General features: G+C 38.1%; 91 protein-coding genes (2 of these 91 cut by a window edge). 66 read left to right on the forward strand and 25 right to left on the reverse strand.

The window, feature by feature from the left end:
- The 15 genes from LVD47_RS23990 to LVD47_RS03490 form a co-directional block, all read left to right on the forward strand.
- Nucleotides 1–153, forward strand: the 3' portion of a protein-coding gene (locus tag LVD47_RS23990) for a HEPN domain-containing protein (RefSeq protein ID WP_369427736.1). The gene continues 96 nt to the left of window position 1, outside the view; 153 of the gene's 249 nt are visible here — the last part of the coding sequence; the start codon falls outside the window, past its left edge; it ends in the stop codon at nucleotides 151–153.
- A gap of 63 nt (nucleotides 154–216) precedes the next feature.
- Nucleotides 217–1,302 (forward strand): 2Fe-2S iron-sulfur cluster-binding protein, encoded by a 1,086-nt coding sequence (locus LVD47_RS03425; RefSeq protein WP_236974140.1) that lies wholly within the window; start codon nucleotides 217–219, stop codon nucleotides 1,300–1,302.
- A 155-nt stretch (nucleotides 1,303–1,457) separates the two neighbouring features.
- Nucleotides 1,458–2,045 (forward strand): RNA polymerase sigma factor, encoded by a 588-nt coding sequence (locus LVD47_RS03430; protein ID WP_236974141.1) that lies wholly within the window; start codon nucleotides 1,458–1,460, stop codon nucleotides 2,043–2,045.
- Between the two features lie 151 nt (nucleotides 2,046–2,196).
- A complete protein-coding gene (locus LVD47_RS03435; protein ID WP_236974142.1) occupies nucleotides 2,197–3,192 on the forward strand; it encodes a FecR family protein in 996 nt (331 codons plus the stop codon).
- Between the two features lie 87 nt (nucleotides 3,193–3,279).
- Nucleotides 3,280–6,831, forward strand: coding sequence for a SusC/RagA family TonB-linked outer membrane protein (locus LVD47_RS03440; protein ID WP_236974143.1), 3,552 nt, complete (start codon nucleotides 3,280–3,282; stop codon nucleotides 6,829–6,831).
- A gap of 17 nt (nucleotides 6,832–6,848) precedes the next feature.
- On the forward strand, nucleotides 6,849–8,612 hold the full coding sequence (locus LVD47_RS03445; RefSeq protein ID WP_236974144.1) for a RagB/SusD family nutrient uptake outer membrane protein: 1,764 nt from the start codon (nucleotides 6,849–6,851) through the stop codon (nucleotides 8,610–8,612).
- Nucleotides 8,613–8,644: 32 nt separating this feature from the next.
- Nucleotides 8,645–9,781 carry a sialidase family protein gene (locus LVD47_RS03450; RefSeq protein WP_236974145.1) on the forward strand — a complete coding sequence of 379 codons (1,137 nt, stop codon included), beginning with the start codon at nucleotides 8,645–8,647 and terminating at the stop codon, nucleotides 9,779–9,781.
- Between the two features lie 9 nt (nucleotides 9,782–9,790).
- A complete protein-coding gene (locus LVD47_RS03455; protein WP_236974146.1) occupies nucleotides 9,791–9,937 on the forward strand; it encodes a hypothetical protein in 147 nt (48 codons plus the stop codon).
- Between the two features lie 90 nt (nucleotides 9,938–10,027).
- Nucleotides 10,028–11,686 carry a glycoside hydrolase family protein gene (locus tag LVD47_RS03460; RefSeq protein ID WP_236974147.1) on the forward strand — a complete coding sequence of 553 codons (1,659 nt, stop codon included), beginning with the start codon at nucleotides 10,028–10,030 and terminating at the stop codon, nucleotides 11,684–11,686.
- A 13-nt stretch (nucleotides 11,687–11,699) separates the two neighbouring features.
- The gene (locus tag LVD47_RS03465; RefSeq protein WP_236974148.1) at nucleotides 11,700–12,689 is read left to right on the forward strand and encodes a mannonate dehydratase; all 990 of its coding nucleotides are present in this window, start codon (nucleotides 11,700–11,702) and stop codon (nucleotides 12,687–12,689) included.
- A complete protein-coding gene (locus LVD47_RS03470; RefSeq protein ID WP_236974149.1) occupies nucleotides 12,673–13,437 on the forward strand; it encodes an SDR family NAD(P)-dependent oxidoreductase in 765 nt (254 codons plus the stop codon). Before LVD47_RS03465 ends, LVD47_RS03470 begins: the two co-directional genes overlap by 17 nt.
- Nucleotides 13,438–13,455: 18 nt before the next feature.
- Nucleotides 13,456–14,610, forward strand: a complete 1,155-nt coding sequence (locus tag LVD47_RS03475; RefSeq protein ID WP_236974254.1) for an SGNH/GDSL hydrolase family protein — start codon at nucleotides 13,456–13,458, stop codon at nucleotides 14,608–14,610.
- Nucleotides 14,611–14,654: 44 nt separating this feature from the next.
- On the forward strand, nucleotides 14,655–15,881 hold the full coding sequence (locus LVD47_RS03480) for a sialidase family protein (RefSeq protein WP_236974150.1): 1,227 nt from the start codon (nucleotides 14,655–14,657) through the stop codon (nucleotides 15,879–15,881).
- A 9-nt stretch (nucleotides 15,882–15,890) separates the two neighbouring features.
- Nucleotides 15,891–16,823 carry a dihydrodipicolinate synthase family protein gene (locus LVD47_RS03485; protein WP_236974151.1) on the forward strand — a complete coding sequence of 311 codons (933 nt, stop codon included), beginning with the start codon at nucleotides 15,891–15,893 and terminating at the stop codon, nucleotides 16,821–16,823.
- A 471-nt stretch (nucleotides 16,824–17,294) separates the two neighbouring features.
- Nucleotides 17,295–17,960: an RNA polymerase sigma factor gene (locus LVD47_RS03490; RefSeq protein ID WP_236974152.1), complete on the forward strand. Its 666-nt coding sequence runs from the start codon at nucleotides 17,295–17,297 to the stop codon at nucleotides 17,958–17,960.
- An 18-nt stretch (nucleotides 17,961–17,978) separates the two neighbouring features.
- On the opposite strand, the gene LVD47_RS03495 is transcribed toward LVD47_RS03490, so the two are convergent.
- The 3 genes from LVD47_RS03495 to LVD47_RS24000 all read right to left on the reverse strand — a co-directional run bounded on the left by LVD47_RS03495 (nucleotide 17,979) and on the right by LVD47_RS24000 (nucleotide 19,164).
- Nucleotides 17,979–18,407: a VOC family protein gene (locus LVD47_RS03495; RefSeq protein WP_236974153.1), complete on the reverse strand. Its 429-nt coding sequence runs from the start codon at nucleotides 18,405–18,407 to the stop codon at nucleotides 17,979–17,981.
- 464 nt (nucleotides 18,408–18,871) lie between these two features.
- Nucleotides 18,872–19,000 carry a GxxExxY protein gene (locus LVD47_RS23995; protein WP_369427737.1) on the reverse strand — a complete coding sequence of 43 codons (129 nt, stop codon included), beginning with the start codon at nucleotides 18,998–19,000 and terminating at the stop codon, nucleotides 18,872–18,874.
- A complete protein-coding gene (locus LVD47_RS24000; protein ID WP_369427738.1) occupies nucleotides 18,985–19,164 on the reverse strand; it encodes a GxxExxY protein in 180 nt (59 codons plus the stop codon). The genes LVD47_RS23995 and LVD47_RS24000 overlap by 16 nt, the downstream gene beginning before the upstream one ends.
- A gap of 373 nt (nucleotides 19,165–19,537) precedes the next feature.
- Between LVD47_RS24000 and LVD47_RS03500 the strand changes: the two genes are divergently transcribed.
- The 9 genes from LVD47_RS03500 (at nucleotide 19,538) to LVD47_RS03540 (ending at nucleotide 37,781) form a co-directional block, all read left to right on the forward strand.
- Nucleotides 19,538–20,728: a FecR family protein gene (locus LVD47_RS03500; RefSeq protein ID WP_236974154.1), complete on the forward strand. Its 1,191-nt coding sequence runs from the start codon at nucleotides 19,538–19,540 to the stop codon at nucleotides 20,726–20,728.
- Nucleotides 20,729–20,938: 210 nt separating this feature from the next.
- Entirely contained in the window at nucleotides 20,939–24,451 is a 3,513-nt protein-coding gene (locus LVD47_RS03505; protein WP_236974155.1) for a TonB-dependent receptor, read from the forward strand.
- Nucleotides 24,452–24,470: 19 nt separating this feature from the next.
- Nucleotides 24,471–26,201: a RagB/SusD family nutrient uptake outer membrane protein gene (locus LVD47_RS03510; RefSeq protein WP_236974156.1), complete on the forward strand. Its 1,731-nt coding sequence runs from the start codon at nucleotides 24,471–24,473 to the stop codon at nucleotides 26,199–26,201.
- Nucleotides 26,202–26,329: 128 nt separating this feature from the next.
- On the forward strand, nucleotides 26,330–28,048 hold the full coding sequence (locus LVD47_RS03515; RefSeq protein ID WP_236974157.1) for an FAD-dependent oxidoreductase: 1,719 nt from the start codon (nucleotides 26,330–26,332) through the stop codon (nucleotides 28,046–28,048).
- A 19-nt stretch (nucleotides 28,049–28,067) separates the two neighbouring features.
- Nucleotides 28,068–28,982, forward strand: a complete 915-nt coding sequence (locus LVD47_RS03520; protein ID WP_236974158.1) for an SGNH/GDSL hydrolase family protein — start codon at nucleotides 28,068–28,070, stop codon at nucleotides 28,980–28,982.
- Between the two features lie 576 nt (nucleotides 28,983–29,558).
- Complete coding sequence (locus LVD47_RS03525) at nucleotides 29,559–31,712, forward strand: hypothetical protein (protein ID WP_236974159.1); 2,154 nt, start codon at nucleotides 29,559–29,561, stop codon at nucleotides 31,710–31,712.
- Between the two features lie 434 nt (nucleotides 31,713–32,146).
- Nucleotides 32,147–33,328, forward strand: a complete 1,182-nt coding sequence (locus tag LVD47_RS03530; RefSeq protein ID WP_236974160.1) for a n-acyl-d-glucosamine 2-epimerase — start codon at nucleotides 32,147–32,149, stop codon at nucleotides 33,326–33,328.
- Between the two features lie 14 nt (nucleotides 33,329–33,342).
- Complete coding sequence (locus LVD47_RS03535; RefSeq protein WP_236974161.1) at nucleotides 33,343–34,731, forward strand: sugar porter family MFS transporter; 1,389 nt, start codon at nucleotides 33,343–33,345, stop codon at nucleotides 34,729–34,731.
- The gene (locus LVD47_RS03540; protein ID WP_236974162.1) at nucleotides 34,728–37,781 is read left to right on the forward strand and encodes a PQQ-dependent sugar dehydrogenase; all 3,054 of its coding nucleotides are present in this window, start codon (nucleotides 34,728–34,730) and stop codon (nucleotides 37,779–37,781) included. Before LVD47_RS03535 ends, LVD47_RS03540 begins: the two co-directional genes overlap by 4 nt.
- Before the next feature lie 40 nt (nucleotides 37,782–37,821).
- Here the strand turns inward: LVD47_RS03540 and LVD47_RS03545 are convergent, their stop codons facing one another.
- Genes LVD47_RS03545 through LVD47_RS03555 form a run of 3 tightly spaced genes read right to left on the reverse strand, consistent with a single transcriptional unit; the run spans nucleotide 37,822 to nucleotide 39,024 of the window.
- Nucleotides 37,822–38,451, reverse strand: coding sequence for a TetR/AcrR family transcriptional regulator (locus tag LVD47_RS03545; protein WP_236974163.1), 630 nt, complete (start codon nucleotides 38,449–38,451; stop codon nucleotides 37,822–37,824).
- Between the two features lie 43 nt (nucleotides 38,452–38,494).
- Nucleotides 38,495–38,722 carry a type II toxin-antitoxin system MqsA family antitoxin gene (locus tag LVD47_RS03550; protein WP_236974164.1) on the reverse strand — a complete coding sequence of 76 codons (228 nt, stop codon included), beginning with the start codon at nucleotides 38,720–38,722 and terminating at the stop codon, nucleotides 38,495–38,497.
- 2 nt (nucleotides 38,723–38,724) lie between these two features.
- Nucleotides 38,725–39,024, reverse strand: coding sequence for a DUF4258 domain-containing protein (locus LVD47_RS03555; RefSeq protein WP_236974165.1), 300 nt, complete (start codon nucleotides 39,022–39,024; stop codon nucleotides 38,725–38,727).
- Nucleotides 39,025–39,304: 280 nt separating this feature from the next.
- On the opposite strand from LVD47_RS03555, the gene LVD47_RS03560 reads away from it, so the two are divergent.
- Nucleotides 39,305–40,327 (forward strand): hypothetical protein, encoded by a 1,023-nt coding sequence (locus tag LVD47_RS03560; RefSeq protein WP_236974166.1) that lies wholly within the window; start codon nucleotides 39,305–39,307, stop codon nucleotides 40,325–40,327.
- A gap of 13 nt (nucleotides 40,328–40,340) precedes the next feature.
- Here LVD47_RS03560 and LVD47_RS03565 read toward each other — a convergent pair whose 3' ends face one another.
- The 3 genes from LVD47_RS03565 to LVD47_RS03575 are packed head-to-tail and all read right to left on the reverse strand — an operon-like array spanning nucleotide 40,341 to nucleotide 42,056.
- Entirely contained in the window at nucleotides 40,341–41,396 is a 1,056-nt protein-coding gene (locus LVD47_RS03565; protein WP_236974167.1) for an MBL fold metallo-hydrolase, read from the reverse strand.
- On the reverse strand, nucleotides 41,386–41,811 hold the full coding sequence (locus tag LVD47_RS03570; protein ID WP_236974168.1) for a type II toxin-antitoxin system VapC family toxin: 426 nt from the start codon (nucleotides 41,809–41,811) through the stop codon (nucleotides 41,386–41,388). Before LVD47_RS03570 ends, LVD47_RS03565 begins: the two co-directional genes overlap by 11 nt.
- Entirely contained in the window at nucleotides 41,808–42,056 is a 249-nt protein-coding gene (locus tag LVD47_RS03575; RefSeq protein ID WP_236974169.1) for a DUF6364 family protein, read from the reverse strand. Before LVD47_RS03575 ends, LVD47_RS03570 begins: the two co-directional genes overlap by 4 nt.
- 217 nt (nucleotides 42,057–42,273) lie before the next feature.
- Between LVD47_RS03575 and LVD47_RS03580 the strand changes: the two genes are divergently transcribed.
- The gene (locus tag LVD47_RS03580; protein ID WP_236974170.1) at nucleotides 42,274–43,350 is read left to right on the forward strand and encodes a Fic family protein; all 1,077 of its coding nucleotides are present in this window, start codon (nucleotides 42,274–42,276) and stop codon (nucleotides 43,348–43,350) included.
- Between the two features lie 485 nt (nucleotides 43,351–43,835).
- On the opposite strand, the gene LVD47_RS03585 is transcribed toward LVD47_RS03580, so the two are convergent.
- Both LVD47_RS03585 and LVD47_RS03590 read right to left on the reverse strand, forming a co-directional pair.
- On the reverse strand, nucleotides 43,836–45,314 hold the full coding sequence (locus LVD47_RS03585; RefSeq protein WP_236974171.1) for a PhoPQ-activated pathogenicity-related family protein: 1,479 nt from the start codon (nucleotides 45,312–45,314) through the stop codon (nucleotides 43,836–43,838).
- Between the two features lie 320 nt (nucleotides 45,315–45,634).
- Nucleotides 45,635–47,197: a hypothetical protein gene (locus tag LVD47_RS03590; protein ID WP_236974172.1), complete on the reverse strand. Its 1,563-nt coding sequence runs from the start codon at nucleotides 47,195–47,197 to the stop codon at nucleotides 45,635–45,637.
- Nucleotides 47,198–47,341: 144 nt separating this feature from the next.
- On the opposite strand from LVD47_RS03590, the gene LVD47_RS03595 reads away from it, so the two are divergent.
- The gene (locus LVD47_RS03595; RefSeq protein ID WP_236974173.1) at nucleotides 47,342–48,400 is read left to right on the forward strand and encodes a hypothetical protein; all 1,059 of its coding nucleotides are present in this window, start codon (nucleotides 47,342–47,344) and stop codon (nucleotides 48,398–48,400) included.
- A gap of 332 nt (nucleotides 48,401–48,732) precedes the next feature.
- Here LVD47_RS03595 and LVD47_RS03600 read toward each other — a convergent pair whose 3' ends face one another.
- Nucleotides 48,733–49,428: a FadR/GntR family transcriptional regulator gene (locus LVD47_RS03600; protein WP_236974174.1), complete on the reverse strand. Its 696-nt coding sequence runs from the start codon at nucleotides 49,426–49,428 to the stop codon at nucleotides 48,733–48,735.
- A gap of 416 nt (nucleotides 49,429–49,844) precedes the next feature.
- On the opposite strand from LVD47_RS03600, the gene LVD47_RS03605 reads away from it, so the two are divergent.
- From LVD47_RS03605 to LVD47_RS03705, 21 genes are all read left to right on the forward strand, one after another.
- Nucleotides 49,845–53,096 carry a SusC/RagA family TonB-linked outer membrane protein gene (locus tag LVD47_RS03605; RefSeq protein ID WP_236974175.1) on the forward strand — a complete coding sequence of 1,084 codons (3,252 nt, stop codon included), beginning with the start codon at nucleotides 49,845–49,847 and terminating at the stop codon, nucleotides 53,094–53,096.
- A 19-nt stretch (nucleotides 53,097–53,115) separates the two neighbouring features.
- On the forward strand, nucleotides 53,116–54,906 hold the full coding sequence (locus LVD47_RS03610) for a RagB/SusD family nutrient uptake outer membrane protein (RefSeq protein ID WP_236974176.1): 1,791 nt from the start codon (nucleotides 53,116–53,118) through the stop codon (nucleotides 54,904–54,906).
- Between the two features lie 84 nt (nucleotides 54,907–54,990).
- Nucleotides 54,991–56,580, forward strand: a complete 1,590-nt coding sequence (locus LVD47_RS03615) for a glycoside hydrolase family protein (protein WP_236974177.1) — start codon at nucleotides 54,991–54,993, stop codon at nucleotides 56,578–56,580.
- A gap of 29 nt (nucleotides 56,581–56,609) precedes the next feature.
- Nucleotides 56,610–58,208 (forward strand): glycoside hydrolase family protein, encoded by a 1,599-nt coding sequence (locus tag LVD47_RS03620; protein WP_236974178.1) that lies wholly within the window; start codon nucleotides 56,610–56,612, stop codon nucleotides 58,206–58,208.
- 32 nt (nucleotides 58,209–58,240) lie between these two features.
- Nucleotides 58,241–59,824, forward strand: a complete 1,584-nt coding sequence (locus LVD47_RS03625) for an arylsulfatase (RefSeq protein WP_236974179.1) — start codon at nucleotides 58,241–58,243, stop codon at nucleotides 59,822–59,824.
- 19 nt (nucleotides 59,825–59,843) lie between these two features.
- Nucleotides 59,844–60,920, forward strand: a complete 1,077-nt coding sequence (locus tag LVD47_RS03630) for a sialidase family protein (protein WP_236974180.1) — start codon at nucleotides 59,844–59,846, stop codon at nucleotides 60,918–60,920.
- Between the two features lie 45 nt (nucleotides 60,921–60,965).
- Nucleotides 60,966–63,065, forward strand: a complete 2,100-nt coding sequence (locus LVD47_RS03635; protein ID WP_236974181.1) for an exo-alpha-sialidase — start codon at nucleotides 60,966–60,968, stop codon at nucleotides 63,063–63,065.
- Between the two features lie 11 nt (nucleotides 63,066–63,076).
- Nucleotides 63,077–64,240 carry a sialidase family protein gene (locus LVD47_RS03640; protein ID WP_236974182.1) on the forward strand — a complete coding sequence of 388 codons (1,164 nt, stop codon included), beginning with the start codon at nucleotides 63,077–63,079 and terminating at the stop codon, nucleotides 64,238–64,240.
- A gap of 22 nt (nucleotides 64,241–64,262) precedes the next feature.
- Nucleotides 64,263–65,084 (forward strand): HpcH/HpaI aldolase family protein, encoded by an 822-nt coding sequence (locus LVD47_RS03645; RefSeq protein WP_236974183.1) that lies wholly within the window; start codon nucleotides 64,263–64,265, stop codon nucleotides 65,082–65,084.
- Nucleotides 65,085–65,109: 25 nt separating this feature from the next.
- Entirely contained in the window at nucleotides 65,110–65,925 is an 816-nt protein-coding gene (locus tag LVD47_RS03650; RefSeq protein ID WP_236974184.1) for an SGNH/GDSL hydrolase family protein, read from the forward strand.
- Nucleotides 65,925–66,869 carry a succinylglutamate desuccinylase/aspartoacylase family protein gene (locus tag LVD47_RS03655; RefSeq protein WP_236974185.1) on the forward strand — a complete coding sequence of 315 codons (945 nt, stop codon included), beginning with the start codon at nucleotides 65,925–65,927 and terminating at the stop codon, nucleotides 66,867–66,869. The genes LVD47_RS03650 and LVD47_RS03655 overlap by 1 nt, the downstream gene beginning before the upstream one ends.
- Entirely contained in the window at nucleotides 66,862–67,680 is an 819-nt protein-coding gene (locus LVD47_RS03660; protein ID WP_236974186.1) for an SDR family NAD(P)-dependent oxidoreductase, read from the forward strand. Before LVD47_RS03655 ends, LVD47_RS03660 begins: the two co-directional genes overlap by 8 nt.
- Nucleotides 67,677–68,780: a pyridoxal-phosphate dependent enzyme gene (locus LVD47_RS03665; protein WP_236974187.1), complete on the forward strand. Its 1,104-nt coding sequence runs from the start codon at nucleotides 67,677–67,679 to the stop codon at nucleotides 68,778–68,780. Before LVD47_RS03660 ends, LVD47_RS03665 begins: the two co-directional genes overlap by 4 nt.
- Before the next feature lie 10 nt (nucleotides 68,781–68,790).
- Nucleotides 68,791–69,702, forward strand: a complete 912-nt coding sequence (locus LVD47_RS03670) for a dihydrodipicolinate synthase family protein (RefSeq protein WP_236974188.1) — start codon at nucleotides 68,791–68,793, stop codon at nucleotides 69,700–69,702.
- A gap of 23 nt (nucleotides 69,703–69,725) precedes the next feature.
- Nucleotides 69,726–70,376, forward strand: coding sequence for an RraA family protein (locus LVD47_RS03675; RefSeq protein ID WP_236974189.1), 651 nt, complete (start codon nucleotides 69,726–69,728; stop codon nucleotides 70,374–70,376).
- A 189-nt stretch (nucleotides 70,377–70,565) separates the two neighbouring features.
- Entirely contained in the window at nucleotides 70,566–70,955 is a 390-nt protein-coding gene (locus tag LVD47_RS03680) for a RidA family protein (RefSeq protein ID WP_236974190.1), read from the forward strand.
- Between the two features lie 234 nt (nucleotides 70,956–71,189).
- On the forward strand, nucleotides 71,190–72,665 hold the full coding sequence (locus LVD47_RS03685; protein ID WP_236974191.1) for a M81 family metallopeptidase: 1,476 nt from the start codon (nucleotides 71,190–71,192) through the stop codon (nucleotides 72,663–72,665).
- Between the two features lie 267 nt (nucleotides 72,666–72,932).
- Complete coding sequence (locus LVD47_RS03690) at nucleotides 72,933–73,763, forward strand: SMP-30/gluconolactonase/LRE family protein (RefSeq protein WP_236974192.1); 831 nt, start codon at nucleotides 72,933–72,935, stop codon at nucleotides 73,761–73,763.
- A gap of 16 nt (nucleotides 73,764–73,779) precedes the next feature.
- Nucleotides 73,780–76,320 carry a sodium:solute symporter family protein gene (locus LVD47_RS03695; protein WP_236974193.1) on the forward strand — a complete coding sequence of 847 codons (2,541 nt, stop codon included), beginning with the start codon at nucleotides 73,780–73,782 and terminating at the stop codon, nucleotides 76,318–76,320.
- Between the two features lie 7 nt (nucleotides 76,321–76,327).
- On the forward strand, nucleotides 76,328–77,230 hold the full coding sequence (locus tag LVD47_RS03700; protein ID WP_236974194.1) for an aldo/keto reductase: 903 nt from the start codon (nucleotides 76,328–76,330) through the stop codon (nucleotides 77,228–77,230).
- A gap of 58 nt (nucleotides 77,231–77,288) precedes the next feature.
- Entirely contained in the window at nucleotides 77,289–78,086 is a 798-nt protein-coding gene (locus tag LVD47_RS03705) for an SDR family oxidoreductase (protein ID WP_236974195.1), read from the forward strand.
- 350 nt (nucleotides 78,087–78,436) lie between these two features.
- On the opposite strand, the gene LVD47_RS03710 is transcribed toward LVD47_RS03705, so the two are convergent.
- Nucleotides 78,437–79,105, reverse strand: coding sequence for an FAD-binding oxidoreductase (locus LVD47_RS03710; protein WP_236974196.1), 669 nt, complete (start codon nucleotides 79,103–79,105; stop codon nucleotides 78,437–78,439).
- A 148-nt stretch (nucleotides 79,106–79,253) separates the two neighbouring features.
- On the opposite strand from LVD47_RS03710, the gene LVD47_RS03715 reads away from it, so the two are divergent.
- Nucleotides 79,254–79,760, forward strand: a complete 507-nt coding sequence (locus tag LVD47_RS03715) for a cupin domain-containing protein (protein ID WP_236974197.1) — start codon at nucleotides 79,254–79,256, stop codon at nucleotides 79,758–79,760.
- Complete coding sequence (locus LVD47_RS03720) at nucleotides 79,757–80,605, forward strand: GNAT family N-acetyltransferase (RefSeq protein WP_236974198.1); 849 nt, start codon at nucleotides 79,757–79,759, stop codon at nucleotides 80,603–80,605. The genes LVD47_RS03715 and LVD47_RS03720 overlap by 4 nt, the downstream gene beginning before the upstream one ends.
- A 23-nt stretch (nucleotides 80,606–80,628) precedes the next feature.
- Here LVD47_RS03720 and LVD47_RS03725 read toward each other — a convergent pair whose 3' ends face one another.
- Nucleotides 80,629–81,171, reverse strand: coding sequence for an RNA polymerase sigma factor (locus LVD47_RS03725; RefSeq protein WP_236974199.1), 543 nt, complete (start codon nucleotides 81,169–81,171; stop codon nucleotides 80,629–80,631).
- 461 nt (nucleotides 81,172–81,632) lie between these two features.
- Here LVD47_RS03725 and LVD47_RS03730 point away from each other — a divergent pair, with 461 nt between their 5' ends.
- The 4 genes from LVD47_RS03730 to LVD47_RS03745 all read left to right on the forward strand — a co-directional run bounded on the left by LVD47_RS03730 (nucleotide 81,633) and on the right by LVD47_RS03745 (nucleotide 89,320).
- Nucleotides 81,633–82,610 carry a FecR family protein gene (locus tag LVD47_RS03730; RefSeq protein WP_236974200.1) on the forward strand — a complete coding sequence of 326 codons (978 nt, stop codon included), beginning with the start codon at nucleotides 81,633–81,635 and terminating at the stop codon, nucleotides 82,608–82,610.
- 113 nt (nucleotides 82,611–82,723) lie between these two features.
- Nucleotides 82,724–86,476 (forward strand): SusC/RagA family TonB-linked outer membrane protein, encoded by a 3,753-nt coding sequence (locus LVD47_RS03735; protein ID WP_236974201.1) that lies wholly within the window; start codon nucleotides 82,724–82,726, stop codon nucleotides 86,474–86,476.
- An 18-nt stretch (nucleotides 86,477–86,494) separates the two neighbouring features.
- The gene (locus LVD47_RS03740) at nucleotides 86,495–88,168 is read left to right on the forward strand and encodes a SusD/RagB family nutrient-binding outer membrane lipoprotein (RefSeq protein ID WP_236974202.1); all 1,674 of its coding nucleotides are present in this window, start codon (nucleotides 86,495–86,497) and stop codon (nucleotides 88,166–88,168) included.
- A 114-nt stretch (nucleotides 88,169–88,282) separates the two neighbouring features.
- The gene (locus tag LVD47_RS03745) at nucleotides 88,283–89,320 is read left to right on the forward strand and encodes a dihydrodipicolinate synthase family protein (protein ID WP_236974203.1); all 1,038 of its coding nucleotides are present in this window, start codon (nucleotides 88,283–88,285) and stop codon (nucleotides 89,318–89,320) included.
- A 148-nt stretch (nucleotides 89,321–89,468) separates the two neighbouring features.
- Here the strand turns inward: LVD47_RS03745 and LVD47_RS03750 are convergent, their stop codons facing one another.
- Nucleotides 89,469–89,624 carry a hypothetical protein gene (locus tag LVD47_RS03750; RefSeq protein ID WP_236974204.1) on the reverse strand — a complete coding sequence of 52 codons (156 nt, stop codon included), beginning with the start codon at nucleotides 89,622–89,624 and terminating at the stop codon, nucleotides 89,469–89,471.
- Between the two features lie 490 nt (nucleotides 89,625–90,114).
- Between LVD47_RS03750 and LVD47_RS03755 the strand changes: the two genes are divergently transcribed.
- From LVD47_RS03755 to LVD47_RS03790, 8 genes are all read left to right on the forward strand, one after another.
- Nucleotides 90,115–90,699: a helix-turn-helix domain-containing protein gene (locus LVD47_RS03755; protein ID WP_236974205.1), complete on the forward strand. Its 585-nt coding sequence runs from the start codon at nucleotides 90,115–90,117 to the stop codon at nucleotides 90,697–90,699.
- 833 nt (nucleotides 90,700–91,532) lie between these two features.
- On the forward strand, nucleotides 91,533–92,519 hold the full coding sequence (locus tag LVD47_RS03760) for a metallophosphoesterase family protein (RefSeq protein ID WP_236974206.1): 987 nt from the start codon (nucleotides 91,533–91,535) through the stop codon (nucleotides 92,517–92,519).
- A 108-nt stretch (nucleotides 92,520–92,627) separates the two neighbouring features.
- On the forward strand, nucleotides 92,628–93,839 hold the full coding sequence (gene phnA / locus LVD47_RS03765) for a phosphonoacetate hydrolase (protein ID WP_236974207.1): 1,212 nt from the start codon (nucleotides 92,628–92,630) through the stop codon (nucleotides 93,837–93,839).
- A gap of 11 nt (nucleotides 93,840–93,850) precedes the next feature.
- Nucleotides 93,851–95,278, forward strand: a complete 1,428-nt coding sequence (locus tag LVD47_RS03770) for an aldehyde dehydrogenase family protein (protein ID WP_236974208.1) — start codon at nucleotides 93,851–93,853, stop codon at nucleotides 95,276–95,278.
- A gap of 47 nt (nucleotides 95,279–95,325) precedes the next feature.
- Nucleotides 95,326–96,405, forward strand: coding sequence for a zinc-binding dehydrogenase (locus LVD47_RS03775; RefSeq protein WP_236974209.1), 1,080 nt, complete (start codon nucleotides 95,326–95,328; stop codon nucleotides 96,403–96,405).
- A 58-nt stretch (nucleotides 96,406–96,463) separates the two neighbouring features.
- On the forward strand, nucleotides 96,464–96,880 hold the full coding sequence (locus LVD47_RS03780) for an MFS transporter (protein WP_236974210.1): 417 nt from the start codon (nucleotides 96,464–96,466) through the stop codon (nucleotides 96,878–96,880).
- A gap of 1,313 nt (nucleotides 96,881–98,193) precedes the next feature.
- Nucleotides 98,194–99,489 (forward strand): DUF5690 family protein, encoded by a 1,296-nt coding sequence (locus LVD47_RS03785; RefSeq protein ID WP_236974211.1) that lies wholly within the window; start codon nucleotides 98,194–98,196, stop codon nucleotides 99,487–99,489.
- A gap of 12 nt (nucleotides 99,490–99,501) precedes the next feature.
- Nucleotides 99,502–100,392: an alkaline phosphatase family protein gene (locus LVD47_RS03790; RefSeq protein WP_236974212.1), complete on the forward strand. Its 891-nt coding sequence runs from the start codon at nucleotides 99,502–99,504 to the stop codon at nucleotides 100,390–100,392.
- Nucleotides 100,393–100,437: 45 nt separating this feature from the next.
- Here the strand turns inward: LVD47_RS03790 and LVD47_RS03795 are convergent, their stop codons facing one another.
- The 4 genes from LVD47_RS03795 to LVD47_RS03810 all read right to left on the reverse strand — a co-directional run bounded on the left by LVD47_RS03795 (nucleotide 100,438) and on the right by LVD47_RS03810 (nucleotide 103,703).
- Entirely contained in the window at nucleotides 100,438–101,160 is a 723-nt protein-coding gene (locus LVD47_RS03795) for a sugar-binding protein (RefSeq protein WP_236974213.1), read from the reverse strand.
- A gap of 206 nt (nucleotides 101,161–101,366) precedes the next feature.
- Entirely contained in the window at nucleotides 101,367–101,606 is a 240-nt protein-coding gene (locus tag LVD47_RS03800; protein ID WP_236974214.1) for a hypothetical protein, read from the reverse strand.
- A 145-nt stretch (nucleotides 101,607–101,751) separates the two neighbouring features.
- The gene (locus tag LVD47_RS03805; protein WP_236974215.1) at nucleotides 101,752–103,116 is read right to left on the reverse strand and encodes a purple acid phosphatase family protein; all 1,365 of its coding nucleotides are present in this window, start codon (nucleotides 103,114–103,116) and stop codon (nucleotides 101,752–101,754) included.
- Between the two features lie 128 nt (nucleotides 103,117–103,244).
- The gene (locus LVD47_RS03810) at nucleotides 103,245–103,703 is read right to left on the reverse strand and encodes an MgtC/SapB family protein (protein WP_236974216.1); all 459 of its coding nucleotides are present in this window, start codon (nucleotides 103,701–103,703) and stop codon (nucleotides 103,245–103,247) included.
- Nucleotides 103,704–103,909: 206 nt separating this feature from the next.
- On the opposite strand from LVD47_RS03810, the gene LVD47_RS03815 reads away from it, so the two are divergent.
- From LVD47_RS03815 to LVD47_RS03825, 3 genes are all read left to right on the forward strand, one after another.
- Nucleotides 103,910–105,061, forward strand: a complete 1,152-nt coding sequence (locus LVD47_RS03815) for a thioredoxin family protein (RefSeq protein ID WP_236974217.1) — start codon at nucleotides 103,910–103,912, stop codon at nucleotides 105,059–105,061.
- A gap of 309 nt (nucleotides 105,062–105,370) precedes the next feature.
- Nucleotides 105,371–105,622 (forward strand): GlsB/YeaQ/YmgE family stress response membrane protein, encoded by a 252-nt coding sequence (locus LVD47_RS03820; protein WP_236974218.1) that lies wholly within the window; start codon nucleotides 105,371–105,373, stop codon nucleotides 105,620–105,622.
- Nucleotides 105,623–105,634: 12 nt separating this feature from the next.
- Entirely contained in the window at nucleotides 105,635–106,723 is a 1,089-nt protein-coding gene (locus LVD47_RS03825; RefSeq protein WP_236974219.1) for a vWA domain-containing protein, read from the forward strand.
- On the opposite strand, the gene LVD47_RS03830 is transcribed toward LVD47_RS03825, so the two are convergent.
- The 4 genes from LVD47_RS03830 to LVD47_RS03845 all read right to left on the reverse strand — a co-directional run bounded on the left by LVD47_RS03830 (nucleotide 106,720) and on the right by LVD47_RS03845 (nucleotide 111,542).
- Nucleotides 106,720–107,082: a hypothetical protein gene (locus LVD47_RS03830; protein WP_236974220.1), complete on the reverse strand. Its 363-nt coding sequence runs from the start codon at nucleotides 107,080–107,082 to the stop codon at nucleotides 106,720–106,722. The genes LVD47_RS03825 and LVD47_RS03830 overlap by 4 nt on opposite strands.
- Before the next feature lie 108 nt (nucleotides 107,083–107,190).
- Nucleotides 107,191–108,606, reverse strand: a complete 1,416-nt coding sequence (gene rlmD / locus LVD47_RS03835; RefSeq protein ID WP_236974221.1) for a 23S rRNA (uracil(1939)-C(5))-methyltransferase RlmD — start codon at nucleotides 108,604–108,606, stop codon at nucleotides 107,191–107,193.
- A 2-nt stretch (nucleotides 108,607–108,608) separates the two neighbouring features.
- Complete coding sequence (locus tag LVD47_RS03840; RefSeq protein WP_236974222.1) at nucleotides 108,609–110,495, reverse strand: OmpA family protein; 1,887 nt, start codon at nucleotides 110,493–110,495, stop codon at nucleotides 108,609–108,611.
- Nucleotides 110,496–110,519: 24 nt separating this feature from the next.
- A complete protein-coding gene (locus LVD47_RS03845; RefSeq protein ID WP_236974223.1) occupies nucleotides 110,520–111,542 on the reverse strand; it encodes a tetratricopeptide repeat protein in 1,023 nt (340 codons plus the stop codon).
- 487 nt (nucleotides 111,543–112,029) lie between these two features.
- On the opposite strand from LVD47_RS03845, the gene pth reads away from it, so the two are divergent.
- The gene (gene pth, locus LVD47_RS03850; protein ID WP_236974224.1) at nucleotides 112,030–112,596 is read left to right on the forward strand and encodes an aminoacyl-tRNA hydrolase; all 567 of its coding nucleotides are present in this window, start codon (nucleotides 112,030–112,032) and stop codon (nucleotides 112,594–112,596) included.
- A 266-nt stretch (nucleotides 112,597–112,862) separates the two neighbouring features.
- Here the strand turns inward: pth and LVD47_RS03855 are convergent, their stop codons facing one another.
- A complete protein-coding gene (locus LVD47_RS03855) occupies nucleotides 112,863–113,819 on the reverse strand; it encodes a glycosyltransferase (RefSeq protein ID WP_236974225.1) in 957 nt (318 codons plus the stop codon).
- Between the two features lie 152 nt (nucleotides 113,820–113,971).
- Nucleotides 113,972–115,343, reverse strand: partial view of an Rne/Rng family ribonuclease gene (locus LVD47_RS03860; RefSeq protein WP_236974226.1) — the 3' portion only. Its footprint extends 191 nt past the window's final position; 1,372 of the gene's 1,563 nt are visible here — the last part of the coding sequence; its start codon lies beyond the right edge, outside the window; its stop codon occupies nucleotides 113,972–113,974.

The raw sequence follows: 115,343 nt of genomic DNA on the forward strand, positions 1-115,343 counted from the left end.
AAGACTGTTGTCTGCGCAAACCGTGTGTACTATGGGATGTTTTATGCATTGACTGCTTTGGCATTGAAACATCAATATGAAACTTCAAAGCATTCTCAATTCATAGGTTGGTTTAACAAGAAATTTGTCTATGCAATAGAAAACATGGATTGATCAAAACCTAAAAACTTTTTAAACAAAGATTTTTACTTACTTTGTCGGCATAAGAGATTATATATGAGTCATTCTTTTTTTTCCGTACCAATCATAGAGATTAAAACAGAAACAAGGGACTGTAGGGTTTTGAAATTTGATATACCTGAAGATCTAAAGAAACAACTTGGGTATCGCGCCGGCCAATATTTTACCTTGCGGGTGAATATCGGAGGAGGTTCCGTTCAAAGAGCTTATTCCCTGTGCAGTGCTCCTTATGAGAATAAATGGGAGGTAGCAGTAAAGAAAGTACCTGGTGGCGCATTTAGTGAATATGTTCACAATGAGCTGAGGTCCGGAGCTTCTATCGAAATTATGGGGCCTGATGGTAATTTCGTTTTAGAGGCGGATCCCGAAAGTAAAAGGCGTTATACTTTTTTTGCTGCCGGAAGTGGCATTACCCCGGTCATATCACTGATTAAAGATGTTTTATATAGGGAGTCCGCTAGTAATGTTACTTTATTTTATGCTAATAAGACAAAAGATGACATCATTTTCAAAGATGAATTGGCAGCACTGGAGAAAGAATATTCCAATAGATTAAAGGTATTTCATTTTTTGACCCGGGAAACTCATGAAAAAACACTCTTTTGCGGCCGGTTAAATGCCAAAAAGTGCAAAACATTGATTTTAAATGCAATACTAGATATTGATAATACTGACAAATTTATGCTTTGTGGACCCGAAGCAATGGTATTTAATATCAAAACATTCTTACAGGAACAGGGAGTGGTGGATAGTAAAATCAAGTTTGAGTTGTTCACAACCGATGCATCACAGAAAAACAAGGGGAAAAAAACCGGCACTTCCGGATCGACAGACAAGGGGAAGTATAGTAAAGTCAGAATCACATTGGACGGGTCTACAACCACCATTGAAGTGCCTTATGATGATATGAGTATACTGGAATGGGCTATGGAATACGGGTTACCCGTTCCGTATTCCTGCCAGAGCGGCACTTGTTCCACTTGTCGTGCCAGGCTTTTGGAAGGGAAAGTGGAGATGATGGTGAATTTTGTGTTGGACGAAGAGGAGGTAGCAGAGGGCTACCGTCTGACATGTCAATCTTTACCAAAATCTGAAAAGATTCATTTGGATTATGATCAGTAGGGTTTTCTATTTTAATATTTAATTTTGTTTTGTTATAGTTTCGATTTGAAACGAGTGGTGGCATTTTTCTTTTGGTTTTGATTAAATAATTGTTATTTTTACTGGGCTTGTAATCAGGCTTGATTCGCGAGTATGGGATTAAAATCATTGTACCAATGAAAAGGAAGGATCAATATCAGGAGTTATCTGATAAAGAGTTATGCGCTAATATGCAAAGCGGTGACCCTGTTTCTTTTTCTTGTATATATGAGCGATATTGGGATGCATTATACAGAAAAGCTTTTCAACGGTTGCAAGAAGAATCTTCCAGTAAGGATGTGGTCCAGAATGTTTTTATTGATTTATGGAAGCGTCGCAATAAGTTGAAAATTCAGAACCTCCGTTCATATTTGTATGGAGCTGTTCGTTTTCAGGTTTATAAACACATTGATAAATCGAAAAAGTGTGATTTCTTTTTTGAACCTTTTGACCAAATGATGGTATCTCCCATTCAGACTGACGGTGATATTATAAGAGATGATTTGGCTAAATTGTTGGCGTTATGGATTGAGGCCCTTCCTGAAAAAAGAAGAGAAATCTTTGTCTTACATTATCAGAAACAACTTTCGGTTTCAGAAATTGCTTCAGAATTAGATATTACGCAAAAGACGGTATATAACCAACTAAATAATAGTATAAAGGAATTGCAATGGAGGCTGGCCCGTTTCACTGCTATACTGGCTTTTCTTCATTTTGTTCTTTAATTCCCACATCCCATATAGATTGGAGATATACCATTTTTCAGGTCATGGAAATGAGAGATTTTCCTGGTTTATGTTTTTTTTTTTGAAAAAAATCATTTTTGTTTGGGAAAAAAGGTGTGGTTATCGTACACCTTAATAACAAACGGATATTATGACCAATATTTCCAACAGGGATGAGCTTCAAAAATTAATTGAAAAGTACGTCAAGGGAACAATTTCCGAGGCGGAAATAGCATTTCTGGAGAAATATTACGACCAGTTTGATGATCATAATGACGGATTGTCTCAATTAAATGATATTCAACGGAGAATGCTGAAGGGTGAAATGAAAGAGGCTATTCATCACAGCATTCAACTAAGTCCGTCCCGAACTAAACCATTTAATGTATTGCTCAAAATAGCCGCCTCAATTTTATTGATTATAGCAGCTGGATTCATTGGTTGGCAATTCCTCTCTAAGGATAACTTCGAAAGTATGGTAATGGAAAAAAATAACTTCCTTGTCTCGGATTCGGCGATGTTATCAGAGGAGCACATTTATTTGTCAGATGGAAGTTATGTGCTGTTGAGCCCGGGTAGTGTTTTGACATATAAGAAGGGTTTTGATGATAAGATTCGTGAAGTACAATTAAATGGGGAAGCTTTTTTTGATATATACAGAGATACCTTGCGCCCTTTTATTGTCCATAGTAATGGAGTGGAGACGAGGGTCCTGGGTACGGCATTTACGATTTCATCCTTTAATGATATTGATTCGGTTACCGTATCTGTTACCCGGGGGAAAGTGCAGGTATCCGGGAATTCCGGACCTGCCGAAATTTTGGAAAAAGATGATCAGGTAGTGGTTGATAAGAAAAGCATGGAAATCACTAAGCGGAAATTAAATATAGAGGAGTCCCAGGATATGGAACCTGAGGAATTTATTTTTGACAATATACAAATGAAGAATGCAGTGGATATAGTATCTAAAAGGTGGAATTGTAAGGTCATTCTTGAACACGAAGGGTTGGAGGGATGCAGGTTTACAAGTTCCTTTACCCGCGGTGACTCGCTGGAAGATATAGTGGCGGTAATATGTGCTGTAATTGGAGCGGAATATAAAATTGAAAATAATACAGTAAATGTAAGGGGCCCAGGATGTAATTAAAAATAAAAAGGCATCTCGGGTGGAGCCGAAATGCCTTAATTCATTTAAATAGTATAGGATTATTTAACCATTTAAACACTCAAAATTATGAAAAATTTATTTCCGCCAGGGAATAATGCAGAGAGTATTTGTATTTCTCTGTTAAAAGAAAAGAGCTTTTGGATGAAGGTGGGCATAACAATATTATTACTTTCTGTATTTGGCCTGCAATTCTTGATTGCTAATTCGGGATACAGTCAGAGCCTGAAAGACGAATATGTCAACCTTGAAGTGAAAGACATACCTCTCATTGAGGTTTTTCAACAAATAGAAAAGCAGACTGATTTCAGATTTGCTTACACTATATCTCAAGTGAAGGACTATCTTGTGACCTTGGATTCCGGAAAAAGAAATCTGGAGGAGGCTTTGGAATTGTTGTTGAAGGGGATTCCTTTGCGTTATGAAGTAGTAAGAGATAAATTTATCGTATTAAGTTCAGAGAAAAAAATCAAAAGGTTTCCGGTACTTGAAAGACTAAAACCTAAGACAAGTGCATCAATTATTTTAAAGAGGCTAGAGCTCAATGTTTCCGGTATTATAACCAATCAGGCAGGGGAGCCCTTGATCGGTGTAAATGTCCTTGTGAAGGGTACTGGAAAAGGAACAGCTACAGATTTCGAAGGAAAATTTGAATTAAAAGATGTGAATGAAAGTGCGGTATTGTCCATTTCTTATATTGGTTACCAGGCTCAGGAAATTCCCTTAAATGGTAGGAGCGAATTGGCGATTACATTACTGGAAGATTCACAGACTTTGGATGAAGTGGTTGTTGTGGGTTATGGCGCACAAAAGAAAGCCAATTTAACAGGAGCGGTAGGTGTAGCGGGTGCTGACCGATTGGAAAACAGGACCATTACTTCTATAGGCCAGGGATTGCAGGGAGTTGTCCCGGGTTTGAATATTACATACGGATCCGGAGATCCCAATGAAGGGGCTGATTTCAATATTAGGGGTTTTGAATCAATAAATGGAGGGTCCCCTTTAATTTTGGTGGATGGTGTACCGATGGATGCAGAAAAGATCAATCCTAACGATATAAAATCGGTATCTGTCCTTAAAGATGCTTCTTCAGCTGCTATTTATGGTGCTAGAGCTGCATTCGGGGTTATATTGGTCGAAACCAAGAAAGGAGAATCTGGTCAAACCGCTATAAATTTTTCTACTCAACAGACATTACAAAAAGCAATTTTTCCAGGTTATGAACCGGTTTCAGAGGGGGGTACAGCTCGACAAATTATCAATGATGCATACCAAAAAACATTAGGACGAGCACTCTTGCCAGAAGAGATCATTAATGCTTCTTTAGCGTATCAGGAGCTAGAAAATCCTACTCCAGAGGACGCCTGGATGTATTATGAAGGGTTTTTATACCCTATGGAGAATACATATATGCGTGATTTGGCAATGCGTGATTTTTCTCCTCAGCAGCAATACGATCTGAGCATAAGTGGAGCCGGAGATAAGGCTTCCTATTATGTTTCACTCGGTATGGTAGATAAAAAAGGTTTTTATAAGCACGGGAACGAAAAGTTTAATCGGTATAATGCTCTATCAAAAATCAACTTTAAGATTAATGACTGGTTGTCGCTGGAAGAGCGAATCTCTTTTAATTCGATAGGGAACAATGATCCCCATGAATACCATGCACAATGGTACTATCAATCCATCGCCAAGCATTTCTACTCACCCCATACTTTTCCGGATTTGGAGTATTATAAAGAGCCGGGTGATCGAGACCAATATAAGCACTTAATCGGGATGCATCTGGATAACAGAAATCCACTTCCGTATTTAAAATATGGGGGTAGAGATATTAGTACTGATAATGATATTTGGCTTACCCAGAGAGTTACTATAAGTCCTATTAAAGGATTAAAATTAAACGGAGATTTTTCATATAGGTATTTTTGGAAGGATTATGAACAAGTACAGTCCAAAGTAGACGTTTTAAGAGGATTTAGCGGTTTTGAATTAGTTGATAACATAATATACGAAGGTCAAAGTGCTAATGACTGGATTGAAAGCGGTTCGACAAAAAATACATATTATGTAATAAATACCTTTGCGGAGTATACATTGGAAAAATGGGATGACCATTTTATAAAGGTACTAGGTGGATTCAATCAGGAATATGGTAATTATAGGGGTATATCAACACGTTCGACGCAATTAATATCCCCTAATATCCCGTCATTATCAGCAACTACCGGAACAAGAACTAATTCGGATAGTAAAAATGAAGTAATGCTAAGAGGATTATTTTATAGGGTAAATTATTCCTTTGCAGACAAATATCTTTTTGAGGCCAATGGCAGGTATGATGGCACATCAAGATTTCCGGAAGGAAGCCGATTCGGATTTTTCCCGTCCTTTTCGGCCGCATGGAGGATTTCGGAAGAGCCATTTATGAATAGTGCTGTAAATTGGTTGGATAATTTGAAACTGCGGGCTTCCTACGGAGAGTTAGGGAATCAATCTGTAGGATCTTATTATCCGTATATCTCGACTATGTCGCCATCGACCTCCACCTTTCTGATGGACGGAAGCGGTGTATTGACCAATATGATAACTCCCGGTGGATTGGTAAGTAACAGTCTGACCTGGGAATCGGTTATCAGTAAAAATGTCGGATTGGACATTACCGTATTAAATCAGAAGTTGGATGTATCATTTGATTTTTTTGTCAGAGATACCAGGGATATGTTGATGAGAAGATCTTATCCCGGAACATTGGGTGCATCTTCTCCTAATGAAAATGCTGCCGATTTAAAAAACACAGGCTGGGAACTTTCAGTGAATTGGAATAGTGGTCGGGGCAAGGACTGGTTTTTTAGCGTAAATCTTGCTTTGTCAGATTATGTGACGGAAATAACCAAATATGATAATCCTACAGGTGCCATTTATGATTATTATATAGGAAAAGAAGTAGGAGAAATCTGGGGATATGAAACGGTTGGTTTATTCCAAAATGAAAGTGAATTGGACGGATCTGCAGATCAAAGCAGGTTGGGCTCGAATTGGCGATTAGGGGATGTTCATTATGCCGACCTCAACGGAGATGGAGTTATATCTTCTGGAGCTCAGACATTGGATGACACGGGTGATCTGGTCCGTATAGGAAATTCAACTCCCAGATATTCGTTTGGAATCAACCCAAGGATTAAATACAAGAATTTTTCTCTGGATGTTTTTGCTCAGGGTGTTTTGAAGAAGGATTGGTATCCGAGCAGGGGTAACTTTATTCGGTTTTTTCCATTTAAAACATTGTCTATGGAGCAATGGTGGATAGATGATTCCTGGACACCTGAAAACCCCAATGCTTACTTTCCAGGACGACAATTTGCGTATTCGGATAATAAAAACACCTATAATCAAACAAGGTATTTACAAAATGCGGCGTATATTCGACTAAAGAATATTACGCTTAGCTATGAACTTCCTTTCAAATTTATAAACCGCGCGGAAATTTATCTAAATGGAACCAACCTGTGGGAGCTCACGGGAATGTATAAGACCTTAGATCCAGAGTACACAACGGATTTGCAACCGGATTATATGTTTCATAGGTCCTATACAATGGGACTAAAGGTTTCTTTATAAATAAAATTAAAAAAACAATGAGAAATACGATATTATTTTTAATTGTAATATTCACTATAAGCTGCAAAGAAGAGGATTTAAACAGGTATCCTTTAACAAGTATCTCGAATGAAACTTTTTGGAATTCGGAAAGTGATCTTCGGGTTTACAACAATAACTTTTACAATTACGCAAAAACAAACGCAATGCGCCTTCTCAATGGGAATCATGAAGGGGCGAATCGTGACGGTCAATACTCTTTGGATGGAATGACTGACAATGATGTTCGGGCATTAGGTAATAATTCTGCCCATGTAAGAATCAGAGCCGGTCAAATAAATTCGGAAGAGAATCCGATATCATGGGCATGGAATAATACTTGTTTTGCATTTGTACGGTCAATCAATATTGGTTTGGAAAATTATGATAAAGCCGATATTGAACAAAGTGTAATTGATCAATATAAAGCAGAAGCCCGGTTGTTCAGAGCATGGGTAGTGGCAGACAAGGTATCGCTATATGGAGACTATCCATGGATAGAGAAGGAATTAAATATCGATTCAGAAGAATTATTTTCAAGTCGTACACCCCGGGAGGAAGTAATGGAAAAAGTGCTGGAAGACCTGAATTATGCTGCTATGAATCTTCCCAATGAATGGGATGGCACAGGTTCGCCTGGAAGGCTGAACAGATGGTGTGCTCTGTTAATAAAATCCCGCATTTGTTTATTTGAAGGAACATGGAGGAAGTACCATGGAGGCAACGAACCTGAGAAATGGCTTGAGTCCGCAGCAGCGGCTGCAAAGGAATTGATAGACAATGGCCCTTATAAATTGTACTCTACCGGAGACCCTACCCATGACTACAATGCAATTTTTCAAATGAATGATCTAACCGGAGTTGATGAGGTAATGTTTTGGCGCAGATATGCACAAGGGGTTATAGAAAATTCATGGCAGATATACTATTACATGTCTACTGCAACCAAGGATGCTGTAGAAGACTATTTATGTACGGATGGTTTACCGATCGGGATATCCCCCCTATATCAAGGTGATAGCCAGTTCGAAAATGTATTTGAAAACAGAGATCCGCGATTGCGTCAAACTGTTTTACACCCTGAAGATGTTACCTACTATAACTACGGGGGGCTTAACGAGATTGGTATAGATATTCCTCAGTTGGTGGGAATGACAGGATCATGGGTTTCCCTTACAGGCTACCACCAGGTGAAACACGTTAACCAGGAACAAAATGTTTATTTTCATAATGGTTACACACCTTGCGTTGTCTTAAGATTTGGTGAAGCCCTGTTGAATTATGCCGAAGCCAAAGCGGAATTGGGGACCCTAACTCAGGCGGATCTGGACCTTAGTATTAATGCCTTGAGGGACCGGGTAGGAATGCCTCATATAGATATAAATAATATTCCGGTTGATCCAAAATACACAAATGAGGGTGTTTCTCCACTATTAGTGGAAATTCGAAGAGAAAGACGAATTGAATTATTTGGTGAAGGGTTTCGATTTGATGATATAAGAAGATGGAAGCAGGGAGAAAAAATGAGGGATAAAGACTATGGTATAAGATGGGAAGAGGCTAATCGAAATCGGATTGATCCAAATAGTAACAATCAGGTTGGGTATGAAGAATTTGGTAGTTCCGGAAAGATCTATTTATGTCCGAACAAGGGAAGTGATTTTGAATATCCGGTATTCGAAGAGAAACATTATTTATGGCCCATACCAGTAAGTGCTAGGTCCCAGAATCCGAACTTGGGCCAGAATCCAGGATGGGAGTAGTAAATAATTATACTGGCGCATGAATAAAAATTATGAATATCACTAAGGTTTTGACTGGAATATTATTTGCAGTGACATGTGCTATGCAACCTGGATTAACCCAACCATTGGATCAAATTAAACCAAGAAATTCTGAATTTGAAAAATTAGGTTTACCAAGAAGGTTAATTGCTATAGATAATGTTTGTGCCTGGCCCAATTTGACTATGTTAAAAGACAGTACAATTATTGCAACTATATATAATCAACCCAACCATGGATATTTTGAAGGTGATGCAGAATGCTGGAGTAGTCAAGATAAGGGACTTACATGGGAATATTCGGGAACACCAACTAATCATGCACCATTTACAAATCGAATGAATGTTGCCGCGGGTATTAATCAAATGGGGGAATTAGTGGTTTTATGTAGTGGATGGGATAAGATTAATCCTCGAAGAAATTCAGAAAGCAAACCATTGACTTCGACAATTTCCATTTCTAAAGATGGTGGCAGAACATGGGAGGTAGGAGGTTTAATGCCTCCTCCTGTTGTTGGGTTAAGTGAACATGTACCTTTTAGTGATATTATTGTGGCAGAGAATGGAGATTTAGTCGTAGGTACATATGCATTTGAAATGAGAGATAAAATGACCCCCGCTAATCAAAGAAAAGGTCATATATATTTGTTGCGTAGTGAAGATAATGGAAAATCCTGGAATAAAGTTATACCGATTATTAAAGGAACACATGTAGAAGCGGCCATACTCCACATAGGGAAAGGTAAATGGTTGTCTGTTTCCAGGCGATTTGGTCATTTGGATCTTGATATTCACAAGTCGGATGATGATGGCTTCACTTGGGAACATGTAAGCGTACTTGGTATTCCCAAAGTATCGTCAGCACATTTATTGCAGTTAAGTGATGGAAGAATTATGTTGTCATATGGTAATAGAAGTTTAGGTAATAAGGGGATTGACGTTCGCATAAGTAATGACCAAGGTATTACCTGGAGTTCCCCTCAAAGGATATTGGATCTTAAAGAAAGTAGAGATCTTGGTTATCCCGCAGCTCTTGAATTTGATAATGGACAGATAGTTATCGCATATTATTCGAGTGGTATTCAGCAACACGATAGATATCATATGGGTGTGGTAAATTTGCATATCAGTGAGTTGATTGAATACTAAGTTTGTATAATGAAGGATGTTATAATTCTGCTGAAGACCATGCTCTACGAAGCCAGTACCATTTATCAAATATATGATTTGACTGGTTCTTGTAAAGGAGATGATATTGAATTTCCAATTTTTGAAGAAAGACATTATTTCTGGCAAAACAGGTAAATACATGGACCAGTATCCAAATTTGGGACAGAATTCCGGTTTGGAATAATGTTTTAATGTAAAAAAGTATCAATAAAAAAATATGAACTAATGGTTAGAATAAAATGTAACTGGTTTGCCATTTTTCTTTTCACTTGCTTGGTGGGGGAAGTATCCGTCCATGGTCAACAAACTATGGACACCGAACTCTCCAATGAAGAATATAGAGAATTGAGAAAAGAAGTATTAAATCAAGACCGTCCGATCATTCATAATAATGACGGTTGTGATGCGGTATATTTCCCTATCAACGAATCGTATTCGCTCAGTAATTTTCTGGACAAGCGTTCTTCCGGTCTGATTGGGACGGATGTAAAGACCCTTTCATATTGTACTATTGCATCGGGTTTTGGAAATTTTACCCATCGGACAAAGGTAGGTGAGGAATTAACAGATCACGGATTTAATTACGGTCTCCGTGATGATGCAAGAAACATAACTGCCGAAATGTTTGCCCATGGAACTGATCCTTTAAAGGCTACTGTTGAGTTCGCACATGAGCACGGATTTGAGGTTTTTTGGTCCAATCGTATGAACGATACACATGATGCGGCCCATAAGAGAGATCAAAAGTTTTATTTATGGACTGAATTCAAAGAAAAGCATCCGGAATATTTATTTGGTGAGATAGGAGAACATCTTCCGAATGGAAGGTGGAGTTCGTTGGATTTTAGTAATAAAGAGGTTCGGGATTTGTGTGTGGAATTTTATCGAGAAGTCTGTGAAAATTATGATGTTGATGGAGTGGAGTTGGATTTTTTTAGGCACCTTGAATTATTCGGGAATGTTGGCAAGGGTGGAGTTGCAACTAAGGAACAAGTGCATCTTATAACGGAAATGGTCAAAAGAATCAGGATGGTTACTGAAGAAATCGGGAAAAAACGAGGAAAACCTATTTTGGTATTAACGAGGATTCCGACGAATCCAGAATACGCTTTGAAAGTTGGAATTGATATAAAGAGTTGGATCAGCGAAGAATTGGTTGATATAGTTGTAGGGTCGGGATATTTCAGATTGGATTTCTGGGAAAATTTTGCAAAGTTGGGGTTGTCAAACAGCGTGAAAATTTATGCAGGGTTTAGTGAATCTCGAGTGAAAGATGAGCACCCCTTCTTGATTCGACAACAAAATGCTGTTTTCAGAGCTCGAGCAGCAGCAGCCTGGTCAGCAGGAATAGATGGGATATATGTTTTCAACCAATATAATACAAGAGTCAAATTTTTATCGGAAATTGGTGATCCTGAAAAACTAAAGACTACCAATAATTTATATTTTGTAACATATAGGGATTACACTGCAGATAGATACCTGAAAGGGGGGAATGATTATTTTAGCACTTCAAGAATATCTCCTACAAGTGGGAATCATCGTAAGTTAGGTTCAGGTCCAATTGATTTTAGAATTGAGATAGGCGATGAATCCCAATCCGCTGAGGTATTTTTACCGGTCTGGACGAAAAATATAAATCCAAATGATTTGCATGTACAAATTAATGGTAAGCGCACTTCATTGGTCACGTCAGAGGAAAATGGACTTGTAATATTTGAGTTAAATCAGAATCATTTAAAAAGTGGAATTAATGAGATGACTATGGATTATGTGGGGGCTAAAAAGGACGATATTTGGATTAAAGATGCTGCTGTGTTTTTCTGTCGTGATAAGTCCGATTTGGAGTTGAGGGATCTCATTAATGTATGTATTTCAGATTAAACGTTTATCTCAAGTGAAAATAGCAGAAGTATTACCAATAAGGCATGGTGAAATATGGACTCTTGCAGGACAGGCAGGAGTAAGTTATTCGGTTTCCAGGTTGCCAATGGATGATGATGGAAACCCTTCCGTAGAGTATCTGGATTTATTGCAGCTGAGGAATAAACACCGGGACTATGGGTATTCACTGGAAGTTATTGAACCGGATTTAAATTGGCAGTTGAATAAGTTTAAGTTGAATCTCGAAGGAGGGGATGAAGAAATAGAGGCGTGCAAGAAATTAATTAGAAACATGGGGGCCCTCGGAATTCCGGTGTTGTGTTATAATTTTATGGCTCATTTCAATTGGGTAAGGACTTCTTTCTCTGTCGAGGGAAGAGGTGGGGCATTGGTGTCGGAATATGATCATTCTCAGGTAGAGAATAGTCCAACGACAAGATACGGTATTATCGGAAAAGATTTTTTGTGGGAAAGGCTTGAATTGTTTTTAAAGGAGGTAATTCCTGTTGCAGAACAATCAAAGGTAAGGTTGGCTATCCATCCCGATGATCCTCCTGTGGACTCCATTCAGGGAATATCAAGAATTATTACAAGTTTTGAAGACCTGAAAAAGGTGATTACCCTGGTGCCAAGTGCTTTTAATGGGATAACCCTATGTCAGGGTACGATCTCGGCTATGGGGGAAAATGTAACCGAAGTAATCCGGGAATTAGGAAGTGAAAAAAAGGTGTTTTATGTACATTTCAGGGATGTTTCAGGTAGTGCCCAGAAATTTGTTGAAACTTTCCATGACGAAGGGCAAACGGATATGTATGAAACTGTAAAGAATTACATTAAAATAGGTTTTGACGGGCCTGTCAGAATTGACCATGTTCCCACAATGGAAGGGGAAAATAATACAAACCCCGGATATGAAACAAAAGGCCGTTTATTTGCCCTGGGATACTTAAAAGGATTATTTGAAGCAGCTTTGAAAGAAGTAGTATATGAAACTGAGGGATAAAGTAGCTATAATTACCGGAGCCTCGCGTTCAATCGGACGAGCGATTGCAATTGAATTTGCCCGACAAGGTGCCAAAGTCGTAGTTAATTATTATAAGAATAAAGATCTTGCGGTAAAAGTCGTAAAGGAAATACAGAACCTAAATGGTAGTGCCATTGCCATACAGGGTGATGTGTCAAAAGAGGCCGAAGTCAATGCCATGATTGAATCGACATTAAACCATTTTAAGAGAATTGATATATTGGTAAATAATGCGGCTATAGATCCTAGAAAAGAGTGGAATGAAATATCGGGTGAAGAGTGGGACCGGGTAATGGAAGTTAATGTTAAGTCACAATTTTTATGTTCGAAAGCGGTCTATCCTTCTATGTTACAACAAAGTTGGGGTAAAATTATTAATATTTCATCTGTGACCTTTTTTACCGGGCAAAGGAACTATGTCCATTATGTTGCTTCTAAGGGAGCGGTTATTGGTTTTACGCGGGCTTTATCTAGGGAATTAGGAGGTGAAGGTGTAACCGTTAACTGCGTATCATTAGGAGCCATACTTACAGAAACGGAAAGAGAAAAAGTAGGGACTGAAGAAAGGTACGCTGAAGTGTCGAAGAAACTTATTGAATTCCAAGCCATACCAAAGAGGCTAACCGTAGAAGACGTGCTGGGAACCTTTGTTTTCCTGGCTTCTTCGGGGAGCGATTCCATCACCGGACAGACTTTTAATGTAGATGGTGGCTGGATAATGCATTAAAAAAAAACAGGATATGTGATGAATTGTATGATTAATTATGGGATTATATGGGGAAGTATATTAAGTAGTGTTTTCTTTTTCGGAGGAGTAGAGAGCAATAATAGCCCTCTAATACCAGAGGGTATGCAAACAGGTGTCCAAAGTGATCCTGAGATACGATATTTTGATGAAGAAAATTTTACTGTTTATGGAAAATACCATGAAGAGGACAGCTACGGACGACTTCCCTCAAAGTGTAAAGATATAGTGCGTCCTGTTGTTTGGAAATTAAGTAAAAATTCGGCGGGTATAAATATCCGGTTTCAAACAAGCTCACCTGAAGTATGGGTGAAGTGGGAATTGCATAGTTTCGCTTCAAAATCCAACATGTCGGATATCGGGGCTTTGGGAATAGACTTGTATTGTAATGTGAAAGGAGCCTGGCAATATGTCAATTCGGGAGTGCCGAAATCCAAAATGAATGAAGTTATGCTCATATCGGATATGGATCAAATTAGCAAAAAGATGCTCGTTAACCTTCCCCTTTATGGTGGTGTCTCTAAAATAGAGATCGGAGTCCCGGTAGGATATACGGTTGAAAAATATGAGGAAACTCCGGAATTAGAGAATCCAATTGTATTTTATGGTACAAGTATAACCCAGGGTGCCAGTGCTTCTAGACCGGGAATGGCGTATCCCTCTATTATTTCCAGAAATTTGAATATGGAAACCGTTAATCTGGGCTTTAGCGGGAATGGTAAATTTGAGGCCTCTGTCTGTGAGAGTCTTTGTGATATGGAACCTTCTTTATTGGTACTTGATTGTACACCAAATTCATCACCGGAAATCATTGCTGAAAATGCACTCAACTTTATTTTGAATTTTAGAAAATGTCATTCGAATGTTCCGGTTATTTTGATGGAAAGTATAATCAGGGAGTATTCGTATTTTAGAAAAGCGGATGCTTCGGTTTTTGGGAGTAGTGCATATATCCAAAGGCAAAACAGCGCCTTGAAAAAAGTATATACGGAGGCTATGAAAATGGGTGTACCGGATCTCCATTATATGGACGGACAAAATTTGATTGGCCAGGATCATGAAGCGACAGTGGATGGGACCCATTTGTCGGACTTAGGTATGATGAGAATAGCAGAAAGGGTTCAAAATATGATACGACAGGTATTGAATCTTTAGATTGAAATCAATAAATTAATAAAATCCTTGTAAAGGCATCTTTAATGAAAAAAATAATTTTTTTATCTTATGTTTTCTTGATTTTCGCTTGTAGCGGACAGCATAATTCTAAAGGAAAGTCAGACAATCAATCATTGTCTTACCAGATTGTTTTAGATACCCTAATGCAGGGGTATTCGGATACGACATCCTGGTTTTATCCCAGTGTGGGAGTTGTAATAAATGATGACGGCAAGGAAGATTTACTGGTAATGACCGTACAGAAATGGCTAAGAGGTCGAAGTGATGTTTTTACACCGGTAGTCTCAAGTTACAGTAACAACGGCGGACAATCATGGTCCAGATTGGAAGACAAAAATAATGCTTTGGAATTTAGAGAAGGGGAGGATGGAATAACAACGGGTATGTGCAATTTTACACCGAAATGGCATGCAAAGTCTAAAACCCTGTTGGGGACATGCCATTCTGTACCTTATAAAGACAAGAGATTGATGAGTGGACGGAGGTCTCCCATTTGGTCAACCTATAATTTAGATAATCGCTATTGGAATAACTGGCAAGCACTTGAGTTGCCCGAGGAACCAATATACTATGAAACAAATGCGTGCGCAGACCAGAGAGTGGACATGCCAAATGGAGATATCCTTTTTCCAATATATTATCGGGCTGAAGGAGTAGAACCTTTTACCACCAGTGTGATAAGGTGTTCGTTTGATGGTGAATCTCTTACGTATTTGGAGCGGGGGTCTCAATTAAGTATAGATATTGAAAGGGGGTTATTCGAACCTTCGTTAACAAAGTATGGCGATCAATATTATCTGACCATGCGAAATGATAAAAAGGGCTATTGGGCAGAGAGTTCTGACGGTCTTACTTTTTCAGAACCAGAGGTTTGGCATTTCGATACCGGAGAAGAACTAGGTACATATAACACCATGCAACACTGGGTTACACATTCGGAGGGATTGTATCTTGTATATACAAGAAGGGGTGCCAACAATGACCATATAATCAGGCATAGGGCGCCATTATTTATTTCCGAAGTGGATACTGCAACTATGTCACTAATAAAGAGTTCGGAAAAAGTAATTGTGCCAAATCGGGGAGCCCGTCTTGGAAATTTCAGCGTTTCAAATATTAATGAGAACGAAACCTGGATTACCGTAGCGGAGTTGATGGTTGGAGAAGGAGAGGAAGAGTATGGCGCAAACGGGAATGTTTTTGCTGCAAAAATATTATGGAGTAAACCCAATAATAATTCAATTGAATAATATTAAAGTATGGAACATTTGACTTCAGGAACCCTCAATGGAATTTGGTGTTCTATTCAAATTCCCTTTAATCAAAATGACACTATAGATTTTGCAAGTTTGCAAACAGAGATAAATATCCTGACGAATTCATCTTTATCCGGTCTATATTCCAATGGGACAGCCGGAGAATTTTTCAACCAGACTGAATTAGAATTTGATCAAATCAGTGAAATGTTTGCCTCAAGTTGTCATCAAGCAAATATTCCCTTTCAAATAGGAGCTAGCCACATGAGTCCCGTTATTTCCCTGGAAAGAATAAAACGGACGAAAGCTTTGCAACCCTCCGCGTTTCAAATAATTTATCCCGACTGGCTGACACTTAATTACGATGAACAATTGTCATTTTTGGACGGGATTATCGAAGCAGCGGATCCGATTCCTGTTGTTCTATACAATGCGGGCCATTCAAAAACAGTATTGAATCCCTGTGGGTTTAAGAAACTGTCTGAAGAATTCCCACAACTTATTGGAATTAAAGTGGTAGATGGTGGTCCTGAATGGTATAAAGAAATGCGGGAAATGGATCTTGAAGTTGCAGTATTTACTCCTGGACATCGATTGGCGACAGGGATAAAGGAAGGTGTGTCAACAGGATCTTATTCCAATATTGCCTGCCTGGATCCGGAAGCAGCCCAAATATGGTATGATATTATCCTCAGCGATATAGATGAGGGTTTGAGAATTGAAACGAAAGTTTTGGAGTTTCTTAATAAGTGTATTTTGCCCTTTTCGAAAAAAGGCTATTCGGATGCGGCACTTGATAAATTTTTGTGGTCTCTGAGCGGGAGAGATACCACTGACACTAAATTGCGGTGGCCCTATAAGGGTATTGACAGGGAATATCTAGGAGAGATTAGGAAGTATGGAAGAAAAATTCTTCCTCAGTTTTTTAATATCTGAATTAAAATAAAGGCTATAGGTTGCTGGTGTGTTTGAATGTTCAGATGAAGTATTCTATATGGATGCAGTTCTGGTAATTATTTAGAAAGAAATATAAGTGCGGGAGGAAAGAAAGTTAGTTTACATGATTTGGCAAGTATGTTTTATTAAAAATTAAATCAACACCGAGTCCCATTGGTCTTTAATGGGAGACCGGATAAATCCAACGTCCTTTCTGTCAATGGGCAGAAAGCGTTGGCCCCGGTCTTAATACAAGCGAAAATGATTTCTTTAATTGATATTAAGTAAATATATGGTAATTTTAGATCATGTTTCATAGAGATCTACTCTGCATTGTGAAGCAGAATATTCTTTTATTACCTCCAGTTAGAATCCAATATTAATTTTCCGTTACGTTTTTTCTAATTTTTATTTTAAATTGAGCGCGATTGCTGGTTCTGATTAATTATTATATAGTAATAGGCGCTTGTTTTGTCTTCCGAATTAACATACGAATATGCATTACACAGTTCCTTTTCGGCAAAAGAACGAAAAGAAAACGAAGATAGCTCGGCATGGTCAGAGGATAAACTCTGGATAAAATTCCTGGCAGGGCATGAAGATGCATTTGCTAGAATTTACAGTGATTACGCCGATCATCTATATAGTTATGGAATGAAGTTGGTGAATAACCGGGAACGAGTGATGGATGCTATACAGGATTTGTTTACAGGAATGTGGGAATCCCGTGAGCGATTGGGTGAGGTCAAGTCTATCAAAGCATACCTATTTATTTCATTGAGAAGAAAAGTTTTTTCCAATTCAAAGAAGGAAAGAAAAGTGGAACTTATTGGTGATAATAATGCCCTATTTCTAAGGGTTCATACACCTTCTTCCGAACAAAATCTTATTGAAAGGGAGCAGTTGGATAAAGAATATAATGAATTAAGCAATGCCATGGCCAGTTTAAACGCTAGGCAAAAAGAGATTGTTTACCTCAAATTCTACGCCAGGTTGAGTTATGATGATATTGCCGGTATTATGGAAATTGATAAAAAGGCTAGTTACAATTTAATGGCCCGAACACTTGAGCGGTTGAAACAAGTGATGGGTGGGATGTTGGCGATATTGTTTTTATTGAGTGTATTGAAAACATAGATTTTCTAATTATGTCTTTTATTTAGCAAATAATTGATCCATATTTTTAAAGGCTTTAAACTCCAGGGCGTTTCCCGAGGGATCTTTAAAAAAAAGAGTCGCTTGCTCTCCAATTTCTCCCTTAAATCGAATATATGGGTCAATAATAAATTCAATATTTAAGTTAGTTAATCGTTTTGCGAGGTCCTTCCAATCCTTCATAGTCAATACGACCCCGAAGTGAGGTACCGGTACATTATGCCCATCAACAGGATTATTTTTTTTTATTGTGGTGTCATCATTTTGGTCTACAATATGCAGAACCAATTGATGGCCATACAGATCTAGATCTACCCATTTATCGGTAGACCTTCCTTCTCTACAATTCAGAGTTTGGGTATAAAATGTTCTCGTTTCAGTAAGTTCTTTTACCGGAATGGCAAGATGGAATGGTTGTAACTTGTCCATATTTTAATAGTTTTAAAAAATCTAGATGAATATAATCCTTATTTGTTTATTTATGGGAACAGAGTAATTGATTCTTGTCAGTCTTGCGGCTCTTTTTGTGGTTTTTCCAAATAGGCATCAATTTTTTATCATGAATAACTTTGGAGTCTCTTTTCATGAAGTCTGTCAAGTCGTTAAGTCTGGGATTCAACAACTTGATAAACAAAGAGTTTCGCGTCTTAGTGGCGGAAAAGTATCTGCCACGAAAATACCAAAGCACTAAAGTTGACCAAAAGGATTTTGTGCGGTTTTGTGGAATAGAACTTTGGTGGCAAAAAGATAGCTGCCACGGAAGCAGGAAAACAGGAAATCCCACGAAAATAAAATTCGATCAAACTCGTGTAATAGTATGTTGGTGGTAAAACTGTGCCGATTTTCAATTAACAAAGCGTTTAATTCCCTTCCCGGTATTTACTACATTGAAATTAATTAAATATCATAGTCGATTGTCGGTGAGTTTGAGCTGGCTTACTAATTTGGGCACTCCAAACGGGATTTAGTGTATCGACTGCTTTTAATTCACAAATGACTTCATTTTCTACCAGGACATCCAACCAGAGGCCTTATTGAATATTATATCATCATAAACTATAGGGATATCAATTTGACGGAGGGCTTGTAATCCCATTCTTGACAATTCATGGTAAAAGCAGGTTTCGTATACCCTTTCCTGTAATCTCGGACCAAGTGTGCTATGAACCAGGAATGCGGCATGCACTATTTTTTTCCAATTGCTTCTAAATGATCGGGAATAGGTTCGTAAGTCCTTTTGTTCATTGGTAAGAGTATTTGTAATAAAAGTTTTCCTCTTTAATGTACGTTAAAAGTGGGATGATATAAAATCTTTCGTGCTATTTAGCGCGTTTGTGCATTAGTGGCGAAAGAAGTATCTGCCACGAAAGCAGAAAAGCCTGCCGAACTCTGGTGGGCACCAGATTCCTCCAAAAGCATTTCGTGCATTTCACTGTATTAGTGCCTACCAAAGGTAGGTAAACCTTGGTGGCAGAAAAAAATAAAAAAAATTCATTTTTTACCGAGTAAAAATGGAAATAGCCTCTCTATTACTATATACAACCTGGTAGACCATATAAATGACAAACTATAACGACTATAAGAAAGATGATTTTGTCCTCGATGAATATTTTCAGCAATGGGTATTGGAATCGGATTCTGAAACTCAGAAATTCTGGACTAACTGGCTGAAGTTGCATCCTGAAAAGGGAGAGGTTATAGATGAGGCCCGAAGAACAGTTATTCTACTTTCTGAAGAGATGAAGGTAGAAAAATTGTCAGAGGGTGACTATAATGCTATGTGGCAAAACATTTCGGAAAGGAAGAAGGGAAAAAGTAAGCACATTTTTAGCCAGAATATTTTAATCAGGGCTGCGGCTGTATTTATTGGGGTGTGTGTGTTGGCTTATGGTATTTTGAAGACGGATATTTTCAAAATGGAATCAGTTGTACCAATGGAAATTACATCCGGAATTACTTTAGAGCTTCAGGATGGTTCGATAGTCCCGCTTGATGAGAGTGTTTCCAGGGTGATCTCGACAGATGGAGGTAAAAAAGTTGTTACCCAGGACTATCACAAACTGGTATATGAGTCTAGTGAAAAGGAAACTGGACATGAATTGGTATATAATATATTGGCGGTACCGTATGGGAAAAAATTTGAATTGGTTTTGTCGGATGGGAGCCACATATATTTGAATTCAGGTTCCCGTCTTCGTTATCCTGTTCAGTTCCTGAAAAATACGCCAAGGGATGTCTACCTGGATGGTGAAGCATACTTTACGGTATCCCGGGATAAGTCCCGTCCTTTTACGGTTCGAACGGGAGAAATGGACACCCGGGTTTTCGGAACCAAATTCAATGTGTCCAGCTATGAAAATGATCAAAATACATATACTGTACTTGTAGAGGGTAGTGTGGGGGTATACAATTCAGGGAACGACGACAATGGGGAGTCAATGAAATTAATACCCGGGCAACGAGCAATTTTTGAAAAGGGTAGTATTGGTATAGAGGAAGCAGACATAGCAAAGTATACAGCCTGGGTTGAAGGTAAACTGCTTTTTACGGATGATCGCTTTGACCTTATCCTCAAAAAGCTGGAGCGGCATTTTGATGTGGAAATTGATAATCAATTTGGGGAAATCAACGGACGCAGATTTACCGGAACTTTCAGGAATGAAACACTGGATCAAATTCTCAAAGTATTTAGAGCTCATACGTCATTTAAATATGAAAAAAATGGAGATAAAATCACAATTAAAAAGTAAGAAATGAAAGCAACAGGAAAATTAGGAACTACCTAGTCACCTGGTGCACTAAGGTATACCTAGAAAAATAATAGAATATAAAAGGGGTAAAGTCTTTCCTATAAATATATGGGGTAGGAAGGAAAGTAAAAACCGGAATCCCGTGTGGAGCAGGATCCCGGTTGAAATTCGATTTATGTCATAGTTATTAACAAAAATCTATTCAAAGTTATGAAAAAATTCAGGGAATGGCTTGATTTCAAGCCTGGTCCGGTTCAAAAACTCGGTCTAAAAATGAAACTCTCACTGATCCTTATCATTGGAGTCATATTTCAACTACACGCGGAAACAAGTTTTAGCCAGGAGAGTGCAATCTCACTAAACTTAAAATCTGCTACTGTGCTTGAGGTAATTGAAACCATAGAATCCAATTCGGAATACCGGTTCTTTTATAGTCGGGAAGATATTGATTTAGAAAAGAAAGTCAGTGTCTATGCGAAGGAAGAAAAGATTGAGGTGATTTTACATGAACTTTTTAGTCAATTAGCGATAAAATTCACAATAATTGACCGTCAAATTATCCTTGTTCGCAAACCATTAGAAAAGTTGACACCAATAGGCTTATTAAATCAACCAAAATCGCAATTACTAACCAAAAAATATAAGCATATAAGAGTGCTGCCTATTTTAGATTTATCTGGAATAGTAAGAGATATAAATGGAGAGCCATTGATAGGAGTTAATGTCCTTGTTGAAGGTACAAACCAAGGAACTTCTACTGATTTTGAAGGAAGATTTCAATTAGAAGATATTTCTGAAAATGCAATGTTGACCGTTTCTTATATTGGATATAAGACGCAAAAGATCAAATTGAATGGGGAAACGAGTATTGAAATTACGTTACTTGAGGATTCACAAACACTTGATGAGGTAGTGGTTGTAGGGTATGGTTCTCAGAAGAAAGTAAATTTGACAGGATCAGTAGACCAAATAAGTGGAAAAGTATTAGTAGATCGGCCTGTGACAAACATAGGGCAGGCTTTACAAGGTACAATAGGGAATCTTAATATTAGTGTGACAGGTGATCCAGGCGGACCTGGGACGCCAGCAACATATAATGTAAGGGGGTTTACCAGTATTAATGGTGGTGAGCCATTATACATAGTGGATGGTGTACCCATGGACAATCTACAAAATATAAATCCGAACGATGTGGAATCTATTTCTGTTCTCAAAGATGCTGCGTCATCTGCTATTTATGGGGCTCGTGCTGCTTATGGAGTGATAATGGTTACGACAAAGAGAGGAGAGAAGAATGAAAAAATTCAATTAAATTTTTCTTCTAATGTTGCTGCCAATACCTATACAACAATACCTCAAATGGCTAATTCTATGGAATATGCTATTGCCAATAATTATGCGTCCGAAAATAGTGGATTGGCACCATTATATAGTGAAGATGCATTATCGAGGATTGAACAATATATAAATGATCCAGGCAGTATTCCCGTTACACAGCCAGACCAGAATGATCCTAATAGATGGGATTATCAAAATGCCAATGCGAATAACGATTGGTATAGTGTATACTTAAAACCGTATTCTTTGAATCAGACTTATAACTTAAGTGCAAGAGGTGGCAGTGACAATACTACATATTACCTTTCGTCTGGCTTTTTAAACCAGGGAGGCCAACTAAGATATGGGGATGACCTTTACCAGAGGTTTAATTTTAATAGTACGGTTCGCACCCAGGCTACAGATTGGTTGAGTTTTGAACTACGTACTAAATTTAGTAGCGGTAAAAAAGATACGCCTTTTCCGTATGCCGATTTACAAGGAAACTGGTTTCATTTAGCAGGTACCCGTCGTCCTACATGGCCTGTCCGAAACCCAGACGGTGTGTTGAGCCATATTTCTGCTTTGACTTATCCCGCTGAAGGAGGACGAAGTATAAGCAATGAAAGAAACTTATGGCTTTCTGGAGCTACTGAGATTGACATAACAAAAGATTGGAAAGTCAATATCGATTATACATGGAATGGAGCCAATAATTACTATAGTAATCACGATGCATTTGTATATGCATATGGTATTGATGGTTCAAAATATAGTATTGGGCATTCTCGAAATGCAATAAGTAAACAATATCATTCAAATTCATATAATAGTTTGAATGCGTTTACATCTTATGAAAAGGAATTAGGTAACCATTATTTTAAAATTTTAGTGGGACAGCAATTGGAATTATTTACTTTTTCCCAGTTAAATGGTACCCGGTATGATTTAATTACTGACGAAATTCCTGCGATGGGGGTTGCAACAGGTGATCAATTTTCTTCTGATGGCGTATCTGAATATGCTACTATGGGTACTTTTGGCCGATTTAATTACAATTATAATGAAATATATTTATTGGAGCTTAATGCTCGATACGATGGTACCTCCAAATTTCCGGAAGGGGATCGTTTTGGAATATTCCCGTCAGTATCAGTAGGGTATAATATCGCTAAAGAGCAATTTTGGGATATTGCTTTAATTGATAATTTGAAATTCCGTGGATCGTATGGAGCATTGGGGAACCAGGATGTAAGGAATTATTTGTATTTATCAACTATTGGCATTGGGTCTAATCTTAGCTATTTAATCAACAATACACGTCCCAATTATTTAGGGGTTCCGGGATTGGTGTCTGCTAACCTTACATGGGAAAAAGTAACCAGTTTGGATTTTGGTGTAGATGTCTCATTAATGAAAAACAAATTGGATGCATCATTTACCTGGTATAAACGGACAACGTCTGATATGTTAAGTTCTCCAACATCTTTACCTGCAGTTCTAGGTGCAGGAGTCCCTTTAGAAAATAATGCTGACCTGGAAACCAAAGGGTTTGAATTATCTGCAAAATGGCGAGATAATATAGGTTCTGACTTCAATTATAATATTGGGATAGTATTATCTAATTATTCTTCAGTTATAACCAAAATTTCAAACAACCCAAATAAATTATTAAACTCTTATTACGAAGGTGGTGAAATCGGTGAATATTGGGGATATGAAACGGTGGGAATAATAAATTCACAAGAGCAAGTTGAATGGATGATAAGTCTTACTGAAGGAACTTCACCATTCTATAAGGATTGGGGCTTAGGAGATATTGAATACAGAGATTTAAATGGTGATGGAACCCTTGATTATGGAAGTAATACGCTGGATGATCATGGAGATTTAAAATTGATTGGAAATTCGACGCCTAAGTTTCCGTTTGGAATTACTTTGGGAGGAGATTGGAAAGGATTATATTTAGATATGTTTTGGCAAGGTGTTGCCAAAAGAGATGTTTGGCTGTCTGGCACTAATTTTTGGGGTTGGTTAGGAGGGTATGGATCCGCCGTATGGAAATCAACGTTGGATTATTGGACACCAGAGAATACGGATTCTTATTGGCCAAAGCCCTATTCTACAAGAGAAATATCTAAAAACCAGCAGGTTCAGACGCGTTATTTACAAAATGCTGCGTATTTGAGGTTGAAAAACATTCAAATAGGATATAATCTTCCCAATCCCATACTCAATGTACTTAAAATGAGAAGTGTTAGGATGTTTTTAAGTGGTGAAAATGTGATCACGATCTCTGAAGTTAATGAAAATTTCGACCCGGAAGCAATCGGAGGTGGTTGGGGATCAGGAAAAATCTATCCCTTATTGAAGAGTTATTCCTTTGGGTTGAATATCGGTTTATAATACGTTTAAATAAAATATAATGAAAACTATATATATATATGTGATTTTTGCTTGTGTGCTAGGTGTATCCTGTGAAGAATACCTGAATCGACCTCCACAAGATTCCATTACGGATCAAGAGATTCGATTTTCGCAAAATGAGATGGAGCTCTATTGTAATCAATTTTACCCCAGTCTACCGGGTGCTGCGGTAGGGGGATATTTCACAGGGCCATTTTTTGCAGATTATTCATCAGATAATATGATCCCTAATGATTATAACTATAATGCTAGATTGTCCGGATCCATTACGGTTCCGCAAAGCGGAGGAGGATGGAGTTGGGGAAGTATCAGAGGTGTAAATTATTTTTTAAATAATTATTCGTCTACCGAAGAATCCTGGAACATAACAAAACAGTACGTAGGGGAAATGTATTTCTTTCGGGCTTATTTTTATTTTAATATGTTAAAAAGATTTGGAGACCTTCCCTGGTACAATGAGCCATTGGCCACTAATGATTCAGCTCAATTGTATGCGGAGCGATTACCTAGAAATATTGTTGCTGACTCTATTTTAAATGATTTGGATAAAGCAATTGATTATTTACCCGAATTTGGAAGATCAGCCCCCCAAAGATTGTATCAGGATGTAGCTTTGGCATTCAAATCCAGAGTGGCATTATATGAAGGAACATGGGAAAAATACCATCAAGGGACTGAATTTGGTGTAGAAAACGCTGATTATGACAAATATTTTGAAATGTCGGCTGATGCAAGCCAAAGAATAATGGATAGTGGTAATTTTTCGATAAGTGAAGGTGACAAAGAATCCAGAAATTACTGGAATTTATTTAATCAATCTGACTTGAGTGGCAACAATTCTGTGATTTTTTGGAAGAAATTTGATCGAAGTGAAGGTTTGACACACAATGCTACAGCCATACTTGCTCTTGAGGGAGGAGATTGTGGAGTATCAAAATCCTTAGTGGATTCTTATTTGTGTAATGATGGCATGCCTATTTCTCTAAGCTCTTTGTACAAAGGGGATGATTCCGTAATGAGTTTAATTCAAAATCGTGATCCGAGATTGGAACAGACCATTTTCGTTCCAGGGGATCCCAGGAAAATTATGAATGGGGATACCATTGTTAAATTTACCTTACCAGATATTACACAACCCGGGGGAACGGTAAATATCACTGGTTATCACCTATTTAAAGGTGTTAATCCAGATGATAGCCAACATTCGGGAGGTAGTGATGTAGCCAGTATTACATTCAGATATGGTGAGGTTTTGCTAAATTATGCTGAGGCTAAAGCTGAACTGGGATCCTTAACCCAATCTGACTTGGATCTATCTATTAACTTATTGAGACGAAGAGTGGGAATGCCATCTTTGAATTTATCAGTTGGATTTTCTGACCCGAATTGGAATTTCCCTGGTTTGTCCCCCCTGTTAAATGAAGTTAGACGAGAAAGGAGGGTAGAACTTGCGTGTGAAGGTTTTCGATTTGATGATTTAATGAGATGGTCTGCAGATCATTTAATTACTCGACCATCTTATGGGGCAAAATTTTCACAATTTGAAGGAAAAAGTTTTAATCCTCCGCTAGAGAATATTCCAGTTAGTGACGATGGATATATTTTTCCTTATAAGGATACCCCGGCAGAAGACGGTTTACCCTTTGATCAGAGTAAAAATTATTTAGATCCGTTACCTAATTTGGAACTTGTTCTCAACCCTAATTTGGTGCAAAATCCGGGATACTAAATTTGGAATTTAAATTTTCATCGGTCTGTACATAAATGATATAATAATTAGCAAGGAATTGAATTTATATTCGGAAAAATATCTATCTAGTGTTGGGAGTGTTTATTTTCGCATCAATATGATATAATATGAAACGAAGAAATTTTCTTTCCCTTTTGCCAGCATCCGGAGGAGCTTTGGCTACGCCTTCCTTAATAGGTAGATCAAGATCGGCTTCTTCCATTCAAAATAAGAAAAGAATTCGGTCGGAAGATGAATTATCTGCGGACGTAGTCATAGCAGGAGGGGGCCTGGGGGGTGTAGCTACAGCATTGGCAGCATGTCGAAACGGTCTTCATGTAATCCTTACTGAAGAAACCCAATGGATCGGTGGGCAAATTGCTCAGCAAGGAGTACCCCCGGATGAACATAGCTGGATAGAAACACATGGGGCGCCACAATCGTACCGGGATTACAGAACCCGGGTTCGGGACTATTACAGGAGGAATTATCCCATGACCCTAGAAGCTCGAAAGAAAGAACGACTCAATCCCGGAGATGGATCCGTATCAAGGATCTGTCACGAACCTCGTGTATCCGAAGCGGTTTTACGGGAAATGCTGAATCCATATATCAGTGCAGGGAAACTGAAGGTATTGACAAATTATAAAGTACACGCCGGTGACACGGAAGGAGATGAAGTGAAAGCCCTGGAATTTTTGGATACCAAAGAGGGTGGATCGGTCTGGATTAGTGCGCCATATTTTGTAGATGCTACGGAGTTGGGTGATGTATTGCCGTTGACCAATACAGAATATGTCACGGGAACTGAATCCCGGAATGAAACCGGTGAATTGCATGCTCCTGAAAAGGCGGATCCTCAAAATCACCAAGCCTTTACGTTGTGTTTTGCAATGGACTATCAACCTGGGGTAGATAATACGATAAATAAACCATTGTATTATGATTTCTGGAATAATTACGTTCCTGATATGAATCCTCCCTGGGCGGGCAAGATATTGGAATTAAATTATTCCAACCCGCGGAATACAAAACCCAAAGACCTCGGTTTTCACCCGGAAGGGAAAAAGACCGGAGATAAATTAAATCTGTGGTTATACCGGAGAATGATCAATAAAAATAATTTTCTTCCGGGAACATATGATGGTGATATTACAATTGTTAACTGGCCCCAGAATGACTTTTTCGAAGGAAATTTAATCGATGTAACAAAAAAGGAATTCAATAAGACGGTAGAGGATGCCCGGCAATTAAATCTATCCTTGTTTTATTGGCTTCAGACCGAAGCACCCAGACCTGATGGGGGATATGGTTGGCCGGGTTTGAGACTGAGAGGGGATGTGATGGGAACTGAAGATGGAATGGCTTTGTATCCGTACATTCGTGAATCTAGACGGATAAAAGCAGAATTTAGGGTGTTGGAAGAACATGTTGGAGCTGAAAATCGGAAAATGGTGGCTGGACAGGAAAAAGGGAAAAAAGCGGCTGAATTCTATGACAGCGTAGGGACTGGCTACTACCATATCGATTTGCATCCAAGCAATCGAGGTGATAATTATATAGATTTTGGCTCTTTGCCTTTTCAAATTCCTTTGGGTTCGTTATTACCGCAGCGGGTAAATAATTTGCTACCGGCGAATAAAAATATTGGTACTACCCATATCACTAATGGTTGTTACCGGCTTCACCCTGTAGAATGGAGCATTGGTGAAGCAGTGGGAATGTTGATCGCTTACGCCAATAAAAAAAATGTAATTCCCAGGGCTGTCCGGGAAAAAGAAAACTTATTAGCTGACTTTCAGGAATGGATTAAGACACAAGGGCTGGAGACGCATTGGCCTGAATGATATGAGTAAGCTGGGTTCGATGAAAAAAATGGAAGCTCTGAAGGAGCGAAATATCATAGCCCTGGGTTTCACCCAGAGCATGAATAATGTAAGTAATTCATTTCTGGCATTGATTTCCGGAATGCGATGCCTTGGGCATTGCCAATTAGCAAAAATAATGGCAGAAATATTTATTCGCCGAATTCGCTTGAATAGATTAAAGTTGATAACAAAATTTATTCTTTCTATGGTTTTGTCGGTATTCTGGATCACAGGACAGGCGCAAATAGGTGTTCAGGTTCTGAACAAAGGGATCGGTGGTAATACAACGGTGGATTTGTTGGGTCGTCTGGACCGGGATGTGATCTCCGAACAACCCGATTTGGTCCTTTTGATGGTGGGTACAAATGATCTGTTGAATTCCCGAAAAATGCTTTCATTTGTTGAGTACAGAAAAAATATTATACAAATAATTGAAAAGCTTAAGAAAAGTAATGTTGAGTTGGTATTGATGAGTCCTCCCCCTGTGGATAGTGTATATCTATTTCAACGGCATGATCGCGGAAAGTTTATCACTCCTCCTGACGAAAAGTTAGAGGCTGCCCGTAATATGTTAGAAAAAATGAGCAGTGAATATGGTTGTCATTTTATTGATGTTTTTAGTTATTTCAGAGGTAATGGTATCCCTGAACATAACAAAGACGATATTATCCGTAACGAGCATAATAATGATTCTGCTGATGGTGTCCATTTGACAAAAAAGGGGAATCAGTTGCTGGTATCTTTTATCTTTAAGAATTTATTGGAATATGGGCAATTAATCCGAGGGATACGTATTATTTGTTTTGGAGATTCACTCACCTTTGGAGCATCCATGAAGGGTAAGGGAACATCAACGGGTGATACTTACCCGGCGGTTTTGAAGAGGGCGTTGGAAAGACACCTGGAGCCTTGATGCCAAAGAGTGGAGTGGGTTTCAGAAAAGGATTAGAGTTTGAAAGGGACAAATAATCCGACCCTAGCCGGGTCTTTTGAAAGTATGACGATGTAAACTAATGTATTGTGACCACCCCGCTGGGGTCTTTGCAATATACATTATAGGCTTCACAAGCAATCCCGGAAGGATTGGAATGCGTTAACTTACCCGGCGGTTTTGAAGAAGGCGTTGGAAAGACACCTGGAGCCTTGATGCCAAAGAGTAGAGTAGGTTTCAGAAAAGGATTAGAGTTTGAAAGGGACAAATAATCCGACCCTAGCCGGGTCTTTTGAAAGTATGACGATGTAAACTAATGTATTGTGACCACCCCGCTGGGGTCTTTGGAATATACATTATGGGCATCACAAGCAATCCCGGAAGGATTGGAGTATGTTAGCCAAGATCATCAGGAATGAATATCGACACCAGAGGGTGTCGGATTATTTCTTGAATATGTTTATAAACTTTATGTAGTAGTATCGACAGTGGTCTTTACTTGGGGATATGAAGTAGTGTTACAGTTAGTTAAAGATTTGATATATAATTCCTTTAAAAATGAATACAAAACATATGAAGCAATTTTATATTTATCTATTATTGAGTTTGGTCCCTTTACTGGGGCTAAGTTCTTGTGAAACCGCAAGTGTTTTGCATGTGTCAGGTTCTGTGGAAAATGATTTAGTAAGTGTTTTAAATAAGCAAAATGAATTGGAAATTCGGTTGTATTCTTCTCCGCAAGAAGCGCTGGAAAGTGCGATAGAAGGTGAGGGCCTGCTTGTTTTATCAGCTTCATATCCTGAAGATAAGGTCTCTTTGACGGATAAATTTTACCAAACCGTGGTTAGTAAAAAGCTTCGCGCCTTTATCGAATACCCCGACTTTGTTCCGGGGGTGGAAATGGGTGACACTTACGAGGCTCAAGCAGAGCGAGCTGTAGTAAGGTCAGGATTTTTTGGCACAGAAGTGGATAGCCTGCAGATTTTAGGTTTAAATGGATTGCATTTTATTTCAAATAATGCAGATGGTGGTCATTTGGTGGCTGCAAAAGTTGCTGGTTTTGACTCGGCTATATTTGGACTTCCGGCCAAAACCACTTCCTTGTTGTTTTCATGGGAAGATCATCCTGTATTGATATCTACTACCAATTTAAGTCAATTTATTTCAGGAAGATTTGCACCTCAAAAGCAATGGGCCCATATTTGGAAAAGTATTATTGAATATGTTTCACCTCAAACATCTATTGGGGAGTTGGAGTGGACGCCCACGGTAAGCACTACATTTTCAAAAAACGAAGACCTGCCTCAGGATTTTCAAAAACTAAGCATTGGGAGAGGAATTCAATGGTATAAAGAAGCCAAAATGCTTGTTCCCGGCGGGTATGAAGATAAATTGCAGAAAATGTTAGATAAAGGAGATCAACGAATGGCATGGGATGCTTCCATTCCTTATGGCGACGGTTCAGAAGGCGCCTTCGAGTGTATATTTTCTGAAATAGATGAAAATGGTAGCCAACCTATTGGGATTATTAAACGGGGTGATTGTATAAGTGAAACGGCTATGGCTTTTGCAACAGCGGGTGCATTATTTGATAAAGCAGAATATCTATCTATTTCTGAAAATTTATTGGACTTTTACTTATTGGAATCGATAGCAACAAAAAAAGAATACGGTGACCCCAGACACGGTGCCTATGGATTGATTCCCTGGGGAATTAGTAATCAGGCTTGGTTCAAAGCCAGTTATGGGGATGATAACGCTCGTTTTTTATTAGGTGCATTGACGAGTTCAGCATTGACAGGTGCGGAACAATGGGATAGAATTTTGATGAAATCGCTAGTAGCCCTTATACGGACAACGGGACAAAATGGCTTTAGAGGAAGTAGAATTGATTTGGCAAATTTTGAAGAAAATGGATGGCGATATTATCAGGATCGGGAAATATTAAATCTTTCCCCACACTTCGAAGCCTATTTATGGGCGTGTTACTTATGGGCATATGATAAAACCGGTGATAAAATATTTTTGGACAAAGCGAAGGAAGGAATTCATCTTATGATGGAACACTACCCTGATGGATGGGTATGGACCAATGGTTTGGCCCAGGAACGAGCCCGGATGATTCTACCTCTTTCTTGGCTGGTACGTGTGGATGACTCCAGGGAAAATAAAGAATTACTCTTGCGTGTGACAAAAGATTTTTTAGAGTTACAAGATGAATGTGGAGCCATACGGGAAGAATTAGGCAAACTAGAAATGGGGAAATACCCCCCACCCCAATCCAATGAAGCTTATGGAACAACAGAGGCCTCATTGATTGCCAGGAATGGGGATCCTGTTAGTGACCTGCTGTACACCACCAATTTTGCTTTCCTCGGATTGCATGAAGCGGCTTATGCTACAAAAGATCCGGAGATCGAAAATGCAGTTGACAAATTAGCAGCGTTTTTATGCCGTATTCAGGTACGGTCCGATAATCATCCCGAACTCGATGGAGGGTGGATGCGGGCTTTTGATTATGAAAGATTTGAACACTGGGGGTCAAATGCTGACCACGGTTGGGGAGCATGGGCTATTGAGACCGGATGGACACAAGGGTGGATCACTACTATTTTGGCGTTGAGAGAGTTGGATACTTCAATTTGGGACCTTACAAAGAATTCCAAGTTGGCTGAATATTATCCGGAACTAAAGAAAGAAATGTTGAAATGAAAATACTAATAAGAGGTACTTGATAATTAACTTCAATATTGGATAAGAAGCAAGTCGTAATTTTTACACGGTTTTGCTCTTTTTCAACAGCATATGTATCAAAAAAGCGTTAAAAAATTTTCGAAGCCTTGGATTATTGAACGAAATCCCATTTAAATATGGGATCTAAGAGCGTAAATCGCTCTTCGGTGAAATAACCTCGGTTCCCATGCCGAGGGTGGGCGTGACTTTTTCGATACGGTTTTTGACTGGAAGGAAAAAAATGCCTTTGAAAAAGTGCCCTTTTGCCACAGGCATCCCAATGGGGCTTTTGTTTCGTTTTCTTTGGGCACGCAAAGAAAATGAAAAAACAATAATTAAAAATTCGATTTTGAGCAAATTATGACTGTGTTTTCAAATTTGTCTTAAAAGTTATTCATGTTAATTAATGAAAAATGATAATAAACTCCGAAAAACTGTCGCAATACTATCACAAAGAACTCCATGACAAAGTCCTCCCTTTTTGGATTCAAAATTCAATAGACGAGGAATACGGAGGGTATTTTACGAGCCTGGATCGAGAAGGAAATGTATTTGACACGGATAAGTTTATTTGGTTACAATGCAGGCAGGTATGGACTTTTGCCAAATTTTACAATGAATTGGATAAGAATTCCGATTGGTTGGATATTGCTCAATCAGGAGCGGATTTTCTAATCCGCAATGGCAGAGACAATGACGGTAACTGGTATTTTTCCTTGACCCGGGAGGGGAAACCATTGATACAACCGTATAATATATTCTCTGATTGCTTTGCGGCGATGGCTTTTGGGCAATTGTATAGGGCTACCGGTAAAGAAAAGTATAAAGAGATTGCGAAGCTTACATTTGAGAATATACTGTCCAGGCAGCATAATCCGAAGAGAATATATTCTAAGGCGTACCCCGGAACCAGAAATCTACAAAGTTTTGCTTTGCCTATGATCCTTAGTAATCTGGTTTTGGAATTGGAAGAAGTTCTGGAAGAAGAGCAAGTGGAATCAACGATTGATCATGCGATAAAAACAGTAATGGAGGTTTTTTATCTTGAAGAGTTGGACGTCATTCTGGAAAATGTAAATAAAGATGGTACTTTTTCTGATACCTACGATGGACGGCTACACAATCCCGGCCATGTACTTGAAGCCATGTGGTTTATGATGGACCTAGGGTTCAGAAGAGGGGATAATGTCTTAATTAAGAAGGCCGTAGATATAAGTCTATCTACCTTGGAAAAAGGTTGGGACAAAGTCTATGGAGGGATATATTATTTTATGGATATCAAAGGTCATCCCCCTCAACAACTTGAATGGGATCAAAAACTTTGGTGGGTGCATTTAGAGGCGATGGTAGCTGCCTTAAAAGGATTTGCTTTCACAGGGAATATAAAAATGGCTGACTGGTTTGTAAGGCTACACGAATATGCTACGGCCCGGTTTCCGGATCCTGAATTTGGAGAATGGTATGGATATTTGAATCGGCAAGGGGAAGTATTACTGCCCCTGAAAGGAGGGAAGTGGAAAGGCTGTTTTCATGTACCGAGAGGGCTGTTCCAAATTGAAACGGTTCTCAAATCGATTATTAAAAACGAAATTTGATAAAACTCCAAGTCATGAATGATAAAATAACCGGGTATTTATGGAGAATTTGTTTGGTAGCATCTTTAGGAGGAATACTTTTTGGCTTTGACACTGCAGTGATATCGGGCACTTTTGGAATGGTGGAAGAGCAATTTGCATTGTCAAAGATACAAGTTGGGTGGTTTGGAAGTTCAGCACTGGTAGGTGCTATAGTCGGTGCATTTTTTGCCGGAGGATTAAGTGATCGGTGGGGGAGAAAACCTATTTTGATGTTGTCCGCACTATTATTTTTCCTATCGGCTTTATTTTGTGCTATACCAATGGACTTCTTTTATTTAATTGTGGCCAGGTTGATTGGAGGATTAGGAGTGGGAATGGCATCGGTTTTGTCGCCTATGTATATCTCTGAGATGGCGCCGGCACGTTTTCGAGGACGCCTGGTAGCTTTATACCAACTGTCAATTGTGGTTGGTATTTTGTTGGCTTACTTTTCCAATTGGATTTTATTGGAAAAGTCACAGAATGCGGAAGCAATGATAGATTTTGTGTGGTATGAGATGATATTTAAGAGTGAAGTATGGAGAGGGATGTTTGCCGCTGAAATGCTCCCTAGCGGATTATTTTTTCTATTATTATTCTCCGTTCCGGAAAGTCCCAGGTGGTTAATTGACAGGGGATTTAAGGAGAAAGGATTATCCATACTACGGAAAATAGCTCCTTCATCTAGTATACAGAAATTAGAAGAAAAGGACGAGGAAGAAATATCAGGAAAAGGTGTAAGAACCCTATTGCAGCCCGGATGGCGTCAAGCTTTGGCGGTGGGTGTCGGATTATCTGTTTTTGGCCAGTTTACCGGGGTTAACATTGTTATTTATTATGGACCACAAATCCTTGAAGGGGCTGGATTTGAACTTGATGGAGCGATTCAATTCCAGGTGTTAATCGGTGTTATTAACTTGATATTTACGATTATAGCTTTGACGCGAATTGATAGTTGGGGCCGTCGGCCCTTGTTGATTGGAGGAATGATTTCTGTCTTTTTGACCTTATGTGGAATTGGTTTTTCATTTGGTAGTGGAAGCTCAGGACTGGTAACAGTTGTTTTTTTATGTCTATATGTAGCCAGTCTGGCCATTTCTATTAATGCGGTAATTTGGGTTTTGATTGGAGAAATTTATCCTACGCACATACGTGGACAGGCAATGTCAATTGCCACTTTCGCCAATTGGGGAACAAATTTTGGCGCGGCATTTCTTTTCCCCTGGTATGTATCCATTGTTGGTTTAGGTGCCGGCTTTTTTACTTTTGCGGGGTTTTGCCTGATAGCTATTTTCTTTTTCTACCGGTATGTACCCGAAACAAAAGGTATGACTTTGGAGCAGATTGAAAAGTTTTGGATTAATAAAGAGATTTCAAAATGAAATATAAACTAGTAGTTTTTATACTTGGCATGCTTACATTTTGGTCTTGTTCGGATAAAAGGAATGAGGTTCGTATTTTAACAATCGGTCTTAATAATGATATTCATACAGAAATTCAATCCTTAGCAAAGGAAAGGAGCTGGTTAGTGGAAACTGATTCCGGGAGAATGGTCAATGCCGATTTCATTGATTCATATAGTTCCGTTATTTTACCTCTTTCGACGCTCGATAACCTGTATTACAGGGAACGCAATACAATTGAAAGGTACGTAGAGGCTGGAGGGGGGATGGTTGTTTTAATAGACACAGTTTTAAATTTTCCTGTGTGGCCGATCACAAAAAGAATTCAAAATGGCAATTATAATGTTATAGCTGGATCCGGTGAAATTCAAGTGATAAAAAAATTACAATCCATCGAGTGGTTAACACATCTGGAAAATTCAATAGGAAATAATAGTACACCGGATTACTCGCGTGTTCGCACACGAAAAATACCTGATGAAAAAAGGTATACACGGCAAATTTTGGTAGAGGGTATGGATGAGCCCATGCAAATGCAAATTTTACCCGATGGGAATGTATTAATTGTAGAACGAAAAGGGGCTGTGAAATTATATGATGAATCTGATGGGGATATTAGTGTAATAGCTCGCTTTAATGTATTTAGTGGAATAGAAGATGGACTTTTGGGAGTGGTTTTGGATCCCGAATATGAAAATAATCATTGGGTTTATTTTTATTATGCAGTTGGTGGAGATCAGTCAATAAATCGTTTGTCAAGAATGGTTTTTGATGACGGTGTTTTATATCAGGATACGGAAAAAGTTCTTTTGGAAATCCCTACACAACGTAGGTATTGTTGCCATTCGGCAGGATATTTGTTTTTTGACAGTAATGGGTTGTTGTACCTTTCTGTCGGGGATAATACCAACGCAGAGGAAGCGGAAGGATATATCCCAATTGATGAACGTCCGGGTAGACAATTGGCAGATGACCAGGCTACGGCTGCTAACACGAATGATCTTCGCGGAAAGATATTGAGAATTAAACCGGAAAATGATGGGAGTTATTCGATTCCGGAAGGAAATCTTTTTCCCGAGGGAACGCCCGGAACACGACCGGAAATATATATTATGGGTAGTCGAAATCCGTACCGGTTTTCCGTAGATAGTAAAACAGGAACAGTATTTTGGGGAGATGTTGGTCCGGATACCAAGGTTGAGGGAGAGGATGGATTAATGAGTTACGATGAATTTAATCGTGCGGATCAACCGGGATTTTATGGATGGCCGTATTTCCTGGGAAATAATCAAGCCTTTCCGTACTATGATTTCGAAACCAAAGAGGAAGGGCCAAGGTTTAATCCGGAAAACCCGGTAAATATTTCACCTAATAATTCGGGCTTGAAGAAATTGCCTCGGGCTCAATCCGCCTTTATTTGGTATGGAAGAGGGGTTTCAGGTAAATTTCCATTGGTAGGTAGCGGTGGAGCCAGTGCCATGGCGGGTCCGGTATTTCATGGTGAGGATTTTGAGGGTAAACCTTTTCGCTTACCGGATTATTACGAGGGTAAATTACTGATCTATGAGTGGATAAGAAATTGGGTAATGGCCGTAGAGTTTGATGAAAATGGTGAAATGGTTTTTATGGAGCCATTTTTAGATCAATTTAGTTTTTCTTCCCCTGTGGATTTTACTTTTGGACCGGATGGCGCTTTGTATGTGCTGGAATACGGGACTAATTGGTTTTCCAAAAACAATGATGCTAAATTGGTTCGGATAGAATACGTAGAAGGTAATCGTCCTCCGGAGGTAATCATTCGGACTGATAAAACTGTAGGTGCTCAGCCATTGGAAGTTGCGTTTGATGGTAGCAGTACAATTGATCATGATGGAGACCGATCATTGAATTATACCTGGAAAATTGAAGACAATGAATTGGAAGGAGAGGAAGTAGATTATACTTTCAATAATCCGGGAGTTTATGATGTGGTTCTCGAAGTTGACGATGGAAATGGAGGAGTAGGGAAAAGTACTATGCAAGTTAAGGTAGGCAACACACCTCCAGCTATCCGGCTAGAATTTGAAGGTAATCAAAGTTTTTATAGAGGCTCAAAAGAGATTCCGTATAAAATCGAAATTAATGATGCTGAAGATGGGAAAATACCTGAAGATAAAATTGTTACCCGATTCGACTTCCTGGAAAATAGAGAAGACCTTGCTTTGGTTCTTGGGAATACAGAAAGCGTAGGAAATAGCAAATACCAATTAGGGAAAATTTTGATGGACGAAAGTGATTGTCAGTCTTGTCATGATATCGACGAAGAATCAGTAGGTCCTAGATATAAAGCTATTGCTGCGAAATATGCGGGAAGAGAGGAGGCGGTAACACTTCTTTCACAAAAGATTATTGAAGGAGGTAGTGGAGTTTGGGGAAGTCGATCGATGACGCCTCATCCGGATTTAGGTAAATCAGATGCGGAGGAGATGGTAAAATATATACTCTCTCTGGATTTAGATAACATAGGAATACCAGCCAACGGTAATCTGATGTTTAATCGGCATACTTTAAAGAATGAGTCGGGGGCGTATGTGTTAATTTCAGAATATACAGACAAAGGGGGAAAAGGAGAGGTTCCTCCTATTCGATCTATTGCCCAGAATGTATGGATATCGCCCAAAGTGGAAGCAGAAATGTTTGATGAAGGGAATGTGGGAATAGCTACTATTACAACGGAGAATTTGAGTTATATCCGCAATATCCGTAGCGGGACTTTTGTGAAATTTAATACTATTGATCTCTCTGGAATTTCCGAAATAAAATACAGGGTTTTAGGAACAGGAAAAGGAGGTACTATTAATCTTCATCTCGATAGTGTTGATGGTCCTTTGGTGAGTTCTTTGGACATAAATGGGGATTCTGACAAGTGGGAAGAGTTGGTATCTGCTGTGGAATATGTGGATGGGGTGCATGACTTGTATTTTGTGTTTAAAAACGACGAAGCGGGTCATCAATTATTGTTTAATTTGGATTGGGTGTATTTTCAGTGAAAAATTATCTTCTATCTGTCTGCTGCCTTTCGGCTTCTGCCTAAGCCCATTTAATGATTTTATCAAGTCTGTTAAACAGGCGGGTTTTCCGATTTTCGGTATCTATTTCTATTCCGCAAAAGCTGCCACCGGTGGTATTCGAATATAAAACCAGGTAATACGTCCCTCCCAACAGTAGCCCGCAGATAGCGCGGATATCGACGTCGGTCCCTGCAAAAAACGGATCGGTTATGGCAAATATCTCCCCCCCCCCGAATTTTTCCCTGTCCTCACTGATTTCACTCATTAGCTTGCTCTTTTCGCTGATCTCCCAAAGAATGATTTTTTGGGTTTCGGAATCTTCAGACATATCTTCGAACAGGTTTTTGAACACATTTGTCAGGAAATCCTTGCCATGATCATGCTGATGCTGTTCGGCAAGTTCTTTTGACAGGTGGCTACTAAAAGCCGTCCAATAGTCCCTGCTTCGTACGTAGGTCGCTACCAGGTCGTCAGCAGACCCGAAGTAGCGATAGATGAGTTTCTTGCTTACCCCTGCGGTTTTCGCAATGTTGTTTACGCCTAGTTTGGTATACCCTTGCGTTCGGATGACTTCACCTACTGCGTTGATCAGTTTCAACTTTGTACGTTCTTTATTACGGAATTCGCCTTTCGGTATTTTTCGGGCCATTTTCTGTGACAGTTGTTTTTTATATCACGAGTATACGCTCAGATTATGCCACCTGGAGTTTGACGACTTCAAGTTCGGCTCCTTTTGCATAAGCTTCATTGCCCTTTTTTAGAACCAACTTGGTCATTTCAGACGAAAGATAGTAGTGCCCACAATTAGTACAGACTTCAGCCGGTACGTTTTTGATAAGAACGATGGTTTCTCCTTTTTCCAAAGTTACCGTCACGTGCCCTTTTTCAGTGATTCCATTTTTGCATAACGTACATTCCATGACTATTGAATTTTAGATTTAAAACTATCATCCCATATATTAGGGTCAGGTTTATAAGCTGTTATTATAACACAACTGTTTTCTTTTTTGTTGATGGCTATTACTACATGTAAAGGTCTACTATTAACAATTCCTAACAATAAACAACTCGGAAATGGTTTATCGTTCGGATAATCTGCGATAATTTCTCCAAATTTAATGATTTTATCAATCTCTTCTGTAGAAATATTTCGTTTAAACATCTGGATAACGGCATGATCACTATAAGTAAGTTCCTTGCATGTAAAATAGACAGTGTCCATATGCAGACATTTGTTTGTGATAATTACTTTCTCTTTCTTCAGATTTCTAACTCCATTTGTCAGAACAATTCAAGTAAAAATATAGTAATTATGTCACTAATCGGTAACAATTTTTATTTATGTCACCACTTGTTAAGATTTTAGTTCATTTTTTTGTATAAACCGGTTTTAAATAAGCTGAAGATAGCTCTGCTGTTTATCATGAATAAAGCGGGCTAAGCTTTCCGGTGCCAAAAATTTGGCTAATATTGTGTATTTTGTCGACGCTCATTTTTATAGTATGAAACCAGTGGTCCGAATATATAAATCAATCGCGATAACATGCAAGTTGATAATAGCCTTGTTTTTTACCCAGGCATGCTCGAAATATCAATTTAATCATGCATTTGAGAATATTCCTGAGACAGGGGTGGCAGTACCCTTATCGGGTACTATATCCATTGATCAGACAGGTGGCCATTTACAGGGGATTCAATTATATGATAAGCAAAAGCATAAGTACCTTTTTATGTCGGGAAGTTCATCGGATGTGGCTTATATGGTTAAAGCCCAATTGGACGGAAGCGCCCGTATCTTAGGCACTGATTCATTGCTATTAGACCCATACAGGCATGCCGGTGGTTTTCAAATTTATGATCAGTTTTTAGCAGTTGGTATCGAGGATAATAAACGTAGAAACACATCCCGCGTGATGGTTTACGATTTGGGAAAAAGTGAGGGAGTCTGGTCGGATCCCTTGCAGGTGATCACCAGGGAAGGTGAATACGAACGTGTAACGGCCGGAGCTGTGGGAATCACTAAGCTAGATGATCAATTTCTTATTGCAGTAGCCAATTGGGATAGCCGGAACCTTGACTTTTATTTTTGTGAGGAAGATAAATTTATTGAAGGGGAAAAAGGTTTTCGCCTTATTGGAAGCTTGGAGTTGGCAAGGATTTCCCGCGAGAATTGGTCTGATACGATTTGGCACTCCTATCAAAACATAAATCTTTTTACAGGATCGGGAAACCAGCTTTATCTAATGGGCTTTGCTACCAATGAGAATGGCAATAATGTAGCTGATTTATATAAATTAGATATCGATAAATCGGATATAGAGAGATTAAATCAATTCAATGGATCAGTTGAAACAATTCTTATCAAAAAAATTAGTACCAGAACATTTAAATTAATTGGTAATACAAGTTTCAGGTCGGGAGCAGGTACATTCCGAAATGATAATGGTCTTTTATCAATATTTGTGTGTCCCGAGCACATTGACCAAAATTCGAAGGTAGGGGTTTACTCGATGGATGGGTATTAAAATTGGGTTATACTCACTCATACTCTTCCCACCACTCATCTGAAGGGAAATCCGAACCAATATTTACGATTTCTCCCAACCTGGGAACGACATATTTTAAACCCTGTATAGTAGCATGTTGCACAAATTTCCGGACGGGTTCTTTCCAGGGGTGAACAGCAAGGGCAAACCCACCCCAATGCACAGGCATGACAATATCTGCATTTACTTCTTTTCCCACTTTTACACTTTCATTGGGAAATAGGTGTATTTGTTTCCAATTTTCATTGTATTGGCCGCATTCGATCAAAGCAAAATCGAAATGTTTAAACCGATCTTTAATTTGGGAAAAGTGATTGCCATATCCTCCATCGCCACTAAAGTAGACCTTTAGTTGTGGTGTCTCAAATACCCATCCGCCCCAGAGGGATTTCCCCCGGTCACGCAGCCCGCGCCCGGAAAAATGCCGGGTTGGGGTATAAGTGATTTTTATATTTCCAAGGGTAAAACTGTTCCACCAATCCAGCTCCTCAATTTTATCATTAGGAATTCCCCAGTATCTTAAATGTCTTCCTAAGCCTAACCCGGAGTAATACTTTATTTCTCTTTTTTTTAATTTTTGAATACTTTGAAAGTCCAGGTGGTCGTAGTGATCATGGGTGAAGAGAATAGCGTCAATATTTGGTAAATGGTCAATAAGTTTCAATGTGTTTTCCGAAAATCTTTTGGTTGGAAAAGGGGCAATAGGAGACGCATTGGAACCGAACATGGGGTCGATCAGGATATTTTTACCTTCTAACTGAAGTAATAGTACCGAGTGTCCGAACCAGATAAACTTAGGTTTATCCGTAATTGTTGAAAATGCATCTAAATCAGGACTTTCTACCGGTATTGGTTTTTCGGGTTCACGCTGCGTTTGATCCCAAAAACGCTTTTTTAGAAAACCGGGTAGAGCGGATAAGCTAAAATCCATAGAAGTGTTTTCCAGGTTCTGAAAAGCTTTTCTGTTCCAGTTTGGTGATTCAGTGTACCGGGATATTTCATTTGAGGTGATTTTTCCCCCGAATTGTTTGAAATAATTAAAAGGCAAAATGCAGTGTTTTTAAAAATTGGTCCGGAGTCATTACCGGAAGCAAAGATTTTTTAAAGTCTTTTCCATTTCGGGTTATGATTATTTCGCAGTCCGATTCAGTAGCGCTGAAATATTGTAGGGCATCCTCAAAGTCTTTTATGGATGAATTCAAGCCCTTCTCAATGGTGTGTTCATCAAGTGAGCATATTTCACTTATGATTTTGAATTTACGAAGCTTTTCTTTCGCTATCCCGGGGCTTTCAAATTTGGAGAGAAAGTAATTGACCGTAGCAAATGAAATAGGGGAAACTACCATTCTCAGTTTATTTTTTTCTGCTAAGGTCGCTATTTTGGCAACCGGATCATAAAATGGCTCCCGTTCTCCTAATAGATCCAACATAACGTTGGTATCTATAAAAATCCGTTCGTTCATTTGTATTTCTGCATTAAATAATCGGAGTACTCCCCTTTATAATCCAAATCCGTTGGAATTTTAGTCCCTGTGGAAATACTTTTTACAAACGGGGAAATTTCAAAATCCGAAGTGTCTTTTTCAGAGACCAGAGATTGAAGATAGGCTTCCACGATTCGGGATAAACTCATTTTTTTATCCGAAGCGTATTCTTTTGCCCTTTCAATTACTTTTTGATTGAGCTTTAAAGTTAATTTTTTGTCCATTACAAATGGCATTTGTACGTACAAATATAATAAAATAATCCGTATTTTATATTGATTGCTTTTTAGATCTGTTTTAGGTAGAGTATATTTTTGTATAACCGTTTATGAATAGATATAACCAATTCTGGTTTTATCATTATTTTTAGATATGATATGGATATATTTTGGCTATTTTGTCATTTTAAATCCATTTTATTGGATATATTATGGTTATAATATGGATAAATTTATTCAAAAATTAGATTTTGACCTTGTAACAACACAAGAAGTTTTGATGCTTATTGGTCTGATAGACAGATATAAAGGAAAATGGAATGCAATTGAAAAGGAGGAAAACAGGTATTTAATAGAAATGCGTAGAAGATCGCATATTGAAGGTACAGGTTCTTCATTAAGATTAGATGGATATTCGATTACGAATTCGGAAATTCAAAATCTTTTAAGTAGCGGAGGAAATACCTTCCCGAAAAGTAGTGGTCAACAAAATGCAAAGGGGTACTATGAAGCATTGGAGCTTATACAAAACCAATACACCCGGATTGAACTTTCTGGAAGTTACATCAAGAAATTGCACCAGTTAATATTTAAGTATAATACAAAAGACAATGATAAAACCGGTGGATATAGACCGGATTCCAGCATTGTCTCCGCTAAAAAATATCCGGAAGGTAGACAAAGGTCTGTAATTGTTACTGCGAATTCGGATTCGGTATCCGGGGAAATGAATGAGCTATTGGAATGGACGAATAGTCAATTACGAACTGCTAAGGTTCATCCCCTTATTGTCATTGCTAGTTTTATTTATGAGTTTTTGATTATTCATCCGTTTGAAATGGGTAATGGGGTTTTATCCCGATTGTTGACTACTCTTTGTTTTTTAAAGAATGACTATGGTTTTATTCTATATGTATCATTAGAAAAAATGTATGAAGAATATAAAAAATCGTATAATGAAGTATTGATAAGTGGGGAACGAAATAGGGAAAAAGTAAATGAGCGTTTTGACCAATGGTTACTTTTCTTTTTAAAGGGTATCAGAGACATTATTGAGAAACTGGAACACGGATATGTAGCACTCAAATCTCGGGGTAGATACTTAAATGGCCGACAAAAGGAAATAAAGGATTTTATAGCAAAGAATCAACCTGTAAAGATTAGTGACATTACGAAAGAACTACCTACAATACGGCGAAGTACACTAAAAAAAGATCTTCAATACCTGCGGGCGGAGCAGGTACTTACGATGATCGGTAAAGGAAAAGGAAGTATTTATATCTTGAAGGATAATCATTAGAATATCAAAAGCCCCCTATTTAACTAATGATATTATTTTAGGTGGAAATTGATTCAACTAATTATTACTTCCCAGTGACTCCGGGGGATGACCTCTCCAGATGTCCTTTTAAGGGTTGCCAGGGACGTTAGAGAATTCTTTGGGCAGGAACACATAAAGTAACTGCAATTACGAATGTATATCCAAAGCGCAACCCAAAATATTCGAAGATTGATTCTTACAAGCTGTTGTTGAAAATAATCCTTAATATCTAGGATCTGTACCCATTATTCTTGCCAGACCGTTTAAAGTCGACAGCGTAAACATACTAAGGATGTGTAGGGCAAGCTATACTATAGCTGTCCTATTTATTACCCGTGTTCCGCCTTTAGCTATACAATAGTCGCCAAGGTATTGTTTCTGTTAAACTGAGATATTGCTTCCGCGAAATTTAGCTAAATTCTTAGTAAAAATTTTGGTTATTGACAATTGTATTCAATTTTGTGTTAATCCATTGGTGTTCCCATAGGGTCTTCACTTTCATAAGGAGGATAAGGATATGTATCAGGTGTAACAACGATCCCAGTCGATAACTTCAAGGGAACGGAACCCAATCCTGGAAATTTTAATTCAGCAAAAAATGCGCTGTACCCTTCTTCCGGTTGATCTATTTTAATTGTGTATTTACCGTCTGCTGAAATTGGGATATTGGAGGGTTCATAAGCACGTCCAATTTCTGTAACCTGGAAATTACGTCCATTGGGATTGTGGGCCTTCCACAGCGTTATTGATTCAGGGATAAATTCTTTGTTTGTTTGAATATGAATTTCGCCATTTTTCACTTCCCAATCAAAATCGGGTCTTTCTTTTTGGGCCACGATCATTTGGAAAAAGGCTGCCAGCGTTTCGACAACATCCGTCTCTTTCATAGAGTGTTCGGAATTGGGTACATAACGTAGGTGTTTTTCCCCTTTGAGGTCGTCCCAGTAAAATTGCCAGGAATCAGGAAGGAAAAATTGATCACCAGAAGCCCATAAAAGTAGTTTAGGAATCTTTAGATCGTTGAGAAATGAGTACGGTTCAGTTTGTAAGGTAAGTTGGTGGTATTCTTCCGAATTTTGCCATTCCATGATCCCTTCATATTCGTAATCATGAATAGCGTCTGCCCATCTTCCGTAAGCTCTCCAATGATGCTTAAAGGAAGGTACCATATTTAATAAGTCTATTACGATGGGGGCAATGGCTACAACTCTTTCGTCGACAGCTCCTGTTGTCCATGTAGTCCACCCTCTTTTGGATGCACCTGTTACTACAAACTCATTAACCGGGTTATTAATTTTGTCTGAAGATGTGACTTCGGTAATTACATCCATGGCTCTGACTGCTGCTTTAGTCATTGGAAAACGGGCCAACCAATGGGCATCTTTCGAATCTGCCCCTTTTTCCAGAAATTGTCGCCATCCGTAGGATATTATTTCATCTTCGACCCTTGGTCCGTAGTCATCTCCTACAAATTCGGTTGGTTGATTGGGTACGTTATGTATTTTGGATACAATAGAATTTGAAGCTTGCGCTAATTTGACGAGTACATCATCGGGTTTTTCCGGTTGGTCACTTTTGTGGCTTCCTCCACTGATAAGTAACAGACCTGTATTTGATTTAACACTTTCAGGTACTACAATCGTTACCCAGTGCCACCATTCCGGTCTTTTTACTACAGATTTATCCAACCATACCTGTGAAACCATTTTTACAATATAGGTAGTGTATCCATCACCGGGCAATGTATTCACCACTTCATACGAAAAGGCATCATCTGGTGTATAAACATATTTTGCGAGGTCACTATTATTTTTACTGAAATCCTGCTGGGTAAAGAATCTTTCATTTTTTGACTCAGGGTTAATTTTGGGGGTGCATGAAAATGAGAAAATGAATAAGGAGATAAGAGGTAGGAATGATGATAATTTTGTTTTAAATGACATGTCCAAAAGAATTTTACATTAACAAAACGACTTAAAGTTGAATATAAGTCAAATTTAATAAAATTATCTTTAAATTGAAGTTAATTCGACAAGTGGTTGATATAATTAATCTGAATTTGAGGAATGTTTTAGGGGCAGACTGCCTGAAAATAGTGAGATCAGACCCGGAAAGACGAATACATAGGGATTATTTAGAGTCCTTTTTTACAAGATGGTTGCTGTTTTCAAGTGGTAAGGAAATTCTGATAAAGGTAGGGGTAGTTGCCTCGTTCAGACATGTCCTGTTCCATTTTAAACTGAAACAATTCGTCAGGTACAGGTTATTGATTCGATGACAGGTTCTGAAGCACCTTTTTTAACTCCGAATAAATAATGGGTGCTGTTTCAGGACCCAGTGAGTTTTCTTCACCGTAGGTATCTCCTTCATTTATGTATAGCCAGGGTTCTTCTGCGTCCCATTCGCTTTTGGGGATAATATATCCGACTTCGTCATTCGAAAGGCCCAGGTAAAAGTGATATTTTCCCGGCATGAAATCCTTTAAGGGAGGGACTTCCAGAGGTTCTATACTATAGTCCTGGCCGGGTGGGTTTTCAATACCACCATAAATGATTTCCGGATATATTTCTCCGGGAATACTTAGAAAAGTAACAGGACCGGCCTTGATAGCACATACTTCAGTGCGGGTTTTGAACCATTTGTGCATTCCACGATCGAGTAACCCAATCGCTGAAGCGATCCTAAAATTTCTATTATGCACCGGAAGCTCAAAAGTCTTCGAAAAAATGTTAATCGGGTTCAATTTTTTTATGGTGTCACTTTTTTGCAGGGCCTCTACGGACCAAATTGCTACTTGTTCTCCAATGGCTCTTGCTTTTTCATATGACGGGGCTAAATAATCAGTTTGCCGAATAGAATCCCTGACAGTGAGAGAAGAATGTGGAGCCATCAAGCCCCCTATTACGCCACTAAAAAAAACAGAAGTACCCCCCATTCCTTGCAGTTCATTACGATTGTTATGGGTAATTCCCTTCTCCAGTGCTTCTCTAATATAATGGGGATAATCGGAGCTAATTAAAGTATTTTTACTCCAGAGACTTTCAGGATGATTCGACCAATTGACTAATGTACCCATGGTAGAGTCATTATTAGCATTCAACACTTGCATTATCTGAATACCTGTGGCTTTGACAATTGGTTTTCTTGTGTCTTTTATCAAAATGGAATCCTTTCCGCTTAGATCTTGTCCAAAAATGAAGGTTGCCGGCTGCAGGGCCTGAACTGCCGATTTTATGGAACTGATTACTTGTTGTTTAAGCCAATTCATATGATTACCGTCTACACCGCTATGAAAGATATTGGGTCCCCAGAGGCCTATCAAATCATTGCTTTCGTGGGTATGGGTGGAAGCTATAAGCGTGTAATCTATCCCCAGTTCTTTGGGAATCATATTGCGAATATCAATTACATCGGTATACATAAATCCTATGGCATCAATTGAGACCAGAGCGATCCTAGTGAGACCGTCGTCCAGAACCACAGCACGTGACCAGACATCGTCGTGAATACCATTTGCTGGTTTGTTATTGTGGAAACCTGCTATCCATATAGCATCAAAACTCCCATTTTCATTGGCGTCAATAAATTCTTCTCCGTCATCAAATTTTGCATTATTATTCTCGTCTATCCAGGTATCCAGGAGAGTTGGGGTAATTTTAGATTTACCAAATCCGACAGAGTATATCACCGGTGCTTCTTTCCCATCAACGGATATGTTCATAGAATAGCCGGGATGTCTATCATTTAAATTTGACAAAACCCAAAGGACAGAAGCAATGACAAGAAGTAATACAAGCCCTAATATCCAGCGTAAAGATTTTTTCATTGATGAATGGGTTTAACATTTCAGCATAAAGTTAATGAAAATTTCAATGGAATAAATTATTACAATAACAGTAATGAATTTGTTGTAACAGTGTAAGGAATTATATATTTTATATGGACTTATTTTTAATAAAATATTAATCTAATGGTGCATATATTGATCAGGGTGTTTGTTTTAATTTGTTTGTGTAAAATATTATGTGGTCAGGGAGTGATTAGTGAGTTTCATTATGATAATGAAGGAGGTGATCAGGGAGAGTTTGTAGAAGTTTTTTGGCCTATCCCGGACAGTCAACCCACTAACCTGGTTGATTATCGAATCATATTATACAATGGGGCAGATAGTATGACCAATGGTGATAGGGGGCTCCAGGGCATTCTATCCACTTGTGATAGTTCAGGATGTTATTATGTTTGGGAGACGAGTCTTCAAAACGAATTGGAAGGAATTGCATTGGCATATGCAGGTGAGACTGACACTACATTGTATGACTTTGTAAGTTATGAAGGTACTATATTGGCTCTGGACGGCCCGGCGGAAGGTGTATTGAGTATGGATGTTGAAGTAGAAGAAGGGAGTGATACCCCTGTAGGGTATTCATTGCAGCGCAGGAATGATAGTACATGGTTTGCCGGTCCGCAAACCAGAGGGGTGGTAAACCCTATAGAGCTTTCATATTTTGATGCCGTATATCGCCATCAGGCCCAGGTGGTAGAGGTGGTGTGGGAAACCCTATCTGAAAATAATAATGCTTTCTTTGAAGTGGAAAGAAGTCAGGATGGCTATTCTTTTGAGACAATTGGGAGAGTGTGGGGAGCTGGGGAAAGTCAGTATAAAATATCCTATAATTATATTGATCGGAACCCCGGTCGATGGTGGCCTTATTACAGATTAAAACAGGTAGGGTTTGACGATGGTTTTATGTATTCTCACGTTGTAAAAGTGGAAATGGGAGGTGTCGAAAGTTCGGAGGGGTTGTATGTTTATTGCCATGGAGGGAACCTTTTATTGAGGGCCAATAATAGGTTATTCCCGCAACTTGGGATTTGTATTTATGATTTACAAGGGAAATTGTTGTTTCATAAAAACCAATTGTCCGGAACTACGAAGGTTGTGAATTCTCATATTTTGCCTGAGATTATAGTTTATGTAGTTTATTCAGGAAATGAAATTATCCAAAGTGGAAAGTTGGCTAATTTTTGAAAAGAGGATGTGCTTCGTTGCATAAATAAAGCTGGTTTAAGTCGTTCTTTCAGGATACGGGTAGATTTGAGTCTGAATAATTAACGGGTAGTAGAACTTATCGTTTGGAGGAGAAGTTGTAATATTTGTAGAAAATGTGGGAATTGCTGTACAAGCTTTGACGATCGACCGTGTTGAATTGGCCCCAGGCATACCGGAATTTTCTGCATTTATATGCGATTTCTTGTATTAATCCGAATCAAAACTTACAACTATATAATAATTCCGTAAAAATTTGAAAAGGGCTGCATAGTTAATTGCAAATATTATGCATAACAAACAGAAATAGTTTCCTATAAATCAATCACATCAAAGTAAGGCTTTAGATGGGTTTGCATAGCATTTCTGAAATCATTTACTGTACCCGTCTTGAGTACCTTTACCAAGCCGTCATGGTGAATATGATCCGGTGGTGGAGTATTGGTCTTTCCTTTTCTGTATTTTTTAAATACGTGTTCGAATACAGGAAGCAGGAGAATTTGGAATCGGGTAAATGTTTCGTTTCCGGTCATATCGTATAGCTTTGTATGGAATCGTATTTCTTCTTCTTTTGTAGGTTCTTCGATACTCGTTTGACTGGCAACTATTTCTTCTAGTTCTTCAATGTCTTGTGCTGTTTTTCGAGCAAACAAAAATTCCGCCATTCCCATTTCCAGGATGAGTCGCATTTCAAATACATCGTTGAGCGTATCTTTGCCTAGTATAAAGGGATTCATCACTCTTTCCAGTCCGCCAAGAATATCAGGACGAGCCATAATCATCCCTCTCCGGGTACGCGATTCAATAATTCCCAGCATTCGAAGCCGACTTAATGCTTCACGGACCACATTTCTACTTACATCCAATTTTTCCGCTATTTCCAATTCCCCGGGAAGTGAGTCACCGGGTTTGAATGCATTTTCCTGGAAGTAGTCTCGTAAAATATTTTCTACCCTATCGGTCATGGATACGGAGTTCAATGGTTTAAGTCCCTTTTTCTTTGCTGCCATAGTGTTTTTCTTTTCCAAAATTGATCTTACTATTTCAATGCTTTGTGTCAAATTAAATTTTGAAGAAATGTGTATTTTCCTCTAATAAATACTTTAATAATTGGATGAGAGGGGGAAATACGACATCGTTCAAATGTAACAAAAATAATATTCTTAATAATATTTTAATAATTCAAAAGTATTTGTATATTTGACCAACAAATAAAATAATAATAATTAAAACAATGAAATTTATTGTTGAGATTAAGAGTCTTTTATTTGTAGGGGATAATTGCAGTGCTGACAGTGCTGTCCTGAAAAGGATCTGAATCCCATCCGGAAAGAAAATAATAGGAATAGAAGATAAAAGGCTGAGTGAATATTCGAGAATTTACCCAGCCTTGGTATAATTAAAAGATTAATTAAAATGCAAAAGTATGAAAATTGATGTACTAATCAATCAGGTCATTCTGTTGTTTGTTTTTTGTGGAGTGACTTACGGAAATTCGGGCCCTGACTTACTACGTCTGGATTTCAATTTAATGAACTTTGAGAAAGAAGTAATTAATGTAGAGGGGGTGGTGACCGATGTCAATGGGGAGCCTTTAATCGGCGTGAATGTGTTGGTGAAAGGATCGGATCAGGGCACCGCTACTGATTTTAATGGAAAATTTGAATTGTCAGATGTAGCGGATGACGCCATTTTGGTTCTTTCCTATATAGGGTACAAAACAAAAGAAGTTCCATTGGATGGAAAAGCCAGCATAATCATTACATTAGAGGAAAATTTGCAGACCCTTGATGAGCTGGTAGTCGTGGGTTATGGGGAACAAAAGAAGGCTAATCTAACTGGTGCAGTTGATCAAATTGGTAGTAAAGAAATAGAAAATTTTTCGGTTCCTAATGTCTCAAGAGCATTGCAAGGTCAAATTCCAGGACTTAATATCTCATTTAACAATGGAAGACCAAATTCAAACCCTACCTATAATATCAGAGGACTAACTTCAATTGGGGCTGGAGGCTCTGCTCTGGTTCTTATCGATGGAGTTGAAGGAGATCCAAGCACATTAAATCCTGAGGATGTCGAGAGTGTATCAGTATTGAAAGATGCTGCCTCTGCTGCCATCTATGGATCCAGAGGAGCTTTTGGAGTGGTTTTGATAACTACGAAAGATCCGGGTGAAAAATCTCAAATCAAATATTCTGCAAATTTTTCTACAAACTCTCGAACAACTGAAAGAGAAGTTTTAAAGGATAGTTATTTGTGGGCTAAGATGTATCTAGAGAGTTTTACTGAATTGTATGGTGGAACACGTACTCCGACGACTGTGGGGAGTGTAGGAATAAATTTTTCTCAAGATTATTTGGATGAATTGAAGTATCGATCTGAAAATCCGGATCATGGAAAACAGGATGTTGGAGTAGATCCATCAACAGGAAGTTATGCATATTATGGAAATACAGATTGGAGGGATTTGATCTACAAAGATAATATTCCATCTATGGAACATTCGCTAGTTGCATCCGGAGGAGGAGAAACCTCTTCTTTCTATATTTCAGGGCGATATTTTACACAAGATGGTCTGTATAATATTCGTTCCGATAAATACAATGCATATGATTTACGTACTAAAGGATCAATTCAACCATTTAATTGGTTGAGGTTAAATAGTAATATTCACTATTCAAGCAATTCATATGTTGATCCTTTTTCGAATGGAAATGTTTGGAATACTATTTTGATTAGAAGTGGAGCGACGCCGATGGGGGTTCCATACAACCCAGATGGCACTTATACGCAAATTGGATCCCAAACAATTGGTGTTCTTGAAGGAGAAAGTCAGGCTAAAAATGATCGCAGTCAAATTTTAGGAAGTATAGCCTTTGATGCTTCAATTGTCAAGGATGTTTTTAATATCCAGGGTAACTTTACCTACAGGAATCAAATAATAGAAACAAATCAAAAATACATTCCGGTTCCATATAGCAATATGCCAAATGTGATTACTAATGTTGGCGATTCGCGGTTATATAACAATAAAAACACATTGAATTATTTTGTATATAATCTATATGGTAATTATAAACATAACTTCCGTAACAGCAAATTAGGAGTAATGGCTGGTGGGAATATGGAAATTAGCAATACTAGATTTTTAAATGTAAATAGATCTAATTTGATTATTAAAGAGTTAGATGCATTTAATCTGGCTACAGGAGAAAATTTTATGATAGAAGGTGGGGGAAATGATTGGGCAAATGCAGGTATTTTTACAAGAATAAATTATAATTATGATGAAAGATACTTAGTTGAGTTAAATGCCCGATATGACGGGTCTTCAAAATTTCCGCAACAAGAGCAATTTGGGTTTTTCCCTTCCTTTTCTCTGGGATGGAGGCTGAGTGAAGAAAGTATATTGGAAGGAACTGGAAAATGGCTCGATAATTTAAAATTAAGAGCCTCATATGGCTCGCTGGGAAATAGTCAAATTAACCCTTATTTATATGTGCCACAAATTAGGGCAAGTCAAACAAATAAAGTAATTAAGGGAGAGAGACCCGTTGTTACTAGAAATCCGGCGGTACTTCCTGATGACTTTACCTGGGAGACTTCAACAACACTTGATTTTGGTTTGGATGCAGATTTTTTTAAAGGAAGATTAAGTTTTGTATTTGATTGGTTTCAAAGGAATACGAAAGATATGATTACCGTAGGCCCTGTTCTTCCATCCGTTTTCGGAGCTTCTTCACCTCGGGGAAATTATGCTGATCTTGAAACTAAAGGGTTTGAAGTGTCTTTAAGATGGAGGGATCAATTAGAAATAGATAAGCCATTAAATTATTCATTACAGTTAACACTTTCAGATGATGTTTCATACATAACAAAATATAATAACCCGCAGGGTAATTTAATCATTGATCCTAATTTGCGTACAGCTGGGTATTATGAAGGGATGCGAGTAGGAGATATTTGGGGTTTGACTACACTTGGCTTGTTTGCGGATCAGGCAGAAATTGATGACCATGCTGATCAAAGTTTTATTTTGACGAATGTCGGAGGACAACCTGCAAAACCGGGAGACATTAAATTTGAGGATATAAATGGAGATGGAAAAGTAGATTGGGGAGATCAAACGATAAGTAATCCCGGAGATCTTTCTGTAATTGGAAATATGTCCAGCAGGTATAAATTTGGGATAAGATTGAATGGTGAATATAGTGGATTTGCGATATCGACATTTTTTCAGGGGGTAGCAAAGCGAGATTGGTATCCGGTACATCATCAGAATCCATTTTGGGGACCTTATGGTTATTGGGGGGCTGAAATTCCTATACACTTTCTCGAAAATTCCTATACGAATGACAATCCCGATCCAAATGCCTATTGGCCAAGGTGGAAAGGAAATATGGCTTACGGCAATAGACAGTTACAACCACAAACTCGATATCTTCAAAATACAGCTTATATACGTTTAAAAGAATTGACGCTTTCCTACTCTCCTCAAAAATTAGCTTCCATGGCAGGAATGTCAAAATTGAGCTTCTTTTTCACGGGAAATAATATATGGACGTATTCGCCCGTCTTTAAAATTTCAAAAGATATTGATCCCGAACAAATGGATGATAATATTGGAACATATTATCCCATGCTCAAAACTTACAGCGTAGGAGTAAACATAGCCTTTTAAAACTAATAAATTATTAGCAATGAAGAGTATATTATATATTTTAGTATTTATTTTTTCTATTTCTTGTGTGGAGGAAACGTTAGATCTGACTCCATTGGATTCCCTTACTTCTGAGCAAGTTTTTACTACAGAAGAAAACCTGGAAAGATATATCAATTCACTATATGAGATGCCTGGGACATTTCCTCCCAGCACACATATATATGGTTCTCCAGCCAATGGGGGAGTCGGTGATTTTCAGTATGTTACTGATGCAAGAAGTGACATTACTTTTAATGGACAATTTGTAGAAAAGTATTATGTGCCAGGTGCTTACACTCCATTGGATGAGGACCTTTGGTATTGGGATGAATTGAGGAGAATCAATTATTTCCTTGATAATTATAATAGATCGGAAGAATCTGCTGAAGTAAAAAATCATTATGCCGGTATAGCAAGGTGGTTTAGAGCTAAATTCTACTTTAATAAGGTAAAAAGATTTGGTGATGTTCCATGGTATGGTTCAACCCTGGGTTCTTCGGATGAAGATCTATATAAAGAAAGAGATCCTAGGGAGGTGGTTATGGATTCTGTTTTAGCGGATCTTGATTTTGCTGTTGAGCACATCCGGGATGAAAAAGATCCTACAAGTACGACAATTACGAAGTGGGTAGCTTTGGGACTAAAATCCAGAATTTGTCTTTTTGAAGGCACCTTCAGAAAATATCATTCTGAACTGGGGCTGGCAAATGCAGATGAGTGGTTGCAAAATGCCGCTGATGCCGCTGATGAGGTTATGCAAAGTGGCCAGTATTCTATAAATATTACAGATGCACAAAATGAAGATTATCATAGTTTATTTATAAGTGATAATGCTGTTAGTGAAGAAGTTATGTTGGCGAACGCCCATAGTGACAACCTTGAAGTTTGGCATGGTTCCACTAATCATTATTCAAATACGGGAGGAAGATATATGACTTCATTGACAAAAAGTTTTGTCAATACCTACTTGAATATTGATGGTAGTCGATTTACTGATATTCCAGGGAGCGATACGATATTTTTTAGTAGAGAAGTAATTAACCGTGATTTGAGGTTGTCTCAAACGATTCGTACTCCCGGATATGTTCGGTCTGATGGATCTACTCCTGCTCCTTTTGGAGGGGTTTCTACTACATTATACCATCCTATTAAATACTCCCACCCGGATCCTTTTTTTGATGACGTGGCCAGAAATGTAAATGACATTCCTTTAATGAGGTATGCAGAAATATTGTTGAATTTTGCAGAGGCAAAAGCAGAATTGGGGACTTTTACTAATGGAGACTGGCAGAATACAATAGCATTATTGAGAGAAAGAGCAGGAATTACTGATACAAGTATGCCCGAAACATTAGATAGCTATTTAAAAGAGAATTTTTATGAAAATGTAACCTCTATCCCTATCATGGAGATTAGAAGAGAAAGAGGAATTGAACTAATTCTTGAAAGATTTAGGTGGGATGACCTAATGCGATGGAAAGAAGGGGGTAATCTTAGTAACGAGTATGATGGGATTTATGTGCCGGAAATGAATAAATTATTTGATTTGAATAATGACGGGAGACCCGATGTCTCTTTTGTGAGTGAGCAACCTGCAAATTCAGTTTCAGGGGTGTATTACATGATAATAGATGGTACTTCAATCAAATTATCAAATGGCACTTATGGGAAAATATTGGTAAAGCCTGATATGATTAAAGAATTTCCAGAGTATAAATATTTGGCTCCCATACCACCATTAGAATTGCAATTGAATCCAAACCTAGTACAAAATGAAGGATGGCAATAATTTGTTTAAAACAGTAACTTAGGAATCAATAGATTTTGAAGAATTATTTTCCTTCGATCGTAATAAAATCAAAGATATATGAATATGAAAAATAAGATAATGATTTTAGCTGGTGCTCTATTAGTAGTCTTTTGTTTAGAAATGAATGCTCAGAATAACGTAGCAGCGACGTATTCTCCAGATATTTTTTCTCAAAAAGAAAATGCAGAAACTCCAATCAGGATTGACTCAAGACTTGAGTTATTTATTGATAATTTTATTATTGAAGACATAAAAGGTGAAGCAGAGGTCAAATTACATCATCCCGTTCCCCAAGAAATTGTAATGGTACATGATGAACCCTGGGAAGGGAGTGGTAGTGGTTACCATAGCGTTTTTTTTGACGGCGAACTTTATAGAATGTATTATAAAGCGTGGCAGCATGAAGCAAGTAGCGATATGTCTTCTTTTCATCCATTATTTTGTGCTTATGCAGAAAGCAAAGACGGTATTCATTGGACAAAACCTAATTTGCGTTTACATGAATTTGATGGATCAAAGAATAATAATATTGTTTTTATAAGTGGAGAAATCAATGGCTTTAATCTAAATGCCGGTCATCCTGCGGTTTTTAAAGACCAAAGACCCGAAGTTCCTAAGGATGAGCTTTATAAAGCCATTTTAATTTCTGGAAAGCCTAAGCGAGGACTTGTTGCATATAAGTCACCTAATGGAATTAATTGGACACTCATGTCGAAGGAACCCATTATTACTGATGGTGCATTTGATTCACAGAATTTGGCCTTTTGGGATCCAATACGAAATGAATACAGGGCCTACTGGAGGTATTTTTCCAAGGGGGATGAAAAAAATCCCTATCAAGGAGTAAGAGGGATCAGAACTGCAACCTCCAAGGATTTTATTAATTGGGATAATTATGCTGATGTGGATTATATTGATTCTCCAGAGGAGCAATTGTATACTAATCAAGTTAAATCCTATTATAGAGCACCTCACATTTTCATTGGATTTCCAGCCAGGTATATCGATCGTGGATGGTCAGAATCGATGAGGGAATTACCCGAATTGAAAGAAAGAGAAAAACGAGCTGAAAAAAGTCAAAGGTATGGTACAGCCATTACCGAAACATTGTTGATGTCAAGCAGGAATGGTGTGACATTTGACAGATGGAATGAAGCTTTTATTAGGCCCGGGATTGAAAGAAAAGGAACCTGGACATATGGTGATGCATATGCTGCTTGGCATTTGGTTGAGACTGAATCCACTACTCCTGGAGCCCCCAATGAACTGTCAATGTATGTGACAGAAAATTATTGGAAAGGTAAGGCTAGTGCACTTAGGAGATATACCCTTCGAATTGATGGATTTGCTTCAGTTTATGCACCGATGAATGGAGGAGAAGTAATTACTAAGCCAATTATTTTCGGAGGTAAAAATTTGAATATTAATTTTTCTTCTTCAGCGGCAGGGGAAATATTGGTTGAGCTTTTGGATGAAAATGGCGCACCTATTTCAGGTTATAGTCTTGCCGATTGTGACCCTGTATTTGGAGATGATATTGATAGAAGGGTAGGGTGGAATGGATTTAAAGATCTTTCCCATTTGGCTGGTAAAACTATTCAATTAAGGTTTAAAATAAAGGATGCGGATTTGTATTCTTTCCAATTTAAATAGACTATTTATTAAGAATAAAAATTAAATATATGAGGGAAGTGATCAATCTGAATGCATTAATAGTTGGAGTATTGGTTAGTTTTTGTGGGGTGTTAATAGATGCACAACCCCTGGGGAGTACTAATAATTCACAATTAAAAAGAGATCATAAAGACCTTTCTATTGTACCCGTAAATATCGGCTCTCAATTGGAGTTGTTCATCGATGATTTTATAATTGAAGATTTAAAAAATGGAGCTAAGGTTAAATTACATCATCCTGTGCCCAGGGAAATTGTGATGGTTCACGATGAGCCCTGGGAGGGTAGTGGTAGTGGGTACCATAGTGTTTTTAAGGATGGAGATCTTTATAGAATGTATTATAAATCCTGGCAACACAGGAATAGTAGTGATTTATCCAATTTCCACCCACTGTATTGTGCATACGCAGAAAGTAAAGATGGTGTGAATTGGAATAAACCAAATTTATCACTTTATGAGTTTAACGGATCAAAAAATAACAATATAGTTTTTGAAAGTGGGAATATAGATGGATTTAAGTTAGATGCTGGACATCCAGCGGTATTCAAAGATGAAAATCCTAATGTGTCTAACGAGTCATTATACAAAGCTGTCCTTGTTGGTTCAAAACCAAATCTTGGCCTGGTCGCTTATCATTCACCAGATGGTATTAATTGGGAAGCAATGTCAGATGAGCAAATTATTACGGATGGTGTTTTTGATTCACAGAATTTGGCTTTTTGGGATCCCGTTGGAAAGGTATATAGAGCATATTGGAGGTATTTTGATGGTGGAGATGGCGTAAACCCTTATGTTGGTAATAGAGCCATTAGGACAGCAACTTCTAAGGATTTTATAAACTGGTCAAATTATGCTGATTTAGAATATGTTGATTCTCCGGATGAGGAATTATATACTAATCAAATTAAACCTTACTATCGGGCACCTCATATCCTAATTGGATTCCCTGCACGATATATAGATCGAGGATGGTCTGAATCCATGAGGGTACTTCCAGAATTAGATGAAAGAGCTGGAAGGTCAGAGAAGAGTGAAAGATATGGAACGGTGCTTACAGAAACATTACTAATGTCCAGTAGAGATGGTGAAACCTTTGACCGATGGAATGAGGCTTTCATAAGGCCGGGGATTGAAAGAAAAGGAACCTGGACATATGGTGATGCTTATTCGGCATGGCATGTGGTAGAGACCCCATCTTCAATACCAGGAGCGCCAAATGAATTGTCAATGTATGTAACGGAAAATTATTGGAAAGGAACGGCAAGCTCACTGCGTAGATACACGCTCAGGATAGATGGATTTGTTTCAATTTATGCTCCTATGAACGGAGGAGAAGTTGTTACCAAACCACTTGTTTTTAAAGGTGACAATTTAAATATTAATTTTTCTTCTTCAGCCGCAGGGGAAATTTTAGTTGAACTTTTGGATGAAAAAGGTCAACCTATTCCCGGTTTTGGTTTAAGTGAGTGTGATCCAGTTTTTGGAGATGCAATTGAGAGAACGGTTTCATGGAAAGGACGCATAAATGTATCGGCAATAGCTGGTAAGCCTGTGAAATTGCGTTTTGTTTTGAAAGACGCAGATCTATATTCATTCCAATTTAAATAATGGGTTTGAGGTTACATATATTTATATATTGCATGTGTATTCTATCATTTGCTTTGCTTATGGTAGGTTGCGATTATAATGGTAGAACGAAACCGAATATTATTATGATTGTGGCAGATGACCTCGGATTTTCTGATTTGGGTTGTTATGGTGGTGAGATTAAAACTCCAAATATTGATAAGTTAGGATATGAAGGGATTCGTTTTACTCAATTTTACAATGGAGCAGTTTGTTTTGTTTCTCGTGCTTCTATGTTAACAGGAGTATTTACAAGAAAGGAAGAGGAGGGTTTTTTAAAACAGAATATGGTTACGATAGGAGAAGTTCTCCAGGATAATGAGTATTTCACAATTCTTAGTGGTAAATGGCATCTGGGTGAAGGCAAATATAGTCCAAATAATAGGGGGTTTCAGGAGTTTTATGGATCTATTGCTGGGGCGATTAATTATTTTGATCCATCTTTGCCAACTAATCCTCCCTTTTTAGAACACTACCATAGTGCGGAACAACCCTTTGTTCATAATGGCAAAGTAATAGATGGGGTGCCACCAGATTATTATTCTACGGATGCCATAACTGATCACGCAATTTCCCAGATAACAAAGAGTGTAAATAAAGATAACCCTTTCTTTTTACATTTGGCTTATAATGCACCACACTATCCTTTACAGGCTTTACCTGAAGATATTGAAAAATATAAGGGGCATTATGACGAAGGTTATACTTTCCATAGAGAAAAAAGATATAAGAATTTGGTGCAGTTAGGAATTATTTCTCCAGATTGGGTTTTGCCAGTTGTTGATGAAGGGGGGGATGGGGAATTAAACTATGATCGTCCTGTAATTCCATGGAATATGATTGAGGATAGAGATTATGAGGCTAATAAAATGGAAGTTTATTCTGCTATGGTTGATCGAATGGATCAAAACATCGGTAGATTGCTAAATACTATTGAACAGTTGGGTGTCGATGATAATACACTTGTTTTATTTTTTTCGGATAACGGAGGGTGTGCAAGTTTGCCAAGAGTAGAGAGGATGGAAGAATATTACCAATTTAATAAAGGAAATGAAATAGGTAGCAAAAGTTCCTACGAATTTTGCGGCCCAGGTTGGGCTACCGTGCAATCTTCCCCTTTTCGAAGGTATAAAGTTTGGACATATGAGGGCGGAATATCCACACCTATGATTGCCTATTGGAAAGGTAAAATTAAACCAGGTATTGTTACAAGGGAAGTCGGACATTTAGTTGATATACTCCCAACAGTTTTGGATATTACAGGTATTGAATATCCATCTGAATATCATGGAAATAAGTTATTGCCCCTCGATGGCAAAAGCTTATTTCCGACATTTATTTCAGATGACGAGTATATCGGTGAAGAAAGAGAATTGGGATGGTACCTTTATGGTAATAGGGCATATCGTAAAGGGAATTGGAAAATTGTTTGGGGCATAAATAAGCAAAGGTGGGAACTTTACGATATGAAAAGAGATCGCACGGAGATTAATGATTTGTCATTAAAGCATCCGGAAATAGTGAACAAATTAAGTGAAAAATGGTGGGTGTGGGTAGAGCAATGTAATTTTCAGCGTGAAGAGATAGAGCGTTGGTAATGTCTTAATTAATTTACAAATGTTTTCGAGTATTTATAATGGTCCAAGGGTATTAAAAGAATTGAAACCTGCATTTAATAATCCACGTAATAGTGAAGGGGATTTTATAAAATTAAGGAGAGGTATATTGTATATATATTCGTATTTTATTGGCGATTCATCAAGCGACTTTGGAGTCTCTCGTCTGAAGGGTATAATATCCCAGGATAATGGTGAAAATTGGTCAGATATTCCTGATTCAATCTTAAGTTGTAATTTAACAGGTAGTTTAATGTCTGTTTCCTTACTTCGTTTGAATAACGGGGATATAGCTCTTTTTTACCTTAATAAAAAGGATAATATAAGTTGTATCCCATATTTAAGTATTTCAACGGATGATGGAGATTCCTGGGAGAAGCCAAAGCCTTGTATAGAAGATAGAATTGGTTATTTTGTATTAAATAATAATAGAGTTATTAAACTTTCAAGCGGTAGGATGATAATGCCGGTCGCTCTGCATAATCCAGACAATACAACGGTTAGTTATTATGATAAAATTTTTAATGATATTAGTGAAATATACTGCTATTATTCAGATAATGATGGAAGGTCTTGGACCTGTGGTAAAAAAGTAACTGTTCCCGAAGGTGTTCTTGTCCAAGAACCAGGGGTAATAGAGTTAAAAGGGAAAGAATTAATGATTTATATGAGAACTGATGAGGGGTGCCAATATCAAGCTTTCTCCAAAGATAGTGGAGTCAGCTGGACTATAGCAGAACCCAGCATTATTAAGTCCCCATTATCTTCTGCATCAATAACCAGAATCCCTCAGACAAAAGACTTGTTAATGGTTTGGAATAATAATGAAGATAAGGGGCAAATGTATGATGGGAATAGATCTCCATTGTGTCTGGCAATTTCAAAAAATGAAGGAAAGTCCTGGCAAAACGTAAAAACCTTAGAGGAAAATTTGGATAAGTGGTTTTGCTATACAGCGATTTGCTTTTTAAATGACAATGAAATTTTACTTAGTTATTGTGCGGGTGGAAAAGGTTTAGGAACGGGAATGTCAACTACAAAAATCGTAAAAATAGGAACCAATTGGATATATAAATAAAATTGAGCTAAGTAAGGATACCTATTAAGTTTTAAATTATGAAAATTGTTTAAGTTTTACGTACATATAATCTCTGCACTTATAATTTTTCTACTGTGTTCCAATCCTAAAAAACTATTTTCTCAAAATAGTGAAAAGGTAGTTTTAGAGTTATTGTCAGACTCCACCAACCCCCGAAACAGCGAAGGAGACTTTATACCCCTTCGAGATGGTCGAATTTTATTCGCATATACCAAATTTACGGAATCATCCAGCGATCATGCTCCCGCTGAAATTATGGGACGTTTTTCAAGCGACAATGGAAATACCTGGACTGCAGAAGACGAACTTATAGTTGAATGTGAGGGAGATCAAAATGTCATGTCTGTATCATTTCTAAGGTTGGAGAATGGCAATATTTGTTTGTTTTATGCCCAAAAGAATTCCCTGGAAGATAATATTCCTCAGGTACGCATTTCAAAAGATGAGGCGAAAACCTGGAGTGATCCCAAACCGTTGATAACCGATCAAAAAGGGTATTTTGTCCTGAACAATGACCGGGTCATTCAGTTGAAAAGCGGTCGAATTTTAGCCCCTGTATCTCTGCATAAAACCCCCAATTCGCAATGGCGCAATAAAGGGGAGCTAAGGTGTTATTTTTCTGATGACGACGGAGTGAGCTGGCAAAGAGGTCAGGTTGTCCCCACGCCAAAAGATGTAATTACCCAGGAGCCGGGAATCGTGGAATTGGATGATGGCAGGATCATGATGATTATTCGTGCTAGTGGTGGCCTTCAGTATAAATCGTATTCAGAAGACGGTGGGATTAGTTGGAGTGTAGCCGAAAAATCAAACATCCCTTCTCCGATAGCTCCGGCTTCATTAGAAAGAATTCCTTCTACGGGTGATTTGATTCTGGTGTGGAATAATAACGGGAAATCCGGACCGGGATATTTTAAGTCAAAAAGGACTCCTCTGACGGTTGCCTTGTCTGATGATAAAGGCCATACCTGGACAGCAATAAAGAATCTGGAAAGTAGTATCGAAGCTTCTTATGCTTATATTGCTATCCAAGAGGTGGACGACTACATCTTATTTGCATATTACTATAAATCGGATCATAAAAAGGGCTATGATCTTAGAGTTCAAAGATGGCCGCTCCAAAAATTGTATGCTGAAGAGAGAATGGATCCTGTGCTGATGGTCGCCAATAAACATTCCAATACTTTGTCTTATGTAGACCCTCAAAAATTAAATGTGATTGAAACGATCTCAATAGGGAACAACCCCCACGAAATAGGAATTACCCCTGATCAAAGATACGCGTATTTGAGCAGCTACGAAGCACCGGGGAATCAGATATTAGTAGTGGACTTAATGAAAAGAACACAGGTAGATACCATTTTTACAAAGGATAAAATCCGGATCCATGGGGTAGCTATTTCATCGGACGGTAAAAATGCTTATTTCACCGCAGGGCAATCAAGTTTTATTGTGGAAGTGGAAACTTCCACAAACACCATTGCCCGTTCGATCCCTACTCACGGTGAGCTTTCACATATGGTATATCTGTCGCCAGATGATGAGTACATTTTAACAGCTAATATAACTTCAGAAGACATTTCGGTGATCAATCGATCAACTGGAAAATTGGAGAAGATAATTCCTGCGGGAAAGGGAGTGGAAGGAATGGCATTTACACCTGATGGCCAATTTTTGTGGGCGTTAAACCAGACAGGCGGAACAATAACGATAATTGATTGGAGCACAATGGAAGTAGTAGAGACCATAGACTGTCCGGGAATGCCGGTGCGGATAAAGTTTACAGAAAATGGCGATCGTGCGCTAGTAGCCGGCTGGTCTGAAAATGGAACATTAACTGTGATTGATACCAAATCTAAAGAAGAAATAAAGAGAATACCTGTAGGGGGATATGCCATTGGTGTCGAAATATCCCCGAATGGCCGGTTTGCATTTGTCGGGTGTGAAGATTCTAATCATGCATCTATTTTATTAGATGGTAGTGAAGTGAGCAAGGAAATAAAGGATAAATCTGATGGCGTACACGTAATAGATTTGCAAACCCTGGAGGTGAAAGAGATTATAAAAACAGGACTGGGACCGGATCCGATGCAAATATGGTTCCCTCCTAATTCGATTAAATAAATTAGTTTGAAATGGAAATAAATAAAATTCAATTAAAATATTTGAGTGTTTTGTTACTTGTCCTATTAATTTTTGGATGTAATGAGCCCACTACGACTCCAATTGAAAATGATGTTGAAGAACCTCAAATCACGCTCGAACTGAATCCTTCCCCTGATAATCCCCGGAACAGTGAAGGTGACTTTATTGATCTGGAAGGTGGCAAGACTATGTTTGTTTATAGTAAATATTCCGGGGAGTCCTCAAGTGATCACGCTCCTGCTTCTTTGGCTGCGAGATATTCCGAAGACGGAGGGGAAAGCTGGACCGGAAGTGACGAAATAGTAGTGCCTAATGAAGGGGGAATGAACGTGATGTCTGTATCATTACTTCGGCTGCAGAATGGAGACATTGCCTTGTTTTACCTGCGAAAAAATTCAACGGAGGATTGTATACCTATGATGCGTATATCCAGGGATGAAGCTGAAAGTTGGAGTGAGCCTATTGAGTGCATAACGGATAAGGAAGGGTATTTTGTATTGAATAATGACAGGGTAATTCAATTAGAAGACGGACGGTTGATGATGGCGGTAGCTCGTCATACTCAACCCGGGGGGGAATGGAAAAGCGCAGGTGACTTATTTGCCTATTATTCAGATGACAATGGACAAACCTGGACTTCGAGTTCGCAAGTACCCAATAATACAGAAATTATAACCCAGGAACCGGGATTAATCGAGATGAATGATGGTAAAATTATGATGTATATCCGTGCAAGTGGAGGCTATCAACAACGTTCTTTTTCAACTGACCGGGGACAGACCTGGAGTCATATTGAAAAAAGTAATATCCCGTCCCCAGTGTCTCCAGCTACCATCGAAAAGATACCGGATACCAAAGATTGGTTGTTGGTATGGAATAATAATGACGGCAGCAATCCGGAAATTAGCGGGAAGCGCACACCTATTTCTATGGCTATATCCCGGAATGAGGGTGAAACCTGGGAAAGTGTAAAAAATATTGAGGATGATCCGGACGGATGGTATTGTTATATCGCCATTCATTTTCCAGAGAATAAGGAAAATATCATGCTTAGCTACTGTGCTGGTAACAGACCCCAAGGAACGGGTTTATCGGTGACGCATATCACCCGTTTAAACAATGAATGGATCTATAATGTAGAGCAAAATAATTGATAATATAAAAGAAGGAAATTAAGTGGATCTGAAAAATTTAAGTGCAGAACTAAGGAATGGTAAGTATGTTTTCGGAACAGCAATGATTTCACAGTCTGTCCTATGGCCAAAAATTCTGGCTTCACTTGGATTGGATTTGGTATTCATTGATACTGAGCACACAGCCCTGGACCGGGAAACCGTAAGTATCAATGCTAATGCATATAAAGCTCATGGAATTGTTCCCATTGTGCGTATCCCATCACCAGATCCCTATGAGGCCTCAAAGGTATTGGATGGAGGTGCTATGGGAGTAATCGCTCCCTATATAGAAAACGCAGATCAGGTTCGACAATTGGTCGGAGCTGTAAAGTTCAAACCTCTAAAAGGTAAAAAGCTCGAAAGGTATTTAATGGGGGATATCGATTTGGAAGATAAACTGAGCAAGTATTTAAATGCGCTCAATGAAAAGAATGTTTTGATTATTAATATCGAGAGTGTTCCGGCGCTTGAAAACCTGGATGAAATACTTTCCGTAAAAGGACTTGATGGCGTTCTCGTCGGTCCTCATGATTTGTCTTGTAGTTTGGCAGTACCTGAAGATTATGACCATCCCCTATTTATGGATGCCATTAAAGAGATTATTAGTAAATGTAAGAGAAATAAGGTAGGAGTTGGGATACATGTTTGGGATGAAGTAGGCTTTAAAAAGGAAATTGAATGGGCCAAAATGGGTGCAAATCTGATAATGCATAGCAACGATCTTTCCATTTTCTCCGGAGCAATGGCCATTGACCTACAGAATGTGAAAAAGGAATTAGGTTTGGATTGGGATAGGGAAAATTCTGATGGCGTTACCATTTAGTTTAAAATAAATAAAAGGATTGAATTTGAAAAGGTATACATATGAAAAAAGTAGAAGGAAATTGCTAAAAGCTTTGGGTCTGGGAGCACTTCTCCCCTTTAATATGATTCTTTCTTCCCATTCCCATTTGGGATCAAATTTCGAAATAATGGATAATAAAGGCGTTGGGGATATCCAAAAAATTCATCGCTTATTAAAATTGGATTTACCTCTGATTTGGCTATTTACAGGGGATAGTATCACACATGGAGCTAAGCATACCCATGGATATCGGTCATATCCTGAAGTATTTCAAGAGCGAATTCGATGGGAATTGGGGCGTGTTAGGGACATAATAATCAATTCGGGGATTAGTGGTAATACTATTACTGATATCCTTCAAGATTTTGAATGGCGAGTAGCGCAGTTTAAACCATCTGTTGTGTCAATTATGATTGGAACCAATGATTGTTCCCGGAAAAATATGAATCCTTATAAATTCGGTCGTTATCTGGAACAATTTATTGAAGATATCCGCTCATTAGAAGCTATCCCGATAATTCATACCCCCAATCCAATTATTGTGAAATGGGCACCTGAGCGGAGTACATTGCCGGAATATATTCCGGTAATCCGTGATTTGTCAAAAGAGAAAGAATTGATTTTAGTGGACAATTATGATTGGTGGGAATCACAACGTGACGGGAAGAAAGTCGAAGTCAATAAGGAGTGGTTAAATGATCCCCTACACCCCAATCAAAAAGGGCATCAGCAGATCGCACAAAACTTGTTTCGGTCATTGGAAATTTTCGATCCCAAAGTTTCTACTTGCGGAGGGGGATATTATGAGGGAAAACATTAATGATGATTGGATTAGAAAAAAACATAAAAGTCAAATCCTATTCTTTTAGTGACCAAGGGCCACACCTTTTGATTACGGCCGGTGTCCACGGGGATGAATGGGAACCCATATTGGCTGTTCAACGTCTTAAAAAAATATTGGAAAATACCTCCTTGGCTATTTCAGGGCAGATTTCCCTGGTATCTATTACCAATGAACCAGCTTATAACTTAGGAGAAAGAACAGCTGAAGATGGTAAGGATTTGGCCCGCACCTGTCCGGGAAATCTCGATGGTAGTATTACCGAAAAAATTGCCCGGGAAATCAGCGGGTTAATTCAAAAGGCAGATTTCTATATTGACATGCATACCGGGGGAAATGAATTCGAAATTTATCCGTTGGCCGGTTATATGCTCCATTCAGATCCTGATGTTCTGAATCATCAAAGATCAATGGCCCGGGCTTTTAATATGCCCATTGTCTGGGGAACTTCGCCGGATTTGGATGGAAGAACGCTTAGTGTTGCACGGGATGCCAATATACCTGCAATTTATACTGAATTTGGCGGAGGTGGGGAGTCATTACCGAAGATTATTGATTCGCTGATAGAAGGATGTTTTGGTGTTATGCGATACTTGGAAATGGCTGCATGGGATGAGGAAATTAAGCAAAGGGAACAATTTTGGTTGGAAGACTTTCGAAAAAGTAGTGGCCATCTTCAAATTATGCACCCCTCTTCTATCGATGGTATTTTTTCAAGTCAAAAGAAAATTGGAGATATAGTCGGTAAAGGAGAGGTTATTGGGTTTGTTGATGATCCATTAAGTGGCAATAATTCCGAAATAATCGCTCTTGAAGAAGGAGTGTTATTTCTCTTGCGAAAATACGCTAAAGTAAATAAAGGCACTGCTACGGCGGGGGTTTTGCCTATTTCAGGACCTGGTAAATATCAATTATATGAATAAAGAGAAAGTAGCCATTATTACCGGTGCCGCAGGTGGCATTGGGCAAGAGACTGCTAGAATGTTTTGCCAAAAAGGATACCACTTGTTACTTGTGGACATGGCTACAGCGCCTTTAGAGGCTCTCAAATCTCAATTACAGGAAGCTAATATCAAGAACGAGATAAAGGTTTTTACCTGTGATTTATCAAAAACGGAGAATCTTCATTCTATTGTGGAAGAATGTAGGTCTTTCTGGGGGAGAATAGATGTCTTGGTTAATAATGCAGTTTGGAGAACGCATGATACTATGAGGACAATTTCCATAGATGATTGGGAGAGGACTCTAAAAGTAAGTATTACCGCTCCGGCATTTCTTGCGAAGTGGGTAGCAGAATTGATGGAAGAAAAGAATATTCGCGGCGTAATAGTTAATATTTCTAGTATAATGTCTCAACGGGCAGGAGGAACAAGCCCTGCTTACGTGGCCAGTAAAGGGGCCATTGAAAGCTTAACTTACGAATTGGCATCCTTGTATGGTCCGTCAGGAATTAGGGCCGTTGGTGTGGCTCCTGGCAATGTGATTACTCCGTTGAGTAAAGACTTCACAACGCCTACCGGTGAAAATATTAGCAAAAAAATGGAAGAGAATATGACAGACCAGACTCCTCTTATGCGGTCGGCAGAAGGACGTGAGATCGCAAGTGCTATTTGCTGGTTGTCTTCCGAGGAATCTTCTTTTGTGACGGGAACGATTCTGCAAGTAGATGGCGGTTTTAGTCACGGATTCAATCATTATTCATTAAAAAAAATACAATTCCCGAAAGAGTTTTGAAAGGTATATGGAAATATAAAGAATTTTGGCCGGAGGTTGATCCTGTTGATCTCGTTACATTGGGAGAAGGGAATACCCCTTTAGTTCCTTCTGTCCATTTAGGTAAGGAGTTTGACATCCCCAATTTGTACTTCAAATTGGAGACGGGAAATCCAACAGGGTCTTATAAAGATCGTTTTGCTGCCTCTGCTTTGACCCATCTTGTGAAGAATCGTGCCCGATTATGTTTAGCTACCTCAAGCGGCAATACCGGGGCTGCTTTGGCTGCATATAGTGCCAGGTCGGGATTGCCTTGTTTTTTAGTAATCGTTGACGGTGCTCCATCAGGCAAGGTGAATCAAATGAAAGGGTACGGAGCAAAGACATTGATGGTTCAGGGGTTTGGCATTGACGAGGTCGTTTCAGAGGATGTTTTTAGGAGTCTAAAGCAATTTGGACTGGGGATGAAATCCGAAGTTCAAATCAGTGCTTATTCCTATTCTCCTCAAGGTATGATGGGGGTTGAGTCGATCGCTTTTGAAATAGCAGAAGCTTTGCCGGAAAACTGTGTCAAGGTGTTTTCCCCGGCTGGCGGTGGTGGACTTACCCTGGCCATTGGAAAGGGGTTTCTCGAATGGGGAGAAAGGGATAAGAGTTATCGCTTACCCGAACTGTACTGTGTACAACCGGAAGGGAATAATACAATTGCCGGGGCATTGATTAATGGACAGGAAAAAGCTAATCCTATCAAAGAAAGCAAAACAAAGATAAGTGGACTTCAAGTCCCCAATGTAATTGATGGAAACCAGACTATAGAGGTTTGTAGGCGATTAAACGGAGGAGGGGAAATAGTCATGGATCAACAGGTTTTTGAATTACAAAAAGCGTTGGCATTTAAAGAAGGGATTTATTGTGAGCCCGCTGGTGCAGTTTCATTAGCTGGAGCTATAAAGGCACGAAAGGCGGGAGTTGTTAACAAAAGTGATTCAGTAGTTTGTGTGATTACTGGTCATGGGTTTAAGGACCCCCAATCCTTACAAAGAATGATAAAAAAAGAAGAGGATTATTTTGAAAGCATTGATGGTGCTACTAAATATATAATTAAAAACTTAGCAAATTAAAATTTTGAAAATGAACAATATTTTTCAGGGAATATGGCCGGCAATGTTTACCCCGGTAGATGAAAATGGAGACCCCGTCTATGGCGAGCTCGAAAAACTGGTAGGGCAATTAGTAGAAGAACAAGTCGATGGATTATATATCCTGGGTTCAACAGGCCAGGGAATATTATTTAAGGAGGAACAGCGTAAAGAAATAGCAAAAATTGTTATTCAAATAGCAAAAAATAAGGTTCCTGTAATGGTGCAGGTCGGTTCTTTAACTACACGAGAATCAAGATCGTTGGCAGAACATGCTGGGAAAATAGGAGCCCAAGGTATTTCATCTGTAGGCCCTATTTATTTTCCAGGAGGAGCAGATATGGTGCTGGAACATTATCGTGAAATTGCGTCTGTTACAGACCTGCCTTTTTTCCCTTATCAATTGGGTAATAATTCCATAAAAGGGGATGTCGTAGATTTTATCAAACAGCTGATGGAGATACCCCAGGTTGAGGGTATGAAGCTCACGACTACGGATCTTTTGGGTATAAGTACAATACACAATTTTGCAGGAGATAAATTAAAATTATTTAGTGGTGCTGACGAGTTGTTGTGTCATTCTACTTTATGCGGTACGGTAGGTGCGATTGGTACTACATATAATTTTTGGTATAAAGAATGTTCGTATGTAAGGGATGCTTTTATAAAAGGTGATTTTGAATTGGCCAGGAGTTTTATGCTTGAATTTCAACGCATTATTTTTGAATTGTTACCAAATGGTTGGACTTTTTTCAGGGCTGCAATGATGTACAAGTACAATGTAGATATTGGACCAGCTGTGAAGCCGGTAGGTAATAATAACCAGGCCTGGAAAGAAGCAGATGTCCTGAGCCTAATGCAAGATCTTGAAACAGCTTCTCAACTGAAAATACCTACTACTTAACTAAATAGAAAATTATTGTAAATATGAATGTCGATTTCGATAAGCTAACCGATACATTGTATTCGGCAGTAATCTGCGATGCCCTTGATAGCCTGGGATACAAAGAACAATCTCCTCGAATCCAATTGGAAGGGTATACGGGTGTTGATCGATTAATGGGGCGATGTAAGACTACACTCTGGGTGGATATGTATCACGAAGACCCTGAACCGTATGAGCTTGAGTTAAAAGCTGTTGATTCCTGTCAATCCGGCGATGTACTTATTGCAGCTGCCGGAGGGTCCGTTCGATCTGGAATATGGGGTGAATTATTGTCTACTGCCGCCAAAAATTCAGGGTGTAGAGGAGCTATTATTCACGGGGCAATACGAGATATTGATAAAATGAGAAATATGGGATTTCCCGTATTTGCGGCTTCCAGGTGTGTTTATGATAGCCAGAATAGACAAAGAGTGGTAGATATAGATATAGAGGTAGAAATAGATGGTGTTTCTATTAGCCCTGGAGACATCGTTTTTGCCGATAGAGATGGAGTGGTTTTTATACCTCAAAAATGGGAGGAAGAAGTTTTGAAAAGAGCCTTGGAGAAAGTATCTGCAGAAAATGTTACAAGAGATGCTATAAAAGGGGGCATGAAAGCTATGGAAGCTTATGAGAAGTACGGAGTGTTGTAATGAAGGACCTTGCCACTAAGGCACATAGAACATGAAGATTCACTAAGAATTATGACGCTGTAGGCGTCAAATATGTATAGCCGTGGGTGAAACCCACGGTATTTGAATAAGAGTTAGAAAGGTTGGCGCATGTTTTTGCCTCAAAGCAAAAACCGTGACAAGCCTGAATTTGATAGCAAAAACCATTATATGAAAAAAGTAATAACAGGAAAAAATGTACCGGTAAGTTCACTGCCCTTTTCACCAGCATTAAAAGTTGGCGAATGGGTTTTTGTTTCCGGCCAGGCGTCGGTAGACGAATCTGGTAATATTGTTGAAGATTCCTTTGAAGGTGAATGCAGACGATCTTTTGAGAATGTAAAAAAGGTTCTGGCAGGAGCTAATCTGACATTAGATGATGTGGTGCAGGTTCGCAACTATGTGGGCAAACAAGAATACTTGAAAGAATTTAATGAAATTTATAAGGAATATTTCAAGGCTCCCTATCCGGCAAGAACAACGATCATGGGATGTCTGGGGGAGTTGTTAAAGTTTGAAGTTGAGGTGATAGCTTTAGATAAATCAGTTGATAGAGATTAATCACTAAGGACACGGAGGTTCTTGTGTAAATAATCGGGCTTACCCACAAAGTGATCCCTTGGGGACAATCCCTTTAGGGGCTTAGTAATCCTGAGACGGACGCTGTAGGCGTCAAACATGTTTAACCCCGGGTGAAGCCCGGGGAGTAAAAAACGGATGCAAAAAGGTTTGGCGTGCGTTTTTGCTGATACAAAAACCATGACAAACCTGATATTTAATAGAAACGAAATAGCAGTGAAAAAAAGAATAGCCTTGATTGGCATATATCACGAATCTAATACCTTTATTTCCCGGAAGACAAACTATCAAAACTTTGTGGATAGTCATCTTTTAAAAGGGGCTGATATAAGGGAAGAGTATTTACATGCCTATCATGAAATAGGGGGGATTTTGGAAATATTTGATGATTCGGATATGGTAATTGATCCGTTGTTATTTGCAGAAGCAACACCTGGTGGGATTATTGAGAACCTTTGTTTTGAAAAACTTGCGGGAGAAACAATGGACCTTTTGCAGGCAAGAGGTCCCTGGGATGGGGTTATGATTTGTGCTCACGGAGCTGCTGTAGCGGAAAATTTATCTGATACGGATGGTGAGTGGTTAGCACGAGTTAGAAAAGTTGTTGGAGATGAGGTTCCAATTGTTTGTACTATTGACCCACATGCCAATGTAAGTAAGAAGATGGTAGGAGCCACAGATGCGATGGTAGCTTATTCTACGAATCCACATTTGGATCAAAGGGAAACTGGGATAGCAGCAGCAGAATTGATGTTGTCTCATCTTAGAAAGGAGGTTAAATTAGTACAATCCTATTGCCCTACATCCGTGTCGATAAGTATAGAACAACAGGCTACAGCTGAAGAACCCTGTGCAGTTTTATATGATAAGGCTAAAGAAATAGAAAAAATTGCAGGAGTGCTATCGGTCAGTGTAGTCCTCGGTTTTCCTTATTCGGATGTTGAAAAAATGGGTAGTTCATTTATTGTAGTAACGGATGGTGACTTGGATAAAGCGGTTGAATTATCAAATTCATTGGGTAATTATTTGGAAGATAATCGTCACTTATTTGTAGGGATGAAGGTAAGTCCGGAGGATGCCGTAAATAGGTCAAGAAAATTAGATAAACCGGTGTTATTACTGGATATGGGCGATAATGTAGGAGGAGGTTCGCCAGGAGACAGTACGATTCTTTTAAAAGAAATTCTAAATGAAAGAGATGTTAACTTTTTTGTTTGTCTTTATGATCCCGAGGCTGTTGTTGAGTGCGAAAGGGTTGGTGTAGGAGGTAATTTAGAAATTTTCGTGGGAGGCAAGACTGATCGTTGGCATGGGAAACCATTATTGTTAAAATTATTGGTAGAAAAGATTGAAGATGGATTGTTTAGAGAAAGTGAGCCTCGACATGGAGGACAGGTAAAATATAATATGGGAAGAACTATTATTGCAAAAACAAGTAACGGGTCCACTTTGATGTTGATTTCCAAACGAATACCTCCTTTTAGTTTGAGTCAATTGACAACGTTTGGGATCAATCCCGAGACTTTTGATGTGATAATTGCCAAGGGGGTACAAGCGCCTGTTGCTGCCTATGCCCCGGTTTGCCCTTCGCTTATTAGGGTAAATACCCCGGGTGTTACTTGTGCGGATGCGACACAGTTAAGTTTTGAGTTTAGACGGAGGCCGTTATTCCCTTTTGAGGACTGGGAATAGGTATTGATCAATAACATGTATAGTTGTTGACGGAGTGATAGATAACTTAATAGTACCTGATATCTGACCCTTTCAGGGTCATTTGAAGGCCTTATTTTGTTCTAACATATATCAGACCCCAATGGGGTCTTTTTGAACATAAATTATTATAGCTTACTTCTTATACGGCAGAAAATCCCAGGGGGGGATTGGAAGTATGTTAGCAATAAATATTAAGGTTGAAAATCGACCCCAGTGGGTGTTGGATTAAAATTATGAATAATAAAAATGAAGATAGAAACGGTCACTAATTTAGATTTTTATACGGAAGGCCCGGGTCTGGATGGTTTCGGTAATTTATTTTTTACCACATTGACAGGAGGTGTAATTATGAAAATGGATCCATCTGGTGAAATTTCGGAATGGTCGAGATTGCAATGTCCAAATGGTCAAAGAATATTGGATAACGGAGACCATTTAGTATGTGAGACGGGAATGAAATCTATATTACAACTGAACTCACAAGGCAATATCGTTAGAACCTTGGTAAATCAAAAATGCGCAGGAATCTCATTTTCTTCACCAAATGATCTCGCTATTGATAGTGAAGGGGGTGTTTATTTTACAGACTCGGTCCGTCATAGCGGCAAAGTTTTCTACATAAGCAGTAGTGGCGATGAACGGCTATTAACGAAAGGGATGGATTATCCCAATGGTATTGCTTTATCCCATGATGAGAAAAATGTATTTGTAGCGGAGAGTTATACAAATAGGATTCTCGTTTTGGAATTATCCGAACCGGGGATCTGCAGAAAACCACCCAGAGTTTTTGTAGACCTACCTAAAAATCAGAATCCTATTGACAGGCAAAATATGCCTTATACGGCTAATTTGCCGGATGGAATTGCATTTGATGACGAAGGAAATCTTTGGGTGGCCCATTATGGAATGGGAGCATTGCAAGTGGTGGATCAATCGGGAAGATATATAACCTCGGTCCCTACAGGTATCCCGGCTACAAGTAATTTATGTTTTACAAAAGACTACAAGAATATTTATGTGTCGGGAGGAAGCGGAGAGCCTGGGCCCGGTATGATCCATAAAGTTATTTTGGAATAGACAAGATAAAAATGTAATGAAAAAACGTATACTTTTTTTTATAGCAATTCTCTCATTCTTTTATGGTTTTGGGCAATCCGACCAAATTAGAATTGATTCACTCACTCCGTTACCGGATAAAGAAGGATTTGCAGGAATGTTTGCCGGGGTAAGTAATGACGTTCTGTTGTGCATGGGAGGTGCCAATTTTCCAAATGGCCGACCTTGGGAGAATGGAAAAAAGGTGTGGTATGATCATATTTACGCCCTGGAAGATGAAGGTGGCAAATGGATAAAACTGGATCAAAAACTACCCGACCATATAGGGTATGGCGTATCCGTAAATTTTGAAGACCAGGTACTTATCATTGGAGGTAGCAATTCGGATCGACATTTCAACCAAGTGCTGGGTGTTAAATATAGGGAAGGTGAAATTATTTTCATAGAAGATTATCCTGCTTTGCCGGTGCCATTGGCTATGATGAGTGGTACATTGGTAGGTACCACAATTTATGTTGCCGGTGGACTGGTAACCGGGGATGGAAAACCTACGAACCATTTTTTTGCTTTGGATTTGTCACATCCCAAGGATCAAATGGTATGGAAGGCATTACCTGCATGGCCCGGAGAACCGAGACAATTGTCTGTAGCTGCGGCCAAGGACAATAAGTTTTACTTATTTAGCGGTATAAATGTAAGTGTGGAGGCGGATGGAGCAACCAATCGAAAATTACTTAAAGATGCTTATGTCTTTGACCCGGAAAATAACAATTGGAATACATTGCCTCCAATGCCCCGTGCAGTAGCTGCAGGGCCAAATCCAGCTCCAGTGTTAGGACTAAATCATATTGTTTTTCCGGGGGGCTTGGATGGCGAAACGGCAGAACATACTGACCCCGAGACCCATCCGGGTTTTTTGAATGAGGTTTTATCGTATAACACCTTGAGTAAATCCTATGCGACTGTTGGTGCATTTCCGGTGGGAACTTCAAGAGTCACATTGCCAAGTACTCAGTGGAATGGTAAGTGGGTTTTGCCTTCCGGTGAGTCCGGTCCGGGGGTAAGATCGCCCAAAGTGTTAACAGTTTCAAACGAATTGAAATTTGGTAAATGGAATTGGATTTTCCTTTTGGCATATCTGCTGGGCATGCTTTACATTGGTTATTATTATTCGAAAAGGGGGAAGACTACGGACGATTATTTTGTGGCTGGGAGGAGGATACCATGGTGGGCTGCGGGGTTAAGTATCTATGGAACCCAATTGAGTGCAATTACATTTATGGCGATTCCGGCTATAGTATATGCTACTGACTGGACGCTGGCGTTGGGTTCTTTAATGATATTGGCTATCGTACCGATAATAATAAAATTTTATTTGCCGTTTTTTCGTCGCTTAAATGTTACGACGGCCTATGAATACCTTGAAGAGAGATTCAATGTAAAAGTTCGAACATTAGCTAGCGTTACTTTTATACTTATGCAATTAGCAAGAATTGGAATCGTTCTATATCTTCCTGCTATAGCTATCTCATCGGTAACGGGAATTGATATTTTTTTATGTATTGCCATAATGGGGGTTTTCTGCACTATCTATACGGTAATGGGAGGTATAGAGGCCGTGATCTGGACCGATGTTATTCAGGTTTTAGTCTTATTAGGGGGGGCGATCTGTTGTATATTTATCGCTTCTTTGAATGTTGAAGGGGGTATCACAGAGATAATCTATAAAGGAATTGAATTTGATAAGTTCAAAATGTTTCACAAAGGATGGGATCCATCCCGATTAGTTATTTGGGTGGCATTTGTAAGCTTTTTCTTTTTAAATATAATACCCTATACTTCAGATCAAACAGTAGTTCAGCGTTATCTGACTGTGAAAAACGAAAAAGAAGCTGCTAAAAGCTTATGGACAAATGGCCTTTTAATGATTCCGGGAATCGTTGTTTTTTTTGGGTTGGGAACGACTCTTTTTGTTTATTATTTTGATAATCCGGGAGTGATAAATTCTAATAGGCCAGACGAACTACTACCTTATTATATCGTGCAGAAATTACCGGTTGGTCTGGCAGGGACAGTTATTGCAGCCCTTTTTGCTGCCAGTATGTCTTCGTTGGATAGCAGTATGAATAGTATTGCTTCTGCATATATAACAGATATTCACAGCCGATTTCGAAAAGGAACACGAGATAGCGATAATCTCAGACTTGCTAAATGGATAACCATTTTTATTGGTGTGTTGGGAACGAGTTCAGCTATGTTTATTGCCATAGCTAATGTGGACTATATTTTCGATTATTTTCAGGAAGTTTTGGGGTTGTTTGGGGGCGGACTGGCGGGAATATTTATTTTGGCAGTGTTTATACCGCGGGCGAATTCAATTGGGGCAATTGCCGGATTATTCGGAAGTGCCTTGATTACATGGGGAGTAAAAAATCAAACGGACATAACAGGATATCTTTATGCAGCTGTTGGTGTTATTAGTTGTGTCCTGATAGGTTATTTTGTGAGTCTTGCATTCGGAAAAAAAGCGGACGGAGAACAATTGACATATCACAACCTCTTAGAAAACAATTCTTAATAATATAATGAAGATATCAAAATTGACCTTGGGGACTGTGCAGCTAGGCCTTGATTATAGCATTCATAATCCCAAACCAACCCTGGAAGAAAGTAAATCTATTTTAAGAACAGCCTTCGACCTGGGAATCAATACCCTTGATACAGCCCGGGAATATGGTAGTTCGGAAGAAGTGATAGGTTCGTTTTTAGAGGAAGGACTCAATCCTATGGTCGTTACGAAATTTAAAGTGAACCCATCCCACCTGAAGAATCCGGGTACAGCATTTAACGAAGCATTTGACAGTATTTCCAGGTCATTAAAAATGTTGAAATTAGATAAAATACCAATTTTACTTTTTCACAAAGGGCCGGATCATAGCCTGGAGGATACCTGTAAAGTAATTCCCGGAATCTTGAGAAAATTGAAAGATCTCGATCTCATTGAAAAAGGGGGTGTTTCTGTATTTGAGCCGGAGGAAATAAAAGAATTAATGGAGTATGAGGATATACAAGCATTTCAAGTCCCGGTTAATATTTTTGATCACAGATTAATGAAATCCGGGGTCCTTGAATATTTAGACTCATCTGGCAGGATCGTTTTTGCAAGAAGTATTTTCTTAAAGGGGTTATTTTTTAATTCCGAGAGACAATTAAAAGGAATATTTGAGGAGGCTGTTCCTTATATTCGAAAACTTCAAGAAATAGTAAGTAGGACGAATTTGTCTGTAGCAGAAATGGCTTTTTTATTTGTCAGGGATATTCCTGGAATAACCAGTTTGGTGGTAGGTGCAGACAATGTTCAACAAATAGAGCAGAACAGTAAGTTAATGAATAAAGCAGCCCTTAAACCAGGTTTAAGGGAGGAAATTTATGAAAGCTTTGCATCTGTGCCAAAAAAAGTAATTACACCACACATATGGAATATATAATTCGCACGGAATTGGAATTGAAAAAAAGTATTTACCAAATTAAAAATGACCTTTTAAAATGAGTGTATTAGATAGATTTAAATTGGATGGGAAAGTCATTATTGTTACTGGAGGATCAGGACTATATGGGAAGTCTATTTCAACTGCTCTGGCAGAAGCAGGGGCAAATGTTGTAATTGCATCAAGAAATGTAAATGATTGTACTTTATGGGCGGAAAAACTGGTGTCCCAGGGATGGAACGCAATGGGAATGGAACTTGACTTGGGCGATGAAGATTCTATTACCTGCTTTGTAAATGACGTTTTAGACAGATATGGACACATAGATGTTCTTGTTAATAATGCCGTTTCGAGAGCGGGTTTTGAAAATCTGGAGAATATGACCAAAGTGGGATGGGAAGATTCTCAAAGGGTTAATTCCACCGGATTGATGATCATTACCCGGGAGGTGGTTAAATCTATGATAAAAAGCAATAGTGGAAATATTATAAATATCGGTTCCATCCAGGGTGTAGTTGGACCCAACTTTAGAGTTTATGGAGATACAGGAATGACAAGTCCCTTAAATTATACGTATGATAAGTGGGGAATGGTTGGTTTTACAAAATGGTTGTCCAATTTTTATGCAAAAAATGGTATTCGAGTCAATTGTATAAGTCCCGGTGGATTTGGACCCGGAGTTGATGCGATGGAAGGAAAGGAAGAATTTATTGAAAATTACAAGAGGCTGACACCTATGCAGAGATTTGCGGATGAACACGACATCAAAGGACCGATATTGTTTTTAGCATCGGAAGCATCCTCTTATGTGACAGGACATAACCTGGTAGTGGACGGGGGATGGACTGCATGGTAAAGGTAAATACCCTGAACCCAGGGAGTCGTTTTTGTTTCAGATAGAAAAAGAATCAAATGGACAAGGTTTGCCCTCTTATTCCGGGTAGGCACTGTCCTTTCTGCCGGGTATAATCGATGGCAATTCCCTACCGATTTATCAGGATAAAATAAGAGATGGGAATACAAAAAGCTCTGCTACACACTTGAAGCTTATAGGCTATTTTATATTTCAGGATTTCTTCACCATTAAAAAACAGAAACCATCTTCCTGTTAAGGTTCTAAATTGTTCGCGATCCGGTCAGTATTCGACATTGGATCTTGCTATTGCCAATGTTTCAGCATTCTGCATCTTCATCGAATTCAAAAAACTATATTTCAACGGTAATGACATTTTCGCCTGCTCCTAATTCATTTAATGCTTTTTTAATGTCTTTGACCATTGCATCAGGGCCACAAATATAGAATTCCTGATCGAAGGAATGGAGTTTGGTTTCAAGATAGGCTTTGTCAATTAGGCTGTGATCAAAACCTTCTTTTTCTTCGTCGGTTAAAGTGTTGATAAAGCGGTCGCCCAACAGTGATTCAAATTCCTTTCTAAGTATGATATCTTTCTCTGTTTTATTGGAAAATAGTAGTTGATTGTTCCCTATTATATTTTCTTTTTTTAATTGCCTGAATATGGCAATAAAGGGAGTTACGCCAGCCCCTCCTGCTATAAAAGTTCCTTCACCTTTATATTTTATAGCACCCCATACATCGTGGATGATTAATTCATCTCCTCTTCGAAGACTGTCAATATGTTTGGTAACGCCATTGTGATCATCATAGATTTTTATAGTAAATTCCAAAAAAGGATCACTATTGAGGCATGTAAAAGTAAAAGGGCGTTTTTCGTCTTTCCAATCCGGGTGGTTAATAGCTACTTCAGTAGCCTGACCAGGTATAAATTCATACCCCTCCGGCTTCTCAATTTTAAAACTTTTTACGTCATGTGTTATTCTCTCTACCTGAAGTATTCTTACGATATGTTTATCCATTGGTCACTGGTTTGATTTTGTATTTGATCTCTATTCCTTGTTATTACCAACAAGTATTGGGCGAAATTTGTTTGGAGTAAAATGTTTATTACATTATATGTGTTCGTAATTCTTAAGAAATAGGTTGAGTTTTTATAAATTGCTGAACATGGATACAGCTGCTCAAATTATTGAAAAGTTTGACTTGAAACCTCATCCGGAAGGAGGGTTTTACAAACAGACTTATAAGGCTTCTAATATAATTAGTGAAAGAAATTTAGGCGCTGAATTTGCTGGTAGTCGTTATTTTTGCACCGGTATCTATTACTTATTGGAAAAAGGTTCTTTTTCTGCTTTTCACAGAATTAAGCAGGATGAAATTTGGCATTTTTATAAGGGATGTGCAATTGAATTACATATGATATCTCCAAAAGGAAGATATTCCAATGTTAATATTGGAAATGACATTAGAAATGGAGAGGTTCCCCAGTTTGTTGTTCCGGCCCATTATTGGTTTGCTGCAAATTTAGTAGAAGGGGGGATATATTCACTTGTAGGATGTACGGTTTCCCCGGGGTTTGATTTCAGAGATTTTGAAATAGGTGATCGGGGAGAATTGATTCGACAATTTCCGGATTTTAAAAATATTATTCTCAAATTAACGAAAGAGAAATGAAAGATTATCAAATTCGCAGGATGACCAGCCAAGAAATGGCATCTACTTGCATAGAATGGGCATACAATGAAGGATGGAATCCAGGATTAGGTGATGGAGAATGTTTTTATAATGCAGATCCCAATGGATTTTTTGCGGGAATTTTAAATGGTGAAATTATTGCGACTATTTCAGCAGTGGCTTACGACCAATCTTTTGGCTTTATAGGTTTTTATATTGTCAAACCTGAGTTTAGGGGACTGGGATATGGAAAGAGATTATGGGATAAGGCAATATCTTATTTGTCTACACAGAATATTGGACTTGATGGGGTTCTTGAACAGCAGGATAATTACAAAAAGTCGGGGTTTAAATTAGCGTATAAAAATGTGAGATATAAAGGAATTTCCCAAAAAAGTCAATTATATAGTAAGCAATTAATCCCTTATGATGTAAATTATTTTGATTTATTGTGTGAATTTGATAGAATGTTTTTTCCCGTTGATAGAAAAAGGTTTATAAAAGATTGGACTGAACAACCAAATTCCACAACATGGATAGTATTAGAGGATGGCAATATTCAGGGGTATGTCACGATGAGGAAGTGCAGAGAGGGGTATAAAATCGGCCCATTATTTGCCAGAAAACATGAGACAGCCCTTGGTCTATTGAAAACCTGTTTTGGATTTCCTAATAATGGATCATCAATTTATTTAGATGTGCCAGAAGTAAACCAATTGGGAATAAAACTAGCTTTGCAATTTGATATGGAGCCTGTATTCGGTACGGCAAGAATGTATACTCTTGAGCCCCCAAAAGTAAATTTAAAGGGGATTTACGGAGTCACAACTTTTGAATTGGGATAGACCAAATGTATTCGTATCTACCGCTAGGTAAATAGTAGTCCAATTACCCCTAATCCGTACATTACTTCCGGACTAATTAGTTTTTTCAAGTTTTTTCTTGCTTCTGCTATATGGTTTTTTACAGTGAAATATGAAATGCCCAAACATTCCGCAATGTCACTCATTGTTTGTCCCTGCTGGCGGTACATAATAAAAATAGTTTTCTGGCGAGGCGGAAGTTGATCCAAAGCATCGTCCAGGACTGTCTTGTAATGAGCATGGTGAATGGATTTTTCAACCGGATTTGACCATCCTTCCTTCAGCGTTTTCCTGTAATCTAATTCATGTGAAGCTTTGCGAAAATGATCAATTACCAAATTTCGGGTCATTAGATAGATATAATTGCTTTTATCTTCTATTTGTCGAAATCTTTTGGCTCTAAGACAGATCTTTAGAAATACCTCTTGTGTAATATCTTTGGCTAATTCTCGATTGCCCAGATTTTTTAAGACAAAGGCAAAAACTTTGTCATTGTACTGATGAAAAATATTTTCGAGATCATCAGGAGTTTTGAATTTAGACCTCATACCTAATCCTATTATTTATTCCACTTTATATCTCTAAAGTAAAATTAATTTTAACAAAATTATAATGTGCTAATATTAATTTATTGTTACTTGAATTATAACCAGAGAGGTAAATTCAGAATTATATAACATGGAAGTTAAGTGTTTTCTAAGGGCGTAGTATGCTTTTAGAATAATATTTTGTTTTTGAATTAAAGTCAATGTGATTAAATAAGTATCAAAAAAAGACAAAAAAATACAACAATATAATGGGGCCTACGGTAGGCTGTAGGCTTGAGATCTGTCTCTTTGATAATACCTTTATGATATGGAGTGGGGGCATTTTTACGCTGAGGTAAGATAGGAAAGTAAATTACAATTCATAAACACATGTTAAAAGGTAATGAAGAATATTTAAAATTTTTTCTCCTGAACTAGTCCGTTTTTTATTTACAACCGTTTCACAAATACAACAGGAACGAATGAAAGATTTGGATAAACTAAAAATATTATATCGTAAATATCTCTCCCGAGAAGTAACATCAGAGGAATATGACCAGTTATTCGATGCATTGAAAGATATTCGTAACCTTAAAGCACTTAAAGAAGAAATGGGTGACGAGTGGGAAAAATTGGATGAGGAAAGGTCCCCCGTTGCCTGGATGGATATAGAAGAAGCATATTTGAATAATAGAGGTAAGAAAGGAGGGTTTGACACTAATTGGAAATGGGGTATAGGAATTGCGGCATCCATTTCAATAATTATTGTTGCTTTGATGTGGAAGGGGAGGTCAGGTGATGACTTTCTGGTTTATGAAACGGGGTTTGCGGAAGTAGAAGAAATAGTATTGGATGATGGTTCTGTAATCACACTAAATGCCAATTCAAAGTTGGAATGGGCGAAAGACTGGAAAGATAACAACAGAAGGAAAGTGTTTTTATCGGGAGAAGCATTTTTTGATGTGGTATCCATCTACGAAGGAAATGATACTACCAAAACTCCTTTTATAGTAGAAACACATGATTTATCAATTCGCGTGGTGGGAACAGCCTTTAATGTGAAAAGCAGGGGTGATCAAACCGATGTGTATCTTGACGAAGGAAGCGTGGAGCTAGGCTTGCATGAAAGAACCGATACCTCCGTATTTATGATACCGGGTCAGCTGTTGAGTTATTCGGTAGCTACTACTCAGTTGGTTGAAGGTAATGGGAATATTGATCAAAGTGCTTCCTGGAAGGATGGATCATTTCAATATACCAGCAAGAAACTTGATTACATTTTGACAAGCATTGAAGATATTTATGGAAAAGAGTTTGAAATTACTGATATGGATCTCCTGAATCGAAAGTATTCAGCTGTATTCCCTTATTCGGATTGGGAGGTTGTGAAGAAATCAATAGAATTATTGACAGGCGTAGATTTAGAAGAGAAACAAGGAATAATTAAAATTAAAAAGTAAAAACGAAGACCGGTCTTCATTGGCCGTGATCCCGGTCTTTCGTTGGTAATTGTAAATCATTAATCTTCCTGGAAGAATTAATTGTCTTCCGGGGAAAATTAAATCACACAAACATGAAATTAAATTTTTTACCTAGAAAAAAGAAAATTCCGGGACTTCAATTATTTCGGGATCTTTCACGAAGACGAAATGCCATGGTCTTTTGTATTGCTGTTTTTGCAATGATTTTTCAGGTTCCTGCAATAGGGGCTAAAGAAAATTCGAATGTTGAGAAGGTTCTTCTGGCAGAAGCACTTCATGAATTGAGTAAAGATTTTAAGGTGTTTTTTAGCTATGATGAATCATCAATCAAAGATGTAAAAGTCGTGTATGAACCTGTAAAATATTCGTCTGTAGAACAGGCAGTTGAGACATTATTACAGGGGACCTCTATTAAGTATAAGATATTTGATAATCGATACGTAATCTTATACGAGGAGAACCAAAGGGCTATTCAATCACTAAAAGGAATGGTGAAGCATCTCGAGGATGTGATTAGTAATCAAGACAAAACCGTTCCGGTCCGGGAAAAAGTGACACCCGTACCTCTCTTACATCCTGCGCTCCAAAAGCAAATTAAAAAATTGGATATAAATATATCCGGAAAAGTCACAGATTCGGAAGGAGAACCTCTAATTGGGGTTAATATTCAGGAAAAAGGTGCTAATCGAGGTACTTCAACAGATTTAGATGGAAATTTCACCTTAGAAAACATCAATGAGAATGCGACATTAGTATTTTCTTATATCGGATATCAGACCAAAGAAGTGGTGGTTAATGGAAAAACATCATTTAATGTAATACTGGAAACCGATGCTTTTGGCCTGGATGAAGTAGTTGTTACGGCCTTGGGTATTACCCGTGACAAAAAGGCGCTCGGTTATTCGGTCGGAGAAGTTGACGGGGAGGAATTAAATACCACGCCCCAGGTTGGTGTGCTCAATTCAATGCAAGGGAAAGTAGCAGGTGTTCAGATAGAACAGACCTATGGTGTTAAAGGTTCATCTGTGAACATGGTTATCAGAGGGGCGTCATCACTTAATTCAGACAATCAACCTTTATTTGTGATTGATGGTGTTCCGATCTATAATTCAAAGGATAATCTTTTTAATCAAGCTGATTTAGGAAATGCGATTGGAGATTTGAATACAGATGATGTAGAATCAATTTCTATTTTGAAAGGTCCGAGTGCAGCCGCCCTTTATGGCTCACGGGCTGCTAATGGTGTAGTACTTATTACCACAAAATCAGGAACAGGTCAGAAAGCAGGCTTAGGGGTAAGTTTTAATTCCTCTTTTGTAGCAGACCTTCCATATAGATATCTTCCAGTTCAGAATGAATATGCTTCAGGTCAAAATGGGGCATATGTTTTTCAAAATGATGCTTACGAATTTTGGGGGCCAAAATTAAACAACGGCTTCATTGCTCAACAAAGAAATCAGGATAGTCCCAGTGAATTGGTTTCACATGAAAACAATATTAATCGCCAGCAGGATTTTTATCAAAATGGTTGGACGGTAGCGAATAATGTCGGTATCAGTGGGAATTATGAAAAAGCCAATTTCCGTGTTTCTTTAGGGAATTTTGATAATACGGGGATTTTACCAAATGTAGACTTGAAAAAGTACAATATTGGTATCAATGGAACGATGAATCTGACAGATAATTTGGACGTTACTATAATGAGCTCAATCAATCAATCGAGTTCAGATAATCGACCGAATACAGACAAATCTTTCCGAACGCCAACCAGAGCCATTTTAACTATTGGATCACAAGTGGATATGGAACCTTATCTTAATCCTGAAACTTGGTGGATGCCAGGTCAAACGGGAATCGTACAACGGAGATGGAAAGAGAGATGGAATAATCCTTACTTGATGCAAGAGTTGGCTACAACTGCATTTGATCGAACACAAGTATTAAATAAGTTGGAAATGAGTTGGGAGTTCATAGACAACTTACGCTTTACCGCAAAATATATGAGAAGTCAATCCAATCAAAGAGCGACCAATCGGAGGCCATGGGATACGGTTGATGCAGTGAAAGGGAATTTTGATATTCAAAATTCAAGTTTTGTTGAGCAAAATTGGGAAGGACTTTTATCTTATAATCAAACTATTTTAAGTGACTTCGATATTAGTACCAACCTAGGTGGTAACCTTCGAACCAATAATATTGAAAACATTCAAAACTCAACTACCAATTTGGTTATTCCAGGGTTGTATACTATTTCTAATGGAGGTCCAGGTTCGGTGATTTACAATAACTTTTTGAGTGAAAAGAAAGTAAATAGTGTTTTTGGACAAGCTTCTATTGGCTATAAAAGAATGATATATCTAGATTTAACTGCGAGAAATGACTGGTCCAGTACACTTCCCAAAGAAAATCGATCATACTTTTATCCATCGGCTTCACTTAGTATGATTCTAAGTGATATGGTTTCCTTGCCTGACTGGGTATCTTTAGCCAAACTGCGCGCAGGATATGCTCAGGTAGGTAATGACGTAGATCCCTATCAGCTTCAAAGATATTTTAACTTTGGAGAGGACTGGGGCGATGTTAAACGTGCCTCTTTATCTAAAACTGCTAAAAATGCACAACTAAAACCAGAAATAGCAACATCAATAGAATATGGAGTTGACTTATCACTTTTTGATAACAGGTTATCTTTAGATGGTACTTATTATGTTGTGGAAAATAGAAATCAGGTTCTTGGCATTAATACACCCATTACATCTGGTGCAAGCAGCAAACTTATAAATGCTGGTTTGGTAAAGAGTCAAGGTTGGGATGTTTCCCTAAATGCCACTCTTATTCGGGAGAGTAACTTTACTTTTGATTTAGGATTGAATTTCACCAGAAATAGAACGAGCATTATAGAACTTGCTGAAGGCATTGAATATTTTGGATATACACAAGGGTACGGATATTATTATACTTATCCAGGTGACGAAGTAGGATCTATTTACCAACGGCCTTTCTTCAAAGTGGAGGATGTTAATTCTGAGTATTATGGACATGCTATTATAGGTCCTGATGGAAAACCTGCTAGAGATCCAGACCTTACGAACCTTGAAAAAATCGGAAACTACAATCCTGATTTTTTAATGGGAATACGTCCCTTTCTACAATTTAAGAACTTTAGTGCTACAGCAGTTTTTGACTGGAGAGCAGGAGGACAATTTTATTCTGAGACTTTGAGACAGGGCAAAAATGATGGAAGGTTCCCAGACTACATTAATGGTAGTGCAGATTACGACCCTAATGGGGATATAGCACAGCAAATTAGAGACAATCCCGAAAAATATATAAATGAATGGATAGGTGGACGTGATGCAGAAGATGGTGGTTTTGTTTGGCAAGATGAGCAGAAAAGAGAGCAAAGAAGTTTTATAAACGCGTCAGGACAAAGAGTTTATGTGGATGATGCTAGTTTTGCAGTCGGAGTAAAAGTGGATGAGGATGGTAATTATGTTGAAAATTTTGGTGGTCCTGGTACTCATTGGTTGGATCCTTATAATGCGCAAAAGGGTGTTGACAGGTATCTGGCTTCAGCCAACCTTTTCAGCTCTACTTATGTAAAAATGAGAGAATTGTCATTTATGTATAAATTTCCCAAAACTATAGTAGATAGGTTGAAATTGCAAAATCTCTCTGTATCCTTACTTGGTCAAAATTTGTTTGTCTGGACTCAACACGACGTATTTATTGACCCGGAAACGGCATATGTCAATAGCGGTGATACTAAACGAGCGGGATATGAATTCTATTCTGTAATTCCTTATACCCGTAGTTTTGGTGTGAAGTTAAATGTTGAGTTTTAACCACAATAAATAATAAATATGAAGAATATAATAAAAATAATAGTATCTATTGCATTTATATCTTTTCTAAACTCATGTAGTGATTTTGATGAAATCAATGAGAGTCCGAATGATGTAAGTGAATTGTCTCCCAACTTTTTAATGTCCACTAATACTCGAAATGTAGCAAATTTATATAGTGAATTCGGCTACTGGGGTTCGAGAGTTCCTTCCCTCATGCAGTATTACCAAGTGGGAGACAGCTATAAGGCGGATGAATTAAATGCCTTATTATGGGAACCGGGAGAAAGTAGTCCCTGGGAATCTATTTATTCAAGTTTAGTAGATGTTCAAGCAATGTCTGATCTCAGTAAAGAAGAGGGAAACGTTTTTCTTGAGGCTGTAGCATTAGTTTATAGAGCTATATTAATTGATTTGGTATCAAAAATATATGGTGACGCCCCATTTTCGGAAATAAACCAACTGGATGAAGGTCTAGTATTTCCAAAATATGATTCGCAGAAAGAAATCTATGAAACCTTGTTGGTTGATTTGAAGACAGCAAAAAATATGATCGAAGGAATCCCAGGATCGGAGGTTCCCGTATTGGATGGTTACGATTTGTTGTATGATGGAGACAAATCCAAGTGGGTGAAGTTCGTAAATTCCTTGAGAATCAGAATGTGTTTATTACTAAACAATAAAAAAGGGGAGTTAGGAATAAATCTAGACTCAGAATTTCAAGATGCAGCGCAGAATGTTTTTACCAGTAGTGAAGATAATGCAAGGTTAGAATATATTGGAAATTCTGAAGGAACTTCCTTTCGAGGAGGACCGTTTCGAGCTTCAGAATTAACGTATGCTCGAAGAATGGGGAATGGCTTTCTAAACCTCTTACGCGATCGAAACGACCCGAGATTGTATAGATGGTTACGACCTGTAGAAAATCATTGGGTTAGAGGTCTTGCTGAAGCGACAACCATTCAACATACGGATCCTTTAGGTCAAACATTCCCTATTAATAATTTGCCATATCCGGACGGTTTTGATGATTTGGATACAAGTTTGTATGTTGGTTTACCTATTGGTAGTGCACAAACATTTATCACATACAATGCCGGTGGTGATGGTTCAGTGGAGCCTAAAACAAGCCCGTATGTAAGTAGATTGAGTGAAATTTATTTCCAAAATGCAAATGATTTAGTTGCCATGGAAATTATCACTTATTCTGAAGTTGAATTTATTTTGGCAGAAGCTGGCGCTATTGGAGCATTTGGAGTTAGTGATGCTGAAAGTCATTATAAAATGGCCATAGAAGCATCTATGGTTGAATGGGAAATATTTGATGATTATGTTGGAGGTTTTGATTTTGATGGATATTATAACCAAGAATCGGTTGACCTAAGCAAATCCGATAACGTACATAAGACCGTAATGACTCAAAAGTATATTTCAATGTTTTTTAGACCCGAACCTTGGTTCGATTGGCGCAGAACGGGGTATCCAGATCTTGAAAGACCAGTTGATTCAGATCAGCCGGTGTTGCCAATTAGGTATCACTATGACACACCTAATCCTCCGGATCCTCAATATATTGAAGAATATAGTAAAGCCGTTGAAAATTTGGAAAGAACGGAATATGCGAATACTTCATCAAATGATGATATCCGTTCTAAGATGTGGTTGTTACAGGGAACAGATAAGCCTTATTAAAAACTACAGAATTACGACCTGAAAAATAGTATAAAAGGTATTTGTCAGACTCCGTCATTGTAGAATGCAAATACCGGTTTTTGGGAATCAGTACTAAATAATTAAATTTAAATTATGAGTTCTATAGAACGCAGAAAGTTTATTAAGATAGCAGCAATTTCAGGTGCTGGACTTTTGACAGGCAGTGCATATGCTACTTCCTCCTATTTCAATAATTCCAAGGATAAAATACAGGAGTTGCCAGGGGGAGCTTATGCCGTTATGATGACGCCATTTACAAAAGATCTAAAAATTGATTATCCTGCACTTAAAGAATTAATTAATTGGTATGAGAGAGCGGGAATTCGAGGATTCTTTGCCAATTGTGCCTCAAGTGAAATGTATGATTTATCTCCTGAAGAGCGATTAAACTTGACTCGTTTTGTAGTAGAAAATAGTAAAGTTCCGGTACTTTCTACCGGAACTTTTTCTGATGATGTACGTGAAAATGCCTCCTTTATAAAAAAAATCCATGATACCGGCGTAGATGGTGTAGTGATTATTACAAGTGTGATTGTAGGGAAAGATGCAAGTGACCAGGATTTTGCCAACTCTATTATGGAATTAGTTAATGAAACGGAAGGAATTCCCCTGGGTATATACGAATGCCCAAGCCCGTATAAACGATTGGTTTCGCCGGAATTACTTGGTAAAATATCGGATACAGGCCGTTTTATTTACTTAAAAGATACTTCCTGTGATGCAGAAACTGTCCGTCAAAAAATAAAAGCGTGTAAAGGTTCAAAGTTGGGATTGTACAATGCTCATACTCCGGATATTCTGGATTCTTTGCGTCACGACGGTGCAGGTTCTTCTACTATTGCAAGTAATTATTACCCGGAGTTGTATGCATATTTGTGCAAAAATGCTAATAAAAAAGGAAAAAAGGAAGAGGTAGAATTAGTTAATGATTTTATTCTTCGGAATGAGAAAGTTATTGGGAAAAAATATAAGATTAGTGCCAAATACTTTATGAAAATAAGAGGCCTGCCTGTCAATGTAAATAGCAGGACTTATAATGGGGCTTTAGACGATTCAGATGAAAAGAGGCTGCAAAATTTGTGGTCCGAACTTCAAATGCTAGCGGAAAAAGTAAATATTACGTTAGCTTAGAATAAGAATATACACAATTCAGTAATACGGGTTTTATAAAAGCAAAATATCTTCCTTCATCTGGGCATTAAAATGTAGGATTATGGCGCTGGCTACAATATTTGATTTAGGATTTGAAAGAATTGAAAATCTATTGTAAGACCGCTTTTTAAATTTTATTAGATACCTGAGCGATACGAATGGGTAAATTTCTAAATGGAGAAGTAGGTTGTTCCATCTTTCCCGGTATGAGGGATCCGGAGTCTTTCCACTGCCGAAAACTGACGGGATCAGTTTCCCTTTCCAGTATACCTCCTGCACCCATCTATTGAGGATTCAATTGAACTTTCCTGCATTTAATTGAGATATGCAAGGTAAATGATCATTGCAAATTTGCTTTTTCCCTTGATCTTGTTGGATATTAAGTGTTTCATCCCACCCAATGTCTCTATAAAACAGTAATATTCTTTCCAAAATATACTCTATTTGTCTCACTAAGTATTTGCTCCACAGCATGGAATTGTTCCTTTTTTAATGAGGTTGAATCCAATATATTCATCAAATTCTTGTTATTAGGCCATTGATATATTGAAATTAAAATGTTCATCTTGGAGAAGAATTCATTCCCTCTATAAAGAGCTGACTTTAGAGGATTTTATATTATAATAGAGCTTAAATTTGGTTCTATTTTCAAGTAGAGGGGGAAGATTTATTATTGCAATTACAATACCACCCATTGTGGATATCCTTTTCTATTGAACTAAGAATAAAATTTTTGTGAAAAAAAATACCTTTGTACCGGAATCTTTAAGTATATGAAATCTACAGAATATGTAACTCTTCAAATTGGAAATAAACTGCGGCAAATCCGAAAAGAAAAAAACTTTAATCTTTCTGAATTGAGTGCCCGCAGTTCTGTAAGTATTCCTATGCTTTCAAAGATTGAGAATGGTAGGTTAATACCTACATTGCCTACTTTACTTCAAATGTTGAGGGCCCTTCAGGTAGATTTAAATGAGTTTTTTCAAGATATTAATTCCGATTCGGACTTTCCCGGATATTTTATGATTAAAGGAGATAGCTTGGAAAGGATTGAAAAAGAAGAAAACACTGTGGGTTTTGAATATTCATTTATTTTTTCAGAAGTCCTGGAAAGGTCTTCCATGGAAATATCCCACTTACTTTTAATGCCGGGAGCACAACGAGAAAAATTGACAACTGCCGGAATGGAATATGTTTATCTGCTAAGGGGTGAAATAGAATTCGATCTGGATGGGAATACATTTAGCATGGCTGAAGGAGACTCGATTTTTTTTGACGGGAATATTCCTCATGTTCCGACCAACTCCGGCCTTGGACCAGCTGAACTTCTTGTATTCTATTTCATCACCATGAACTGAATCCTCAATTGAGGTATCAAGGCAGTATGAATAAGTCAGTTTGGATGGAAAAATTACCATACTATAGTACCAAATATAATATTCAATGCTCATTGAGTTGTAAATGAGTTCGTTGAGTATATTCCAAATAGCTCTTGGTTGTCCAAAATTCGTGGGGAATGACTGCATCTCTTGCCTTCTCCTTACAAAATATCCTATTCGATTAAATTGTGATTACTAAGTAAAGGAAGGGATGAACCAAGTTATCCATTTAGTATTATTGTCACCTCGAATGCAAAGAAGAATTGTAATCTAAAATAGATCAATAGGTATACTTTTAGATGGAGACATCAGAATGTCCAGGACTTACCCTGTCACTTGGGGGATGGGTGCCACCTTGACTATTTGATTCATTCAGAGCTTTTCCTTTTGGAAGGCGGTTTTCTTGTCACGCAGGTTTTAACTCCATTAGAACGGTTTACCCTTCCTGCATTGGAATATTCAACGGCAAATTTCTGCTGTTGTATATGGATAAATGAAAAAGTCACTGCTGAAAATTCAATTTTCCTAATGGTTTTTTTTTAATTCCGTATCCTGAAATCCCCTGTCCGAGAATCAGACACATGTATCCTGCAGAATGTTGATGGAGAAAGTGACATTGATTATATAATACGTGAAAGGAGGTGCGGGAGATGAATTTAAATTGTAAAAGACCCCGGATTCTGGAACCGTAATTATTCAATCGGGTGTTTTCACAAAAAGAAAAAATATTTCTCAATATGAAAATTAATAAGAAATTATATCTTTGAAAATATTAAAAACCGGGCTTTTGAACCTTCGTACAAATAGAATATATGAATCGTAGAAACTTTTTAAAAAAATCATTGATAGCCAGTGGAGTTATTACTGTTCCATTCTCTCCTAATTTGTCGCTTTCAGTTATAAACAATCCTATTTCTTTAGGATTTATTGCTGACTTACATCATGATATTATGCATGATGGTTTTCGTCGGTTAGAAGGTTTTTTACAGGCATCGGAAAAAACAAAACCCGATGCTATTATTCAAATGGGTGATTTTGCCTACCCTAATAAGGATAATTTAGATGTAATTAATGCATTTAATCAAGCGCACATAAATAGTTTGCATGTCGTTGGAAATCATGATACAGATAATGGACATACCCTTTCACAATGTATCGATATATGGGGTATACCCCACCGGTATTATAGCTATGTCGTAGATCGTATTAAAATATTAGTATTGGATGGCAATGATAAGGGAAGCCCTACATATAAAGGTGGTTATCCCTCGTATATTGGGGAAGAGCAACTTTCCTGGATGGTAAAAGAGTTGGAGAGTACTTCATTGCCGGTCATTATTGTTTCACATCAGCCATTGGCGGGGTATATATCAGTGGATAACGCAGTCCAAATTCAGAATCTATTATCAGTTCATAAGGATAAAATCCTGTTTGCTATTAATGGCCATAGCCATATTGATCACCTTTTATGCGTAAAAGACGTCTATTATTTTCACGTAAATTCAGCTTCATATTACTGGGTAGGCGGAAATTATAAGCATGAGAGCTATCCGGCGGAAATTCATGTAGAGAATCCCTGGATTGAATATACCTGTCCTTATCAGGATGAGCTATTTACATTTATAACCATTAACCCCCAAAAACAGCACATTGAGATAACTGCAAAAAAAAGTAATTGGGTACATCAGTCTCCAGTAGATATAGGATATGTAAATGATGAATTGGAGGTAGGTAAGGAGATATGTCCAGAGATAAGGGAGCGAAAGTTTTGGAAATTTGATGGGTGTCCTGAGCCCTAACCTCAGCGGCAATAAGTATTGTCTTTAGATTTTACGGAAGTGTAATCGGATACTAAAAACATACTGGTTTGAATTGGCAACAAACAGATTATCGTAATATAAATAGCAATGAAAGTAAACAACCGCAATTATCCAGAGACTAAAAATACCATTATTGGTATTTGTATGGACGGCACTTCCTATCCATATTATGAAGCAGCAAAAGAAGTAATGCCGAATCTGCAACGGTTTATAAAAAAGGGGGATATGGGTATGGTCAAAAGTGTAATTCCCTCATTTACCAATCCTAATAATATGGCCATAGTTACCGGTGTGCCACCAATAGAAAACGGTATTTGTGGAAATTTTTACTGGGATAAAGATCTTCACGAAGAAGTGATGATGAATGATCCTAAATATTTGAAAGTTCCAACGATTTTGGGAACTCTAAGTCAAAATGGCCGTAAAGTGGCGGTCGTAACAGCCAAAGACAAACTGCGGAAAATGTTGGCATACAATCTAAACGGAATTTGTTTTTCCGCAGAGTTCGCCAATCAGGCAACCATGAAAGAGCATGGTATTGAAAATGTGGAACAAGGTCTGATGGGGAAGGAAAGGCCCGGAATTTATGATCCTGACATTTCAGTCTATTGTATCGAAGCAGGGGTGAAATTATTACAGAAAGAACATTTCGACGTTATGTACCTGACTACTACCGATTTTGTACAACACAAATATGCGCCTGGTGATCCGGAAGCAAATGATTTCCTTTCAAAGATTGATTATTGGTTGGGTGAATTGGATAAATTAGGTGCGCTGATAGGTGTTACAGCAGATCACGGCATGCAAGCCAAAACAAATGAAGAGGGGGCCCCTAAGATTCAGTTTATAGAGGAGTTGTTAAATGAACAAGGTATAAAGTCTAGAGTAATACTGCCGATTGCAGATCCCTATGTAGTTCATCATGGTGCACTTGGAGGTTATGGAACACTATATCTTGAAGATCGGTTACAATTGAACAGAGCTAAAAATTATTTATTGAACCTGGACGGTATTGAGACGGTATTGACGAACGAAGAGGCTGCAAAGAAGTATGAGCTTCCTGCGGACCGCATCGGTGACTTGGTAGTACTTTCCGATGCGTCCACGACTATAGGAAGGACTCCTGATTGGCACGATCTTGATAAAGTGAAAGTTGGCCTGCGTTCGCACGGCAGTGAGAATTCGCAGGTTGTACCTATGATTTTTAATAAAAAACTCAATCCAATATACAGTGCGAAACTCGCATCCGGAAAGGTAAGGAACTTCGATTTATTCGATTTTTTAAGCAATGGATTTTAAAGATATGATGCATGATTGAATTTGGAAGTATTATCAATGGGAAGCAGATAAAGAACGATCAATGGATTAATGTATATAATCCTTATACAAAGAAAAAGGTGGGAAGGGTTTCATCTATTAATCCGAAAACTCTTGATTCTGTTTTGACTGACACCAAAAAAACAAAGATTACACTTACCCGGCATGAGCGGTATGAAATATTAAACAAAATTGCTACCGCCCTGGAAAATAGGGTGGAGGAGGTAAGTAAAATGATAACTGATGAAACGGGGCTTTGTCTAAAGGATACTCGTTATGAAGCCAGTCGAGTATCAGATGTATTGCGATTTTCTGCTATGAAGACCTTGGATGATGATTCTCAGGTCTTCCCTTGTGATGTATCTAAGAATGGAAAGCAGAGGAGAATTTATACTACACGCGTTCCGGTGGGGTTGATCAGTGCCATTACCCCTTTTAATCATCCAATGAACCAGGTAGTACACAAAATTGCACCGGCTATAGCTACTAATAATACTGTCGTGCTAAAACCTTCGGAAAAAACCCCATTGTCAGCGTATTATTTTGCACAACTGGCACTTGATTGTGGTCTTCCGCCGAATATGTTGAATGTAGTGAATGGATTGGATGTAGAATCAACTGCAGAGATGATGACAATCCATCCGGATATTGCGATGGTATCATTTACCGGAGGAAGTAAGGTCGGAAAAACTATTGCTTCCCGGGTAGGATACAAGAAAGTAGTGCTTGAACTTGGGGGAAGTTCTGCATTATTGATATTGGATGATGCGGATATTGAAGAAGCTATAGAGGTGACTATGGCAGGTATATTTAAGAACTCTGCTCAGCGTTGTTCTGCCATTCGAAGAATTCTGGTTCACGAGAGTCTTGCAGATAGGTATGCTACAAAACTTACAGAAAAAGTAAAATCCATACGCTATGGAGATCCCTATAATCAGGATATTGATATGGGCACGGTGATTAGTGAAGAGGCTGCTATGGAAATGGAGTCCAGGGTCCAGGATGCTATTTCAAAAGGTGCAGTTTGTCTTACCGGAAATATAAGGGAAGGTGCCCTTTTTGCCCCCACTGTACTAGATCATGTAGAGAACTCCTACGAGCTTGTTGCCAGGGAGACCTTTGGACCTGTTGCTCCGATAATAAGATTCAAAACCCTGGATGAAGCAATAGATATTGCCAATGATACACCTTACGGTTTGACCGGGGGGGTAGTAAGTAATCACTGGCCTTCTATTCAACGTGTGATTACAGAACTTGATACGGGAACTGTGAATGTAAATGAAGCACCTAGTTATCGATTAGAATGGACACCGTTTGGTGGAGTAAAAGATTCTGGATTGGGATATAAGGAAGGGGTAATAGAAGCCATGAAAGGATATACAAATATAAAAACCTATTCATTGCCCTGGGATATTGCCTAAATCCTGTTCGCTCCCTTCTTTTCAAAATCCAAAAATGCATCTAAATAATGTCCAATATTAAGAAACATTTTCTACACAGCAGGTACCAGGTATTTGAAGAATCCGGAAAACCTTTTCAATTTGTAGAAAAAGATGTCTTTCTGGATGTGAAACCCGGTGAAGTAGTAGTTAAAATTTTGCAGGCCACTATTTGTGGCTCGGATTTACATACTATCGAAGGGAAAAGAATTGAGAATGTACCGTGCATACTAGGCCACGAGGCTGTGGGCGAAATTGTCGAAATTAGTGGCCGAAAAGGCTTTGCCGTTGGAGATAGGATTACATGGACAATAGCTGATAGTTGTGGACATTGCCCTGCCTGTATTGAGTATGGATTACCAGAAAAGTGCAGTGAGTTGTTTAAATACGGACATGCGTCTTTAGCAAGTGGTACCGGCTTAAACGGTTGTTATGCTTCACATCTTTTTATAAGGAAAGGAACACATATAGTAAAAATTCCGAATGCGGTGACCAATGGAATTGCGGCTCCGGCCAATTGCGCCCTGGCCACTATGGTAAATGCTATAGCTCAATTAAAGTCCAAACCCCGGAGGGTATTAATTCAGGGAGGGGGCTTGCTTGGGATTTACGGATGTGGAATGCTCAAAGAAATGGGTGTACCTCAAATTTTTTGTTCGGAAGTCAATGAAGGAAGGTTTGACCTGATCAGGAGTTTCGGTGCTATTCCCGTTGACACCAGAAATTCAGAAAATGCCGCTAACCTGATCCTTGAGCAAACCAGTGAGGGTGTTGATGCGATATTTGAAGTAGCGGGAGTAAAAGAATTGATTCCGCAGGGCCTGAAATTATTGCGACCTGGTGGAGAATACATCCTGGCCGGTCTTGTACACCCAGATTCTCAATTGAATATTACTGCTGAGCAAATCATAAGAAAGTGCATAAGTATAAAAGGCGTACATAACTATGCTCCCTGGCATTTGGATAAAGCTGTCGCATTTCTTGAACGAAATATATCTGTATTCCCATTTGAAGATCTGGTTAGTCCCCCGTATAAATTAGACAATTTACAAGAGGCTGTTTCTGAAGCTCGGAAGCATAATTGGATGAGGGTCTCCATTAAACCCTAAGTGAAAAAGTACGCCCGACCAAATCGCAGCACAAAAATTCAGGATTATTCAGTAGCGTATGCTACTAGCGGTTATGTTTTGCTATTTGTTTTTTTATACGGGGCGACAAAATTTCGAATGGACAATACCAGGTATTGGAGAGGAATTCCAAATAAGTAAGCAATTGATAGGATGGGACAGGGTTGCTATGTTATGGGCTTATGGTCTCGGACAATTTATAAATGGAAACTTAGCCGATACGGACGGAGCCAGGAAAATGATGGTAATAGGTGGTGTTCTATCTGTTATTATGAACTGGGCCACTAGTTTATCCAATGCCTACTGGATGAATGTTGTTTTCTGGGTATTGAACGGTTTTAGTCCATCATTGGGATGGGCACCCGGAAGTAGATTGATATCAAACTGGCGGGGTGGAAATGAAAGGGGGAAGCCTTTGGTTTTTATGTGTTTGCAGCAGGGTGTTCTTCCATTCTGATTTACTTGCTGTCTATTGTGATGCTTGATGTTTACGAATTCCATTGGAGGGGGCTTTTCCGGCTTCTGGTTTTACTCCTATTGCTAGGTTATATTGTGTTCTATACCAGAGGCCGAAATAAACCCGAAGATTGAGGATTTCCTCCTTTGAAAAACGATAACGATAAAGATTTACACCCTCAAAAAAATTCATCAATTGAAGAAAGCCTGGTTCAACGATATAAGAGTGTTTTCAAAAATAAAAATTTATGTTGGCGTGTATTTCCATTTGATTTCAGAATACTGCCCGGTATGGTCTTTTGGTTTCCCTTATATTATTTAGGTTCCAGGATCAACGATTCCTTCCAATTTGTGGATTGTGTTGGCCTTGCCAGTAGGAATGGCATTAGGTACGGTGTTTTTTGGGTAACTAATTGATGGTGTATTCCTATCCAATCGATCTCGGTCTATTGCTATTTCTTTATGATTGGCAGGTTTTGTAATTCTGGCAGTATTTTTGGTCCCTAAAGAAAATATTCACGGAGGTCTGGTCCTTATGGTCCTGGCATGTTTTCTGGCTTATGGCTCCCAATCATGTTATTCGCCCTTGAGTCCGGATTTATTGGGAGTGGATCGATCAGGGACCTGAGTAGGTGAAATGAATACTTTTGTATATGCTTTTGCTGGCGGGGGCGAACCTTTTATCGGCTATATGGCGGATGTTATACATCAGGATAATATAGTTTTTGCAGTTACTTCTACACTGTGTTTTATCGGTGGAACCATTACTTATTTTGTTAATAGATAAAACGTATCAATGAAGAATGTAATCTTTTGCGCGAGTCTTTTAGTGCTGCTATCTGCTTGATTTGCCTGGCAATTTGGTTAGGCCTGTTTTGAGGAATAAGTATTCCTTGTTGAAAATCAAAATAACTTACTTGAGAGTAATAAGAAAGGTGTTGCCAATGTGTTGTTCTCTAATGGCGAGTATGTTGTAAAAAAGGATTTCCAGGGGAAAATAAATCTCTTGGTGTCCTGACGAGTTGTATTTATATTCAATACCATCCCCCCCCAATAGTTCGGACGTATAAGTTTTTTACTCTTAGTTTTCATTTGATGAAAAATTAAATTTTTTAAAGGTGAATTGATCGATTTTCCCAACTACTTTTTTCACGACAGTCTGGTAAGCCTTTGAGTTGATATTGCCAGGAATTATACAAGTTATTTTGTTGTCTCATTAGGATTTGTAAATGATGTTAAGTTAAACAATTCTTAATGCAGGATATTGTGGAAGCCTCGTTTCTCCCTCTACATTTGTAAACAAATAATTTTCTTATGAAGAAAATGAATAAGCAATTTTTATATTTTACAAATGTACGTCATTCCGTGGTCCTAATAATGATTGCTGCCTTTTTATGTTACACAGGGATGTATGCGGTACGAAAATCTTTCCTTGCTGCCCAGTATGCCGGGACATCCTATGAATTAATTTCAGGAGTTGAATACAAAGTTTTACTTGTGATTAGTCAGGTTTTGGGCTACATGCTTTCGAAATTTGTAGGAATCAAGGTAATCTCCGAAATGTCCTCCAAAAGGAGATCGGTTTGGCTGGTGATTTTAGTAAGTTTTGGATTATTCATGCTGCTTGCATTTTACATTTTACCTCCAGGATGGAAGGTGTTGGCTATGTTTTTAAATGGATTGCCCTTAGGGATGGTATTTGGTATTGTTTTTTCCTATCTGGAGGGAAGGAGAAACACGGAATTACTGGCGGCAGCTCTCAGTACAACATTTATTTTTTCTACCGGATTGGTAAAAAATGTCGGTGTCGTAATGATGAGCGACTTCGGTATTGATGAATTTGCAATGCCGTTTGTAACAGGCCTATTATTTTTTCCACTTTTTCTTCTTTCTGTAATGATATTGAATCGGGTTAAAGGTCCGGATAAAGAAGATAAGATGTATAGAACCGAACGAAATCCGATGAATGGTAAGGAGAGAAAAGAGTTTATTGTTACGTATACGATTGGGTTTGTTGCGTTGATAATCATGTATGTGATATTGACTATTGTCCGTGATTTCAGGGATAACTTTATTGTGGAATTCTGGGCAGAATTAGGATATTCTGAAGAACCCGGGATATTGACATTAACAGAAATACCGATTGCGATATCCGTTGTGATTATAGCAGGCTTAGGTTTTTTAATTAAGAGGAACTTGCTGGCTTTTAACATGGGTATGATAGCTACTATCTTAAGCGCTTTTTTAATCCTTATAACCACGTATTTATTTAAAGCAAATCAGGTAAGTCCGGTATTTTGGATGATTGCTACCGGCACGGGAATTTACTTGCCTTATATTCTTTTTCATTGTCTGATTTTTGAACGATTAATCGCCTTTTTGAAATACAGCGGCAACGTTGGATTTCTATTTTATTCTGCGGATGCATTAGGGTATTTGTTTAGCGTATTGGTTTTACTTATGAAAGAAATCTTCAGTTTTGACAACAGCTGGGTTCATTTTTTAATCGAATTGAATATTAATGCAGCGATTGGGTTAATTTCAGTATCTTTTATAGCATTAGTTTTTTTCAATAAATGGGTATTTTTGCCCAGGAAAGCTATCGCATAAAACTTTTTACATATGAAATCACTTGTGTTCTTTTTGTTAGGGATATTATCATTTTCTTCTTACGGTCAAAGAGTTATAATTATCGGTTTGGACGGGTTGAGTGTTGAAGGGTATAAAACGGCAAAACATCCCAATTTAGATGAATTAATGGATAATGGTATTTTGTCACTTACTACCAGAAGCGTGATGCCTTCAGTCACGTTGCCCAACTGGACTAGCCATTTGACCGGTAGTGGACCCGAACAACACGGTGTAGTGAATAATGAATGGAAAATAGATACCCATACTTTACCTGCGATTGAGGTGGACAATGATGGGTACTATCCTTCCATTTTTAAGGTTTTAAAAGAGCAGTTGCCAAACGTGAAAACGGGGTATTATTACAATTGGGGAAATCTCATTAATCCGATTAATAAAGAATATCTCGACGATGTTTCCTTTTTGGACGAGGACCGGTACATTGAAAATTATACAAAAGCTGTGAAATTTCTGAAGGAGAACCGCAATAACCCAACTTTTGTATTTTTGTATTCAGTGCATACGGACCATGCAGGGCATGAACATGAGTGGATGTCGTCGGAATACATTTTATCAATAGAAGAAGCAGATATTCAAATAGGAAGGGTGATTAATCAATTAAAAGAAGAAGATTTGTTTGATGATAGTCATTTTATTTTAATAACAGATCACGGTGGATTGGGGAGTGGACATGGTGGCGTTAGTGAAAGTGAAATGTTGGTTCCATGGGGTGTATCAGGACCTGGCATTAAAAAGGGGGAGGTACTAAAAATGCCAAATAGCAATGTAAATACATCACTGCTTGTAAGTGAAATTTTTAATTGTAGAGATAATATTCCCGAAAGCTGGGTTGGAAAATTACCCACAGAGGTATTTATAAAATGAGAAATTAAGTGTTGAAACTATCTCGTTATACTGCTGATGTAAAATTCAATTTGGGGGTGTGAAAACCAATTGCCCAAATGATTCGGGTATATGAAAATCCGGTTTATCGGTTTCAGGATCCACCCAGGTAATCCATTTTATTTGACTTTGTAATTGATGGCTGTCCGGTAATAGAATACAATCACCTCTGTAAATTCCAGCTTCTAGTACGTCTTCTCTTAAAAGGCCAAGATCATCCAGGAAAGAAAGCCTGATAACTACTTCCATGATATATCCGTTATCCGTAATTGTTCCGTGGGTGTATAGATGTTCCCTTGGCCAATTCCAATCCTGGTCTATTTTTCTATATAGGCTTGCCTTATAGTCCATGATCTGTCCATTAGGGGCGATCTCCAGACCGTAATAGGGGGTTAATTCTTCATTTTTTCGAAAAAAAATTTCAACCCGGTCTGATTGTCCAATTGCTCTATTTAGGTCACTATGGTTATAAACCAGAAGGTTCTGGTCTTCTATATCATATTTTAAAAAGAGAAATTGTTCGTTGTAAAGTGCTCTGAATGCTGTTTTTTGAGGATGGCTATCATTCCAAGGAGAAGAAAAGTCATTTAGTATATTAGCTTTTGCCCAAAGGTCTTCCGGGACTAACGTATTGATTTCATTCGATTTAAAGGGGGTGGGATGTATAAAATACGTTTTGGGTTGGTTATGATTGCCGACAAAACCGAATAGAAGAATTGATATTGATGAGATTAGTCCAAGTTTTATCATCCGGTTAAATTTTTGATCATAAGGAAAACAGCCTGAGAAAATCTTATGAAAGTGTAATGTATTAAATAAATATTATACGAATGTGACTTTTTACGGTTGGTTACGTCTCAAAAAGTGCTATTGATAATATATTTAGGGTTACTTATTATTAATAGTATCCGGGATCTATTCCCGGATGTTTTTTTCTGATTTCCGAGAATCCTTGGTTAATTAAGTATATAAAAATCCGAAAAGGAGGGTTTAGAATGAGCTTTAATAATGACTTTTTTGGCTTTCAAACTATTAAATACAAAGTCAAAGTTGTTCGTTACTACATCTTTTTCAAGGTCGTGCCGGTCTTTCATATAATGAATAAGGCGGTCTTTAATCGTATCGCGGAATAGTCCTCGGGATGATTTTTTTAATATCTTGATTATAGCAGATTCGTATTCTTTCAAACTTAGCATAGCCGGTAAAATAAGCGGGTATTTTGTAAATAAACTGTTTTAAATTATAAAAAAAAACTTTATCTACAAAATAATTTTTTGGACTTGCGGTGTTGTCCCCGGAACTACATGAAATTATACAAAATTCAGCTCTGACCAAAATGGGCTAATACGTTTTAGACTTTTTCTCTTTATAAGCATCGAATCGATTTTGGAATTCTTTCCAGTCTTCATCGGAAAATCTTTCCTGGTATCTTTGAGGTGGCTGTACATTCTCCTCGATTGCTCTCTCCTGGTGGTCAATAAATATTTTTTGATGATCCCTTTTGATAATTTCAAATTGGTCATACAATTCACCGGTCACGGTATATGAAGCAAAATTGATTTGGTCTGCAGTGACATCGATTATTTGATAAAGTTGGGTACTTGCTGCTCCCCTGTCCATCCATTCGCCCATAGAAAGATTGTACATTTTTGGTCCGCTAACCGAGACTACGTATACAGGGCCTTTTATATTGCGATTTTTCAAACCCACCGGAATATTGCCTCCTCTCCCATATGCATGGTCGTGTCCCTGAAGGACTAGATCAACATCGTATTTTTCAAATAAAGGCTTCAATGCATTCCGGAGATCCGGATTATCCCTTCCATACCCGGATGAATAAATGGGATGGTGAAAGGTAACGATGGTCCATTTTTGATCATTATTTTTTAATACTGATTCTAACCATTGTGGTTGAGGCGAATTTTCTTCCGCTTCAAACATTGCTTGTGTATTTAATGAAATAAATCTACATCCTTGATAATCAAAATAATATACGGATTCTTTCAAACCTTCCGGTCCGTTTTGAGGAAACTCAAATGTCGGTTGCCAAAGGGGGGTGAGGTGGCGATCGCCATTGTCATCTCTATAAAATTCATGATTTCCAGGAGTAGCAATACTGGGTATCATGCCGTATAACCAACCTCCTGCATAGAACCATTCTCCCCATTCAGGGTCGTTGACACCCCGATTGACAAGGTCTCCTGCGTGTAACATAAAGTCAATTTTCTTTCCGTGAAGATTCGCTTGTCTAATAGTTCGGGACCACAGGGATTTTAGATCATTTTGGGCATCGCCAAAATATAAAAATGTAAATGGGTCATTCTTGTCTGACGGTGTTCTGAAGTGAAACCATTCACTCCACCTTTCTTTTTTACCCACCCTATATGCATATAAGGAATCCGGTTCCAGGTCATCCAGTATGGCAGAGAAAAAATGTGCTTTTACCCCGCCATCATCATAAGGATTAATTTTTGCCTCAATGGAAAACTTTTTTCGCGTGAATTCGGGATCGGCTTTTGCAGGCGCTATTTCTACTATTCCAGAATCAATATTCGCACTTACTCTCCAGGTTACCGCAGGTGTAGCGTCTTGTTTGCCGAACGTCAAATTAATACGATCCGGATATTCTGTGGGCAGAAATTCCTGGGCTTTTGCAGATAGCGAAAACAATAATATAAAACTCACCAAAAGTCGAAAGTTACACATAGTTTAATTGGTTCATTATTTTAAATGCTTAAAGGTAAAAAATACTGAGAAGGATACAGAAGTACTATTTTGTTAATTGATAATATTTTAATGCTCAAAAGAAGGAGGCTAATCTAAATTGAGGTTTATCAATCATTAACCTTTCCGATCCATTTACCCAGGTAATCGAAAAGTATATTGATAATAAGTATTATTAATGATATTCCACCAGCCAGATAATATTGTTTTAACCCTACACAAAGCCCTATAGCTGCTGACATCCAAATAGTAGCAGCAGTAGTCAGGTAACGTATGCGAGTATTGTCTTCACTTTTAAGTATTGTTCCGGCTCCAATAAAACCCACCCCAACTATGACAGCATGTAAAATTCTAATAGGATCGATTCCAAGGGATTCAATATTTACCAGACTGGAATAATCTTTCATTATAATTCTGCCAAGGGCAATAAACAATGCGGAAGCACCCGCAATTAACATATTGGTCCGGAGGCCTGCTGGTTTTTTCTTCCACTCCCGTTCAAATCCGACTATTCCACCTAAAATAATAGCTAACGCAACGTCAATTAAAATATCCCACTGAAGATTCATACGTGTCTTGGTTGAATTCCATTAAATATAATATCAGATAAAGGATTTTCAAAAAGGAATGTTAATCTTTATTTTCCACGACGAAATACAGACAATTTTTATTAATTTTTTTGCTTGGAAGATCCTATTATTGCAGTAAAGTTAGTTGTAAAACCTGGTACAATAGCTTTCAACAATAAATGGTAAAATATAAATGTTCAGTTAATATGGTGCGGTTAATTACAATTTTCGTCTTTTCTTTGTTTTGTTCATTGTATGGAAATAGCCAAATAGAGTTCCATAAAGAAAATTGGGCAAAAATAGTTGAAAAAGCTAATCAGGAGAATAAGCTTATTTTTCTCGATGCCTATGCTGTGTGGTGTGGTCCCTGTAAAATGATGGACCGGCAGGTCTTTTCTGATCCGGAAATTGGGGACTTTTTCAATGAGAATTTTATCAATGCTAAAATTGATATGGAAAAAGGAGAAGGCCCTGGTCTCCGTCAAAAATATCAGGTGACGGCTTATCCAACTCTTCTTTTTATAAATGGGAATGGGGAACTGGTACACAAAACCGTAGGTTTTAAATCCCCGGATGCCCTAAGGCAAAATGCAAATACGGCATTGAGAAAAGACCATAAGGTCGAAGAATTCGAAGCGAGATATGAAAAAGGAGAACGCGATCCCGAATTTATGCTGGATTATATAATAGAGCTTAAGAAGGCTGAAAAATCTACGGATTTTATTGCTAACAAGTTTTTTATTGATGTCCCCAACCTAGAGTCAGGAATAAAAAGTAAAATCGCATTTGAAGCCCTGGAAAGTATTGACTCTAAACTGTATGAACTGGTAAGGAATAATAAAACTTTTCTCGAAAAGGAATATGGGAAAGAAATGGTGGAAGATAAAATTTTTGAAGCTGCATTGTCTTCCATAGAAACAGCAGTAAAATTTCAAACCTCTTCAATTTTTAAAGAAGCCCTGGAAAAGACCAGCGATTTTGGATTGGAGGATCAGAAAATTCGCAAATTGGAACTCTCTTATTATTCTCAAAGCAAAAATGAAAGCGAGTACCTCAAAGTACTTAACAAGCATATTAAGAAAGACGAACCTGATGTATGTGAACTGTCCTTTATTACTTTCAAAGCTTTTATTGATTCAGAAAATATGCAGGATTTTTCCAAACAAATTTTTATAGATGATTATAAAGAAAATATTTCATTAAACAACTTTGTCATCGGACTAAATTTGGCTATTGGTTCTAAAGATCAGGAGTTTTTGGAAAAGGTACATAGTATTATAAAAGAGGAGAATTTAAATAATACTCAGGAATTACAAAAAATCAACAGATATTACCTCAAAGCCAAACAAATGATTTGATTTACTGATGTGATGCAGTATAATTAGTCCTTGCCGGATTACGTGTTCCCCTTTCACCTTCCTTCCAGTACTTTCCATCCAATTACTCGAAATGGCCGGGGTTTTATATAATTTGAGGTTTTGAAATACGATGAAATTAACGGAGGAGGTCTCTACAGACCTTTCGCAACGCTAATCATTGGAGATTGTCTAATAAAATAAAACCTGTGAACAAATTTATCTACTGAAAAGGTCACGTCGTAATGCCAAAAAAAATACGGAATACTCCATTTTTTCATTATATTATGTGTGAAATAAAACTTGGAATTAATGAATATCTTAATTTGGTTAATTATCGGGGCTATAGCTGGATGGGTTGGTAGTTTACTGTGGAAAGGTAGCGGTTCGGGCTTATTAATGAATATTATTCTCGGTATCGTCGGTGCAATTGTAGGAGGCTGGGTGTTTGGATTACTGGGAATAAGTGCGAATGGTACGTGGGGATCGTTTGTGACAGCTGTTGTCGGAGCCTTTATTCTTCTGTGGTTGCGATCCCTCCTTTTTCACTCAACAAGGAGGTAAAATTTCGGAAATTTGGATGTTAACAAAAAGTGGAGGCTGATTCTGGGGCCGGATTCTGATCCCGAATCTCTGGAAGAGTTGGATAGTGATATAAAAAATATAGATTCGTCACTTTCACTGCTCTATGATAAAACTGAAAATAACCTTCTCCGGCGTTCAAGGGTAAAGCTGAATGAATGGCTCGGAGATATTCGAAATCTTTTTCCGAGAGATAAAACGATTTTCTTACAAAAGGAAGCAATTGAAAAATTTAAGATTAATGAATTGCTCTTTGAAGAAGAAACTTTTTCAAATCTTACTCCTGATCTTGAGTTGATAAAGACTATTCTCAATCTCAAGGATCAAATACCCGACGAAAGATTAGAAGATGTAAAAAGTCTTGTAAAAGAATTTGCGGCAGATATTGAACGAAAAATTGCGTGGAATATTCAGAATTCAGTGTATTCTAATCTTTCAAAATCTGACCCTACCTATTACCCGTATCGTCGGTTTATTGATTGGAAAAAAACGATCAAGAGGAATCTCAAGTATTATCAACCCGACCTGGATGCCATAGTGATTCAAAGATTGTATGGTCATAATATAAAATCCTCTGGATTACCTGAAGTATTTCTTGTAGTTGACTCCAGTGCAAGTATGTCTGATTCAGTTATATATTCCTCAATTATAGCCTCAATATTAGCCCATATTCGCACGATTGAAACTTCTCTGATTATTTTTGATAATGGCTTTGTAGACCTGACTGATCAACTGGACGATATAATAAAGCTTTTATTTAACATCCAGTTAGGAGGAGGTACTGATATTAAGAAAGCATTGCGATTCACCCAAACTAAGATTAAAAACCCGGATCAAAGTTATATTTTTCTTATTAGTGATCTTTATGATAATTATAATGACGCTACATTATTTGATTTGATTAAACACATGAAAGATGATCGCATAACTATCCACTGTATGTTGTCGATGGATCAAAAAGGGAAATTAAGTTTTAACAAACCTTTGGTTAACAGACTGACAGATTATGAAATTCCCTGTTATGCAGCGTCACCGGATACATTTGGAGAGGCATTGGGAAAGGCCATTTCGGGAAACTATTAATTTTCTGAGAATGGATTGTCTTTTATTGGTGGGAAAGCGAATTGTGCGTCACCCTCATTCATCAATAAAATACAAAAATATTCTTTAGGGTCTTTGTATACGTCTTTAAACTCTTCGATTTTTGTATCTGCTATAACATTTTTTGCCACCAATTCTTCCAGAGAACTGGCATGTACATTCCAATCTTTTTGGGTATCCCGGGATGCATATATCCCTACTCCGATCTCAGGTTGTATTTTTGAAAATACAAAGACCGGAAAATCCGAAACGTCACTGTTCAAAATTATGGTTTGAGCCTCTGTTAGCATTTGCTTAAACCGATGATAATGCTCTTGAAAATCTTTTATTACTTCTTTCATAGTTCCACTTTTTATCTCAATTCAGATCACTTAAATTGACCAGAATTATACCCACCATATATTATTCAAACTAAATTTTTTCAAATTGGTTTCGAAAATATGTAAATCCTACTGTGATTTTCTAATCAACAATGCAATATTTTCAACATGGCTTGTATGCGGGAACATATCAACGGGCTGCATTCTGGTGCATTTATATTCATCATCCCAAATAGCAAGATCCCTCGCCTGGGTGGAAGGATTACAGCTCACGTATATAATTTTGTTGGGCTGTAGTTGTTTGATAAAGGCAGTGACATTCGCGTGAAGACCAGCTCTGGGTGGGTCAACAATGATAGTGTCCGGATGACCATTTCTATTAATGAATTCAGTATTCAAGACTTCTTTTACATCACCGCAATAGAAGTGACAATTACCAGAGTTGTTTAGTGTCTTATTGATGTTAGCAAAAGACACTGCTTCTTCAACCTCTTCGACACCTATCATTTTTTTTACACTATTGGCTGCATAAATGGCTATGCTTCCCAGGCCTGAATATAGATCATAAACCACCTCATCTTGCCTAAAGTCTCCAAATTCAATTACCTTATTATATAAGTTTTCAGCCTGATAAGAGTTTGTTTGGAAAAAGGATTTAGGGCCTATTTGATATATTTTGTCCCCTAATCGTTCTTTGATATATGGATCCCCTTTGTATAAGTGTACATCTAAATCAAAGATAGTATCATTGTTCTTGGTGTTGACTACATATTGCAGCGAGGTAATTTCCGGAAATTTTTGGATTACCTCATTTAGTAATCTTTCAATCGATTCAATATCATTTTCTCCTACTATTAGAATGACCATCAGGTCTCCGGTCCTGGTGGTACGGATAATTAAATTTCGTAAGAAACCAGTTTTATTTTTCGCATTGTAAAAGGTGTAATTTAAATTTTTGGATGTATCCCTGATAAAATTTCTTATATCATTAGAAGATGTCGATTGGAGGTGACAATGGTCAATGTCAAGAATCCGATCAAATTTACCAGGTTTGTGAAAACCCAATGCTCTTTTTTCTTCGATAATTTCATCACTATTTAATTCAGCTGCAGTCACCCATCGATTATTTGAAAAGGTGTATTCGAGTTTATTTCTATAATAATAAATGTTTTCACATCCTAAAATTGAACCCTTTTCCCCAATTTGGATTTTTGCAATGCGGTCCATAGCATCGTAAACCATTTTTTCCTTAAGAGAAATTTGTTTTTTGTAATTCAAATTTTGCCATTTACAACCTCCGCATTCCTCAAAATGAGAACATTCGGGATTTACCCGATCCGGGCTTAGTTCTCTAAAGGATTTGACGAATCCATTCCACATCCCTTTTTTCTTCCTGATTAAATTGGCCTCAATTTGATCTCCCGGTACAGCACCCGAGATGAGGACCACTTCACCATCTTCCGTTTTTCCTATGGCAGCTCCTTTACTTCCAATATCAAAAACTTCTACGTTTGTAATTTTCGGTTTTCTTTTTCCCCGTCCCATAATTATTCAATTGTAAATTCTGTCCTTCTGTTTTTAGCGCGTCCTTCAGGTGTGTCATTACTTACCAGTGGTCTCGATTCTCCATAGCCGGTGGCCTGCAGCCTATCAGGACTAATGCCTTGATTCACCAAAAATTCCATTACCGTATTAGCCCTGCCCTGAGATAATTCCATATTATCTTTTTCTGACCCAATATTGTCGGTATGTCCCATAATGTGAATGCGAATTTCAGGGTTTTTTATTAAATAGTTGGTCAGATTCATTAATTCATGATTTGATGCCGGCTGTAACGCGGTACTTCCCGTCGAAAAAAATATATTTTCCAAAACAATAGGATCCTTACTTACCTTTAATTTATAAAGGTATAGAGTATCTCTGGAAACTAATTTCCCCATTGAGTGAGGGGTTATATTTTTTGATAAAAATTGATACCCTTCTTTTTCAATATTTATACTATAACTGCTATCATTAAATAATAAAAACCGGACAATTCCTTCCTCATTACTATGAGTTTGTTTTAATATTTTTCCGGAGTTTAACTCTGTAAATTGAATTTGAGCGTTTTCTATATTACTTCCAGACTTTTTATCCCTTAGCACAAATTCGAAATTCAAGATGCTTGAAGGACGGTTAGAAGAATCCATTTCAAAGGAATAAATATCAAAATTTCCGTTTTTTTCAGAAGCGAAATAGCCCGTTTCTCCAGCAGGATCGACAAAAATACCTTCCTCGTTTTCAAAACTATTTACAGGGTAGCCAAGATTAGTGGGTGTTGTCCAATTATTTCCTTTTAGCCGATGCGAATAGAAAAGATCCCTTCCACCTAAACCAGGGTGGTAATCCGAGGTAAAGTACAAAGTTCTTTCGTCGGTATGAATAAATGGATTCTCTTCATTGCCCGGAGTATTGATACGGGGTCCCAGATTAATGGGCTCTGTCCAGGTTCCTGAGGTGTTTTTTACCGAAATCCAAAGATCTTTATTCCCATAACCTCCCTTCCTTTCACTACTGAATATTATGGCATTTCCATTGACAGACAATGTTGGTTGAGAATCCCAATAAATGGAATTTATATTGCTCAAAGGTTTGGGAATGTTCCAATCCTCACCATTGCGTGTGGTAATGAAAATATCACAGCTTCCCATGCCGGATTGGGTTCTGGGGTAATTACATCCGGCAAAGACTAGTGTCTGCCCATCACCGGATAAAGCCGCAGCGCCTTCATTATAAGGCGTATTTATTGATGAAATAGAGGAGAAGGGGGACCAGTTTCCATGGTCTTTTTTGCTTTGGAATAAATCTTCCTGAGTGCTTCGACGTGTTATTATCCTATTTTTATTGTCCAGAGTCATCGTTATCCCTAATTCCGCATCAGCTGTATTAATAGAGTCGCTAAGTCTTTTGGAATGGTATTCTTTAGGCCGATTGTAAAGAAGTTGGGCCATGGAGTCACTTCTTATAAAATATAAAACTTTGTTTTGAATAGAGGATTTTGGGGAGGGAGCCAACCTGTTGAATTTTTCGAAGGCTTTTCCTGCCTGTAAGTAATCATGTGATTTCCACAAAGCTTCTCCGAGTTTGTAGAAAACAAAAGAATTAGTCGTACAAGAATCCAATTGTGTTGACATAGTCAATGATTGGATTGCGCCTGCTAAATCTCCATTCTTTTCCTGCAACGTCCCCCTGAGATCAAAATATTCAAAATCCCTCAAATCCCGGGGAATGGTATTCATGCACTGTAAAGCCTCTTGATACTGCCCATTCCTATATAATTCAAGGCAATCTCCGTAATTAGAGCCCTGTTGTTCAGGAGTGGAAGCAGATCGAGATCCTGAGCACCCAATTGCCAACATTATACCTACCAAAACAAAAGCAAACCACTTTTTCATTCAATTGAAAACGTATTAAAAAATCTATCTATTTTCCAAAATTCCCACAGCCCGTTTATTTCCCATTTTAGCGGCTCTTTTTAGGTCTGCCAGGTGTCCGTTTTTACCCAATTCCTTTTTTGCAAGCGACATTTCCAGGTAGATATCGGCATCTGTTACATATTTTTGACCTTTGTCTTCTATTTTCAGGGCTTCTTTTAGATACTTTAATGCAGTTTCCTGATCTTTTAGCTCCTTCATGACCAGGGCGTATTTATACAGAGAGGCTTTTTCGTGACGACTATTACGGCTGGATTTCTCAAAATCTTTTTTATTGAAAAACCGCAATTCAAATTCTGCGCCCTTAAAATCTTTTAGATGTATCATGCAATCGGCCTTTAATCTTCTGGCATGCCAGTGTATATCCTGAAGTGCGAGGGATTTGGCAATTGCCATTTTCAGGTCTTTCAGTGCTTCATCATAGTCTTTCCTTCTCATTTTGAGGCGAGCCCTTCCCAGGTAAGCAGCTGCATTTCCATCGTCCCATTGAATAGCTTTTGAAAAGTCGCGCTCTGCATCGTGGAATTTTTCGAGTATGTAGTTCAGGAATCCTCTTCTTTCATATGCCTGAGAGTGTTTGTCATATAATTCTATAGCTTTAGAAAGTAGTTCTATGGCCTCATCTTCTTTGCCTTCCACTTTGGAAAGTTCTTTCCCTTTCAGGTAGTTTTTCACAACAGCTTTGTCACTTTTGGGTTCGATCCAGGCAAAATGCATTAAATTTCCTTCTTCTATCATCCAGGCCCCTATGTTTCCAGATATACCAAATTGAGCAGTATATGATAATAAACTGACGGTAGTCTTCCAGGCTTTCTCGGTAACATTTATTACGGTACGCGGGATTTCTATGGTGTTTTGTTCTTCACTGAATAATTGTTCTTCTTCGAATATTATCTCAATAGACTTGTGGTAATTTTCGACGCGATGGCGAAACATTTTCAACGCTTTGGAATAACTTCTGGGGTTATCAAATTCTATCTTTCCTTGAAAGATACTTTTGTGAAACATATACTTTCTATATTTAGTTTTTTCGAATAATACGGCAATATTTTATGCATCTTTAAATTATATACACTAAAACTCAAATAATACTCTTTTAGCAGTAATAATTTAAAAATTTATCCTCTTTGTTCACAAACTGCACGAACCGGAACGATACTATAGCCAATTTTTTAAAAAAAACATGTGGCTTATTATTTTGTTACCGGTCAATAGCGTTGGATATCTGTGAATAATTCCTTTTGAATCATTCAGGTTTTAGCTTTATTGCCCAACGAGATTTCTATAAATTTGGTCCTTTAGAATTAACAAAAATATTGAGTATTTCAAAACTAAACAAAGAGAATGGCCATTATCCTGAATAATAAATTAATTTTGTTTAGCAATGAAAAATAAATTTTCGTAATTCTTTTATTATAAGGGAGTTGAATATATGGTTTTACTGTTAGATGATTTAGGCCTGAGCTTCGCTGAATAATTAAAGATTTTTTTTACTATGAAGTATTTAATAGTAGGGGTTGGTAATCCGGGTGCCAAATATGAAAATACCCGTCACAATATTGGTTTTCTAGTAGCGGATAAACTGGCGAAGGAATTGGATTGTTCTTTTGCCCCGGATTCGCACGGTGAATTGGCGGTTGGAAAACACAAGGGGCGCACCCTTTATATATTGAAGCCCAATACTTTTATGAATTTGAGCGGTAAAGCCGTTAACTATTGGTTGACGAAGCTGAAGATTAAATCGCTTGATAACCTATTGGTAATAGTTGATGATTTGCATCTGGATCTGGGAGTTGTCAGGTTGCGGAAAAAAGGAAGTGATGGGGGGCATAATGGTCTCAGGGACATTCAGGCAAGATTAGGGACGACCAAGTATCCCAGGCTGCGAATGGGGATTGGTAGTGATTTTCATTCCGGGCAGCAAATTGATTATGTATTGGGACAGTGGCCGGAAGAAGATCGTAGTACATTGGAGGAAATGGTAGCGAAAGGCTCAGAAGTGATTATGAATTTTGTGACTATCGGCTCGGATCGTACGATGAATACGTTTAATAATAAATAGTTATCCGGACCGTCCGAGGATGATTGTAAAAATTGTATAGGTAAAGAAGATTCGCATTTTGCGGTTCTTGGTGAGTTTTTTTACAGATGCATTTTCAATGATGAGGTCAGTTCTTTTTTATATTCGCTCACATATTATTGAACGTTGTGGTAGAAAGAATCAGTTTGGCAGGGGTGCCAGACAATAAACATTGTCCAGTAACGGATGCCTTTTATGAGGAACGAAACTAATGTCCAGACTTTTCCAGTATTTTTTACTTATAAGCCTTAAATAGACAGTAGGACTGTATGTAACCGATCTTCCGAATCAAGGCTAATTCCTGTGTAGCCATCAATTTCTTTGGAAGCTTTCTGTATGTCCAAAGTACCTTGCTTATAATGTGGGAAAAATTTTTTTTCTTCATAAAGTTTAGCCAAATACTCCTGCTCTGTTTGTCCTGGTGTTGGTATACAGATGGCTTTCTTTCCTAGTTTGGCCAGGTCCATTATACTTGTATATCCACTTCGACAGACTATCATTTCTGTTGAACATATCAGTTGATTGAGATCATTCGAGGTCAAAAATGGGAAGTGGTCAATTTTATCTGTACTCAGATCTTCTATAGAGGGATTTACTACACCGCTGACCAGGGCAGAAGGAACTTTTAATTTCAATAGCTCTTTATATACTTCCTTTTCCAATTTTGTCCGTTGAGGCTCCGGACCTGAAAGAATAGCTGCATATTTATACTTTTGGACCGTTTTTAATTTTTTCATTCGGGAAATCGGTCCTAAATAAGCACAATTTTTTATGGTATGGTTATGGCCGAGCACTCCACTCAAACCTGGAAATTCTTTGAAATCTGGGACCCAACACTGATCAAACTTATTTATTAGACGATAGTTAAAGGTCCTGATTGCAGGATCCAGTACACCTGTAGGAGTTATTATATTTATCTGGTGGGTAATAAAGATATTCTTCGTCTGGGGTGAGTAACATCCAAACCGGTTGTCACTAATGATGACGTCATATTTGTATTCTGTAACGAGTTCTTTTACTTTCTTATGTTCGTTTTTTATCGCAAGAAAAAAGCTTCCTAATTTCCGACCCACATTGAGAATGATACTTTTTGTGGGGTAAGTTATTTTATAGGAAGGAAGAAGATGGTGACGAACTTCCGGAAATTCAAGTTTTAATAATTCTCTGGGAGGTCCGTCACTGGCAAAATCTATATTATGACCCATTTGCTGGAGTTTCCTGGCGATCGGAATACACCGGGTTGCATGTCCCATGCCCCAGTTTAAGGGGCAAATAAGTATGTTTTTAGCGGACGATGCCTTGGTACTCATATAACTCATGAAATAACATAAGTTGATGAACCAAATATGGTGAAAATTTATGAAACTTCTTGAGTAAGTCTTATTTCATCTCCATTCGAATCAAAGAATTTATATTTATTTATAGGTAAGTTTTGATCGGAATGGATTTTAATCCATTTTTTATATTTCATAAACCATTGCATTTGCCTGCTGGGGAATCCTTTCTTCAGGTAGGCAAAGAGAAATGGATGAATGTTTATATCTACTTTTGTATTCGACCGTAATTTTAATACCATCTCCAAATCCCTTTCCAGTTCATCTATGGTAAGGATTGTCGGGTTTATTTTCCCGGTACCATTACATGAAGGACACACTTCTGCGGTTTTGATATTTACTTCAGGCCTCACCCTCTGGCGGGTTATTTGCATAAGTCCGAATTTGCTCAACGGTAAAATAGTGTGTTGGGCATGGTCTTTGGCCATAAACTCTCTCATCCTTTTAAACAGCAATTTTCTGTGGTCCCCGCGCCTCATATCGATAAAATCGATAATAATAAGACCTCCGATATCCCGGAGGCGTAATTGCCGGGCTATTTCTTCCGCTGCTTCCATATTTACCTTCAGCACTGCATCTTGTTGATTTTGTGTAGATACCTTAGGGCCACTGTTAACATCAATGACATGCATAGCCTCTGTGTGTTCAATTACGAGGTATGCTCCACTATTCATGGTGGAGGTTTTACCAAAAGAAGCTTTTATTTGTTTGGTAACTCCAAAAGTATCGAAAATCCCATTGCGCCCATTATAATGCTGTACAATTTTGGATTTTTCAGGAATGGTTTGATCCAGGAAAGTTTTAATACTTCCCGTTAATTCTTTATCGTTTACCGCTATACGTGTAAAATCATCAGTCATTAAATCTCTTAACAAACTCTCGGTTTTGTCGAGTTCGCTAAGTACCTTTCCCGGCAATCTGGTTCCCTTGAGATTGGTATGCATGATTTTCCATTTCTTTACGAGACTATCTAGTTCTTCGTGAAGATCAGCGGCTTTTTTTCCTGAAGCTGCTGTACGGAGAATCACTCCAAAATTTTTGGGTTTGATACTTTCGATTAGGATTTTCAACCTGTTCCTTTCTTCTGTATCCTGTATTTTCTTAGAAATCGAAATATTATTGCTAAAAGGTACTAAAACCAACAACCTCCCAGGTAGTGTTATTTCACAAGTTAACCTGGGACCTTTTGTTGAAATTGGTTCCTTGAGCACTTGTACCAACAACATACTTCGCCTCTTAAGGACTTCATCAATACGACCGGTTTTGATAATCTCATCTCGAAGATCATACTCATTTAAGCGCCATGTTGCTTTTTTATCACCTATAGATTTATTGGTAAATTTCTTAACGGAAGGCAACTTTGGCCCCAGATCGGAATAATGTAAGAAGGCATCT

Origin of the sequence: Membranihabitans maritimus (assembly GCF_021729145.1) — a bacterium.
GTDB classification, from domain to species: Bacteria; Bacteroidota; Bacteroidia; order Chitinophagales; family Saprospiraceae; genus Membranihabitans; species Membranihabitans maritimus.

Excerpts from the sequence above, each read along its gene's own strand:
- LVD47_RS03515 (WP_236974157.1), top strand. The coding sequence starts at position 26,330 with ATGAAACGAAGAAATTTTCTTTCCCTTTTGCCAGCATCCGGAGGAGCT.
- LVD47_RS03605 (WP_236974175.1), top strand. The coding sequence starts at position 49,845 with ATGAAAATTGATGTACTAATCAATCAGGTCATTCTGTTGTTTGTTTTT.
- LVD47_RS03560 (WP_236974166.1), top strand. The coding sequence starts at position 39,305 with ATGAAACCAGTGGTCCGAATATATAAATCAATCGCGATAACATGCAAG.
- LVD47_RS03520 (WP_236974158.1), top strand. The coding sequence starts at position 28,068 with ATGAAAAAAATGGAAGCTCTGAAGGAGCGAAATATCATAGCCCTGGGT.
- LVD47_RS03690 (WP_236974192.1), top strand. The coding sequence starts at position 72,933 with ATGAAGATAGAAACGGTCACTAATTTAGATTTTTATACGGAAGGCCCG.
- LVD47_RS03545 (WP_236974163.1), bottom strand. The coding sequence starts at position 38,451 with ATGGCCCGAAAAATACCGAAAGGCGAATTCCGTAATAAAGAACGTACA.
- LVD47_RS03795 (WP_236974213.1), bottom strand. The coding sequence starts at position 101,160 with ATGATAAAACTTGGACTAATCTCATCAATATCAATTCTTCTATTCGGT.
- LVD47_RS03780 (WP_236974210.1), top strand. The coding sequence starts at position 96,464 with ATGCTACTAGCGGTTATGTTTTGCTATTTGTTTTTTTATACGGGGCGA.
- LVD47_RS03575 (WP_236974169.1), bottom strand. The coding sequence starts at position 42,056 with ATGGACAAAAAATTAACTTTAAAGCTCAATCAAAAAGTAATTGAAAGG.
- LVD47_RS03720 (WP_236974198.1), top strand. The coding sequence starts at position 79,757 with ATGAAAGATTATCAAATTCGCAGGATGACCAGCCAAGAAATGGCATCT.
- LVD47_RS03460 (WP_236974147.1), top strand. The coding sequence starts at position 10,028 with ATGGTTAGAATAAAATGTAACTGGTTTGCCATTTTTCTTTTCACTTGC.
- LVD47_RS03570 (WP_236974168.1), bottom strand. The coding sequence starts at position 41,811 with ATGAACGAACGGATTTTTATAGATACCAACGTTATGTTGGATCTATTA.
- LVD47_RS03630 (WP_236974180.1), top strand. The coding sequence starts at position 59,844 with ATGTTTTCGAGTATTTATAATGGTCCAAGGGTATTAAAAGAATTGAAA.
- LVD47_RS03735 (WP_236974201.1), top strand. The coding sequence starts at position 82,724 with ATGAAATTAAATTTTTTACCTAGAAAAAAGAAAATTCCGGGACTTCAA.
- LVD47_RS03555 (WP_236974165.1), bottom strand. The coding sequence starts at position 39,024 with ATGGACACTGTCTATTTTACATGCAAGGAACTTACTTATAGTGATCAT.
- LVD47_RS03830 (WP_236974220.1), bottom strand. The coding sequence starts at position 107,082 with ATGAAAGAAGTAATAAAAGATTTTCAAGAGCATTATCATCGGTTTAAG.
- LVD47_RS03615 (WP_236974177.1), top strand. The coding sequence starts at position 54,991 with ATGAAAAATAAGATAATGATTTTAGCTGGTGCTCTATTAGTAGTCTTT.
- LVD47_RS03700 (WP_236974194.1), top strand. The coding sequence starts at position 76,328 with ATGAAGATATCAAAATTGACCTTGGGGACTGTGCAGCTAGGCCTTGAT.
- LVD47_RS03580 (WP_236974170.1), top strand. The coding sequence starts at position 42,274 with ATGGATAAATTTATTCAAAAATTAGATTTTGACCTTGTAACAACACAA.
- LVD47_RS03585 (WP_236974171.1), bottom strand. The coding sequence starts at position 45,314 with ATGTCATTTAAAACAAAATTATCATCATTCCTACCTCTTATCTCCTTA.
- LVD47_RS03625 (WP_236974179.1), top strand. The coding sequence starts at position 58,241 with ATGTGTATTCTATCATTTGCTTTGCTTATGGTAGGTTGCGATTATAAT.
- LVD47_RS03775 (WP_236974209.1), top strand. The coding sequence starts at position 95,326 with ATGTCCAATATTAAGAAACATTTTCTACACAGCAGGTACCAGGTATTT.
- LVD47_RS03525 (WP_236974159.1), top strand. The coding sequence starts at position 29,559 with ATGAATACAAAACATATGAAGCAATTTTATATTTATCTATTATTGAGT.
- LVD47_RS03845 (WP_236974223.1), bottom strand. The coding sequence starts at position 111,542 with ATGTTTCACAAAAGTATCTTTCAAGGAAAGATAGAATTTGATAACCCC.
- LVD47_RS03800 (WP_236974214.1), bottom strand. The coding sequence starts at position 101,606 with ATGCTAAGTTTGAAAGAATACGAATCTGCTATAATCAAGATATTAAAA.
- LVD47_RS03840 (WP_236974222.1), bottom strand. The coding sequence starts at position 110,495 with ATGAAAAAGTGGTTTGCTTTTGTTTTGGTAGGTATAATGTTGGCAATT.
- LVD47_RS03595 (WP_236974173.1), top strand. The coding sequence starts at position 47,342 with ATGGTGCATATATTGATCAGGGTGTTTGTTTTAATTTGTTTGTGTAAA.
- LVD47_RS03790 (WP_236974212.1), top strand. The coding sequence starts at position 99,502 with ATGAAATCACTTGTGTTCTTTTTGTTAGGGATATTATCATTTTCTTCT.
- LVD47_RS03655 (WP_236974185.1), top strand. The coding sequence starts at position 65,925 with ATGATGATTGGATTAGAAAAAAACATAAAAGTCAAATCCTATTCTTTT.
- LVD47_RS03510 (WP_236974156.1), top strand. The coding sequence starts at position 24,471 with ATGAAAACTATATATATATATGTGATTTTTGCTTGTGTGCTAGGTGTA.
- LVD47_RS03475 (WP_236974254.1), top strand. The coding sequence starts at position 13,456 with ATGAATTGTATGATTAATTATGGGATTATATGGGGAAGTATATTAAGT.
- LVD47_RS03425 (WP_236974140.1), top strand. The coding sequence starts at position 217 with ATGAGTCATTCTTTTTTTTCCGTACCAATCATAGAGATTAAAACAGAA.
- pth (WP_236974224.1), top strand. The coding sequence starts at position 112,030 with ATGAAGTATTTAATAGTAGGGGTTGGTAATCCGGGTGCCAAATATGAA.
- LVD47_RS03710 (WP_236974196.1), bottom strand. The coding sequence starts at position 79,105 with ATGGATAAACATATCGTAAGAATACTTCAGGTAGAGAGAATAACACAT.
- rlmD (WP_236974221.1), bottom strand. The coding sequence starts at position 108,606 with ATGGGACGGGGAAAAAGAAAACCGAAAATTACAAACGTAGAAGTTTTT.
- LVD47_RS03435 (WP_236974142.1), top strand. The coding sequence starts at position 2,197 with ATGACCAATATTTCCAACAGGGATGAGCTTCAAAAATTAATTGAAAAG.
- LVD47_RS03715 (WP_236974197.1), top strand. The coding sequence starts at position 79,254 with ATGGATACAGCTGCTCAAATTATTGAAAAGTTTGACTTGAAACCTCAT.
- LVD47_RS03440 (WP_236974143.1), top strand. The coding sequence starts at position 3,280 with ATGAAAAATTTATTTCCGCCAGGGAATAATGCAGAGAGTATTTGTATT.
- LVD47_RS03725 (WP_236974199.1), bottom strand. The coding sequence starts at position 81,171 with ATGAGGTCTAAATTCAAAACTCCTGATGATCTCGAAAATATTTTTCAT.
- LVD47_RS03430 (WP_236974141.1), top strand. The coding sequence starts at position 1,458 with ATGAAAAGGAAGGATCAATATCAGGAGTTATCTGATAAAGAGTTATGC.
- LVD47_RS03855 (WP_236974225.1), bottom strand. The coding sequence starts at position 113,819 with ATGGGTCATAATATAGATTTTGCCAGTGACGGACCTCCCAGAGAATTA.
- LVD47_RS03590 (WP_236974172.1), bottom strand. The coding sequence starts at position 47,197 with ATGAAAAAATCTTTACGCTGGATATTAGGGCTTGTATTACTTCTTGTC.
- LVD47_RS03820 (WP_236974218.1), top strand. The coding sequence starts at position 105,371 with ATGAATATCTTAATTTGGTTAATTATCGGGGCTATAGCTGGATGGGTT.
- LVD47_RS03805 (WP_236974215.1), bottom strand. The coding sequence starts at position 103,116 with ATGTGTAACTTTCGACTTTTGGTGAGTTTTATATTATTGTTTTCGCTA.
- LVD47_RS03740 (WP_236974202.1), top strand. The coding sequence starts at position 86,495 with ATGAAGAATATAATAAAAATAATAGTATCTATTGCATTTATATCTTTT.
- LVD47_RS03530 (WP_236974160.1), top strand. The coding sequence starts at position 32,147 with ATGATAATAAACTCCGAAAAACTGTCGCAATACTATCACAAAGAACTC.
- LVD47_RS03815 (WP_236974217.1), top strand. The coding sequence starts at position 103,910 with ATGGTGCGGTTAATTACAATTTTCGTCTTTTCTTTGTTTTGTTCATTG.
- LVD47_RS03500 (WP_236974154.1), top strand. The coding sequence starts at position 19,538 with ATGACAAACTATAACGACTATAAGAAAGATGATTTTGTCCTCGATGAA.
- LVD47_RS03670 (WP_236974188.1), top strand. The coding sequence starts at position 68,791 with ATGAACAATATTTTTCAGGGAATATGGCCGGCAATGTTTACCCCGGTA.
- LVD47_RS03745 (WP_236974203.1), top strand. The coding sequence starts at position 88,283 with ATGAGTTCTATAGAACGCAGAAAGTTTATTAAGATAGCAGCAATTTCA.
- LVD47_RS03660 (WP_236974186.1), top strand. The coding sequence starts at position 66,862 with ATGAATAAAGAGAAAGTAGCCATTATTACCGGTGCCGCAGGTGGCATT.
- LVD47_RS03505 (WP_236974155.1), top strand. The coding sequence starts at position 20,939 with ATGAAAAAATTCAGGGAATGGCTTGATTTCAAGCCTGGTCCGGTTCAA.
- LVD47_RS03550 (WP_236974164.1), bottom strand. The coding sequence starts at position 38,722 with ATGGAATGTACGTTATGCAAAAATGGAATCACTGAAAAAGGGCACGTG.
- LVD47_RS03480 (WP_236974150.1), top strand. The coding sequence starts at position 14,655 with ATGAAAAAAATAATTTTTTTATCTTATGTTTTCTTGATTTTCGCTTGT.
- LVD47_RS03755 (WP_236974205.1), top strand. The coding sequence starts at position 90,115 with ATGAAATCTACAGAATATGTAACTCTTCAAATTGGAAATAAACTGCGG.
- LVD47_RS03810 (WP_236974216.1), bottom strand. The coding sequence starts at position 103,703 with ATGAATCTTCAGTGGGATATTTTAATTGACGTTGCGTTAGCTATTATT.
- LVD47_RS03450 (WP_236974145.1), top strand. The coding sequence starts at position 8,645 with ATGAATATCACTAAGGTTTTGACTGGAATATTATTTGCAGTGACATGT.
- LVD47_RS03750 (WP_236974204.1), bottom strand. The coding sequence starts at position 89,624 with ATGGGTGCAGGAGGTATACTGGAAAGGGAAACTGATCCCGTCAGTTTT.
- LVD47_RS03445 (WP_236974144.1), top strand. The coding sequence starts at position 6,849 with ATGAGAAATACGATATTATTTTTAATTGTAATATTCACTATAAGCTGC.
- LVD47_RS03485 (WP_236974151.1), top strand. The coding sequence starts at position 15,891 with ATGGAACATTTGACTTCAGGAACCCTCAATGGAATTTGGTGTTCTATT.
- LVD47_RS03610 (WP_236974176.1), top strand. The coding sequence starts at position 53,116 with ATGAAGAGTATATTATATATTTTAGTATTTATTTTTTCTATTTCTTGT.
- LVD47_RS03770 (WP_236974208.1), top strand. The coding sequence starts at position 93,851 with ATGATTGAATTTGGAAGTATTATCAATGGGAAGCAGATAAAGAACGAT.
- LVD47_RS03730 (WP_236974200.1), top strand. The coding sequence starts at position 81,633 with ATGAAAGATTTGGATAAACTAAAAATATTATATCGTAAATATCTCTCC.
- LVD47_RS03620 (WP_236974178.1), top strand. The coding sequence starts at position 56,610 with ATGAGGGAAGTGATCAATCTGAATGCATTAATAGTTGGAGTATTGGTT.
- LVD47_RS03695 (WP_236974193.1), top strand. The coding sequence starts at position 73,780 with ATGAAAAAACGTATACTTTTTTTTATAGCAATTCTCTCATTCTTTTAT.
- LVD47_RS03640 (WP_236974182.1), top strand. The coding sequence starts at position 63,077 with ATGGAAATAAATAAAATTCAATTAAAATATTTGAGTGTTTTGTTACTT.
- LVD47_RS03600 (WP_236974174.1), bottom strand. The coding sequence starts at position 49,428 with ATGGCAGCAAAGAAAAAGGGACTTAAACCATTGAACTCCGTATCCATG.
- LVD47_RS03540 (WP_236974162.1), top strand. The coding sequence starts at position 34,728 with ATGAAATATAAACTAGTAGTTTTTATACTTGGCATGCTTACATTTTGG.
- LVD47_RS03470 (WP_236974149.1), top strand. The coding sequence starts at position 12,673 with ATGAAACTGAGGGATAAAGTAGCTATAATTACCGGAGCCTCGCGTTCA.
- LVD47_RS03535 (WP_236974161.1), top strand. The coding sequence starts at position 33,343 with ATGAATGATAAAATAACCGGGTATTTATGGAGAATTTGTTTGGTAGCA.
- phnA (WP_236974207.1), top strand. The coding sequence starts at position 92,628 with ATGAAAGTAAACAACCGCAATTATCCAGAGACTAAAAATACCATTATT.
- LVD47_RS03495 (WP_236974153.1), bottom strand. The coding sequence starts at position 18,407 with ATGGACAAGTTACAACCATTCCATCTTGCCATTCCGGTAAAAGAACTT.
- LVD47_RS03760 (WP_236974206.1), top strand. The coding sequence starts at position 91,533 with ATGAATCGTAGAAACTTTTTAAAAAAATCATTGATAGCCAGTGGAGTT.
- LVD47_RS03785 (WP_236974211.1), top strand. The coding sequence starts at position 98,194 with ATGAAGAAAATGAATAAGCAATTTTTATATTTTACAAATGTACGTCAT.
- LVD47_RS03705 (WP_236974195.1), top strand. The coding sequence starts at position 77,289 with ATGAGTGTATTAGATAGATTTAAATTGGATGGGAAAGTCATTATTGTT.
- LVD47_RS03675 (WP_236974189.1), top strand. The coding sequence starts at position 69,726 with ATGAATGTCGATTTCGATAAGCTAACCGATACATTGTATTCGGCAGTA.
- LVD47_RS03680 (WP_236974190.1), top strand. The coding sequence starts at position 70,566 with ATGAAAAAAGTAATAACAGGAAAAAATGTACCGGTAAGTTCACTGCCC.
- LVD47_RS03455 (WP_236974146.1), top strand. The coding sequence starts at position 9,791 with ATGAAGGATGTTATAATTCTGCTGAAGACCATGCTCTACGAAGCCAGT.